Annotated in this window: 106 protein-coding genes and 2 tRNA genes (1 of these 108 cut by a window edge); 64 read left to right on the forward strand and 44 right to left on the reverse strand. The window is 67.7% G+C overall.

The genetic code is table 11. The features are described 5' to 3' along the window. Window positions 1-357 precede the first annotated feature (357 nt). The 3 genes from IEX88_RS21675 to IEX88_RS21685 form a co-directional block, all read right to left on the reverse strand. Complete coding sequence (locus IEX88_RS21675; RefSeq protein WP_244640425.1) at window positions 358-1,002, reverse strand: nucleoside/nucleotide kinase family protein; 645 nt, start codon at window positions 1,000-1,002, stop codon at window positions 358-360. A gap of 14 nt (window positions 1,003-1,016) precedes the next feature. Next, entirely contained in the window at window positions 1,017-2,480 is a 1,464-nt protein-coding gene (cysG, locus tag IEX88_RS21680; protein WP_188854698.1) for a siroheme synthase CysG, read from the reverse strand. 206 nt (window positions 2,481-2,686) lie between these two features. After that, window positions 2,687-3,115, reverse strand: a complete 429-nt coding sequence (locus IEX88_RS21685; protein WP_188854580.1) for a GlcG/HbpS family heme-binding protein — start codon at window positions 3,113-3,115, stop codon at window positions 2,687-2,689. Between the two features lie 245 nt (window positions 3,116-3,360). Here IEX88_RS21685 and IEX88_RS21690 point away from each other — a divergent pair, with 245 nt between their 5' ends. Further along, window positions 3,361-4,344, forward strand: a complete 984-nt coding sequence (locus tag IEX88_RS21690; RefSeq protein ID WP_188854581.1) for a ChaN family lipoprotein — start codon at window positions 3,361-3,363, stop codon at window positions 4,342-4,344. A 170-nt stretch (window positions 4,345-4,514) separates the two neighbouring features. Beyond that, window positions 4,515-5,876 carry an esterase-like activity of phytase family protein gene (locus IEX88_RS21695; protein ID WP_188854582.1) on the forward strand — a complete coding sequence of 454 codons (1,362 nt, stop codon included), beginning with the start codon at window positions 4,515-4,517 and terminating at the stop codon, window positions 5,874-5,876. Window positions 5,877-5,948: 72 nt separating this feature from the next. Here IEX88_RS21695 and IEX88_RS21700 read toward each other — a convergent pair whose 3' ends face one another. Beyond that, window positions 5,949-7,205 (reverse strand): Hsp70 family protein, encoded by a 1,257-nt coding sequence (locus IEX88_RS21700; RefSeq protein ID WP_188854583.1) that lies wholly within the window; start codon window positions 7,203-7,205, stop codon window positions 5,949-5,951. Between the two features lie 505 nt (window positions 7,206-7,710). Here IEX88_RS21700 and aqpZ point away from each other — a divergent pair. Continuing rightward, window positions 7,711-8,442 (forward strand): aquaporin Z, encoded by a 732-nt coding sequence (gene aqpZ, locus IEX88_RS21705; protein WP_188854584.1) that lies wholly within the window; start codon window positions 7,711-7,713, stop codon window positions 8,440-8,442. Window positions 8,443-8,675: 233 nt separating this feature from the next. On the opposite strand, the gene lepA is transcribed toward aqpZ, so the two are convergent. From lepA to IEX88_RS21720, 3 genes are all read right to left on the reverse strand, one after another. Continuing rightward, the gene (gene lepA / locus IEX88_RS21710; protein ID WP_188854585.1) at window positions 8,676-10,496 is read right to left on the reverse strand and encodes a translation elongation factor 4; all 1,821 of its coding nucleotides are present in this window, start codon (window positions 10,494-10,496) and stop codon (window positions 8,676-8,678) included. 127 nt (window positions 10,497-10,623) lie between these two features. Beyond that, window positions 10,624-11,577, reverse strand: coding sequence for a CHAD domain-containing protein (locus IEX88_RS21715; protein WP_188854586.1), 954 nt, complete (start codon window positions 11,575-11,577; stop codon window positions 10,624-10,626). Window positions 11,578-11,658: 81 nt separating this feature from the next. Beyond that, a complete protein-coding gene (locus IEX88_RS21720) occupies window positions 11,659-12,132 on the reverse strand; it encodes a CYTH domain-containing protein (protein WP_188854587.1) in 474 nt (157 codons plus the stop codon). 404 nt (window positions 12,133-12,536) lie between these two features. On the opposite strand from IEX88_RS21720, the gene IEX88_RS21725 reads away from it, so the two are divergent. The 3 genes from IEX88_RS21725 (at window position 12,537) to IEX88_RS21735 (ending at window position 15,207) form a co-directional block, all read left to right on the forward strand. Next, window positions 12,537-12,755 carry a hypothetical protein gene (locus IEX88_RS21725; RefSeq protein ID WP_188854588.1) on the forward strand — a complete coding sequence of 73 codons (219 nt, stop codon included), beginning with the start codon at window positions 12,537-12,539 and terminating at the stop codon, window positions 12,753-12,755. A 697-nt stretch (window positions 12,756-13,452) separates the two neighbouring features. Further along, window positions 13,453-13,935, forward strand: a complete 483-nt coding sequence (locus tag IEX88_RS21730) for a MarR family winged helix-turn-helix transcriptional regulator (protein WP_188854589.1) — start codon at window positions 13,453-13,455, stop codon at window positions 13,933-13,935. Window positions 13,936-14,430: 495 nt separating this feature from the next. Continuing rightward, window positions 14,431-15,207: an SDR family NAD(P)-dependent oxidoreductase gene (locus IEX88_RS21735; protein WP_188854590.1), complete on the forward strand. Its 777-nt coding sequence runs from the start codon at window positions 14,431-14,433 to the stop codon at window positions 15,205-15,207. Between the two features lie 389 nt (window positions 15,208-15,596). On the opposite strand, the gene IEX88_RS21740 is transcribed toward IEX88_RS21735, so the two are convergent. Next, a tRNA-Phe gene (locus IEX88_RS21740) sits at window positions 15,597-15,672 on the reverse strand. Window positions 15,673-15,958: 286 nt separating this feature from the next. Between IEX88_RS21740 and IEX88_RS21745 the strand changes: the two genes are divergently transcribed. The 3 genes from IEX88_RS21745 (at window position 15,959) to IEX88_RS21755 (ending at window position 16,895) form a co-directional block, all read left to right on the forward strand. Continuing rightward, window positions 15,959-16,033: transfer RNA gene (locus IEX88_RS21745), tRNA-Thr, on the forward strand. Window positions 16,034-16,179: 146 nt separating this feature from the next. Continuing rightward, complete coding sequence (locus IEX88_RS21750) at window positions 16,180-16,470, forward strand: DUF3175 domain-containing protein (RefSeq protein ID WP_210319319.1); 291 nt, start codon at window positions 16,180-16,182, stop codon at window positions 16,468-16,470. 110 nt (window positions 16,471-16,580) lie between these two features. Beyond that, complete coding sequence (locus IEX88_RS21755; RefSeq protein WP_188854592.1) at window positions 16,581-16,895, forward strand: plasmid stabilization protein; 315 nt, start codon at window positions 16,581-16,583, stop codon at window positions 16,893-16,895. A gap of 392 nt (window positions 16,896-17,287) precedes the next feature. On the opposite strand, the gene IEX88_RS21760 is transcribed toward IEX88_RS21755, so the two are convergent. After that, complete coding sequence (locus IEX88_RS21760) at window positions 17,288-17,560, reverse strand: PepSY domain-containing protein (RefSeq protein WP_244640426.1); 273 nt, start codon at window positions 17,558-17,560, stop codon at window positions 17,288-17,290. A gap of 293 nt (window positions 17,561-17,853) precedes the next feature. On the opposite strand from IEX88_RS21760, the gene pncB reads away from it, so the two are divergent. Continuing rightward, window positions 17,854-19,158 (forward strand): nicotinate phosphoribosyltransferase, encoded by a 1,305-nt coding sequence (pncB, locus tag IEX88_RS21765; protein WP_188854594.1) that lies wholly within the window; start codon window positions 17,854-17,856, stop codon window positions 19,156-19,158. A gap of 130 nt (window positions 19,159-19,288) precedes the next feature. Further along, on the forward strand, window positions 19,289-20,125 hold the full coding sequence (locus IEX88_RS21770; RefSeq protein WP_188854595.1) for a ferredoxin--NADP reductase: 837 nt from the start codon (window positions 19,289-19,291) through the stop codon (window positions 20,123-20,125). 225 nt (window positions 20,126-20,350) lie between these two features. Here the strand turns inward: IEX88_RS21770 and IEX88_RS21775 are convergent, their stop codons facing one another. Then, complete coding sequence (locus tag IEX88_RS21775; RefSeq protein ID WP_188854596.1) at window positions 20,351-20,599, reverse strand: Lrp/AsnC ligand binding domain-containing protein; 249 nt, start codon at window positions 20,597-20,599, stop codon at window positions 20,351-20,353. Between the two features lie 583 nt (window positions 20,600-21,182). Between IEX88_RS21775 and IEX88_RS21780 the strand changes: the two genes are divergently transcribed. Beyond that, window positions 21,183-22,178: an Ldh family oxidoreductase gene (locus IEX88_RS21780; protein ID WP_188854597.1), complete on the forward strand. Its 996-nt coding sequence runs from the start codon at window positions 21,183-21,185 to the stop codon at window positions 22,176-22,178. A gap of 186 nt (window positions 22,179-22,364) precedes the next feature. Continuing rightward, a complete protein-coding gene (locus IEX88_RS21785; protein WP_188854598.1) occupies window positions 22,365-23,126 on the forward strand; it encodes an SDR family oxidoreductase in 762 nt (253 codons plus the stop codon). A gap of 108 nt (window positions 23,127-23,234) precedes the next feature. Here the strand turns inward: IEX88_RS21785 and IEX88_RS21790 are convergent, their stop codons facing one another. From IEX88_RS21790 to ggt, 4 genes are all read right to left on the reverse strand, one after another. Next, window positions 23,235-23,717 (reverse strand): GNAT family N-acetyltransferase, encoded by a 483-nt coding sequence (locus tag IEX88_RS21790; protein ID WP_188854599.1) that lies wholly within the window; start codon window positions 23,715-23,717, stop codon window positions 23,235-23,237. 59 nt (window positions 23,718-23,776) lie between these two features. Continuing rightward, window positions 23,777-24,901 carry a mandelate racemase/muconate lactonizing enzyme family protein gene (locus IEX88_RS21795; RefSeq protein WP_188854600.1) on the reverse strand — a complete coding sequence of 375 codons (1,125 nt, stop codon included), beginning with the start codon at window positions 24,899-24,901 and terminating at the stop codon, window positions 23,777-23,779. Beyond that, complete coding sequence (locus IEX88_RS21800; protein WP_188854601.1) at window positions 24,901-26,058, reverse strand: iron-containing alcohol dehydrogenase; 1,158 nt, start codon at window positions 26,056-26,058, stop codon at window positions 24,901-24,903. Before IEX88_RS21800 ends, IEX88_RS21795 begins: the two co-directional genes overlap by 1 nt. A 70-nt stretch (window positions 26,059-26,128) precedes the next feature. Continuing rightward, entirely contained in the window at window positions 26,129-27,895 is a 1,767-nt protein-coding gene (gene ggt / locus IEX88_RS21805; RefSeq protein ID WP_188854602.1) for a gamma-glutamyltransferase, read from the reverse strand. A 160-nt stretch (window positions 27,896-28,055) separates the two neighbouring features. Between ggt and IEX88_RS21810 the strand changes: the two genes are divergently transcribed. The 4 genes from IEX88_RS21810 to IEX88_RS21825 all read left to right on the forward strand — a co-directional run bounded on the left by IEX88_RS21810 (window position 28,056) and on the right by IEX88_RS21825 (window position 30,987). Beyond that, window positions 28,056-28,847 (forward strand): SDR family NAD(P)-dependent oxidoreductase, encoded by a 792-nt coding sequence (locus IEX88_RS21810; RefSeq protein ID WP_188854603.1) that lies wholly within the window; start codon window positions 28,056-28,058, stop codon window positions 28,845-28,847. A 141-nt stretch (window positions 28,848-28,988) separates the two neighbouring features. Further along, window positions 28,989-29,546, forward strand: coding sequence for an SRPBCC family protein (locus IEX88_RS21815; protein WP_188854604.1), 558 nt, complete (start codon window positions 28,989-28,991; stop codon window positions 29,544-29,546). Then, complete coding sequence (locus IEX88_RS21820) at window positions 29,546-30,508, forward strand: YVTN family beta-propeller repeat protein (RefSeq protein WP_188854605.1); 963 nt, start codon at window positions 29,546-29,548, stop codon at window positions 30,506-30,508. The genes IEX88_RS21815 and IEX88_RS21820 overlap by 1 nt, the downstream gene beginning before the upstream one ends. Before the next feature lie 86 nt (window positions 30,509-30,594). Continuing rightward, window positions 30,595-30,987, forward strand: coding sequence for a hypothetical protein (locus IEX88_RS21825; protein ID WP_188854606.1), 393 nt, complete (start codon window positions 30,595-30,597; stop codon window positions 30,985-30,987). A 175-nt stretch (window positions 30,988-31,162) separates the two neighbouring features. Here the strand turns inward: IEX88_RS21825 and IEX88_RS21830 are convergent, their stop codons facing one another. Together IEX88_RS21830 and IEX88_RS21835 are read right to left on the reverse strand one after the other, a co-directional pair. Beyond that, window positions 31,163-32,026 (reverse strand): quinoprotein dehydrogenase-associated SoxYZ-like carrier, encoded by an 864-nt coding sequence (locus IEX88_RS21830; protein ID WP_188854607.1) that lies wholly within the window; start codon window positions 32,024-32,026, stop codon window positions 31,163-31,165. Window positions 32,027-32,161: 135 nt separating this feature from the next. Then, window positions 32,162-33,112, reverse strand: a complete 951-nt coding sequence (locus tag IEX88_RS21835; protein WP_188854608.1) for a quinoprotein relay system zinc metallohydrolase 2 — start codon at window positions 33,110-33,112, stop codon at window positions 32,162-32,164. A 664-nt stretch (window positions 33,113-33,776) separates the two neighbouring features. On the opposite strand from IEX88_RS21835, the gene IEX88_RS21840 reads away from it, so the two are divergent. The 4 genes from IEX88_RS21840 to IEX88_RS21855 all read left to right on the forward strand — a co-directional run bounded on the left by IEX88_RS21840 (window position 33,777) and on the right by IEX88_RS21855 (window position 38,157). Then, complete coding sequence (locus tag IEX88_RS21840; protein ID WP_188854609.1) at window positions 33,777-35,624, forward strand: methanol/ethanol family PQQ-dependent dehydrogenase; 1,848 nt, start codon at window positions 33,777-33,779, stop codon at window positions 35,622-35,624. Between the two features lie 312 nt (window positions 35,625-35,936). Continuing rightward, window positions 35,937-36,704, forward strand: a complete 768-nt coding sequence (locus IEX88_RS26900; protein ID WP_244640427.1) for a c-type cytochrome — start codon at window positions 35,937-35,939, stop codon at window positions 36,702-36,704. A gap of 2 nt (window positions 36,705-36,706) precedes the next feature. Further along, window positions 36,707-37,570: a substrate-binding domain-containing protein gene (locus tag IEX88_RS21850; protein WP_188854610.1), complete on the forward strand. Its 864-nt coding sequence runs from the start codon at window positions 36,707-36,709 to the stop codon at window positions 37,568-37,570. A gap of 2 nt (window positions 37,571-37,572) precedes the next feature. Further along, the gene (locus IEX88_RS21855; RefSeq protein ID WP_188854611.1) at window positions 37,573-38,157 is read left to right on the forward strand and encodes a PQQ-dependent catabolism-associated CXXCW motif protein; all 585 of its coding nucleotides are present in this window, start codon (window positions 37,573-37,575) and stop codon (window positions 38,155-38,157) included. A 49-nt stretch (window positions 38,158-38,206) separates the two neighbouring features. Here IEX88_RS21855 and IEX88_RS21860 read toward each other — a convergent pair whose 3' ends face one another. The 8 genes from IEX88_RS21860 to pedA1 all read right to left on the reverse strand — a co-directional run bounded on the left by IEX88_RS21860 (window position 38,207) and on the right by pedA1 (window position 46,322). Beyond that, complete coding sequence (locus IEX88_RS21860) at window positions 38,207-39,076, reverse strand: hypothetical protein (protein WP_188854612.1); 870 nt, start codon at window positions 39,074-39,076, stop codon at window positions 38,207-38,209. 74 nt (window positions 39,077-39,150) lie between these two features. After that, window positions 39,151-40,002 carry a lanthanide ABC transporter permease protein PedC gene (pedC, locus tag IEX88_RS21865; RefSeq protein WP_188854613.1) on the reverse strand — a complete coding sequence of 284 codons (852 nt, stop codon included), beginning with the start codon at window positions 40,000-40,002 and terminating at the stop codon, window positions 39,151-39,153. Further along, entirely contained in the window at window positions 39,999-40,814 is an 816-nt protein-coding gene (pedB, locus tag IEX88_RS21870) for a lanthanide ABC transporter ATP-binding protein PedB/LutE (RefSeq protein ID WP_188854614.1), read from the reverse strand. The genes pedC and pedB overlap by 4 nt, the downstream gene beginning before the upstream one ends. An 8-nt stretch (window positions 40,815-40,822) precedes the next feature. Next, window positions 40,823-41,416, reverse strand: a complete 594-nt coding sequence (locus IEX88_RS21875; RefSeq protein WP_244640428.1) for a cupredoxin domain-containing protein — start codon at window positions 41,414-41,416, stop codon at window positions 40,823-40,825. A 205-nt stretch (window positions 41,417-41,621) separates the two neighbouring features. After that, entirely contained in the window at window positions 41,622-42,593 is a 972-nt protein-coding gene (locus tag IEX88_RS21880; protein ID WP_188854615.1) for a PQQ-dependent catabolism-associated beta-propeller protein, read from the reverse strand. Between the two features lie 323 nt (window positions 42,594-42,916). Next, entirely contained in the window at window positions 42,917-43,546 is a 630-nt protein-coding gene (locus IEX88_RS21885; RefSeq protein WP_188854616.1) for a response regulator transcription factor, read from the reverse strand. Continuing rightward, window positions 43,543-44,982, reverse strand: a complete 1,440-nt coding sequence (locus IEX88_RS21890; protein ID WP_188854617.1) for a histidine kinase — start codon at window positions 44,980-44,982, stop codon at window positions 43,543-43,545. Before IEX88_RS21890 ends, IEX88_RS21885 begins: the two co-directional genes overlap by 4 nt. Window positions 44,983-45,074: 92 nt before the next feature. Next, a complete protein-coding gene (gene pedA1, locus IEX88_RS21895; protein WP_188854618.1) occupies window positions 45,075-46,322 on the reverse strand; it encodes a lanthanide ABC transporter ABC transporter substrate-binding protein PedA1 in 1,248 nt (415 codons plus the stop codon). Between the two features lie 127 nt (window positions 46,323-46,449). On the opposite strand from pedA1, the gene IEX88_RS21900 reads away from it, so the two are divergent. The 6 genes from IEX88_RS21900 to IEX88_RS21925 all read left to right on the forward strand — a co-directional run bounded on the left by IEX88_RS21900 (window position 46,450) and on the right by IEX88_RS21925 (window position 51,761). Further along, entirely contained in the window at window positions 46,450-46,983 is a 534-nt protein-coding gene (locus IEX88_RS21900; RefSeq protein ID WP_188854619.1) for a DUF3280 domain-containing protein, read from the forward strand. Continuing rightward, entirely contained in the window at window positions 46,980-48,038 is a 1,059-nt protein-coding gene (locus IEX88_RS21905; protein ID WP_188854620.1) for a (5-formylfuran-3-yl)methyl phosphate synthase, read from the forward strand. Before IEX88_RS21900 ends, IEX88_RS21905 begins: the two co-directional genes overlap by 4 nt. 218 nt (window positions 48,039-48,256) lie before the next feature. Next, window positions 48,257-48,895: an amino acid kinase family protein gene (locus IEX88_RS21910; protein WP_188854621.1), complete on the forward strand. Its 639-nt coding sequence runs from the start codon at window positions 48,257-48,259 to the stop codon at window positions 48,893-48,895. 37 nt (window positions 48,896-48,932) lie between these two features. Next, window positions 48,933-50,396 carry a DUF6513 domain-containing protein gene (locus IEX88_RS21915; RefSeq protein ID WP_188854622.1) on the forward strand — a complete coding sequence of 488 codons (1,464 nt, stop codon included), beginning with the start codon at window positions 48,933-48,935 and terminating at the stop codon, window positions 50,394-50,396. A gap of 88 nt (window positions 50,397-50,484) precedes the next feature. After that, on the forward strand, window positions 50,485-51,066 hold the full coding sequence (locus IEX88_RS21920) for a DUF447 domain-containing protein (protein WP_188854623.1): 582 nt from the start codon (window positions 50,485-50,487) through the stop codon (window positions 51,064-51,066). 86 nt (window positions 51,067-51,152) lie between these two features. After that, on the forward strand, window positions 51,153-51,761 hold the full coding sequence (locus IEX88_RS21925; protein ID WP_188854624.1) for a Uma2 family endonuclease: 609 nt from the start codon (window positions 51,153-51,155) through the stop codon (window positions 51,759-51,761). A 78-nt stretch (window positions 51,762-51,839) separates the two neighbouring features. On the opposite strand, the gene IEX88_RS21930 is transcribed toward IEX88_RS21925, so the two are convergent. Beyond that, complete coding sequence (locus IEX88_RS21930) at window positions 51,840-52,868, reverse strand: hydantoinase/oxoprolinase family protein (protein WP_188854625.1); 1,029 nt, start codon at window positions 52,866-52,868, stop codon at window positions 51,840-51,842. A 141-nt stretch (window positions 52,869-53,009) separates the two neighbouring features. Between IEX88_RS21930 and IEX88_RS21935 the strand changes: the two genes are divergently transcribed. Further along, window positions 53,010-53,708 carry a HisA/HisF-related TIM barrel protein gene (locus tag IEX88_RS21935; RefSeq protein ID WP_188854626.1) on the forward strand — a complete coding sequence of 233 codons (699 nt, stop codon included), beginning with the start codon at window positions 53,010-53,012 and terminating at the stop codon, window positions 53,706-53,708. A 511-nt stretch (window positions 53,709-54,219) separates the two neighbouring features. Here the strand turns inward: IEX88_RS21935 and fae are convergent. From fae to IEX88_RS21970, 7 genes are all read right to left on the reverse strand, one after another. After that, a complete protein-coding gene (fae, locus tag IEX88_RS21940) occupies window positions 54,220-54,729 on the reverse strand; it encodes a formaldehyde-activating enzyme (protein ID WP_188854627.1) in 510 nt (169 codons plus the stop codon). Window positions 54,730-54,973: 244 nt separating this feature from the next. Beyond that, the gene (locus tag IEX88_RS21945; RefSeq protein ID WP_244640429.1) at window positions 54,974-55,861 is read right to left on the reverse strand and encodes a triphosphoribosyl-dephospho-CoA synthase; all 888 of its coding nucleotides are present in this window, start codon (window positions 55,859-55,861) and stop codon (window positions 54,974-54,976) included. Between the two features lies 1 nt (window position 55,862). Further along, on the reverse strand, window positions 55,863-56,840 hold the full coding sequence (locus IEX88_RS21950) for an ATP-grasp domain-containing protein (protein ID WP_188854628.1): 978 nt from the start codon (window positions 56,838-56,840) through the stop codon (window positions 55,863-55,865). 2 nt (window positions 56,841-56,842) lie between these two features. Then, window positions 56,843-57,832, reverse strand: a complete 990-nt coding sequence (mch, locus tag IEX88_RS21955; protein WP_188854629.1) for a methenyltetrahydromethanopterin cyclohydrolase — start codon at window positions 57,830-57,832, stop codon at window positions 56,843-56,845. Then, window positions 57,829-58,974, reverse strand: a complete 1,146-nt coding sequence (locus IEX88_RS21960) for an ATP-grasp domain-containing protein (RefSeq protein WP_188854630.1) — start codon at window positions 58,972-58,974, stop codon at window positions 57,829-57,831. Before IEX88_RS21960 ends, mch begins: the two co-directional genes overlap by 4 nt. Further along, complete coding sequence (locus tag IEX88_RS21965; RefSeq protein WP_188854631.1) at window positions 58,971-59,873, reverse strand: NAD(P)-dependent methylenetetrahydromethanopterin dehydrogenase; 903 nt, start codon at window positions 59,871-59,873, stop codon at window positions 58,971-58,973. The genes IEX88_RS21960 and IEX88_RS21965 overlap by 4 nt, the downstream gene beginning before the upstream one ends. A 161-nt stretch (window positions 59,874-60,034) precedes the next feature. Next, window positions 60,035-60,997 (reverse strand): beta-ribofuranosylaminobenzene 5'-phosphate synthase family protein, encoded by a 963-nt coding sequence (locus tag IEX88_RS21970; protein ID WP_188854632.1) that lies wholly within the window; start codon window positions 60,995-60,997, stop codon window positions 60,035-60,037. Window positions 60,998-61,072: 75 nt separating this feature from the next. On the opposite strand from IEX88_RS21970, the gene IEX88_RS21975 reads away from it, so the two are divergent. The 13 genes from IEX88_RS21975 to IEX88_RS22035 all read left to right on the forward strand — a co-directional run bounded on the left by IEX88_RS21975 (window position 61,073) and on the right by IEX88_RS22035 (window position 74,116). Continuing rightward, window positions 61,073-61,450, forward strand: a complete 378-nt coding sequence (locus IEX88_RS21975) for a 4a-hydroxytetrahydrobiopterin dehydratase (protein ID WP_188854633.1) — start codon at window positions 61,073-61,075, stop codon at window positions 61,448-61,450. A 77-nt stretch (window positions 61,451-61,527) separates the two neighbouring features. Beyond that, the gene (locus tag IEX88_RS21980; protein WP_188854634.1) at window positions 61,528-62,649 is read left to right on the forward strand and encodes a molybdopterin-binding domain-containing protein; all 1,122 of its coding nucleotides are present in this window, start codon (window positions 61,528-61,530) and stop codon (window positions 62,647-62,649) included. Further along, on the forward strand, window positions 62,649-64,289 hold the full coding sequence (locus IEX88_RS21985; protein WP_188854635.1) for a formylmethanofuran dehydrogenase subunit A: 1,641 nt from the start codon (window positions 62,649-62,651) through the stop codon (window positions 64,287-64,289). The genes IEX88_RS21980 and IEX88_RS21985 overlap by 1 nt, the downstream gene beginning before the upstream one ends. Further along, on the forward strand, window positions 64,277-65,185 hold the full coding sequence (gene fhcD / locus IEX88_RS21990; protein ID WP_188854636.1) for a formylmethanofuran--tetrahydromethanopterin N-formyltransferase: 909 nt from the start codon (window positions 64,277-64,279) through the stop codon (window positions 65,183-65,185). Before IEX88_RS21985 ends, fhcD begins: the two co-directional genes overlap by 13 nt. Window positions 65,186-65,722: 537 nt before the next feature. Beyond that, window positions 65,723-65,998, forward strand: coding sequence for a hypothetical protein (locus tag IEX88_RS27215; RefSeq protein ID WP_308423864.1), 276 nt, complete (start codon window positions 65,723-65,725; stop codon window positions 65,996-65,998). Window positions 65,999-66,148: 150 nt separating this feature from the next. Further along, the gene (locus IEX88_RS22000) at window positions 66,149-66,355 is read left to right on the forward strand and encodes a hypothetical protein (protein ID WP_244640430.1); all 207 of its coding nucleotides are present in this window, start codon (window positions 66,149-66,151) and stop codon (window positions 66,353-66,355) included. Between the two features lie 277 nt (window positions 66,356-66,632). Next, window positions 66,633-67,925: an urea ABC transporter substrate-binding protein gene (gene urtA / locus IEX88_RS22005; protein WP_188854638.1), complete on the forward strand. Its 1,293-nt coding sequence runs from the start codon at window positions 66,633-66,635 to the stop codon at window positions 67,923-67,925. A 178-nt stretch (window positions 67,926-68,103) separates the two neighbouring features. Further along, window positions 68,104-69,735 (forward strand): urea ABC transporter permease subunit UrtB, encoded by a 1,632-nt coding sequence (gene urtB / locus IEX88_RS22010; RefSeq protein ID WP_188854702.1) that lies wholly within the window; start codon window positions 68,104-68,106, stop codon window positions 69,733-69,735. Continuing rightward, on the forward strand, window positions 69,732-70,919 hold the full coding sequence (urtC, locus tag IEX88_RS22015) for an urea ABC transporter permease subunit UrtC (protein ID WP_188854639.1): 1,188 nt from the start codon (window positions 69,732-69,734) through the stop codon (window positions 70,917-70,919). Before urtB ends, urtC begins: the two co-directional genes overlap by 4 nt. A 41-nt stretch (window positions 70,920-70,960) precedes the next feature. Beyond that, entirely contained in the window at window positions 70,961-71,902 is a 942-nt protein-coding gene (urtD, locus tag IEX88_RS22020; protein ID WP_373289648.1) for an urea ABC transporter ATP-binding protein UrtD, read from the forward strand. A gap of 304 nt (window positions 71,903-72,206) precedes the next feature. Next, entirely contained in the window at window positions 72,207-72,902 is a 696-nt protein-coding gene (urtE, locus tag IEX88_RS22025; protein ID WP_188854640.1) for an urea ABC transporter ATP-binding subunit UrtE, read from the forward strand. 121 nt (window positions 72,903-73,023) lie between these two features. After that, window positions 73,024-73,788 carry an urease accessory protein UreD gene (locus tag IEX88_RS22030; protein WP_188854641.1) on the forward strand — a complete coding sequence of 255 codons (765 nt, stop codon included), beginning with the start codon at window positions 73,024-73,026 and terminating at the stop codon, window positions 73,786-73,788. Window positions 73,789-73,813: 25 nt separating this feature from the next. After that, window positions 73,814-74,116 (forward strand): urease subunit gamma, encoded by a 303-nt coding sequence (locus IEX88_RS22035; RefSeq protein ID WP_188854642.1) that lies wholly within the window; start codon window positions 73,814-73,816, stop codon window positions 74,114-74,116. A 114-nt stretch (window positions 74,117-74,230) separates the two neighbouring features. Here the strand turns inward: IEX88_RS22035 and IEX88_RS22040 are convergent, their stop codons facing one another. Then, a complete protein-coding gene (locus tag IEX88_RS22040) occupies window positions 74,231-74,467 on the reverse strand; it encodes a hypothetical protein (protein WP_188854643.1) in 237 nt (78 codons plus the stop codon). A gap of 292 nt (window positions 74,468-74,759) precedes the next feature. Between IEX88_RS22040 and IEX88_RS22045 the strand changes: the two genes are divergently transcribed. After that, window positions 74,760-75,353 (forward strand): HupE/UreJ family protein, encoded by a 594-nt coding sequence (locus tag IEX88_RS22045; protein ID WP_188854644.1) that lies wholly within the window; start codon window positions 74,760-74,762, stop codon window positions 75,351-75,353. Between the two features lie 5 nt (window positions 75,354-75,358). Further along, window positions 75,359-75,664: an urease subunit beta gene (locus IEX88_RS22050; RefSeq protein ID WP_188854645.1), complete on the forward strand. Its 306-nt coding sequence runs from the start codon at window positions 75,359-75,361 to the stop codon at window positions 75,662-75,664. A 112-nt stretch (window positions 75,665-75,776) separates the two neighbouring features. Here IEX88_RS22050 and IEX88_RS22055 read toward each other — a convergent pair whose 3' ends face one another. Together IEX88_RS22055 and IEX88_RS22060 are read right to left on the reverse strand one after the other, a co-directional pair. Further along, the gene (locus tag IEX88_RS22055) at window positions 75,777-76,481 is read right to left on the reverse strand and encodes a hypothetical protein (RefSeq protein ID WP_188854646.1); all 705 of its coding nucleotides are present in this window, start codon (window positions 76,479-76,481) and stop codon (window positions 75,777-75,779) included. A 117-nt stretch (window positions 76,482-76,598) separates the two neighbouring features. Further along, window positions 76,599-77,036: a hypothetical protein gene (locus IEX88_RS22060; RefSeq protein WP_188854647.1), complete on the reverse strand. Its 438-nt coding sequence runs from the start codon at window positions 77,034-77,036 to the stop codon at window positions 76,599-76,601. Window positions 77,037-77,199: 163 nt separating this feature from the next. Between IEX88_RS22060 and ureC the strand changes: the two genes are divergently transcribed. From ureC to IEX88_RS22095, 7 genes are all read left to right on the forward strand, one after another. Beyond that, window positions 77,200-78,912: an urease subunit alpha gene (gene ureC / locus IEX88_RS22065; RefSeq protein WP_188854648.1), complete on the forward strand. Its 1,713-nt coding sequence runs from the start codon at window positions 77,200-77,202 to the stop codon at window positions 78,910-78,912. A 136-nt stretch (window positions 78,913-79,048) separates the two neighbouring features. Continuing rightward, the gene (locus IEX88_RS22070; protein WP_188854649.1) at window positions 79,049-79,513 is read left to right on the forward strand and encodes a DUF29 domain-containing protein; all 465 of its coding nucleotides are present in this window, start codon (window positions 79,049-79,051) and stop codon (window positions 79,511-79,513) included. Further along, window positions 79,510-80,016 carry a DUF29 domain-containing protein gene (locus IEX88_RS22075; RefSeq protein ID WP_188854650.1) on the forward strand — a complete coding sequence of 169 codons (507 nt, stop codon included), beginning with the start codon at window positions 79,510-79,512 and terminating at the stop codon, window positions 80,014-80,016. The genes IEX88_RS22070 and IEX88_RS22075 overlap by 4 nt, the downstream gene beginning before the upstream one ends. A gap of 4 nt (window positions 80,017-80,020) precedes the next feature. Beyond that, the gene (locus tag IEX88_RS22080; RefSeq protein ID WP_188854651.1) at window positions 80,021-80,518 is read left to right on the forward strand and encodes an urease accessory protein UreE; all 498 of its coding nucleotides are present in this window, start codon (window positions 80,021-80,023) and stop codon (window positions 80,516-80,518) included. An 18-nt stretch (window positions 80,519-80,536) separates the two neighbouring features. Beyond that, window positions 80,537-81,229, forward strand: a complete 693-nt coding sequence (locus IEX88_RS22085; protein ID WP_188854652.1) for an urease accessory protein UreF — start codon at window positions 80,537-80,539, stop codon at window positions 81,227-81,229. Further along, complete coding sequence (gene ureG, locus IEX88_RS22090; protein ID WP_188854653.1) at window positions 81,226-81,870, forward strand: urease accessory protein UreG; 645 nt, start codon at window positions 81,226-81,228, stop codon at window positions 81,868-81,870. The genes IEX88_RS22085 and ureG overlap by 4 nt, the downstream gene beginning before the upstream one ends. Then, on the forward strand, window positions 81,870-83,207 hold the full coding sequence (locus IEX88_RS22095) for an 8-oxoguanine deaminase (RefSeq protein ID WP_188854654.1): 1,338 nt from the start codon (window positions 81,870-81,872) through the stop codon (window positions 83,205-83,207). Before ureG ends, IEX88_RS22095 begins: the two co-directional genes overlap by 1 nt. Window positions 83,208-83,499: 292 nt before the next feature. Here the strand turns inward: IEX88_RS22095 and IEX88_RS22100 are convergent, their stop codons facing one another. Genes IEX88_RS22100 through IEX88_RS22120 form a run of 5 tightly spaced genes read right to left on the reverse strand, consistent with a single transcriptional unit; the run spans window position 83,500 to window position 87,052 of the window. Next, window positions 83,500-84,027, reverse strand: a complete 528-nt coding sequence (locus IEX88_RS22100) for an ureidoglycolate lyase (protein ID WP_244640431.1) — start codon at window positions 84,025-84,027, stop codon at window positions 83,500-83,502. A gap of 2 nt (window positions 84,028-84,029) precedes the next feature. Beyond that, window positions 84,030-85,046 (reverse strand): allantoicase, encoded by a 1,017-nt coding sequence (gene alc / locus IEX88_RS22105; protein WP_188854655.1) that lies wholly within the window; start codon window positions 85,044-85,046, stop codon window positions 84,030-84,032. Further along, complete coding sequence (puuE, locus tag IEX88_RS22110; RefSeq protein ID WP_188854656.1) at window positions 85,043-86,470, reverse strand: allantoinase PuuE; 1,428 nt, start codon at window positions 86,468-86,470, stop codon at window positions 85,043-85,045. The genes alc and puuE overlap by 4 nt, the downstream gene beginning before the upstream one ends. A gap of 35 nt (window positions 86,471-86,505) precedes the next feature. Beyond that, window positions 86,506-86,925: a type II toxin-antitoxin system PemK/MazF family toxin gene (locus IEX88_RS22115; protein ID WP_274604634.1), complete on the reverse strand. Its 420-nt coding sequence runs from the start codon at window positions 86,923-86,925 to the stop codon at window positions 86,506-86,508. Then, window positions 86,837-87,052, reverse strand: a complete 216-nt coding sequence (locus IEX88_RS22120; protein ID WP_188854658.1) for an AbrB/MazE/SpoVT family DNA-binding domain-containing protein — start codon at window positions 87,050-87,052, stop codon at window positions 86,837-86,839. The genes IEX88_RS22115 and IEX88_RS22120 overlap by 89 nt, the downstream gene beginning before the upstream one ends. A gap of 157 nt (window positions 87,053-87,209) precedes the next feature. Here IEX88_RS22120 and uraH point away from each other — a divergent pair, with 157 nt between their 5' ends. The 10 genes from uraH (at window position 87,210) to guaD (ending at window position 100,229) form a co-directional block, all read left to right on the forward strand. Next, on the forward strand, window positions 87,210-87,578 hold the full coding sequence (uraH, locus tag IEX88_RS22125) for a hydroxyisourate hydrolase (protein ID WP_188854659.1): 369 nt from the start codon (window positions 87,210-87,212) through the stop codon (window positions 87,576-87,578). 3 nt (window positions 87,579-87,581) lie between these two features. Further along, complete coding sequence (xdhA, locus tag IEX88_RS22130; protein ID WP_188854660.1) at window positions 87,582-89,036, forward strand: xanthine dehydrogenase small subunit; 1,455 nt, start codon at window positions 87,582-87,584, stop codon at window positions 89,034-89,036. A 50-nt stretch (window positions 89,037-89,086) separates the two neighbouring features. Continuing rightward, window positions 89,087-91,453: a xanthine dehydrogenase molybdopterin binding subunit gene (xdhB, locus tag IEX88_RS22135; RefSeq protein WP_244640436.1), complete on the forward strand. Its 2,367-nt coding sequence runs from the start codon at window positions 89,087-89,089 to the stop codon at window positions 91,451-91,453. Window positions 91,454-91,724: 271 nt separating this feature from the next. Then, window positions 91,725-92,630 (forward strand): xanthine dehydrogenase accessory protein XdhC, encoded by a 906-nt coding sequence (gene xdhC / locus IEX88_RS22140; protein ID WP_188854661.1) that lies wholly within the window; start codon window positions 91,725-91,727, stop codon window positions 92,628-92,630. Further along, window positions 92,614-94,167, forward strand: a complete 1,554-nt coding sequence (locus IEX88_RS22145) for an ABC transporter ATP-binding protein (RefSeq protein ID WP_188854662.1) — start codon at window positions 92,614-92,616, stop codon at window positions 94,165-94,167. Before xdhC ends, IEX88_RS22145 begins: the two co-directional genes overlap by 17 nt. Next, on the forward strand, window positions 94,157-95,266 hold the full coding sequence (locus tag IEX88_RS22150; RefSeq protein WP_188854663.1) for an ABC transporter permease: 1,110 nt from the start codon (window positions 94,157-94,159) through the stop codon (window positions 95,264-95,266). Before IEX88_RS22145 ends, IEX88_RS22150 begins: the two co-directional genes overlap by 11 nt. Further along, window positions 95,263-96,189, forward strand: coding sequence for an ABC transporter permease (locus IEX88_RS22155; RefSeq protein ID WP_188854664.1), 927 nt, complete (start codon window positions 95,263-95,265; stop codon window positions 96,187-96,189). The genes IEX88_RS22150 and IEX88_RS22155 overlap by 4 nt, the downstream gene beginning before the upstream one ends. A gap of 44 nt (window positions 96,190-96,233) precedes the next feature. Continuing rightward, a complete protein-coding gene (locus tag IEX88_RS22160) occupies window positions 96,234-97,319 on the forward strand; it encodes a BMP family ABC transporter substrate-binding protein (protein WP_188854665.1) in 1,086 nt (361 codons plus the stop codon). Window positions 97,320-97,593: 274 nt separating this feature from the next. Further along, the gene (locus tag IEX88_RS22165) at window positions 97,594-98,835 is read left to right on the forward strand and encodes a urate hydroxylase PuuD (RefSeq protein WP_188854666.1); all 1,242 of its coding nucleotides are present in this window, start codon (window positions 97,594-97,596) and stop codon (window positions 98,833-98,835) included. Further along, window positions 98,832-100,229: a guanine deaminase gene (gene guaD / locus IEX88_RS22170; RefSeq protein WP_188854667.1), complete on the forward strand. Its 1,398-nt coding sequence runs from the start codon at window positions 98,832-98,834 to the stop codon at window positions 100,227-100,229. The genes IEX88_RS22165 and guaD overlap by 4 nt, the downstream gene beginning before the upstream one ends. A 13-nt stretch (window positions 100,230-100,242) precedes the next feature. Here guaD and IEX88_RS22175 read toward each other — a convergent pair whose 3' ends face one another. After that, a complete protein-coding gene (locus tag IEX88_RS22175; RefSeq protein WP_188854668.1) occupies window positions 100,243-100,890 on the reverse strand; it encodes a helix-turn-helix transcriptional regulator in 648 nt (215 codons plus the stop codon). A 440-nt stretch (window positions 100,891-101,330) separates the two neighbouring features. Between IEX88_RS22175 and IEX88_RS22180 the strand changes: the two genes are divergently transcribed. From IEX88_RS22180 to glgB, 4 genes are all read left to right on the forward strand, one after another. Continuing rightward, on the forward strand, window positions 101,331-102,179 hold the full coding sequence (locus tag IEX88_RS22180) for a fumarylacetoacetate hydrolase family protein (RefSeq protein ID WP_188854669.1): 849 nt from the start codon (window positions 101,331-101,333) through the stop codon (window positions 102,177-102,179). 160 nt (window positions 102,180-102,339) lie between these two features. Further along, window positions 102,340-104,388 carry an alpha-1,4-glucan--maltose-1-phosphate maltosyltransferase gene (locus tag IEX88_RS22185; RefSeq protein ID WP_244640432.1) on the forward strand — a complete coding sequence of 683 codons (2,049 nt, stop codon included), beginning with the start codon at window positions 102,340-102,342 and terminating at the stop codon, window positions 104,386-104,388. A 114-nt stretch (window positions 104,389-104,502) separates the two neighbouring features. After that, window positions 104,503-107,835, forward strand: a complete 3,333-nt coding sequence (gene treS / locus IEX88_RS22190) for a maltose alpha-D-glucosyltransferase (protein WP_188854670.1) — start codon at window positions 104,503-104,505, stop codon at window positions 107,833-107,835. A 2-nt stretch (window positions 107,836-107,837) separates the two neighbouring features. Then, window positions 107,838-110,063 (forward strand): 1,4-alpha-glucan branching protein GlgB, encoded by a 2,226-nt coding sequence (gene glgB / locus IEX88_RS22195; RefSeq protein WP_373289649.1) that lies wholly within the window; start codon window positions 107,838-107,840, stop codon window positions 110,061-110,063. Here the strand turns inward: glgB and IEX88_RS22200 are convergent. The 3 genes from IEX88_RS22200 to IEX88_RS22210 all read right to left on the reverse strand — a co-directional run. Beyond that, window positions 110,017-110,763: a GGDEF domain-containing protein gene (locus tag IEX88_RS22200; RefSeq protein WP_188854672.1), complete on the reverse strand. Its 747-nt coding sequence runs from the start codon at window positions 110,761-110,763 to the stop codon at window positions 110,017-110,019. The genes glgB and IEX88_RS22200 overlap by 47 nt on opposite strands. A gap of 51 nt (window positions 110,764-110,814) precedes the next feature. Further along, entirely contained in the window at window positions 110,815-111,249 is a 435-nt protein-coding gene (locus IEX88_RS22205) for a hypothetical protein (protein WP_188854673.1), read from the reverse strand. Between the two features lie 77 nt (window positions 111,250-111,326). After that, window positions 111,327-112,114 carry the 3' portion of a transglutaminase family protein gene (locus tag IEX88_RS22210; protein WP_244640433.1) on the reverse strand. It continues 121 nt past the right edge of the window, so only the last 788 of its 909 coding nucleotides appear in the window; the start codon falls outside the window, past its right edge; the stop codon is at window positions 111,327-111,329.

The following is a 112,114-nucleotide window of genomic DNA, read 5'->3' on the forward strand; positions in this document are numbered from 1 at the left end:
TCCCAGCCAACAAAGTGTCACCCATCCATCCGGGCTGAAATGTCACCACTCTATCAGGGCAGGACATGCCGCGACCTTCTCCCCGGAGGGGAGAAGAAGCAGCTTCGGCGCCCCAGACCCTCATCGAAAAGCTCGAGCCGACCACTGCGGCCGCTGGAAGATCGCCTGCTCCAGCCGCTCGCGGCGGAGTTGGGAGACTCGGTGAGCCGCTCCTCCCTTCACCCTCATGGTGAGCCTGACGAACCACGAGGGTCGGCACCGCGCGGAAACGTGGCACGTGGCCCTCGCCCTTCGACAGGCTCAGGATGAGGGCCACGGACGTGTCCGCTGCAGCGGCATCGTGCAGTTGCCGGCGGATTAACCCTCGTCCGTCCGCAGTTCAAAATCCGCCGCCAGGCTGTGCCCCAGCACGAGGTGCAGGTTCGGAAGGTCGTTGCCCTCCATCTTCTGCCGCATGTCCTCTCCGACGAGGCCAAAACCCTGCCAGCGCTCGGTGAGGCGGGCTTCGAGCACGGCCGGATCGGCAGCGAGCATCACGGTCACGTCGAACAGGGATTTCAGCTCGCGCCAGCCGGGCGCGTCGAGGAGGAGATAGTTGCCCTCGACGAGCACGATGCGGGCTGCCGCGGGGATGATGGCGGCGCCGGCGCGGGCGATCTCGATGGTGCGGTCGAAGACGGGGACGGCGATGTCCGTGCCGTCGTCGGCCTTCAGCCGCTGGATCATCGCCCGGAGGCCGCCGAGGTCGAAGGTGAAGGGCGCGCCCTTGCGCGGGCGGTGGCCGCGGGCGTGCAGAACGGCATCGTCGAAGTGGTAGCCGTCCATCGCCAGCACGCCGCACAGGCCGGGAGTTTCGGCATTCAGCCGGTCGGCAAGGGTCGCGGTGGTCGTGCTTTTGCCGACCCCTGGCGGCCCGGCGATGGCGACGAGGAGGCGCCGCCCGCTGGCGCCTGCAGAAAGCAGGCGCCCAACCAGCGTTTCGGCGTCAACCGCTTCGGTCATTCCAAGGCTTCCTGTCAGGCGCTGCCGCGGGCTTCCTGCCGGCTCGGGTTTTCGCTGGCGACGTCCAGCGTGTCGACGCAATCGGCAAACACCCGGCCGACGCCGATGAGGATGGGACGGTCGACGCCGATGCGGGCGACGATGGCGCCGAGGTCCTGGAGATGGCCGGTGCCGCGCGTCTCGTCCGCGCGCGAGATGTTGGCGGCGACGGCGACGGGCGTCGATGCCGGTAGGCCGTGGGCGATCAGCATCTCGGCAATCTTCGGCGCCATGCGGCCGCCCATGTAGAAGACGGTGGTGGCATGGTCGTCGGCGAGGGCGTGCCAGTCGAGATCGTCGGGCAGGCCACCCTTCTTGGAATGGCCGGTGACGAAGCGCACCTGGGTGGCGCGGTCGCGGTGCGTCAGCGAGACGCCAAAGCCGGCGGCGAGCGCCGAGGCGGCGGTGATGCCGGGCACGATGGCGACCGGAATGTTTTCCGCCTTCAGCGCTTCGATCTCCTCGCCGGCCCGACCGAACACGCCGACATCGCCCGATTTCAGCCGCACCACGTGCTTGCCGGCCTTGGCGAACTGGATCATCAAAGCGTTGATGTCCTCCTGCCGGCAGCTCTCGCGCGCCGCTCGCTTGCCGACGAGCATGCGTTTCGCCTCGCGCCGGGCGAGTTCCAAGATTTCGTCCGAGACGAGATCGTCGAAGAGGATGACATCAGCCGCCTGCAGCGCCCGGACGGCCTTCAGCGTCAGCAACTCGGCCTCGCCGGGACCGGCACCGACGAGGGTGACGCGGCCGCCGGCCTCCGGCGAGGCGGCAAGGCCGTCGACGAGGGCCGACAACGCCGCGGTGTCGGCCAGATCCGGCGCCCGTCCCGTGAAGGCGCGCGAGGAGAAATTTTCCCAGAAACTGCGGCGGCGCGGGCCGGCGTCGAGCCGGGCCATCACCTCGCCGCGCACCGTGGCGGCGAGCGCCGCCCAGCCGGAAAGGGCGCGCGGCAAGAGCGTCTCGATGCGGCGGCGGATCGCCTGGCCGAGGATCGGCGCGGCGCCGTCCGTGGAAATGCCGATGACAGCCGGCGAACGGTTGACGATGGTGCCGAAGCGGAACTCGCAGAAGGCCGGCTTGTCGATCACGTTGACCGGCACGCCGGCGGCCCGGGCCGCGCAGAAGAAGGCTTGCGCCGAGGCGTCGGTATCGCAGTCGCCGACGGCCAGCGCGGCACCGGCAAAACTGTCGAGGCTCCAGGGGCGGTCGCGGTGGGTCAGCGAACCCGCTGCGGGGCCGGCGATGAGTAGCGCCGCCATCTCCTCGCCGATCTCGTCGGCGAGCACGTCCAGCACCACGTCGGCGCCGGCCGCGGCCAGAAGCTCGGCCTTCCAGGCCGCGCCGGCCCCGCCGCCGGTCATCGCGACACGCTTGCCGGCGAGATCGAAGAACACCGGCAGCGTCGCCAGCGGCTCGATCCGCCGAGCGGCGCGCATCGGCGGCGCGTCGGTGGCGACGAGCCGGATCTCGGGGTTGCTGCGGTCGGTGGTCATCTCTGTCCTGTGCGGGCGGCCTCAGGGCGAGGCGCTCGTTTCATCGCCGCCACTGTCGCCATTGCCGGCTGCGCTGTCGAGGATTGCTTTTGCCAATTGGCCGCCGCGGGGAAAATCTTGATCCCCCGCAGCGATGGCTGGCGTGGCGTTCAGCCGTGGTCGGCGGTAAGTCCGGCGGTCTCGATTCCGGCGACGGCGCAGGCCTCGTCATTGTCCGAGGTATCGCCGGTGATGCCGACGGCGCCGAGGATGCGGCCGTCCTTGCCCTTGACGAGGACGCCGCCCGGCACCGGCACCAGCGAGCCCTTGGCGAGCGCATTCATCGCCTGGATGAAGAAGGGCTGGGTCTCGGCGCGTGTCTGCAAAGCGCGCGAGCCGATGCCGAGCTGGACGCAGCCATTGGCCTTGCCGATAGCGATGTCCGGCCGCATGGGGCTCGCGCCATCCATGCGCTCGAGGGCGATCAACGAGCCGCCGGCGTCGAGCACGGCGATCGTCAGGGGCTTCAGGTTCATCGCCACGCCCTTCTCGAAAGCGGCCTTGATGATGATGCGGGCATGGGCGAGGGTAAGGGTCATGCTCTGGTCTTTCCTGCGGTCGTCCGCCCCGGCAAAGCCGGCACGACGGACGAAGGGGCTGGTCCGGCGGCGCCGGATGTCGCCCATCCATAGACAATGTCGTGCCCGGGGAAAATGCCGCTCGTGTCCGCGCCTCGCTCCTCGCTGCGGGGATGCCTATATTCAAGGCTGCAGCGGACAGACGAAACTTGCTCCAAACCGACTCCGCCGTCCCGCCGCACCCGGCCCTCGCCTGAAAGTCCTCGATGCTGGCTCTTCTTCGTCACCTTCCGGTTCTGGCACTCCTCGCTCTGGCGACGCCGGCCACCGCCTTCGAGATGCCGTCGGCCTGGCTGTCGAGCCATTTTCGCGACAATCCGCTCGTCGGCTCGCTGTGGAGCGGCGACGGTCGGCGCGTGGATGCCGCCACCCTGACCGCGGCGCTGGACGGCGCGGACTATGTCCTCCTGGGCGAGATCCACAGCAATCCCGACCATCACGCGATCCAGGCACGGATCGTCGAGGCGATGGTGGCGGCGGGCGAGCGGCCAGCCGTCGTCTTCGAGATGATTTCCGCCGACGAGATCCCGGCGCTCGATGCTTTTCTGGCCAAGCCCGGCGCCACGGCGGAGGGTTTTGGCGCAGCGGTGAAATGGACGGAGCGGGGCTGGCCGGATTTTGCCATCTACCGACCGATCGTGGCCACGGCGCTGGCGCACCGGCTGCCCATCCATGCCGGGAATCTCGGACTCGAGACGACACGGCGCATCAGCCGCGAGGGCGTGGCCGCGCTGCCGGCGCCCGACGTCGCGCGTCTCGGTCTCGACTTGCCGATGCCCGAGGGCGGGGAGGCGAGTCTCACGACCGAGCTGAAGGAATCGCATTGCGGCCTCCTGCCCGACAAGGCGATCGCGCCGATGCTGACGGTGCAGCGGGCGCGCGACGGGGCGCTCGCCGACGCGCTGGTCGAGGCATCGAGCCGCGGTCAGGCCGTGCTGATCGCCGGGGCGGGGCACGTGCGCACAGACTATGCCGTGCCGGCGCTGCTCCGGACCCGGGCGCCGGGCGCCGCGATCGTCTCCATCGGCATGATGGAGGTGGCGGACGGCAAGACCGGACTCGCCGACTATGGCATGTCCAGGGACACGCCGGCGCCCTACGACTTCGTGCTCTTCACCCCGCGGGCCGATATCGCCGACCCCTGCGCCGGCATGGCCGAGGCGATGAAGGCGATGGCGCCGGCCAAATAGCGAGAGAGGACGAGCGGCCAGCCGGTCTTCCTCGCCTTTCCCCCAGGCCCTCATCGTGCCCGGGATCCTCCCGGCGCGCCGGGATTGTCACGCGCTGTTCACGGCCCGTTCAACGCCCTGTCATCGAAAACCGGTGTCTCTCGCCGTGCCATTCACAGGAGACCGGTTCCATGACGACGATTCTCAAGACCAGTTTTGCCCTACTGCTTCTGGGTGTTTCCGCCGCCGCCGCCCAGTCCGTCGAGGGCCAGGCGTTCCACGCGACGCTCGCCGGCCAGGCGATACTGCCGGCCGCCACCGTCGTCGCTGCCCCGGCCGATGCGCCGGCCTTTCTGAAGCAGGCCGGAAAATTTACCACGCCCGACCGCCAGCGCACCACCGAGCTCGGCAAGGTTGCCGGCATGGACGGCAAGCGCCCGACGAATTCCGGCCTGCCGATCGACGGCCAGTCCGTCCAGGGTTTCTCCGGCATCCGCAAGATGCCCGACGGCACGTTCTGGAGTCTCTCCGACAACGGTTTCGGCTCCAAGGCGACGTCGAGCGACGCGATGCTGATGCTGCATCACCTCGCCATCGACTGGACGGCGGGTACGGTCGATCGGAAGGAGACGGTCTTCCTCAGCGATCCCGAAATGAAGGCGCCGTTCCCGATCACGCTCGAGGGGACGGACACCCGCTATCTCACAGGCGCCGACTTCGACGTCGAATCCATCCAGCCCGTGGCCGACGGCTTTTGGGTCGGTGAGGAATTTGGCCCCTACCTCCTGAAGTTCGACCTCGAGGGACGGCTGCAGTCGGCCCATGCCACGCGCGTCGGCGAGACCAAGGTGATGTCGCCTGACAACGCCATGCTGAAGCTGCCCGACAATCCCACCAAGCCGCTGCCGGCCATCAACCTGAAGCGCTCGGGCGGCTATGAGGGCCTGGCCCTCTCGCCGGACGGCGCGCGCCTCTACGCGCTGCTCGAAGGCCCGCTCTATACCGACGGCAAGGTCGCGACGGTCGAGGACGGCCGCACCGGCCTCAGCATCATCGAGTTCGACACCGCCAAGGGCGACTGGACCGGCCGCTCCTGGCTCTACCCGCTGGCCGAGGGCGGCGAGGCAATCGGCGACTTCAACATGATCAGCGACACGCAAGGCCTCGTCATCGAGCGCGACAATGGCGCCGGCCGTCCCGGCGAGGCCTGCAAGGGGGAGCCGGCCGCCGACTGTTTTGCCACGCCGGCCCAGCTCAAGCGGATCTACAAGATCGAATTGACCGACGAGAATGTCGGCAAGGCTGCCCGCAAGATCGGCTATATCGACCTCCTCGCCATCAAGGATCTGAAGGGCCTCGCCAAGCAGGGCGGCAAGGACGGGATCTACGACATGCCGTTCGTGACCATCGAGAACGTCGACCGCGTTGACGAGACCCATATCGTCGTCGGCAACGACAACAATTTCCCCTTCTCGGCCGGCCGCGAATTGAACAAGGCCGACGACAACGAGTTCGTCCTGCTCGACGTCGCCGATTTCCTCAAGGCTGAGTAGGCGCAAACACCGGCGGCGCTGGCTTCTGCCGGCGCCGCCATCCTTTGCCGGGTGCTGTGGACGCCGCGCCGCTCAGCCGAACTTGCGCTTGGCGTCGACGGCAAGACCGAGCCCGACGCTGCCGAAAGCGTCGCTCTCGACGACGCGGGCGCCGGGGAAGAGGCCCGTCGCGGCGCGGTGCACCACCGGGATCTGCGTCGAGCCGCCGGTGAGGAGGACGGTGTCGATCGCCGAGGCCTCGATGCCGGCCTTGGCGAGACAGTCCAGAATGCTGCCGGTGATGCCGGCAACGAGGCTCTCCACGGCCGCCTCGAAGGCGGGACGGGTGATCGTCTGGCTGAGGTCGAGCCCGGTTTCCTTCAGCCAGACCTCCGCCTCGCCCGCGTCCGTCAGGGCGATCTTCGCCGCTTCGACCTTGCCGGCGAGGCGGTGGCCGGAGCGGTGCTCGAGGATTTTCAGGAAGCGCGAGAGCTTGTCGGGGTCGGCCGATTCGCGCCGGAGCTCGAACAGGTCGCGGGCGATTTTGGGCGTGTAGAGCAGGTTGATCCGGTGCCAGGTGGCCAGGTCGTTGAAGTACCAGACCGGCATGCGGCGCTTGCCGTCGGCGGTCGCGGTGCCCATGCCGAGTGACGGCATGACCTCGGCGAGACTCAGCACCCGGTCGAAATCCGTGCCGCCGATGTGGACGCCGGAGGAGGCGAGGATGTCGTCGCTGCGGTCGGGCTTCTCAGCCCCCTGCGGCGACAGCCGGATGACGGTGAAGTCGGAGGTGCCGCCGCCGATGTCGACGACGAGCGCGAGCTCCTCCGCCGTCACGTCGCGTTCGTAGTTCAGCGCCGCGGCGACGGGCTCGAACTGGAACTCGATCTGGGAGAACCCCTGCGCCCTGGCCGCCGCGGCGAGCTGGTCCTCGGCGGTGCGGTCGGCGGCCGCGTCGTCGTCGACGAAATGCACGGGACGGCCGAGCACCACCTTGTCGATGGGGGCGCCTGCCGCGGTCTCGGCTGTCGCCTTCAGGGATTTCAGGAACAGGCCGATGATGTCGCCGAAATGCAGCCGCTCGCGGCCGACGCGCGTCGTCTCCTCCATCAGCGAGGTCCCGAGCACGCTCTTCAGCGCCCGCATGAACCGCCCCTCGGCGCCGTCGACATATTCGAACACCGCCTTGCGGCCGAAATGGGTGCTGTGGTCCTCGAGGCTGAAGAACATCGCCGAGGGAATTGTCGCCTGCCCGTCCTCCAGCGCCACGAGATGCGGCACGCCGCCGCGCAACAGGCCGAGGGTGGAGTTCGTCGTGCCGAAATCGAGGCCGCAGGCAGGTTGGGTCATGTCAGTGCTTTGTCTCGGGCGGCCCGGCAGGCGGCGGAAAGGCGAGGGCCGGGGATAGAGGGCGAAGCGGCAAATGGCAACCGGTGTGGTCACGCTTCAGGAACAGGCGATTGATGCGTGCTTGCCAAGCCGGTGACCCTTTTGGCCAATCGCCAGTTTGGCTTCAGCTCCCAGGGTGCCGCGCCGGATCCGGCGAAGCCGGGGGTCCCGCTGCTTTGCCGGCGTTCTGGCCGGGGAAACGGCGCGGGCAAACCGCAAGCCTGATCGGTAACGGCGCCCTTCGGCAAAGCGACGCGCAGCTGTCTCCTCGACCGCTGTTTGGAAGCAGTTACTTCCCGTGTCGAGCCGCCCACCGGCAAACCGGCTGGCCCGTCAACGAGGGTGATGAGACAGGCCGCGTGCCGGCGTGGAATTGTTCATCAGAGTCCCGGCTGCGATGCTTGACCCCGAGGGACTTTCGGCGTCCCCTGACGCAAAGGGAGTTCAGTGATCGGGGGCGCGCCGCATGGACCGAGACACACTTCGCAGGTGCATCGCAGAATTCTTTGGTACCTTCTGGCTGACGTTTGGGGGCTGCGGGGCCGCCGTCCTGTCAGCGGCCTTTCCCGATCTCGGCATCGGGTTTCTCGGCGTGGCCTTTGCTTTCGGGCTGACTGTCCTGACCATGGCCTATGCCGTCGGGCATATCTCCGGCGGCCATTTCAACCCGGCGGTGACACTGGGGCTCTGGTCGGCGGGCCGTTGTGCCAACAAGCACGTCCTGCCTTACATCGTCGCTCAGGTGGCCGGGGCGATCGTCGGCGCCGGTTTCCTTTACATGATCGCGTCAGGCCGGGCGGATTGGGTGCCCGGCGGGTTTGCGGCGAACGGATACGGCGCGCTCAGCCCCGGCCGGTTCTCGCTCACGGCGGGCTTCCTCACCGAATTCCTGGCGACCTTCTTCTTCCTGTTCATCATCATCGGGACGACCTCCAAGGGCGCCGCGACGGGATTTGCGGGAATCCCGATCGGCTTTGCCCTTGTGCTCATCCACCTGATCTCGATCCCGGTCACCAACACGTCGGTCAACCCTGCGCGAAGCACGGGACCGGCCCTGTTTGCGGGCGGCGACTATGTCGTGCAACTCTGGATGTTCTGGCTCGCGCCCATTCTCGGCGCGATGGTCGCCGGCGCCTTTGCCAAATGGCTGTACGAACCGGCCGGGATCCTCGACACGATCGTGGTGGAGGAGCGCTGACATAAAGGCGTCCGGCGCCCTCGAATGAACGACCGCCGGATCGGGTCAGAGCGGCAAGCGCTGGCCCGCTGTTCCGGCAGCTCTTCGCTTTGTCCCGCTCGTCGCGGAGCGCGAGCCCTTTGGCCGATCGAGAGGCCGCCTCTGCCAAGGCAGCACAGGCAGTCATCCTGAGGCACTGCCTGCGGCACGGGATGTTGACGCGTGTCGGTCTCGCTTCGGCGTGCCAGCTGCCGTCAGTTGTCCATCTTCAGCGCGGCGATGAACGCTTCCTGCGGAATATCCACCTTGCCGAACTGGCGCATGCGCTTCTTGCCCTCCTTCTGCTTGTCGAGGAGTTTGCGCTTGCGCGTGGCGTCGCCGCCGTAGCATTTCGCGGTCACGTCCTTGCGCAGCGCCGAGATGGTCTCGCGGGCGATGACCTTGCCGCCGATGGCCGCCTGGATCGGGATCTTAAAGAGGTGGTTCGGGATCAGTTCCTTCAGCTTCTCGCACATGGCACGGCCGCGGCGTTCCGCCTGGTTGCGGTGGACGAGCATGGAGAGCGCGTCGACCGGTTCGGCGTTGACGAGCACGGAGAGTTTGACGAGGTCACCCTCGCGGTAGTCGATGAGTGAATAGTCGAAGGAGGCATAGCCCTTGGAGATCGATTTCAGCCGGTCGTAGAAGTCGAACACCACCTCGTTCAGCGGCAGCTCGTAGGTCACCATAGCGCGCTTGCCGACATAGGAGAGGTCGGTCTGGATGCCGCGGCGCTCCTGGCAGAGGGTCAGGATGTTGCCGAGATAGTCGTCGGGGGTGAGGATCGTCGCCTTGATCCAGGGCTCCTGAATCTCAGCGATCTTCATCACATCCGGCATGTCGGACGGGTTGTGCAGCTGGATGGTCGTGCCGTCGGTCAGCTTGATGTCGTAGACGACGGAGGGCGCGGTGGCGATGAGGTCGAGGTCGAACTCTCGGCTGAGGCGTTCCTGGACGATCTCGAGGTGGAGCAGGCCGAGAAAGCCGCAGCGGAAGCCGAAACCGAGGGCGGCCGAGGATTCCATCTCGAAGGAGAAGCTGGCGTCGTTGAGGCGCAGCTTGCCCATGGCGGCCCTGAGGTCGTCGAACTGCGCGGCGTCGACCGGGAATAGGCCGCAGAACACCACCGGCTGCGCCGGCTTGAAGCCCGGCAGCATGGTCGTGGTCGGGCGCTTGTCCTCGGTGATGGTGTCGCCGACGCGGGTATCGGCGACTTCCTTGATCGAGGCGGTGATGAAGCCGAGCTCGCCGGGGCCGAGAACGTCCATGGCCAGCATTTTCGGGGTGAAGACGCCGACCCGGTCGACCGGGTATTTGGCATCGGTGCCCATCATCCGGATGATCTGGCCCTTCCTCAGCTCGCCGTCGATGATGCGCACGAGCACGACGACGCCGAGATAGGCGTCGTACCACGAGTCGACCAGCATGGCCTTCAGCGGCTTCGAGCGGTCCCCCTCCTTCGGCGGCGGCAGGCGGTGGACGACCGCTTCCAGCACGTCCTCGATGCCGATGCCCGATTTCGCCGAGATCATCACGGCATCGGAGGCGTCGAGGCCGATCACCTCCTCGATCTGCTCCTTCACCCGGTCGGGTTCCGCGGCGGGGAGGTCGATCTTGTTGAGGACGGGGACGATCTCGTGGCCGTTGTCGAGCGCGAGATAGACGTTGGCGAGCGTCTGCGCCTCGACCCCCTGCGCCGCGTCGACGACCAGCAGCGAGCCCTCGCAGGCGGCGAGCGAGCGCGACACCTCATAGGCGAAGTCGACATGGCCGGGCGTGTCGATGAGGTTGAGGATGTAGGTCTCGCCATTCTTGGCGACGTAGTGCAGGCGCACCGTCTGCGCCTTGATGGTGATGCCGCGCTCGCGCTCGATGTCCATCGAGTCGAGCACCTGCTCGGTCATTTCGCGAGCCTGCAACCCTCCCGTCGTCTGGATCAGCCGGTCGGCCAGGGTCGACTTGCCGTGGTCGATATGGGCCACGATCGAGAAGTTGCGGATATGGTCGAGGGGCGTGTGGGTGCTCATGCGCCGCATATAAGCAAATTGAGGCAAAGGCGATACCGTTTTTAACGGCATCGCCTGCCGTACGCTTTCGCCCACCGGCCCGACCCGCGCGCCGGGCCTCGGCGCGGGCCTGCCGGGCCCCGAACGGTTGCCGCGGCTAGCTTGCGCCGCTGCTTCCCCCGGCGCCTTCGGCGGCCGAAGCGGCCTCCGCGGCGAGGCGCCAGAGCCGCTTGATCCGGGCTGCTACGGCCTCCGGCTTGTCGGCCAGCAGCCGGCGGGCGTCGGAGAGGGCGCCGGCCTGCAACTCGGCCTGGCGGCGGTCCATCAGCGCCAGCACCAGCGCGTGCCCCTCGGCCTCGGGCATGAGCTCGGCCCGCAGCACGGCATAGTCGTGGTCGCGGCCGAGCGCATCGGCGATCTCGGCGGCCGTCCGGCGCAGCGGCTCGAAACTCTCGGGCCAGAGCGGGGCGAGGAGCTGCAGATGGAAGCTCAGATACTTCACGTGCTTGCGCAGGTCGTGCAGGTCTTCCGCCGCACCGCTGCGCAGGGCCTTCTTCAGCGCGTCGCGGGCGCGGCCATGCGTGGCGGCAAAGCCCGTCGCGAGCACCTTCGGCGCGTCCTTGACCGGACGGTGGAAGGCCAGCATGCCGGCGGCGTCGCGGCTGTCGGCCAGCGTCGCCAGGGTCGCGGCGATCGTCGCGCCGAGATCGCCTTCGCCGGCGAGCGCCGTCTGGCGCTTTTCTTCCAACTCGCCCCGCAGGGCGCCGAACGCGGCCTTCGTCGCGCTCTCGGACAGGCCGGCCGGCACATGATCGACGAGGGCATCGAGCGCTTCGATCAGCGCCGTGCGATCGCGCACGCCCGACAGGGCGCGGGCGGCGTCGCGAAAGCGGGCATTCTCGGTGCGGGCAAAGCCGGTGTCGCCGCTCCGGGTCAGCAGCACCAGAGCGCGCAGCTTCTTGAAACGCTTGCGCACGTCGTGGATCGCCTCGTGCGGGTCCTCGCCGGGTTTCGGCGCGGAAAGCTCGGCCGAAGCCTTGTCGATCTGCTCCTCGGCGACGCGCCGGATCTCGGCGTCGAGCGGCAGGCCGGGGGTGAGGCGGTAGCTCATGGGGATTTCCTGAAAAGTCTGGACGAACGGAGAGAGGCCCGAAACGGGACGGGCCAGATCGGCGCCACGACGGTCGCGCTCTTAGAGAGAGGATGTATCGGAGAAGCCGGAAAGCGCAAGCAGTGCGTTCGAATAGGCGGAATCGCCGGTCACTTCGAGGCCCAGAAAGGCGGGAAGATCAACGAGATCGTTCTCGCTCTCCAGTTCGATCTCGGCCACGACCAGCGGCGCGAGATCGCCCTCGAAGACGTCGACCTCGATCACATGGCGGCCGAGCGGCAGGCGGTGGCGCCGCTTGACGATCACCCGGCCGATCCGCGCCGGCTCGAGATCGAGCGCATCGGCGAGCGGGATCGGGTATTCGAACTCGCCGCGCGACAGGCCGGCCCCGGTCTTGATCGTCAGATAGGCCTGCGCCGCATCGACGATCCGCACGCGCACCGAAAAGTCGTCGCGCCGTCCCAGATAGAACTGCCGGATGGCGACGACCTCGCCGGCGCTTCGACGCCAGCTGTCATCGCGCAGGAGAAATTTGCGTTCGATTTCCATTGCCATGGCAAAACCATGCAGGAGGTCGCTGTCATGATCCAGTACCGGCCGGCGAAAACCCGTCCTGCGCCCGGCCGGGCCCGAACAAGGTCGAACCGGCCACGCCGGATGCGCCGCTGTTTTTTTTGGGGGGGGGGCGGCAGCGGCACAGGCCCTCGGCCTGTCCGCGACCGGGTGACCTCCCATCGGCCGGGGTCGGAAAGGGGCCGACCGTGCAGGCCGGCCCGAGGGCCGCCGCCGGCACCGGTCGACCTGTCCGCTCGCCTGCCGGGGCCGAAAATGCTATGCGGTTAAGACGGCGCGCTGCGTCGGCGCTGTTGCGGCGCAGCAAAGAAATCCGCTTTCCGACTTACAGCGGTCTCATTCTGCCGCGATCCTGAACCGACGACGACCCCGGCGGGAGGCTTGGCATGTTCAACATCTATCATCACCGCAGTGACCGCTCGATCGTTTGCGTTACCCGCGCCGTGGGGGTCATGCCGCGTTTTCTGAACGAGAGCTGGGAATACGAAGGCCGTGTCAACGCGCTGCGCACGGAGACGCCGATCTACGACAGCGACTGCGCGGCCGCCGCCATCCGTCGCAGCGGCTACTATCTCTATGCCACCGACTGCGTGTCCGCCGGCTGAGACATAGCCGACGGGCGGCATGGTGCAGCTCCCCGCCATGAATCGGCAAGCGTCGCCTCCGGCTGCCGATTTTCGGCCGCAACGAGGGGATCGGCTGGCCGGCCGATCGTCGATAAGGTGCCTTTGCGTCTCCAGACGGGGCGGCTCAGCCGGAACCCCGCGCCTCAGCGCATAGTCCCGCATGGCGCGGCGACCGCGCTGCAGCATGAGAGCCGATGACCGGGAGCCAGAGTGATTCGCCCGAGAGGCGCCTGCGCGACCTCGATGAAGCCCGGGTTTCAGCCGCTCCTGCGATGCCAAGACAACACAGCTGCGTGATTCCGCCGTTTTCGCCGAAAATCTTAACGGAAAATAAACCCAGATTTGCGCCTGTTTTGTTCTCGCGTTGCTGTAGGAGATTGGATTGGCACGCGTATCGTCAGTTATTCCTATGGTCATGCCGAATATATCGTCGCGCCTTAGAATGTAAGGCGTCGCCCGTTCGTCAATGCGATTTATAATATAGCGATATCTCCTTGAAAATTTAGATTCATTTGCAGACGTTTCGAACTACTTAAAGTTAATGCGCGCGCCAAGACTACGTATAAGTGCATATATGCTCACTCGATGCAGACGTGCAGCCTGCTGGTGCGCCGATGCGGCGGCGACTGCCAGGAACGACTGGCGGCCACCCGGCGCTCTCAGAGGAGCCAAGGCAATGCCCAACGAAGACATCAATTATCCAGCCGGCTTCATGCTGGCGGACGTCGCCCGTCTGATGCGCGTCGAACTGGACAAGAGCATCGCGGAATCCGGCCTCGACCTGAGTGCCGGCGACATTCGCGCCCTCATGAACATCGCCCGCTTTTTCGATGGCGTTCGCCAGTGCGACATCGCCAAGGGCATGCATGTCGAGCCGATGACGATCTCGGCCTATCTCGACCGGTTGGAGAGCAGCAATCTGGTGCGGCGACAGGCCGATCCGCGCGATCGCCGGGCGCGGGTGGTGCATGTCACCGACACGGCGGCGATGGTGCTGCAGCAGGTTCAGCCGATGCTGGCCACGGTCTATGACAATGCGATGCTCGGCGTCGCCGACGAAGCGCGGCTCTGCACCGAAACGTCGCTGGAGATCGCCCGCACCAATCTCAGCCGGCAGCGCTATCTCGGCTCGGATATGATGAGGGCCGGCGGCTTCTAGCCGGATCGACAGCGCCTTGCGCTCCCGACGGCCGAGCCGGATGTGGCCAAGCACTGCGGCCAGCACTCGGACAGGAACCCCCTGACTCCTTGGCAAGCCTGCGGGCGGCCTGGAAAAGCCGTGCGGCGGCGGCTGCCGCCCTGGCGACGCCGGTCTCACCGTCGCCCGGTTGATCCGCCAGGCACGTCCGGCGGGAACGCGCCGGTCCCGCTCTTGCGCGGTGAAGATCGGCACCTCACGGCGCCGCCGGTGGCGGTCGGGACGCAGGCAACTCCAAGGCGCGATCGTGATGCCCGTGCGATGCGGCGCGCGTCCTCGGCGGTTTCCGTCGCGAAGGCTGACCCTGGTGGCGCACTGGTGGCGGACGGAAGCGCGGGCCGCCATCCTTCAGCGAGGTCGCCAACACCGCGGACTTCGCTTAGGAGAGCATGTCGGACCGTGTCCGGCCCAAGAGGCGAAAAGCCCGCGGGACAAACAGCGGGCGGGAGGAACGACATGACCAAGGTAGCCCTGATCACCGGCGCGGCTCGCGGAATCGGCCTCGCCACGGCGAAGCGGTTTCTCGGCGAAGGCTGGCTGGTGACGCTGCTCGACATCGATGGCGGAGCACTGGCCACCACCATGGCTGATCTCGGCCGGGAGGAGAGTGCGCTTGCCCTCGTCTGCGACGTTGCCGACCCCGCCGCCGTGACCACCGCCTTTGAGCACCACGCGCAGCGCTTCGGGCGGCTCGATGCGCTCGTCAACAATGCCGGGACGGCGGTGTTCAAGCCGATGCTCGAGACCAGCCCCGAGGAATGGGCGCGGGTGCTGGCGGTCAATCTCGGTGGCCCCTTCCTGTGCACGCAGGCGGCGGCCAGGCTGATGGCCGGCAATGGCGGCGGCAGCGTCGTCAACATCACCTCGATCTCCGGCGAGCGCGCCTCGACCCTTCGCGTTGCCTATGGCACCAGCAAAGCGGGCCTTGCCCATCTCACCAAGCAGCAGGCTGTGGAACTGGCCAGCCTCGACATCCGGGTCAATGCCGTGGCACCCGGCCCGGTCGATACGGCCATGGCCAAGAAAGTGCACAGCGCCGCCATCCGTGCCGACTACCGCGACGCCGTGCCGCTCGCCCGCTACGGCCTGGAGGACGAGATCGCCGACGCGATCTTCTACCTTTCCAGCGCGCGGGCCAGCTATGTCACGGGCCAGACGCTGGCCGTCGACGGCGGCTTCAGCGCCTGCGGCATCGGCCTTCCGACATTGCGCGGCGAAGCCCGCAACGGCTGAACCTCACGGGGCGGGGGGGAGCTGAGGCACAGGGCGCCCGCCGCCCGCGCTTCGCGCAGGCTCCGCGACCTCGATCCGGACCGCGCGGCCGCGCTTTCGTCCTGGCCTTCAGACGCTCCCGTTCCAAAACACCTGATCTCGGTCCGCGGACCCGGCAGCAGGCCAGAATCAGCGGGGCTGGGATGTTTCGAGCCGGTCGACCAGAGCGCTCGTCGCCCGGCCCAAGCGCCCTCGATATCGGCAGAGGTAAGGGCGCCCATCAGGCAAGGCCCGGCAGAGCCGAGGGATAAGTGGCGGATCATCCGAAACAGCCTTGGATCGGACAGCCTGCTTACCACCTCAGGGCGGCTGATCCCCGGCTCTCATCATGATCAAGATCGGGAGAATAGTGGTGCCCAGGGACGGAGTCGAACCGCCGACACTGCGATTTTCAGTCGCATGCTCTACCAACTGAGCTACCTGGGCGCCCTGCCTCGGAGGCGCGGAAACGTCGCGGCTCGCAAGGTCCGCGCCTTATAGGAAGAACAATTCCGCCTGTCCAGCCTCTTTCTCAGCGGCGCGAGGTTTGTCGATCGCGCCGAAGAGAGAGGGCCAGCGCCGTGATTCGCGTGGCGATCGGCAGCGCCGCAGGTGCGGTTGCCGCCGCCACGGACCCTGCGTGCCTTCCGGCGCCGGAGCTTGCGCGAAGCCGTCGTCGGCGGGTTGCGCTGGCGGAAACACTGTGGCAGAAGTCCGGCGCGTTCAGCGTCAGGCTGCGGTAGCTCAGTGGTAGAGCACTCCATTGGTAATGGAGAGGTCGGGAGTTCAATCCTCCCTCGCAGCACCAGTTCATGCTTCGCATCCCCTCCCATTCAGCATTTCGGACAACCCAGGCTCGGTCGACCTGCCGATAGACGGCCAAGATCTCGGCGCGGGGCCGAGGGAACGGCGGTCGCGGTTCGGCGGTTGATGGAAAAACCGGAGGAGCCTGGGATGTCCGCAGCCTCGAAAGACCGTTGGTCGGCCGACGTCACGCGCAACAGCGACGCCCTCGACCTCAAGCCGAAAATCTTCGCGGCCGACGACCCGGCCGAGATCGCCCGGTCGCTGAAGCGATCGGCCGAACGCAGCCGGCGGCGAAAGTCCAGCCCGTTCCGCTCGGCGATGTCGATGCTGACCTTTTATCTCAACCGCGCGGGCAGCAGCCTGTCGCGGTCGCGCCGAAACAAGCTGGAAAAGGCAAAGGAAAAGCTTCGGGAAGAGTTCGGGCGGCCGCCAGGGTAAGGGTGTCTCGCTTCAGGTCCGGCGCCGTCAGCGCGGGCCGATCTGGCTTGATCCGCGGCAGAAGCTCCGGCTTCGACCGTCCTTCCCCAGACAGACAAGGGAGACCTGCCATGCCTCAGGGCGACAAGTCCAAGTATACGGACAAGCAGGAACGCAAGGCCGATGCGATCGCGGACGGCTACGAGAAGCGCGGCGTGTCGAAAGAGGAAGCCGAAAGGCGAGCCTGGGCCACGGTCAACAAGGACGATGGCGGCGGCAAACAGCCGGGCGGGTCGGGCCGTGGCAAGAAGAGCGCGTATCCCGCCGCGCACGAAGGGGGAAAGAAGGGCGGCGCGGCCGCGGCGGCCCGGTCTCCCGCCGAGCGATCCGCCTCGGCCAAGAAGGCGGCGGCGACGCGCAAGGCTCATGCAGACGCCGGAAAATGACGGATCGGACGTGCGCGCCTCATAACGGGGCTTCCGGCGCAGTCGGCGCCCGCCAGCCAGCATGATCGGTCCGGCGGCCTGAGGTTTGGAAATCCGCCATGCGTTGTGAGGGGATATCGGCCCGCGACCTCTGTCGCCGCTCAGGCCATTGTCGAGCAGCGCATCCATCGCCGCGGCCGCCGCTTTCCCACATGCGCCTCCATCAGAAATGCTTCCGAAGCAGGTCTCTTGAAAGCGGAACGCCTCTCTGCGAACCGCCGTCCCTTTTTAAGGTCTCGTCCTTGCATGATCTACCCGAAAGGCTGTGGCCACCGTTCGAGATCATGCTCTGGTCAAGCAAAAGGCCCCGCCGTTTCCGGCAGGGCCTGTGGATGTCTGTCCGGTCTATGCGGTCAGCGGACCGAGATGACGTCGCCGCGGCGACGGTCGACCACCACCTGGATGTCGCGGCCGCGACGGTCCGAGCCGGAGATGCGGTAAGCGCGATCGGTGCGCCGGACGCGGTCGACATCGCGCAGGCCTTCGCCGCGCGCAATGCGGATCGCTTCGCGCTCGCTGATTTCGCGACGATCCGGACGACGGTCCCGATCGCGATCACGGCGGATTTCGGTTTCGGGCTGGACCAGACGCACGCCGTTCGGACCGATCTCGATGTTCTGCGCCATGGTCGGGGCGCTCACGGACATGGCGCCGAGGGCGATGAGCCCGGCAATCAATATTTTGGATTTCATCTGAATTCCTCCTGCACGAGCGTTTTGCCGTGCCCGCTACACTTTGGTGAGATGTAAAGCTCGGGGTTTCCTCTTTGGTTCCGCCGAACGACCGTTGTGCCGAAATATAGTGTCCGTGAAGATCGGCGCTGAAGCCGGGTGCTCGCTTGCGCCGTCGGGCCGAGGCGTTCTGGCGCGCTGCGATCCGCTGCGCTAAACCCTCGGCGACGCCAGCCAGGGGAGCCGTCATGGTCGCGACCGACATCGCCACGCGGGTGTGGAGCCACACCTTCAAGCTCGATCCGATCGTGCGCAGCCTGCTCGACACCGATTTCTACAAGCTCTTGATGCTGCAGATGATCTGGGGCCTGCACCGGGATGTCGACGTCAGCTTTTCCCTGATCAACCGGACGAAGCGCGTGCGCATCGCCGACGACATCAGCGAATCGGAGCTGCGCGCCCAGCTCGACTATGCCCGCAGTCTCCGCTTCACCAAGCGCGAGATGATCTGGCTGGCGGGCAACAGTTTTTATGGGTCGACGCAGATCTTTCGGCCGGCCTTTCTCGAATGGCTCTCCCATTTCCAGCTGCCGGACTACGAGCTTTCGCGTGTCGACGGCCAGTTCGAGCTCGTCTTCCACGGCAAGTGGACGCACACGACGATGTGGGAGATCCCCGCGCTCGCCATCATCAACGAGCTGCGCTCGCGCGCGGCGCTGAAGGGGCTCGGCCGCTTTGAGCTCGACGTGCTCTATGCCCGGGGCAAGGCGAAGATGTGGGAGAAGGTGGAGCGCTTGCGCAAGCTGCCGAACCTCAAGATCTCCGATTTCGGCACGCGCCGGCGGCACTCTTTCCTCTGGCAGCGCTGGTGCGTGGAAGCGCTGAAGGAAGGTCTCGGCAGCGCCTTCATCGGCTCCTCCAATGTGCTCCTGGCCATGGACACCGACGTCGAGGCGATCGGCACCAATGCGCACGAGCTGCCGATGGTGACGGCGGCGCTGACGACGAGCGACGCGGCCTTGAAGCGGGCGCCCTACGAAGTGCTGAAGGAATGGCAGAGCTATTACGGCGGCAATCTTCTCGTCGTGCTGCCCGATGCCTTCGGCACCGAGACGTTTCTGCGCGACGCCCCGGACTGGCTGACGGAATGGACCGGCTTTCGCCCCGATTCGGCGCCACCGATCGAGGGCGGCGAGACGATCATGGCCTGGTGGACGGCGCATGGCATCGACCCGCGGGAAAAGCTCCTGGTGTTTTCCGACGGCATGGACGTCGAGGGAATCGAGGCGGCCTACCGGCATTTCGACGGGCGGGTGCGGATGAGTTTCGGCTGGGGCACCAACCTCACCAACGACTTTCGCGACGTGGCGCCCGGCGGCGGCTCGGCGCTGGAGGCGATCTCGCTGGTGTGCAAGGTGATCGCGGCCAATGGCCGGCCGGCGGTCAAGCTTTCCGACAATCCGGCCAAGGCGACGGGCGACCCGGCCGAGATCGAGCGCTATCGGCGGGTCTTCGCCGGCTCGACGATTTTTCCCCGGGATGTCCGGGTTTGAGAAATTCCTCTCTGGCGACGGCCGCTTTTATGGGTCAAACCCGCCGAAGAGGGGCGGAGAGGCTTTTGCTGCCGTGCAAAATCCTTATCTTGCGCCGGGATCAACGCTTGCCACAGGGAATGTCTTTGCGATGAACGCCTTTGCCAACGAGAATGCCGTCACCGACGCGGCCGGCGCCGCGCCGGCGTTCCCGATCCCGGCTGGCGTCTTCGCCGAGACCGTCACCGACGTCCAGCACTATACCGACACGCTGTTCCGCTTCCGCATGACACGGCCCGCGGGCTTCCGCTTCCGCTCCGGCGAGTTCGTGATGATCGGTCTGCCGAACGCCGACAAGCCGGTCTACCGCGCCTATTCCATCGCCAGCCCGTCCTGGGACGAGGAGCTCGAATTCTTTTCGATCAAGGTGCCGAACGGCCCGCTGACCGAGCACCTGCAGAAGATCAAGGTCGGCGACACCGTCCTGATGCGCAAGAAGTCGACCGGCACGCTCGTCCACGACGCGCTGCTCCCCGGCAAGCGGCTCTATCTGTTCTCGACCGGCACCGGCATCGCGCCCTTCGCCTCGATCATCCGCGATCCCGAGACCTACGACAAGTTCGAGACGGTGATCCTGACGCAGACCTGCCGCACCACGGCCGAGCTCGCCTACGGCAAGGAACTCGTCGCGGCGATCCGGGCGGACGAATTGATGAGCGAGTTCGTCGGCGACAAGCTGCATCTCCACGCGACGGCGACGCGCGACGGCGAGACGCGCGGCGAGCGCATCACCACGCTGATCGAAAGCGGCAGACTGTTCGAGGATCTCGGCCTGCCGCCGCTCGACCCCGACACCGACCGGGCGATGATCTGCGGCTCGATGGAGATGTTGAAGGACACCGCCGCGCTGATGGAAAAGTTCGGCCTCGTCGAAGGCTCGAACGCGCAGCCCGCCACCTATGTCGTCGAGCGCGCCTTCGTCGGCTGACGCGCCCGGGGGTGACGGCCGGCACGGCGGTCGCGCGTGCCCCTTGTCCTTCGACAGGCTCAGGATGAGGGGCATGGAAACGGTCTTGCACGGCGTGAAGCGCCTATAGGAGCCGCGCTCTACCGCGCCAAGACCCTCAGCGCCTCTTCCGTGTCGATCCGCCCATCGTAGCGCCCGGTGACGGCCATGAACCGGCCGCGCTCACCTGCATTCTGTTCCGACAGGTCAATTGCCGCCAAAAGCCTTGAAGGCGACGGTGGTGAAGGTGTCGGAGACGCCGTTGATTACCTGCAGCTTTTCGGTGACGAAGTGGCCGAGGTCGCGGCCGGCGGGAAGATAGAATTTGGCGATCAAATCGTACTGGCCGGAGGTCGAATAGACCTCGGAAATCTCCTCGACATCCTGCACCAGCGTGTCGGCGACGGCATAGGCCATGCCCGGGCGGCATTTGAACTGGACGAAGATGGTCTGCATCGGGAACTCCGGGGGCTGCTGAACGGCGACGGCGGCGCGAATGGGTGGCGCCGCGGCGAGGATAGGGGCTGAAGGGCGGCCTGCCCATCCCTGTTCGATGGCGCAGCCGGTGGCCGGGTGCGTCGCACGCATCTTGAATCGCGGGCGGCACGCGCGCCCGCGTCGACAGCCCGCCAACGATCGTCCTCGTCATCCCGGGCTTGACCCGGGATCCAGTCCAAATTTCCGGGAGGTCGCTAGCCGGGAACGTGATCCTGACCCAATTAAGCCGTGACGGCGCCTCGGCATGGGTCCCGGCTCAAGGCCGGGATGACTATTCGGAAGGAACAGTGCTTCGCGCTTTGCAGGCAATGAAGCTTCCTGCGACTTCTCAGTTTAGTCATTCCGGGCCTGCCCCGGAACCCATGCCGAGGCGTTGACACTGCCAGACCGGGTCAGGACGGGAAGCTCCACCGCCCTCGATCATGTTCAGCTATCCATCCCCGCAGAGACCCGGCGGCCGCAGTGCAGCATCGGGGCTTTTCGCCGCCGCCCGGGAATGCGATGGGAGATCGGTCCCGCATTGCACCGAATGGCCCCCGACATGACCCATCTCACTCTCGCCGCCGCCGAGGCGCTGGTGGCGGACGCGATCGTCCGCGGCGATGCCGATCCCGCGGTCGCCGCGTCCGTCGCGCGGGCACTGGTGGCAGCGGAGGCGGCCGGCCAGTCGGGGCACGGCTTTCGCCGCGTCACCACCTATGCGGCGCAGGCGCGGGCCGGCAAGGTCGACGGCCATGCCCGGCCGATCGCCGCGCGGCCGGCGCCGGGCGTCGTGACGATCGACGCGGCGGACGGCTTTGCCTATCCCGCGCTCGATCTCGCCGTCTCTCTCTTGCCCGACATCGCGCGTGCCCAGGGCGTCGCGCTCGCCGGCATCCGGCGTTCGCACCATGCCGGCGTCATGGGGCTGACGGTCGAGCGTTTTGCCGAAATGGGTCTCGTCGCGCTGATGGTCGCCAATGCGCCGGGGGCGATGGCGCCCTGGGGCGGGCGCACGCCGCTCTACGGCACCAATCCCATCGCCTTCGCCGCGCCGCTGGGCGAGGGGCTGGATCCCCTGGTCATCGACCTGTCGCTGTCCAAGGTCGCGCGCGGCAAGGTGATGGAAGCCCGGCAGAAGGGCGAGACGCTGCCCGAGGGCTGGGCCTTCGACAAGGAGGGCGCGCCGACCACCGATCCGGAAGCGGCGCTGGCGGGGACCATGGTGCCCACGGGCGATTCCAAGGGCGCGGCGCTGGCGCTGATGGTGGAAATGCTCGCCGCCGGCGTCACCGGCAGCCAGTTCGCCTACGAAGCGAGCTCGCTCTTCGACGCCAAGGGGCCGCCGGTCGGCCTCGGCCATCTCCTGATCGTGCTCGACCCCCGGGCGGTCGGCGGCCCGGCCGCCGTCGGCCGCATGGCCGAACTCGCCACCCGCGTCGCCGACGAGCCCGGCGCGCGACTTCCCGGCCGCCGCGGCCAAGGCGCGCGGCGCGCGGCGATCGACGGGGGGATCGAGGTGGACGAAGCGGTCCTGGCGGCGATCGCGGCGATCTGACAGTTCGTCACCGGGGGCGCGGGCTGTGCGCTTCCGGTCCAACGAGTCAGCTTAAGGACACTGGACAAGCAGCGAGGCTCGAACACGACCGTCCCTGTCGAGGATGGTCGCGTCTCGAAATCGGGTGGCGTCTGCCATTGGCAGCCGAGATAGGTGCCGCGAGCATTGAAGCTCGGAGGATCACCAATGGAACTGCACGGCAAGACGATCATCGTGACGGGCGCCAGCAGCGGGATCGGGGCCGCGGCGGCGCTGCTCTTCGCCGCCGAAGGAGCCAATCTCATCCTGGGGGCGCGCCGCAGTATCGAGCTGGATGCGGTCGCAGCCAGGATCAGCGACGCCGGGGTCGGCAAAGCCGTCGTTCTGGCGGGTGACGTCAGGAACGAAGACTATGCGCAAGCCCTGGTCGAGCTGGCCGTCGACCGGTTTGGAAGACTGGATGGGGCGTTCAACAATGCCGGGATCGTCGGTGAGATGGTTCCGGCCGCCAGTATGAGCCTGGAAACTTGGCACGAGATCATCACCGTCAATTTGACCAGCGCATTCCTGGCGGCGAAGGCTCAGATCCCTGTCATGAAAGAGCAGGGATTTGGCTCGATCGTCTTCACGTCGTCGTTTGTCGGCTTCAGCAACGGCGGATTGCCCGGGATGGGGGCCTATGCCGCCTCGAAGGCTGGGCAGATCGGCCTCATGCGGGCTCTGGCCTCGGAGCATGCTGCCGACGGCATCCGCATCAACGCCGTACTGCCGGGCGGGACGATCACGCCAGCCGGTGGCCAGGGGAATGCAGCCGTCCTCGACTTCGTCGCCAACCTCCACCCGATGAAGCGGATGGCCGAAGCCCGGGAAATCGCGCAGGCGGCACTGTTTCTCCTATCCGATCGCTCCTCTTTCGTGACCGGGAGTCCGATGCTGGCGGATGGCGGAATTTCCGTGCGCCTCGCCTGAGCCCGTCGCGTTGAGGGGTCATCCTGTTGGCCAGGGTGCATTCCAGGTGACGCCGGCAAAAACAAAACAGTCCCGCAGGCGGATCGCCCGATGGATTCCGCCAGCGCGCTATTCCTGCCGGCCGATCGGCTTGCTCATGTTGATCCCGGTCGTCCGGAAGCCGCCGGTCTCGTAGAGATGGCGCGCGCGCGCATTGTCCGCAGCGACGCGCAGGCGCAGATGCTCGAAGCCGGCAGACGCCAGCCACGTGTCCAGCGCGGCGAGGGCCTGCCGGCCGAGTCCCTGATTCTGTCGCGCAGGAAAAACGTGGAAGTCGGAGACGAAGGCGATGGTGGAGCGTTGGGGCAGCCGCAGCCAGAAAGAGCCGACGACCTCCTCCGCGGACGGGCCGCCCTGAGTGATGCAGAGCAGCGTCTGGCCGGGCGTCTCCACGCCTCGCGGCAGGTCCTCGGCGACCTCATGCGCCGCCCGGGCGCGGGCGGCGTCTTCCGGAAGGCCGAAATTGGCGGCGATCTCGGCCGCGTAGTCCGGGATGAAATAGGCGAGGAACGCCGGAAATTCGTCGGGATGCATCGGCCGCAGTTCGATCACGGCCGGCCCTTCCGGCCCACCGCGCTGTGGCGGCTGCAGGCTTTTCCGCGGTTCCACCATCATCCCACCCGCGTCGCCGCCAGTCTTTCTTCGTCCAGCGCGAAGCCGAGGCCAGGCGCCTCGCCGAGATGCAGCCAGCCGTCCTTCGCGACGAGCGGCGTCTGCATCGGGTAGTCGCGACGCGCCAGCGACCATTCCGGCGGGTCGTAGGGCCATTCCAGCCAGGGCGCCTCGCCGATGCCGGCGGTGAGATGGGCGTTGGCGAGGACGCCGATACCGTTCGTCCAGGAATGCGGCGTGAAGGCGAGGCCCGCCTCGCGCGCCATTAGGGCGACGCGGCGAAGGCCGGTGATGCCGCCGACGAGGGCGACGTCGGGCTGCAGCACGTCGAGGCAGCGGCCCTCGACGAGATCGCGGAACTCGTGCAGTTCGCGCGTCATCTCGCCGCCGGCGATGCGGATCGAGACCGCCTGGCGCAAATCCGCCATGCCGCGGCGGTCGGCGCGGTGCAGCGGCTCCTCCATCCAGTAGATGCCGAGCTTTTCCAGTTCGCGCGCAACGCTGAGCGCGTCCTTGAAGGTCCAGGCGGCGGAGGTGTCCCAGGGCATGCGCCAGCCCTGGTTGCAGTCGACCATCAGGTCGAGTTTCGAGCCGACGCGGGCGCGGATCGACTCGAGTGCCTTCACGTCCTCGCGCCAGCTTTCGCGGCCGCCGGCGGACGAGGTGAAGCGCACCTTCATCGCCGGAAAACCCTCGGCGAGAAAGCGTTCGGCCGTCTCGGCCATGGCGCCGTGGTCGCGCAGCACGCCGGAGGATGCGTAGAGCCGGACCTTGTCGGCGCGCCCGCCGAGCATGCGCCAGACCGGCTCGCCGGTGATTTTTCCGGCAAGGTCCCACAGGGCGAGGTCGACGGGCCAGCAGCGGCCGTAGTGGAACTGCAGGTGCGACAGCACCTCGTAGTGCCGCTCGACATGGCGCGGGTCCTCGCCGATGAAGAGATCCTCGTGCCCCTCGAAGCCCAGCATCAGGTCGCCCGAGCCGACGCCTTCGCGGCCCTCGTCGTCGCGGATGCGCACGATCGCGGCGTCGAAGCCGGTGCGCGGTCGCCCGTCCCAGCTCGCCTTGAACGGCGGGTCGAGCGGCAGGCGGTGGCGTGAAATCTCGATCGAGGTGATCTTTGCCATCACGCGGCCCTCTCGGCAGTGGTCTGCAGCAGCATGCCGGCGAAAGTCTCGGTGTCGGCATCGGTAATGGTGCGGGCGGTGGCGTTCCGCATCGGCGCTTGGCCGGGCGCGCGCATCGCTTCGGCGAGCGCGGCGGTGCCGATTGCGTCGAAGGCGGGCGGCAGGCGGCGGGCCATGCCGCATTCGCTCATCAAGGCGGAGATGAAGCCCGGCAGCTCGGCGGCGGAGGAGAGGCCACAGGCCTGCGCCGCCGCTTCCATCTCCGGCGTCGGCGTTTCGACCAGCCAGGGCAGCGTCGCCTCGAAGGCGAGCGCGGTGGCAAAGCCGTGATTGATCGGTGCCAGGCTCGCCATGGCGTGGCTGATCATGTGCGCGACGGTGGTGCCGCAATAATCGATGGCGACGCCGGCATAACAGGAGCCGAGCAGGAGGTCGCCGCGGGCGCTGAGATCCTCCGGCGTTGCGACGGCGCGGGCGAGCGACCCCGCGACGAGCCGCATCGCCTGGTGGGCATAGAGCTGGGCGCCGCGATGCGTCTTGCGATTGGTCGCCGCCTCGAAGGCATGAACGAAGGCGTCGATGCCGCAGGCCGCGGTGAGAGGAGCAGGCAAGCTCACGGTGAGAATGGGGTCGAGTAGAGCCAGGTCCGCCTTCGTCTCGGCGCCCCAGATCCAGACTTTTCGCCCCTCCGCATCCGAGAAGACCGAGGTGGAGGACGTTTCGGATCCGGTGCCGGCCGTCGTCGGAATCAGGATCTTGCGCAGCGGCTTTGCCGGCAAAGCATTTTGCGCCAACGCGTAGTGCATGGGGTCGGCCACGCCGGCGGCGAGGCAGGCCGCGACCTTGGCGACGTCGAGCGCCGAGCCGCCGCCGAGGCCGATGACGAGGCCGGCACCGTTATCGCGCGCGGCGTCGCCTGCCGCCTGGAGGTGCCGCGCCTTCGGCTCGCCAGCGATGTCGCCGTAGATCTCTGCCGCGATGCCGGACGAGGCGAGATCGGCGGCGAGTGCCGCGGCCGTGCCGTTCTCGACCAGGAAGGCGTCGGCGACGATCAGCGCGCGCTTCGAGGGATCGAGCGCCGCGGCGCGGACGCCGACTTGCTGCAGACTGCCGGGCCCGAACACGATCTCGGGCACGGCGGAGGCGGTGAAGCTCATGGAGAACCCTTTGGGAGCGGTGGCCGGCACCTGCCGGCGGCCGCAGCCTGTCAGTCCGCCCGCCCCCGCGTCAATCGCCGAGAGCGACACCTTCGCGTCGCGGATCGGCGCCCCCTTCGAGCCCCTCTGGGGTGAGAACGATGGCGTGCAGGCCGGAATTCAGATCGCCGATCTTGGTCTCGAAGCCGAGCGCCTGCAGCGCGGGCTCGAAGGTTTCGGCCGCCGTTCCCTTTTCCAGCTCGAAGGTGCCGAAGCGGTTCAGCATGTGCGGCAGGGCGGCCGCCTGCTGCGCGTCCATCTTCCAGTCGATCATCGCCACCAGGGCACCGGCGACGAAGCCGATGATCGAGCTGCCGCCGGGCGAGCCGACGGCGATCACCGGGCGGCCGTCCTTCATGACGATGGTCGGCGCCATCGACGAGCGCGGCCGCTTGCCCGGCGCCACGGCATTGGCGATCGGCCGCCCGTCCTCCTGCGTGGCGAAGGAGAAATCGGTGAGCTCGTTGTTGAGGATGAAGCCGCCGGTCATCAGCCGCGAGCCGAAGCCGTTTTCGATCGTCGTCGTCATCGAGACGACGCCGCCTGCCTTGTCGGCGATGACGAAATGGCTGGTCGAGGGCAGTTCCAGGCTGGCGTCGTCGCCGCGCGGCGGGGCCAGGCCGGCATGGTCCCAGCTGGGTTCGCCGGCGACTGCGGCGTCCTCGGCGAGCGCCCTGTCGCCTTGGAGCAGCGTGGCGCGGCTCGCCAGATAGGCATCGTCCAGAAGTCCGCTCGGCATGGCGACGAAATCCTCGTCGGCGACGTAGCGGCCGCGGTCGGCGAAGGCGAGGCGGGAGGCGTCGCCGATCAGGCGCCAGGCTTCAGCGCTCTTCGGGCCGAGGGTGGCGATGTCGGTCGGCTCGATCAGGCCGAGGATCTGGCCGACGGCGAGAGCGCCGGAAGAGGGCGGGCCCATGCCGCAGACGTCGTAGCCGCGATAGTCGAGGCAGACGGGCGGGCGCAGCTTCGTCCGGTAGCCGGCGAGGTCCTGGCGCGAGAGCGTGCCCGGATTGCGTTTGCCCTGAAGGTCCGTCCCGCCGGCGACGGCGGCGACGATCCCGTCCGCCACCGCGCCGGTGTAGAAACCGGCGGCGCCCTCGTCGCGGATCGTCTCCAGGGTTCGCGCATAAGCCTCGTTAACGAGGACGTGGCCCACCGGCCAGGGTTTTCCATCCGCGCCAAAGAAATAGGCTTTCAGCGTCGGCGACTGCAGCAGGGACTCGTCGCCGGCCAGCAGGCCGTTCAGCCGCGGCGTGACGGCAAAGCCTTTCCGCGCCAGATCGATCGCCGGCTGGACGACGCGGCGCCAGGCGAGCGCGCCGTGACGCCGGTGCGTGTCTTCCAGCAGCCGCACCGTGCCGGGCGTGCCGACCGAGCGCCCGCCGACCACGGCGTCGAGGAACTTCAGCGGCTGGCCGCTTTCGTCGAGGAAGAGCTGCGGCGTCGCCCCGGCCGGCGCGGTCTCGCGGCCGTCGACGGTCTCGAGCTCTTTCGCCTCCGCGTCGTAATGGACGAGAAAGGCGCCGCCGCCGAGGCCGGAGGATTGCGGCTCGACGAGGCCGAGGACGAGCTGCACCGTCACCATGGCATCGATGGCGTTGCCACCGGCCCTCAGAATCTCCCGCCCGGCCTCGGTGGCGAGCGGATGGGCGGCGACGACCATCTGCGATGTCGCTCGGACCAGCGCCTTTTCGGTGACGCCGGACGCCGCCTCGGGCGCCGGGGCCAGCTGCTGCGCCTGCAGCGGCAGGGCGAAGAAGGCGAAGGCGGTCAGGCCGAGGGTGAGGCGGTGCAGCATCGGACAGTCCTTCCAAGGGTCGGCGCAGCTTAAGGAACGGTCCCTGCCTGTCAAACCGCCCGGATCGCTCGAACGGCTTGGCAGGCGACCTGGACTGACCCATCCTGATCCCGAAGAATCGGCCACGGGCAAAGCCTCGGGCCATCGGGAGGAGCATTCCATGGATCTGAAATTGCGCGGCAAGGTCGCCGTCGTCACCGGTGCCAGCGTCGGCATCGGCTTCGCCATCGCGGAAGGGCTGGCGGCAGAGGGCGTGAACCTCGTTCTCGCCGCACGGCAGGAGGGCCGGCTGACGCTGGCGGCAGAAAAGATCGCCGCCGCGCACGGCGTCAAGGCGGTCGCGGTCGCTTGCGATGTCGGCGCCGCCGAGGGGACGCAAAAACTCATCGACGGCGTCGAGCGGGCGTTTGGCGGCTGCGACATCCTCGTCAACAATGCCGGCACCGGCTCGAACGAAACCATCCTCGAGGCGCCGGACGAAAAGTGGCAGGCCTATTGGGACCTGCACGTGATGGCGGCGGTGCGGCTGGCGCGCGGCATCGTGCCTTTCATGCAGAAGCGCGGCGGCGGCGTCATCCTGCACAATGCCTCGATCTGCGCGGCGCAGCCGCTCTGGTACGAGCCGATCTACAACGTCACCAAGTCGGCGCTGATGATGTTCTCCAAGACGCTGGCGACCGAGGTGGTGAAGGACAAGATCCGGGTGAACTGCGTCAATCCCGGCCTGATCCTGACGCCCGACTGGATCAAGACGGCCAAGGAGCTGACCGCCGAGACGGGCGGCGACTGGCAGGGCTATCTGCAGGGCGTCGCCGACGAGCACGCGCCGATCAAGCGTTTCGGCACGCCGGAGGAGCTCGCCGACTTCTTCGTCTTCCTGTGTTCGGAACGTGCCAGCTACAGCGTCGGCTCGACCTATTTCGTCGACGGCGGCATGCTGAAGACGCTGTAGCCGCGCGTTTCGCTCTACGCCTTTCGTTCACTGGCCGATGAATTTTCGGGTGGCGGTGCGATAAGGGGTTTTCCTCGCCGGCCGAACTGCACTAGGCTCCGCGCGGGCACCGACGGGCCGCGCCTTTGGCGTTGCGCCTCAATGAAATCAAGGAGGTACGTCGTGATCGCACGGCTGTTAGGCGCCCTTCTGGCGCTCGCGATTCTGCCCGGTCTGGCGCAGGCGCATGGACCCACCCGGCAGAAGGTGACCGAGACGATCGAGGTCGCCGCCCCGCCGGCCAAGGTCTGGGCGCGGATCCAGGAATTCAACGACATGTCCTGGCACCCCCGCGTCGCCGAGACCGAAGGCGCGCCCGGCAATGTGGTCGACACCGCCCGCCTGGTGACCCTGAAGACCGGCGGCGAGCTCGCTGAGACGCTCTACCGCTACGACGCGGCGAAGATGAGCTATGCGACGCTGCTGCCGCATGTCGACGTCAAGGTGATGCCGGTCACGAACTATTCGGCCTATCTGACGGTGAAGCCCGGCAAGACGCCGGAAACCTCGATCGTCGAATACCGCTGCGCCTTCTACCGCGGCGACCCGAACGGCGATCCGCCACCGGAGCTGAACGAGGAAGCGGCGATCAAGGCCGTCACCGCCTTCGCCAAGGAGGGCCTCGAGGGCATCAAGAAGGCCGTCGAGCAGGGCTCCTGATGGCTTTCGCCGTGGGCAGGCTGGGCGCGGCGATCTCGCTCGCCTTCGGCCTCCTCCTGTCGCCGGCTCTGGCCGGCGACACCGCCTTCGTCACCAACCAGTCGAGCGACGATGTCTCGGTCGTCGACCTCGACACCATGGCGGTGACGAAGACGATCCCGATCGGCGGCAAGCCGGCGGGAATCGCCATCCCGCCGGACGGTCTGCGTGCCTATGTCACCAGCCCCGAGGCGAAATCCCTCGCGGTGATCGACACGGTGAAGGGCGAGGTGATCAAGCGCATCGCGCTCGCCGGCGGGCCGCTCGGTGTCGCAGTGCACCCCTCGGGGGCGCCCGTCTATGTCGCGGACTGGTTCGAGCACGAACTCTTCGTCGTCGATCCCGTGGGCGGGGTGATTACCAGTCGCATCCAGGTCGGACAGTCGCCGTCCGGGGTCGCCGTCTCGGCCGATGGCCAAACCATCGTCACCGCCGACCGCGATTCCAACCAGATCTCGATCATCGACGCGGTAACGCTGACGGTGACGGCGACCGTTCCCGTCGGCGAGCGGCCGTTCGGGGTCAGCTTTTCCGCCGACGGCACAAAGGTCTATGCCGCCGATGTCGGCAGCGACGCGGTCACCGTGGTCGACCTCGCCAGCCGGAAGGCGGTCGCCACCGTGCCGGTCGGCCAGCGTCCCTATGCCAGCGCGGTGGCGGCGGGCAAGGTGTTCGTCACCGACCAGTATGGCGGCACCGTCAGCGTCTTCGATGCCGGGACACGGCAGGCGGTGAAGACGATCCCCATCGGTGAATATCCCGAAGGGATCGAAGCGGGGAGCGGCGAGGCCTATGTCTATGTCGTGAACTGGTTCGACAACGTCTTGAAGAAGATCGACACCGCCACGCTCGAGATCGTCGGCGAGGTCGAGGTCGGCGACGGGCCGCGGGCTTTCGGGACGTTCATCCGCAAGGCGCCCTAGGGGCCGAGAGCGGGCGACGGCAGGATTGGCAGCGTGCGGCGGCGCCTTCGGCGCGGCCGGCAGGCAATGGATTTCGGGAGGAAGACATGTCCAGGATCATCACTCTGGCACTGGCGGCGATCATGGCCGCCGCACCCGCCGGCGCGGGTTTCGCGCAGACGGCGACAGGGACGAGCAGCATGGCGCCGGCGGCGACAGGCGGAACGGGCTATCCGACCACGGCCACCGCCGACTACGTCTTCGGCTGCATGCAGGCCAACGGCAACACGCCCCAATCGCTCGAGCGCTGCGCCTGTTCCTTCGACGTCGTCGCCTCGATCGTGCCCTACGATCTTTATGTCGAGGCCTCGACCTTCCTGTCGATGGGCCAGGTCTCGGGCGAGAAGGGCGCGCTGTTCAAAGGCTCGGTCGAGTCGAACCGCGTCATCGGCGAGCTCCGCCGGGCCCAGGCGGAAGCGGAGATCCGCTGCTTCGAGTAAGGCGTTCGTAGTAAAGCGCCCGGGCTGCCAAAACCGGTCGGCGACCCTGTCGCAGCGGCTCTCCCAGCCACGCGTGGGACATCACAGGCAAGCCCGCGGACGCACCGACAGCCATGCGCGTGTCGGCGCGGCGCTGGTGCGCGCGCCGACACTGCATAAGGCGGGATGTCCCGCTTTAGGAGCTGCCGGCCGGAAAGTCCTTTTCGAAAACTGAGCCTTCGGTATCCGTCGCCTTGGCGTGGAAAGTCTCTTCGCCCTTGCCGGCATAGTCGAAGCGGAAATTCGGGTCCTCCGAGATCGAGATTCCGCCCGACATCGTGAAGATCTCGCGGCCCCCGGCCTCGACGCTGAGATCGGTGATGAAATGCGCGGGGATGTAGAGCAGCGTCACCTGGTCCTTCTGCAGGCCGGAATTGTTGGGGTGGCGGATCATCAGCTGCGCGACCTGGCGCTCGCCCTCGGCTTCGGCCTCGGCGGCAAAGCGCTTCAGCCGCATCTGGCCGAGCGATTTCGCCGCCGCGACGGCGTCCTTGGCGGCGGGCGCGGCACAGCCGCCGGCGGCCTTGACGAAGCGTTTCACCATATAGAGCGTGCCGTCCTCGGCCTCGGCCACGGCGTGGATGTCGGTATAGGCGTTGACGCGCACGCGCGTCTCGAGCTCGGTCAGGCCGGCATCGGCGCCGATGGTGAAGGTGGCGGCGACCGGCGAGGGGTTCTCGTCGATGACCAGCGTCACCTTGCGGATCTTTTTCGCCGGGTCGAGGGTCAGCTTCACCGGCACGATGGCCGGATCGGTGGCGCGGGCGGGCGCTTCCAGCGCGATGACGCCCGTGCCGTCCTGCATCGGGCGGTCGTCGAACACGTCGGTGACGAGGCCGGGCCAGGACGATTCGGCGGCCGCCGCCGCTTCCTCGGGCGAAGGCGTGGTGCCGGCATGGGCTGCCCCAGCGATAAACAGGCAAAGCGCGGTCGTGCCGGCCGCGAGCGACAGGCGGACGGAGGATCTCGGCCGGCGGCCGCGGTGAAGGGGTGTCAGCATCGGTTTCTCCCTGTGCGTCGTCCGCGTGTGCCCGGCCCGCGGTTTCTCGTCGCAGGAATCAATGTGCGGCCGACGGGGCCGAAGCTCAAGCCGCCCGGCGAAAACTTCCGCGTGACGGGGCAGGGGGGCGGCCGGCTATTCCCATTCGAGTTCGGCATAGGCGGCGGAAGCGTTGCGGGGGTTGTAGTCCTCGAACAGGGCCCATTCGTCGGCCTCGCTCTGGCCGGCGGTCGTGATCGCCTGGCTCAGGGTCTCGCCGTCCGCGATGGCCCGGCGAAGGTCGGCGGCCAGCGCTTCGAGATAGCGTCGCTGCGGGCCGAGGGCGGCGGGCCACGGCGCGCTCGTCGGCCCGTGGCCCGTCACGACGCGCACGGCCGGCAGTGCGGCGAGGGCGTCCATCTGGTTCAGCCAGCCTTTCAGGCTGCCGTCGATGATCGGCACATGGTCCTGAAAGACGAGGTCGCCGGCAAACAGCGTGGCCGTCGCCTCGTCCAGCACGGTGAGATCGTTGTCGGTGTGGGCGGTGCCCCAGGCGGTGAGTCTCAACTGCCGCCCGCCGAGGTCGAGCCGCCGCTCGCTGTCCACCACCGCGTCCGGCGGCAGGATCGTCACCTCCCCGGCGAGACGGACGCCGAGCTCGTCGCGCATCGTCATGAGATAGGTGTCGCGGCGCGCGGCGAGGGCCGCGGGCAAGGCATGGTGGCCGATGATCTCCGCCCCCGCCTCCTTGAACGGCTGGTTGCCGAAGAGGTGGTCGGGATGCATGTGGGTGTTGACGAGATAGCGGACCGGCCGGTCGGTGACGGCACGAATGGCCGCCAGGGCCGAGAGGCCGTCCTCCCGGCTGCCGCCGCTGTCGATCATGGCGACGGCTGCGTCGCCGACGACGAAGCCGATATTGGCGATAGCGCCGCGGTTGTTCTCGCTCGCCAGCTCCACGGCGCCGTGGCGGACATAGACGCCCGGCGCGACGGCTTGGAAGCCGGCGGTCGCCGAACTTCCGCCGATGCCCGACTCGGCCGCTCTCGCCGAACCGGCGGCGGAAAGGGCCAGGCCGATTTGCAGCAGCGTGCGGCGCGTGATCATCGGAGCCTGCCTTCCTGCCGCGAGAAGACGCAGCGCTGAGAATATTTTCGGCAGGTCCCTGCCGCTCACGCGCGCATCGCGACAATCTCACCGGGCTGTCACTCAGGCCAAATAGCCGGCCCCGTGAAGCATTCGTTTCCCCTTTTTGTCTTCTTGTCAGTCGTCGTGCAATAGTTTTCCAGCGGCGGGGCCCTCCTATTGACGCCAACCCTCGATCCGAAGCCCTCTGAGGCGGTGCGCGGCGCTGGGATAAAGCAAAGGAGCGGCCGGTTCGGCTGTGCAGTGCCGGCGCGCTGGCGGGATATACGGCGAAAATAAGTAAGAAGAACAGTTACGATGCTCGCGCTTCGCAGCAATTTCCGGCCAGCCTATTGCAACGCACCTTGATTTTGCTGCACCGCAAACAAAGAATCCGAGCCGGGCGTCTTGCATCCTGATTTTTCTCAGCCTAGCCTCCCCCCATGGTTTCCGGCTTCAAGGTCGCCGTGTTGGGAGCATGGCGAATCTCGAAGGCCACGGTAGGGCAGTTTCAACGGTGCCCACCAAGACCCCTATTGGCGGTCGTGACACGCTGCCGGAAACCTTCCCCATTGAGATCGAAGCGGTCGCGCGCGAACATTCCGTTCGTGGGAGCCGATGGGTTTAGTTCCTTGGGAGGAATCTAATGTTGAAAATGATGACGAAGGCGGCCTTGGCGACAAGCCTGCTGATCGGTCTCGGGGCGGGCGTGGCCTCGGCGAACGAAGCCCTGGCGACCATGCAGAAGAATGCGGCCGATTGGACGATGCCGACGGGCGACTATGCCAACACGCGCTATTCGACTCTCGACAAGATCAACAAGGGCAACGTCAAGGACCTCGTCCCGGCCTGGACCTTCTCGACCGGCGTCCTGCGCGGTCACGAAGGCAACCCGCTGGTGATCGGGGACACGATGTATGTCCACACGCCTTTCCCGAACATCGTCTACGCGCTCGACCTGAAGGACAACGGGTCGATCAAGTGGAAGTACGAGCCGACGCAGGATCCGAACGTCATCCCGGTCATGTGCTGCGACACCGTCAACCGCGGCGTCGCCTATGCGCCGGCCGTCGATGGCGGCAAGGACATGGTCATTCTCCACCAGGCCGACACCACCGTGGTGGCGCTCGATGCCAAGACCGGCGAGCAGATCTGGTCCGTGAAGAACGGCGACTCCAGCAAGGGCGAGACCGGCACGGCCGCGCCGATGGTCGTCAAAGACAAGGTGATGATCGGCATCTCCGGCGGCGAGTTCGGCGTGCGCGGCTCGCTCACCGCCTACAACCTCAAGGACGGCACGCAGGCCTGGCGCGCCTATTCGACAGGCCCGGACGCCGAAATGCTGATGGATCCGGAGAAGACCACGTCGCTCGGCAAGCCGGTCGGCGCGGATTCCTCGCTGAAGACCTGGGAAGGCGATCAGTGGAAGATCGGCGGCGGCACGACCTGGGGCTGGTACTCCTATGATCCCGAGCTGAACCTCGTCTATTACGGCACCGGCAACCCCTCGACCTGGAACCCCTCGCAGCGTCCCGGCGACAACAAGTGGTCGATGGCCATCATGGCGCGTGATGCCGACACCGGCATGGCGAAGTGGGTCTACCAGATGACCCCGCACGACGAGTGGGACTTCGACGGTGTCAACGAGATGATCCTCGCCGACATCGACGTCAACGGCGCCCCGCGGAAGGTGCTCGCGCACTTCGACCGCAACGGCTTCGCCTACACCCTCGACCGCGCCACCGGCGAACTGCTGGTTGCCAAGAAGTACGACCCTGCGGTCAACTGGGCGACGGAAGTCGTCATGGACCCGGCCTCCGACCAGTACGGCCGTCCGCAGGTGGTCGCCCAGTACTCGACCGAGCAGAACGGTGAAGACGTGAACTCGACGGGCATCTGCCCGGCGGCGCTCGGTACCAAGGATCAGCAGCCCGCGGCCTTCTCGCCGAAGACCAAGCTGTTCTACGTGCCGACCAACCACGTCTGCATGGACTACGAGCCGTTCCGGGTCGCCTACACCGCCGGCCAGCCCTATGTCGGCGCCACGCTGTCGATGTATCCGGCTCCGAACAGCCACGGCGGCATGGGCAACTTCATCGCCTGGGACGCTGGCAAGGGTGAGATCGTCTGGTCGCTGCCCGAGCAGTTCTCGGTCTGGTCGGGTGCACTCGCCACCGCTGGCGACGTCGTGTTCTACGGCACGCTCGAAGGCTTCCTGAAGGCGGTCGACTCGACCACGGGCGAGGAACTGTACAAGTTCAAGACCCCGTCCGGCATCATCGCCAACGTGATGACCTACGAGACCGACGGCCAGCAGTATGTCGGCGTGCTCTCGGGCATTGGCGGCTGGGCCGGCATCGGCCTCGCGGCCGGCCTGACCGATCCGAATGCCGGTCTCGGCGCGGTCGGCGGCTATGCCGCTCTGTCGAAGTACACTGCGCTTGGCGGCCAGCTGACGGTCTTCACCGTGCCGAACCAAACGGCGGCGAAGTAACCGACATCCTCCATCGACCTCGCCGCCCCGGCGGCGAGGTCACCCGCCACCGAACCCGACGAGCGGCCGTGGCTGATCGCCGGGTTTTGCGTGTCTGCCCATGCTTGCGCCAGGATCGTCCTGGCGGGAAGGCATTAGGGAAGGCGAAGACTTGCCGCCCTGTTTCCCGGTCTGCCGCTGTCTCTGGTAACCGCAATGAGAGATTTCGTTCACGCATCCCTTCGCAACGTCGGCGCGTTATCGAAGGTGTGCTTCTGTCTTGTCAGTGTCGGCCGGGCCGTTCGTTCAGCCGCGGTTATTCATGAGGTTTCGATGACCCGAACTCTTCTCGCCCTTGCCGGCTCCGTACTTCTCGCGACGACCGCGCTCGGTTCGGCGCAGACGACGCAAGCGCCCGCCCAGATCGTTCCGGCGGCCCCGGCCGGTGCGGCCGCGCCGGCGGCTCCAGTCGCCTCGGAAGCCCCTGCCGCTCCGGCCGCAGCCGCGCCGGCCGCGCCGGCCGCTGCTGCGCCGGCAGCTGCTGCGCCCGCCGCCCCGGCAGCGGCTGAAGCGCCCGCTGCTGCGGAAGCCCCGGCCGCTGCACCCGCCGCAACGGCCGCGGCGCCGGCCGCCGGCGGTCCGATGTCCATCGATTCGAAGGAGAACGGCACCGAAGCCACGCCCGGCGAGGAAGGCAAGTTCGTCGATTCAGCGGGCAACCCGATCTACAGCAAGAATGAGGACGGCACGTTCGACTACGCCACCTGGCGCGGCTACAAGAAATACTCCGCGAATTGCTTCCAGTGCCATGGCCCGGACGGGCTCGGCTCGTCCTTCGCGCCGAACCTGACCGAACAGCTGCAGCGCATCAATTACTACGATTTCACCGGAATCGTGGTGAACGGCCAGCAGAACAAGTGGCACCCGGTCAATTCCATCATGCCGGCCTGGGGCGAAGACGTGAACGTGATGTGCTTCCTCGACAGCATCTATGTCTATCTCCGCGGCCGCGCCGATGGCGCCATTCCGCGCGGCGAGCCGAAGAAGCCGAAGATCAACAAGGAAGCGCAGGCGGCCGAAAACGCCTGTCTGGGATTCTGAGCATGGCGGGGATCGGCACGGGCCTTCGTCTCGCTGCGGTGCTGGCCGTCGCCGTGGTCGGCACGGCAGGGGCGCAGGACCGAGAATTCGGCGGTTCGATCGAGCTGGTCGATCCCAATGTTCTGCGCGTCTGCGCCGATCCCAGCAACCTGCCCTTCTCCAACGACAAGGGCGAGGGTTTTGAGAACGCCCTCGCCAACTTCGTCGCCGATAAGCTCGGGCGGAAGTCCGTCACCTACAGCTTCTTCCCGCAGGCGACCGGTTTCGTGCGCATGACGCTCGGCGCCAATGCCTGCGACATCATCATGAGCTATCCGCAGGGCGACGAGCTCGTGCAGAACACCAATGCCTATTACCGGACGGCCTATTCGCTGGTGGTGCCGAAGGGCGGCGAACTCGACGGCGTCGAGACGATCGAGGATCCCAAGCTCAAGGACAAGGTGATCGGCGTCGTCGCGGGCACCCCGCCGGGCACCTACATGGCGCGCGCCGGCCTGATCGGCAAAGCGCGCGGCTACCAGCTGATGGTCGACACGCGCTACGACAACTCGGCGCAGCAGATGATCGACGATCTCGGCAAGGGCGAGATCGACGCGGCGATCCTGTGGGGCCCGCAGGCCGGCTTTTACGCCCGTGAGTCCGGGAAGGATTATGTCGTCACGCCCCTGGTCAAAGAGGGGAAGGGCCCCCCCATGGCCTTCCGCATCACCATGGGCGTGCGCGTGTCCGACCAGGAGTGGAAGCGCACGCTGAACGACATGATCCGCGAGAACCAGGATGAGCTGAACGAGATCCTTCTCTCCTTCGGCGTGCCGCTGCTCGACGAACACGACAAGCCGATCGTCTCGAAGAAGCACGGCGGCTGACCATGAGGCGGGCTTTGGCTCTCGCTCTGGCGCTCGCCGCTCTGGGTGGGGCCCTGCCGATGTTTTCGGCCGCGGCTGAAACCGCTGTCTCTGCCGAGCGGCCGGCCGAGCCGGCCACCTATCGCATGGACGACTACCGCTCGCCGACGCCGGCGACGCTCGCCGGCGCGACAGTGGTCGATCCCGCGGATGCCCGGCGTCTGTTCGACGAGGGAGGGGCCGTCTTCGTCGACGTCCTGCCCCGCGCGCCGCGGCCTTCCGGCCTTCCGGCCTCGACCGTCTGGCGTCCCAAGCCGCGCAAGGACATTCCCGGGTCGATCTGGCTGGTCGATACCGGCTATGGCGCGCTGCCGCCGGCCATGGAGGGCTATTTCCTCGACGGACTGGCCAAAGCGACCGACGGCGATTGGCAGCGTCCGCTGGTCTTCTACTGCCTTCGCGACTGCTGGATGAGCTGGAACGCCGCGCGGCGCGCGATGGCCGCCGGCTATCGCCAGGTGATCTGGTATCCGGACGGTACGGACGGCTGGGCCGAGGCCGGCCTGCCGCTCGAGCCGCGCGAACCGGAAGCCCGTCCGGACGAGTAGTCCCGCCGGTCTGGGGCCAAGTGGGGGCAGGAGGGCAGGGGCGCGACGGCTACAGCTCGCCGCTCATCGCGCGCCCCAGCGCAAACAGGCGCTGTTCGATCAGAACCGGCACCTCGCAGACATAGGTCAGCGATTTGCGCCGCTCCTCGAACAGCCGCGTGTCCCACAGCAGCGCCTCCTGGGCGTCGGCGGCCTTGCTCATCTCGCCCTTGTTGCGCATCTCGCCGATGGCGGCGTTTTCGCCGCGCAGCCGGGCCGCCAGCGCCTGCTGCCGGGCCCCGTAGCGCTCGATGCCGTTCATGATGGCGGTGCGCTCGGCGTTCAGGGTGGCCAGCAGCTCGGCGAAGGCGGCGGTCGCGCGGGTCCTTCTGTCACTCTCGGGCATCGACCGCACGAACTCGCGGGCCTTGGCCTCGGCATCGCCGAGGGGCACGCGGCGAGGAGCGACCGAGGCGACGAACTGGCTGATCGCGTCGCTGCGCGCCGTGCCTTCGGCGGTTTCGATGGGTGGCCCGGGCCAGACCTGGGCGGCCGAGACCTGATCCACCTTGCGCTGGACGCAGGGCCAGATGTGCTCGCTGCCGCTGACCGTTCCGAGAAGTTGTGTCGTCCCGGCGGTCGGGGCCACGGCGGCCGGCGCGGCCGCCAGCGACCCGACGATCGGGCGTGAAACGAGACCTGCGGGCGGCACCACGGCCTGCGGCGCGGCCTCGGCCCCGGGAGGCGCGGCAGGAGCCGGGGCGCCTGAGCCGGTGCCGGCGGGCGCATTGGTCGGTGGCGGGCCGGGCAGGACGAACCCTTCCGGGATCGGGCGGGGGGTGGTCTGAGCCGAGGCCTGCGGGGAAGTCAGCGCGAAAACCGCGCAGGACAGAAGGCCCGTGAGCTTCAAGGCTGCGGAGATCCGTCGTGTCGATGTCATCGTCATCCTCCCAGGATGCATTCTCGTGAGGGTGGGGCGGTCTGCCGCTTTCCACCCGCCGGGGGCGGCCATGGCTACTGCCGCTTGCGGCTGATCACGCCCCGGCCGGGATCATAGGCCAGGATCGCCCCGCCGAGAAAGAGCACCGTGCAGCCGAGAACGACGGTGAGGGCCGGAAGGTTCATCTGCCCGTAGAGCGCGAATCGGATGAGTTCGACGGCATGGGTGAAGGGATTGGCCTGGCACAGGCGGTAGAGCAGGGGGCTGGATTCCAGGATGCGCCAGAGCGGGTAGAGGGCCGACGAGGCGAAATACATCGGGAAGATCACGAAGTTCATCACCCCGGCGAAATTCTCGAGCTGCCTTACCAGCGAGGACAGGAGCATGCCGAGGGCCCCGAGCATCAGGCCGGAGAGCACGAGCGCTGGCAGCACCGTGAGATAGCCGAACACCGGGGGGCGCACGTCCCAGAACCAGGCGATGCCAAAGAAGACGTAAACCTGCAGCAGCGAAACCACGACGCCGGCGGCGAGCTTCGACACCAGGAGGAACCAGCGCGGCAGCGGCGAGACGAGAAGCGTCTTCATCGACCCGGTCTCGCGGTCGTAGACCATGGAAAGCGAGGACTGCATGCCGTTGAAGAGCTGGATCATGCCGATCAGACCCGGCGTGATGTAGACCTCGTAGAGGATGTAGGTCTGGTAGGGCGGCACGATCGACACGCCGAGCACCTGGCGGAAGCCGGCGGCGAAGATGAACAGCCAGAGCAGCGGGCGGACCAGCGCCGAGATGAAGCGTTCGCGCTGATGCAGGAAACGCAGGCCCTCGCGCCAGACGATGCCCCAGAAGCAGATGAGATACTGACTGGCGGTGAAACCGGTGCGGACGCGTTTCTCCGTCGGCGTGTGCAGCGCCGCCTCGCTCATGGCTGCAACTCCAGCGGCGGCGTGTTGCCGAGATCGGGGCGGGCGAGGCCGGTGAGGGAGGCGAAGGCGTCGCGGATCGAGCCGGCGTCCTGTTCCGCGACGATGGCGGCGACGCCGCCTTCGGCCAGCACCTTGCCCTTGTGCAGCACCACGACGCGATCGCTCGCTTCGACCTCGTCGATCAGGTGGGTCGCCCAGAGCACGCTGACGCCCTCCTGGCGCACCAGGCGGCGAACCTCGGCGACGATCTCGGCCCGCGAGCCGATGTCGAGACCGACGGTCGGCTCGTCGAAGAGGATGAGTTCGGGGGAATGCATGAAGGCCCTGACCACCTCGACGCGCCGGAGTTGGCCGCCGGAGAGGTTGCGCGCCTTTTCCCCCAGGCGTTTCATGAGGTCGCTTCCGCGCAGGATCTCTTCGGTCCGCGCCCGCGCGACGCGGCCGGGCAGGCCGTGCAGCGCGGCGTGGTAGGCGAGGTTCTGGCGGATCGACAGGTCGAGGTCGAGCGTGCGGGCCTGGAAGACGACGCCGAGACGGCGCAGCGCCTCGCCGGGTTCCTGCGAAAGCTTGTGGCCGAGGATCGAGATCTCGCCGGCCCGCGTGTTGTAGAGACGGGTGATCAGCGAGAACAGCGTCGACTTGCCGGCGCCGTTCGGCCCGAGCAGGGCGGTGAAGCTGCCCTGCGGCACCGTGAACGAAACGTCGTCGAGCGCCCGCCGCTCGCCATAGGAGTGGCTGACGCCCGAGATGTCGAGGGCCGGAACGGACCGCCCCTCGCTGCGTGTTTCGGGGCGTTTCTGCAATGAGCCCATGCTGCCCCTTATGGCACGACCGTGATCGTGCCCTTCATGTCCTGTGCCCCGTCCAGTCCGTCGATGTGCCATTCGTAGTCGCCGGGACGAATGGAGGTGAACTGGATGGCGATCGTTCCCATGGCGTCGAATTCCAGCCAGGCCGGCGGGCCGGCCATGTGGATCTCGAGATCGTCGATGACGATCTGGTTGAACCAGACATTACGGAAGAAATCGGTCGCACGAAACTTGTATTCGAGCCCGGCCGCCGAGGTGATGTTCCAGCGGTAGCCCTGGCCGGCGCGCAGCACGAAGTGCTTGTGGTTGGTGACGAACTCGCTTTCGGCCGAGCCGAGGATCAGCTCCGGCACGTCCTGGCTGGACAGGGAAACGTCGGCGAGCCCCAGCTTCTTGGCATTCAGCGCGCTGGCCGGCATGCCCTTCCCCGGGGCCTCGGCGGGGGCCATCGGCGAGGGACCGGCGGCGGCCGCCGGGGCGGCATCGTCGTCGTCGTCGTCATCGTCGGCCTGCGCCAGCAGGATCTTGCCGTCCTGCGCCACTGCCGCCGTCATCGGGGCAAAAGCCAGTGTGGTCGCCATCAGCGACAGCCAGAATGTTCTCATGAAATGTCTCCCCTTGATCATCGTCCGGTCGAGCCGGCTTTGCGACCGACCCGGTTATCCCGGCCCGCCGTATTCTTGCCGCCACGCCCCTTTTCCGAAGAGCCGCAGCGTCATCCGAGCCTTCGTGGCAAGGCGGAGCCCGCCCGTCCGCAGGAACTGGCGAGCTCCGGGTGCGATCCTGGAGGCTGCCGAGGACGCGGCGGTCCTAGAAGGCGCCGACGGCGACGCCCCAGGGCTGCTCGCCGACCTGGACTGACCGGATCACCTCGTCGTTCGAGGTGTCGACGATCGAGATGTCGTTGGAAATGCCGTTGGTGGTGAAGAGATGCGAGCCGTCGGGCGAGAAGGCGAGCTGCCAGACGCGCTGACCGACGAGAAGATATTCCATCACCTCGTAGGTCTTGGCATCCACGACGGCGACGCGGTTGGCCGGTCCGAGCGCGACATAGGCCTTGGTCCCATCGGCGTTCAGGCGCACGCCCACCGGCTGGATCGATTCGGAGGAGATGCCGGGAATTTCGAAGGTGATCTTGTGCTTCATCTCCTTCGTCGCGTCGTCGATGACGCTGACCGTGCCGCCGATCTCGGCCGAGACCCAGATCTCGGAGCCGTCCTTCTTGTATTCGGCAAAGCGCGGACGCGAATCGACCAGGACGTTGGCGACGATCTCCTGGCTGTCGCGGTCGATGAAATGCGCCATGTTGGTGGTTTCGGAGGTGTTCACGATCGTCTTGCCGTCGGGCGAGATGCCCATGCCCTCGGGCTCGACGCCGACCGGAATCTCGGCGAGGCGGGCGCCGTCGGCGAGCGAGACCACGGTGACGAGATTGTCGTCCTCGTTGGCGATGTACATGTTGCTGCCGTCCGGCGAGACGACCATCAGCTCGGGATCGGGACCGGAGGGAAGCGTGCCCAGCTTCTCGTAGGTCACGGCGTCGAAGATCTCGATGGTGTCGTCGTCGCTGGCGCAGACATAGATGCGCTTGCCGTCGGGGCTGCTGACGAGGCCGCGCGGCCGCTGGCCGGTCTTGATGGTATGGATGATCTCGAAGCTTTCCCCGTCGAGGACGGTGAGGTCGTTGCCCTTCTCGTTCGAGACGAAGATCTTGTAGGCGAAAGCGGGGCTTGCCGACATCAGCAGCGTCGAGGCGAGAGCCGCCAGAGCGAGTGTACGCATACTTCCTCCCGATGGTTCCGATGGGCGGAACTCTATTCTGGCCCGACCCTGCCATCTCGTGGCGGCGTCGGGAAGGGCTCGCAGCGGCTTTGCCGTCGGACGAGGGACTTCCGCAACCCGGCCCGTCTGGGCGATGGTTTCAGGCGCGCCGTCATCCCGTGGGTCGCCGCCTTGGGAACGGCTTGAAGCGGGACGACGGCGCGCACGAGAAGGCTAGACGGCACGGGGAAGGCGGGAAATGGGATAAGTTCCCGTCCTGCAGGAAAGCTGACGAAAGCCGCAGGCCAGAGCCTCGGGCCCGCAAGGCCTCGGTGGTCAGTGCCTCAGAACGCGCCGGGGTCGATCAGCCGTCCGCCGCGGGTCTCGATGGCGAAGCGGACAAGATCGGCGGTGCGCTCGACGCCAAGCTTTTCCTTGATCCGGGTCGAGGTGTTGGCGACCGTCTTGTAGGCGACGCCCAGGCCCTCGGCGATCTCCGACAGGCTGCGGCCGTCGCCCAGCATGTGCAGGATTTCCAGCTCCCGCGCCGACAGGTTGCGGGTTGCCGCCGGAGCCTCGGCCATGTCCTGCCGCGTCTCGCTGTCGACATAGGTCTCCCCGCGGGCCGCCCGGCGGATGGCGACGAGAAGCTCCTCGGAGGGGGCGCTCTTGGAGACATAGCCGAGCGCGCCGGCGCGCTGCGCCGAGGTCGCGTAGACGAGGTCGGAATACATGGAGAAGACGACGACCCGCGCCTGCGGATCGTCGGCGCGCAGCCGTCTGAGGACGTCGAGCCCGCTGCCGCCCTTTAGGTTGATGTCGAGGACGACGATGTCGGGCCGGTGCCGGCGAAAGGCGTCGAGCGCCTCGAACGGCGTCTCGGCATCGAAGACGGCGCTCGCCGGCAGGCTCGCCAGCAGACGCCGCACGCCCTCGCGCACCACGACATGGTCGTCGACGATCAGGACCTTCATGCGAGGACGCCCGAGCGCCGGCGCTGCGGCGCGGGATCGTCGGCGCCTTCGGAGAGCGCCGGCAAGGCATCCGACGCCGGCTGCGCGGCGACATCGTTGAGGCCCGCCAGCAGCGGGTCGCCGGGCAGAAAACCGCTGACGCTGATGCCGGGCGGAATAGCGATCTCACCGAGCGTCAGGACACCGCCTGCCGCTTCGACGCGCTCGCGCATGCCGATCAGCCCGTATCCGCCGGCCGTGCCGGTGGTCGGCCAGCCGCCGCCATCGTCGGTGACGCGGAACGACACCCGGCCGGCTTGCGGCTGGATGCGGATGCCGATCGCCGTCGGGCGCCCGTGCCGCAGTGCGTTGTTGACGGCTTCGCGCACCACGCGAAACAGCAGCGCCTCGGTCTCCGCGCCGAGATCGGCCTCGGTGACGTCGAGCCGGAAGGCGGTGCCGGGATGACGGCCGAGGCAATCGGCGACGAGGTGATCGAGCGTGCCCTTCAGGCCGATGCCGGAGAGCAGCCCGGGGCGGAGACGGCCGAGAATGCGCCGGACCTCCTGGCGCGCATGCTGCGCCGCCCGGCGGATGGCCTCGGCCCGCTCGAGAATCTCGCCCCGGTCGTCCTCGCCGTCAGCACCGGCGCGGCTGACGATGCCGCCGGCATCGACGTCGATGGCGAAGAGGAAGGGCCCGACATCGTCGTGGAGATCGCGGGCGAGGCCGGCGCGCTCCTCGTCCTGCAGGCGCATCAGCTGTTCCGAGAGGCGGCGGTTGCGGCGGTCCATTTCCTGCAGACGGGCCGCCATGTCGTTGCAGCTGCGCGACAGCGCGGCCAGTTCCGGCGGCCCGCGCGGCGCGAGCGCCACGGCATAGTCGCCCTTGCCGATGCGGTGGAAGGCGGAGACGAGCTCGCCGAGTGGCGCCAGCGCCCGGCCGACGATGGCGAAGACCAGGCCGAAGGACAAAGCGACGAACACCGCCAGCAGCACGAGATTGGTCGTCAGCTCGCTCCAGACCTCGGCGATCTCGTTGATCGGCGCCACCACCAGCATGGCGGCGACCACGGGCGCGGCGGCGGACGGCAGGGGCACGAGGCGGGTGCGCTGCGGCGGCGCCAGGAAGCGCTCCAGCGCGGGCGGCAGGCGCAGCGACGGCATCGCCAGGCTCGACTGCAACCGGACGCGGCCGAAGGCGTCGACGAGTAGGATGCGGACATGGCGGTCGCCGTTGAAGGTGCGCACCAGGCCCTCGAGATCGTGCTGCGGGCGGGGGCTGGCCGGAAGCTCGGCGATCAGCCGGGTCAGCGCATTGCCGGCGACGGTTCCGGCGGCATCCATTTCCGCCGCGATCCGGCGCTGGGCGTGGAAGACGCTCATCGCGCCGCCGACGATCAGCATCACCAGGGTGGCGATGGCGATCGTGGCGGCGATCCTGCCCCTCAGCGACACGGGTCAACCCTTCTCATGCGGCGTTCTGCGGCACCATCATAGGCCGGTGGGCCGGCTCGCCGCAAACCGTCCGCCAGACTGACGGAACCGGCTCAGAACTGGCACTTGGTCTCGGGCTTGTCGACACCCAGCGTGTCGAGCTCGGAATTCTGGTGCAGAAAACCTTCCTGCGGCGAGGCCGAGACCACTGAGGTCTGGTCGCCGAGAATCACCGGCTGGCGCAACTGCCAGTTCCAGTCGCGAAACGTCAGGCGCTGGCCCTTGAAGGCGGCGACCGTGAAATCGGGGCCCTTGATGAAAGTGTCGATCTTGGCCGGGTCGACCGAACTGGTGCGCGAGGCCGCCTCGCCGAGGACGCGGATCGCCGTCCAGACCTGCATGTCCTTGGACTGCATGCGGCGGCCCGACGCCTTTTCGAACCGGTTCTGGATCTGCGCGCCGCCCCATTGCTCGGAGGCGGGATGCCAGGAGCTCGGCCGCAGGCCCGCGGAGCCGGCGACGGGGCGCGGAACCCAGGTGCGCCACGGGATGTAGCTGCCGAACACCTCGCTCTCGTCGGCGACGAGGACGACGTCGTGCTCGGGCAGGCCCTGCATGAAGACCGGGATCTGGCGCTGCACCAGCGCCTGGCCGGAATCGGTGTTGCGGGCGCCGCCCTTGTCCTCGAAGACTCGCTCCTCGACGATGGTGCCGCCGAATTTCTTCGCCGCGTTCTTCAGCGCATCGGCAAACAGCTTGTCGTTGTCGTGGCTGCCGGAGATCAGCACCCAGTTCCGCCACTGCTTCCACATCAGATACTGGACGAGGCCGTCCGCCAGCATGGAGCGGGTGGGGGCGGTGTGCAGCATGTTGGCGCGGCAGTTCTCTTCGCGCAGGCTGTCATCGAGCGCCCCGGCATTGAGGACGAGAGCGCCGCTCGGCGCGACCGCGTCGGCGACCTTCAGCGTGTCTGCCGCCGACAGGTCGGTGACGACATAGTGGATGCCGTCGGCGATCATCTTGTCGAGGGCCGGGGTGATGTCCTCGCCGGGCTTCAGCGTCACCGTTTCGAGGGTGAAATTCTGGCCGGTGAACTTGCCGGTGGTGTTGTTGTCGGCGATCGCGACGTTGGCGCCAGCCAGGCCGATGTCCTCCGGCGGCTCGTCGAGCACGGAGAGCGCCAGCGTCGGCTCGTAGCTGCGCAGGAAGCCGATCTTGATCGTCGCCGGCGCCGCAGCGGTCGCCGCGGGCGCGGCCGGCGCCGGCGCCGGCGTCGCTGTCTGCGCCGCGGCCGGTGCCGCGAGAAGGCCGAGAGCCAGGACGGCGGCGAGCCCTCCGGCGCAGATCGTGCTGTCGCGCATCGCGCTTCCCTCCCAGGTGCGTCGCCCCCGGCGCGCTGGCCGGTGGAATTCTCTTTGTCTGTCGGCGCAGCGGCGCTAAGTGTCCCGAACGGCGGGCGCCAGATCTTGCATGAGGAGCAAAATCGACATGCGAAGACAAGGCGGACTTTTTCCCGTTCTGCTTCTGGCCATGGTCGGCCCCCTGATGGCCCTGCCGGCCGCGGCGGCCGAAAAGAAGGTGGCGGTGTTCGACTTCGAGCTGATCGACACCAGCCTCGAAGGCGAGATCAACGGCGTCAATCCGGCCCAGACGGAGCGCCTGACGCTGCTCGCGCCGAAACTGCGCGCCGACATCGACGGCGAGCCGGACCTCGTCGTCATCGACGTCGCCCCCGTGGCGGCCGAGGCCACAAAGCAGACCCTCAGCAAATGCGAGCGCTGCGTCCTGGCGCTCGGCAAGCAACTGGGCGCCGACATCGTCGTCATCGGTACCGTCCAGAAGGTCTCCAACCTCATCCTCAACATCAATGCCTATGGCCACGAGGTCGCGACCGGCAAGCTTGTTGCGCAGGGCAGTGCCGACATCCGCGGCAACAATGACGAGATGTGGGGCCGCGGCATCGAGGCGCTGTGGAAGAACACGCTGAAGAAGCAGTTCCAGGCGATCGAGACGGCGCAATGATGAAGTTTCTGGCGAGCGTCACCGGCCCCGAGGAGGCCGAACTGGCGCTCGAGGGCGGGGCGGATGTCATCGATCTGAAGGATCCGCGTCGCGGCGCGCTCGGCGCCGTTTCGCCCGAAGTGCTGGCGGCGACGATCGCGCGCGTCGCCGGACGGCGGCCGGTCTCGGCCGTCGCCGGCGACCTGCCGATTGAAGCGAATGCCGTGCGCGAAGCCGTCGCGGCGCGGGCGGCGGCTGACTTCGTCAAGATCGGCCTGTTTCCGGCGAGCCGCGACGATCGGCAGGACGTGATTTTCGGCCTCGCCGCGCAGGCGGCCGAGACCCCGCTCATCGCCGTCTTCTTCGCCGACGGCGATCCGGATTTCTCCCTTTTGACCGACCTCGCCCGTGCCGGCTTCCACGGCGCGATGATCGACACGATGGGCAAGGAGAGCGGGGGCCTGCTAAAGCATCTGTCCGTGCACCAGCTCGGCGATTTCGTCGCCGCCTGCCGGGCCCAAAACCTCGTCTGCGGCCTCGCCGGCTCGCTGGAGGCGCCCGACGTGCCCCGGCTCGGCGTGCTGAAGCCGGACTATCTCGGCTTTCGCCGCGCCCTGACGACCGGGCGGCGCGAGGAGGGGCTCTCCCTCGATGCGGTGCAAACGATTCGCGCCCTGATCGACGCCGAGGCGTCGCCCGCCCCGGCGCGCGCGCCGGCTGCGGCGTCTGGCGCGCGCACAGACCGTATCTTCGTCCGCGACTTCACCCTCGACATGCAGATCGGCGCCTACGGCTTCGAGCGGGGGCGGACGCAGAAGGTGCGCTTCAGCGTCGATGCGTCGGTGGCGCCGACCTCGTCCGCGCCCAGCGCCATGGCCGACATCTACTCCTACGACCTGATCATGGACGCCGTGCGCGGCCTCGTCGCCCGTGGCCATACCGACCTCGTCGAGACGCTGGCGGAGGATCTGGCCGAGGCGGTCCTCGCCGACCGCCGTGTCGCCGCCGTCATGGTTCGGGTCGAGAAGCTGGAGCTCGGCCCGGCGGCCGTCGGGATCGAGATCCGGCGCCCGTAACCTCTTGGAATATCAGTGATCCTTCACCGCAACAGTGCGTGATGACGCGGCGGGGGATCGCAATCGGCGCTTTACAACCTGCCCCCTTGCCGCCCTATGATGACCGACAGGCCGCCGCAATCATGGCGGCGACCGGAAACAACATCCCACCACGGGCGCCCCGACGGGTGCCCGAAAGCTGGGAGGACAGGGGCGCCGCGCCCGCGGCGAACAGGCACATGCAGGATATTCTCGTGATCAAGCTCGGCGGCAGCTCCGCCGCCTCGCCGGATTTCACCCGCTGGATCGCGGCCATCGAGGAGGCAGCGCGCCCCGTGGTCATCGTCCCGGGCGGCGGTCCCTTCGCCAATGCGGTGCGCAAATACCAGACCAAGATGGGCTATGGCGACGAGGCGGCGCATCACATGGCGATCCTGGCCATGGTGCAGTTCGGCCTGGCACTGGTGAGCCTCGGCACCCGCATGGTGCCGGCGCACAGCGAGGCCGAGATGACGGCGGCGCTGGAGGCCGGGAAGATTCCGGTCTGGATGGCGGCGCAGAGCGCCGTCGCGGCGCCCGAGATCGCCCGCGACTGGTCGGTGACCTCCGACAGCCTGTCCGCCTGGCTCGCCGGACGGCTGCCCGGCGCCCGCCTGCTGCTCGTCAAGCAGATCGATGTGCCCGAGGACAGTGGCCTCGATGCCGTCGTCGGCGCCGGCATCGTCGACGAGAGTTTTCTGTCGATGCTGCATGCCGACACGCCGGTGCACGTCGCCGGTCCCGCCGACCTCGCTCTGGCGGGCCTGAAGCTTGCAGAAGGCGGCATTCCCGGTCATGAGATTTGCGGGCGTCCGGCCATGCTCGACGCCGCCGAATGACCAAAGCCGCCGGCCGGCTCTGAGGGATCGACGAGCCATGCCGGGCGAAAAGCTGCTCTTCCTGACCGGACATCTCGCCCGGCCGCGGCTCGAAAAGCTGCTGACGGCCCTGGGGGCGACCGATTTCGACTGGGCGATCCACGATATCGGCGTGAAGGTCGCGGCGCTGATGACCGGCGAGATCATCGAGCGGCGCCTGCCGAAGCCGGTCGCCGCGACGCGGGTGATCGTGCCCGGCCGGTGCCGCGCCGATCTCGAGCATCTGTCGCGGCAGTTCGGCGTCCTCTTTCAGCGGGGGCCGGACGAACTCGTCGACCTTCCCGCCTTTCTCGGCCGTAAGGGCGCGCCGCCCGACCTGTCGCGCCACGACATGCAGATCTTCGCCGAGATCGTCGACGCCTCGGCGATGTCGGTCGCCGCGATCGCTCAACGTGCGCTGGGCATGCGCGCCGCCGGCGCCGACGTCATCGATCTCGGCTGCCTGCCGGATACGCCCTTTCCGCATCTGGAGGAGACGATCCAGGAGTTGCAGCGCCAGGGGCTGAAGGTCAGCGTCGATTCGGCGAGCCGCGACGAACTTTCCCGCGCCACCCGCGCCGGCGCCGATTTCCTCCTCAGCCTCAGCGATGAGACGCTCGACATCGCCGAGCTGGGTTCTGCCGTGCCGATCCTCGTGCCGGCCATCCCGCACGACCTTGATTCGCTCGGCCGGGCCATCGATAAGGCCCGCGCCATGGGCATCGGCTTCATCGCCGATTCCATCCTCGACCCCATCCATTTCGGCTTCACCGCCTCGCTGGTGCGCTACCAGCGCCTGCGCGAAAAATACCCCGACATCGAAATCCTGATGGGCACGGGCAACCTCACCGAACTGACCGACGCCGACACCTCGGGCGTCACCGCGACGCTGCTCGGCATCTGCTCGGAACTGGCCATCCGGCATCTCCTCATCGTCCATGTCAGCCCGCACACGCAACGCACGATCGAGGAGCACGACGCCGCGCGGCGGATGATGTTCGCCGCCCGTGCCGACAGCGCCCTGCCGCGCGGCTACTCATCGGGGCTGCTGCAGGTGCACGACGTCAAACCCTTCGCCTCGACGCCGGACGAGCTCGCGGCGCAGGCGGCCGAGGTGCGCGACCGGAATTTCCGCATCGAGACGGCGGTCGATGGCGTGCATGTCTACAACAAGGACATCCACCGCGTGGAGACGGACGCCTTCGAGTTCTATCCGCATCTGGGTGTCGCCGACGATGCCGCGCACGCCTTCTATCTCGGCGCCGAACTGCAGAAGGCCGAGATCGCCTGGCGGCTCGGCAAGCGCTATGCGCAGGATGGACGGATCGATTTCGGCGTCGCCACGCCGCCCGAGCCCGTCGACCGGACGCGGCTGGAATCGGCCGGCCATACGCTGAAGCCGAAGACCGGCGCGGCGTCGCCGGTGAAGGAAAGCGATGCAATCCCGGAGCCGGTGGCCGCGGAAGACGATCGGCGCGGCTAGCGCAAAAATAGCCCCACCGCTTGCCGCGCCATGCCGGCAGTGGAACGGGATGCGCCGGCAGGTTCGGCATCAGGACGACGGAGGCCCCATGCCCTATATCCGCGAAAGCATTCTGACCACGATCGGTGCCGACGGCCGCGTGCACATCGCCCCGCTCGGCATCATCGAGGAGGGGGACGGCTGGGTGATCGCGCCGTTCCGGCCGTCAAAAACCCTCGACAATCTGGAATCGGGCGGCGTCGCCATCGCCAACTACACCGACGACGCCCTGATCTTCGCCGGCTGCCTCACCGGCCGCAAGGACTGGCCGCTCACGCCGGTCGAGGGCTGCGCCGTGCCGCGCCTCGAAGCGGCGCTGGCCCATGACATCCTGACGGTCGAGCGGGTCGAGGCGCACGACCAGCGGCCGCGCTTCTTCTGCCGTGTCACCGGCTCGGGTCAGCACCGGCCCTTCACCGGCATGAACCGGGCGCGGGCCGCGATCGTCGAGGCGGCGATCCTCGTCAGCCGGCTGTCGATGCTGCCGGCGGAGAAGATCGAGGCCGAGGTCGCCTATCTCAACATCGCCATCGCAAAGACCGCCGGAGATGACGAGCGCCAGGCCTGGTACTGGCTGATGGAAAAGATCATCGCGCATCTGGCGGCAGCGGAAGCTGCGCCGACGGCCTGATCCCGACGCCGGCAGCAGCCCGGCCGCCGGTCATGCTGGAGTGAGATCGGTCCTGTGGTAGATTCGCCCGACGGCGGGAGGACCCCATGGACGTTCCTGAACAGGCAAAAGTGTCGGCCGAAGAGTTCCTCGACTGGGTCCTCGACCAGGTAGGGCGTTTCGAACTCGTCGACGGCGCCGTCGTCGAGATGATGGCGGGCGCCAAACAGGGGCACAACGTCGCCGTCAGCAACATCGTCATGTCCCTCGGGCCGCAAGCCAAGGTCGGCGGGTGTCGGACCACCGCCAGCGACACGGCTGTGCAGACCGGCGCGGACGGAATCCGCTTTCCCGACGTCGTCGTCGACTGCGGGCCGCCCGATCCCTCCGCCACGGTTGCGGGAAGCCCGACCCTTGTGGTTGAAGTCTCGTCGCCAGGAACGAGCCAGGTCGATACGACCGATAAGCTCGACGAGTATCAGCGCCTCGAGACCCTGCGGCTCATCCTGTTTGTCGAGCCGGGGGTCGTCTCGGTCAAACTCTACCGGCGGGACGAGAGCGGATTGTGGAACGCAGAGAAATCCGAAGATCTCGCGGATGAGATCGATCTGCCGGAGATCCGCTCGGTTCTCCCTTTGCGCGCGGTCTACGATACGCTCGCCCCTCGTCATCGACCGCGCTTGCAGTTGGTCGAACCGAGCGCAAAGCCGCGCTGATCATAGGCCAAGCGCCGGAACCGCCGCATTGCCGAGAGATTGCGCGTCAGGCGGCGCCGGCTCTCCGGCCACGGATTGTTACCCGGCTTCCTGCGCCAAAATCGCCAGCGCCGCAGCGGGCGCGGCGCGGCAGGTGTCGTCGCGCAGTTCCGAGCGGCAGTCGATGAGGTCGGCGAAGTCGACGACGCCCCGATCGAGTCGGGCGGCGAGGCGCTTCAGGACCGGGCGCCCGGCGCCGGCGACGACGAGCGGCGCCTGGCCGGGGAGCGTGCCGCGCGAGAGCACCTGCAGCGCCGCGTCGTGGATGCGGCGGACCTGCGCCTCGGCAAAGGCGCGGGCGAGGTGCTCGAAACTGGCTTCGTCCGCTTCGGAAGCGTCGCGGCCGATCATCCGGCCGAGGCGGGCGCGCGAGGCGGTGACGGTCTTTTCCTTGCCGTCGGCGGCGGCATGCTGGTCGTCGTCCTCGTCGAGGACGCCCAGAATGCGCTGCACGTCGGCCATGGTGGCGAAGAGTTCGGCCATGATCGGCGTCTGGCCGCCGGCGAAGGCGACGCGATCGGCGACCGCCATCAGCGCCGTGCGCGTATAGCCCTGGTAGACGAGTTCGCCGGCGAGCAGCCGCTCGGCATCGGTCTCGCCGTGCGCGACGACGGCGCCCTCCGTCACCGGGACGATGTCGGTGGTGGTCGAGCCCATGTCGACGAACAGCGCCGCTTCGATGCGCGCTGCGACGAGGCCGGCGCTGGCATGCCAGTTGGCCGAGGCGATCTTGCCGACATGCGCGGCGTGCGCTTCTGCCGGCAGCAGGCCGAGGCTGCCGGCATAGAGCCTGACGCCTTGGCCCAGATGCCGGGTGACGATGGCGGTGAGGGCGGCGACGCCCTCGCCCCGCTCGGTGAAGACGTCGGAGAGTTCGCCGGTCATCGTCACGGCATGGCCGGAGACCTCGCCGGCCTCGGCCAGGATCGCCGCCAGCGCCTGTTCCAAGGGATCGAGGCCTTTCCAGAGCGGCGTCGGCAGCTGCCAGACCCGGCGGATCTCGCCGTTCTCGGCGAGCGCCGCCTTCAGATGCGCGCCTCCCACATCCCAACCCAGCGTTCTCGTCATCGTCCACTTCCCTGATGCGGCGCCCCTTGAACGGTCGGCAAATCCCGTCGCCCCGCCGCGATGGCCTCTGGTATAAGGCGACCGGCGCGGGAAACCAACCGGCTGCCGGGATCGGGACGCCGACAGGGGAGGAACAGGGCCGTGCAGATCATTCCGGTGCTCGACATCAAGAACGGCGTCGTGGTGCGCGGCGTCATGGGCAACCGTGCCGCCTACCGCCCGATCGAGACGCCGCTCTCGGCCAGGCCGGAGCCGCTGGACGTCGCCCGGGGCCTCCTGTCCCTCGCTCCCTTCAAGGCGCTCTACATCGCCGATCTCGACGCCATCGAGGGCCGGCCGGCCAATGTCGCCACGGTATCGGCGCTTGCGGCAGCATTTCCCGGGATCGAGCTCTGGCTCGATGCCGGCCTGCATACGGCGGGGGAGGTGGCGGCGCATCTCGTCCCTCCCGGTGTCGCCGTGGTGATCGGCAGCGAGACGATCGACAGCGCCGAGACGATCGCCGGCTTTCGCGACGAGGCGCGCGCGATCCTGTCGCTCGACTACCGAGGCAGCGCTTTTGTCGGGCCACCGGGGCTGGAGACAGCCGCAGACCTTTGGCCGGCGCGGGTGATCGCGATGACGCTGGCGAAAGTCGGCAGTGGCGCGGGTCCCGATCTCGGCCGGCTGGCGCAGGTGAAGGCCATGGCCGGCGGGCGGCAGGTCTTTGCGGCCGGCGGCGTGCGCCACGCGGCCGACCTGGACGAACTGCAGTCCGCCGGCATCGCCGGCGCGCTCGTCGCCTCGGCGCTGCATGACGGACGGCTCGATAGAGCGGCGCTGGCTCGTTTCGTGAGGTGAGGCACCTTGCGGAAACGGCGGTCGGGGATGATGTCCCTTGCTCTTTGCCCTCGCGCTCTTCCGCTCCTCTACTTTGTCGAACTCTCGAGCATCCGCATTGCGTTCAAGCGAGGTGCCATCCCCTGATCATAGTCATTCTCGGGCTTGACCCGAGAACCCATGCCCCAGCATCGGCCGTATCTTATCCGGCGGAAGGAGGGTCGATGGGATGAGATTTGGCAGCTGAAAGGCTGCGGCATGGGTTCTCGGGTCAAGCCCGAGAATGACTATCCTGATGGGATAGCGCCCGAGATAAGGGATTGCGTCGGAACGCACATGAACTGCGTCACAGCTTTGGTCGATCGCCAGCCGCCGCAAACCCACCCCCAGCCATGCCGTGCCAACAAAAAAGGGGCCGAAGCCCCTTTTTCCGTTCGGTGGATTCCTACTGGAATCCGAAGATGGCGGCCAATCGCCGGAGAAGGCCGGCTTTCATCGCCGGCTTGTCGTCTTCCCCGGGATGGTCTCTTGTCTAAGCACCGGCGAAAGGATGGGCCGCGGTGCCCTTCTTGGCGACGACTTCGGCGGCCGTCGGCGTGCCCTTGATGGCGCGCTCGATCGACTCCTTGGTGGCCTTGTAGTTGTACTCGCGGATCTTCGCGTCGTCCTCGGCTTCCCAGTGGATGAAGACGCCGACGCAGATGAACAGGTCGTCCGCCTCGTCGGCGGGGATGGTGCCGTCCTCGACCGAGTCGGCGACGGCGCGCGCCACGGCGGTCTGCGCCGGTCCGAACATCTGCACGGCCTGCTTGGCGCCCTTGATCGTCACCTTGTTGAACATCAGGGTGTTGGGCTTGCAGGGCAGGTTCGGCGCGACCACGGCGAGGAGCGACGTGAAGCCGTCCTTGTTGTTGGTCAGCGAGTTGCAGAAAGCCGTCTCGGCCGCGCTGCCACGGGGGCCGATGATCAGATCGATATGGGCAACTTCGTTGCCTTCGCCGACGAGCGATTCGCCGACCATCACTTTGTTGATTTTCGCCATGACTCATTCCTCCTGAGATGGTTCACACAAATTCATCCCGGCACCCTCGAGGGCCGGTTCTCACGTTCCGTTTTTCAGGGAAAAGCCTCGGCCGCGGGCGCCCAGCGCGGTACCAACGACCAAAGATCCTCCCGGCGACAGATCCCTCTCGATCCGTCGCACGGCTATCCCTGTTCACGGCGTCCCCTGCGGGACCGGTTGGCCAGATAGCTGCTGCAGGGACATGGCCCCTTGCGGGGGACAGTCAATCATCCGCACCCCCAATCTTCAAGCTGTCTGCGAGGCCGTCGGCGAAAATGCTGGCGACGGTGAGGTCCGCCGAGGTGCCGGGATTCAGGCCCTCGCGCTTCAGCGCAGCATCGAAATCCCCTAGGAATTCCAGGCGTTCCCCGGGATTATGCAACGTCGCCAGATGCTTGTGTGCCGCGATCATGCGCAGTTGCAGGTCTTGCGCCGCGATATCGCCAAACTTGCGACCGACATGGCTGTCGGGAAAGGCGGCGGCAATGGCGAGAAAACAATCGACGACCGGGTCCATGCCGTCGCCGTTTTTCGCCCGCGCCGCCCTCAAGGCGGGGAGCCCGACCGAAAAGACGGCGGAAAAGCCGTCGGCATACTGGCGCGCGACGAGGTCGCGCGGGGCGGCGATTCGCATGGCGTCGACTAGTCCGATGGCGGGCGCCGCCCGCACGTCGTGCTCGCCGCGCGTACCGAGGCCGCCGGGCGAGGCGCGGGCAATGGCGGCGAAGGCGTCGCGCGCGTCGTCGGCGGCAAGGCCCGCAAGAACATCCGCCAGGGCGGCGCGCAAGGCCGCTTCGGCGGAGGATCCCGCCGCGACGCACGCCCTTTCAGCGGCCGCGGCCAGCGGCGCGCAGAGGAGGAGGATGCCGAGATTGGTGTTCATGCCGACCGCGGCAAAGGTCGCCTCGACCGCCCTGAGCACGCGCGTGCCGACCGCCCGTCCGGGTGCCGACATTTCCGGCGCCGAGACCTCGGCGCTCGCCTCGAAGACGCCGACATCCATGCCGTGGCCGCCGGCAAAGCGGTGCACGTTTCCCGGCTTCAGGGCGTCCAATTCGGCATGGCAAGCCTCGCGGTAGAGGGCCGCAATCCTTGCCGGCGACAGGGGCAAGCTAGACCGCCCGTGCCAGCGCGTCCGCGCCGTGGGGCAAAGCGCGGGCGGCGAGCTGGGCGAGGAGATCGCGCGCCCGCAGCATCGGCACGTCGACGCCGCTCGCCTTCTGCAGGCCTGTCCAGGCCGGCATGGAGTTCACCTCGATCACCTGGGCGGCGCCTGTCGCATCGCGCAGGAGGTCGACGCCGCAGAAATCGCCGCCGACGGCCCGCGTCGCCGCCAGCGCCAGGGCTTCGAGCTCGGGATCGGCCGGCATCGGCAGAGCGGTGGCGCCCTGCTTGATGTTGGTGATCCACTGCCCGGCCTGGCGCATCATCGTCGCGGCAACGCGCCCGTGCGAGACGAGGATGCGGTAGTCGGTGAAGAGGCCGCCGTCCTGGCGCCCGGCGAAGCGCTGGAGGTAGTAGACGCCGGCGATGGCCCCCTCGGCCGGCAGGTCGTCCGGCCCGTGCACCAGTTTCAGCCCCTTGCCCTGCGCCCCGAACAGCGGCTTCAGCACCAGCGGCCCGGCCTCGCCGGCGAGGATGGCGAGGGCCGCGTCGCGCGATTCCACCGTCCAGCTGCGCGGGCTCGGCAGACCGGCACGCGCGAGCAGAAAACTCGTCATCGACTTGTCGACGCAGTTCTCGATGGCGCGGGCATCGTTGGAGACGAGGACGCCGAGTCGGGACAGCGCGTGCAGCGTGCCCAGCCGGCGCGTCACCTGCTCGAAACTGCCGCCGTCCATGGTCCGGACGCAGACGGCGTCCGGCAGGTCCTCGCCGAAATGCGGCAGGACGAGGCCGTGGCGGGCGGCACTGTCATAGGAAATGTCGGCGAGCTCCATCGCCTTCACCCGCGCGCCGGCCGCCTTGAAAGCCTTCAAGAGGTCGCGGGCATGGCGGTCGAGATCGGCGGTGACCAGCGCGATGCGCGGCGCCGTGCCCGCACTGCCGCCGATCCTGGCGCCGGCCGGCAGGGAAAGGGTCTCGCCCATGCTCACCCGAAGGACGCGGCGACAAGGGCGGCATCGACGCCGCCGGCGCGAAACGTCTCGCCGGTCTCGAGCGCCACCACGGCGACCTCGGCCGGGCTGAACAGGCTGCCGTCGATCTTGTAGAAGTCGCCCTCGTATTGGCGAAAGATGTCGGCGAAGGGCCGGCCGAAATCCTTGGAGCTGCGGCTCGGCAGCGCCTCGGCGAGGGCTTTGGCCTCGGCCGCCGGGCCGGTGACGTGGAGGAGCACGCGGCCGCCGTAGATCACCGCGTCGTTGGTGCGGCCCATGGCGGTGACGAAGTCGGGATGCGGCGGGGCGAGCGGCGCCGAGCCGAGGCCGGAGACGATGCGGGTGAGGTCGAAATGCAGGACATGCGCCTTGTGCATGGCCACCTCGACGACGCGGCCGATGATCTGCACGGTGCCGGCGAGACTCTGCGTCGGCGCGTAGAGGATGGTCAGATGCTCCGGCGCGACCTGGCAGTCGGCGGCGATGCGGCGGACGAGGTCCTCCGGCGGTGGGCTGCCGGTTTCCAGCACCAGCACGGCGCTGTCGCCCGTGTCGGCATAGGCGATGTCGGCGTACAGCTCCTCCTTGCCGGCCAGCGCCCGGGCCGGTCCCGATCCCATGGAGAAATAGGCATTCTCGCCCTCGCCGGATGTCAGCATCCAGCCGGCATACTGGCTGCCGAGGCAGGCGAGCACCGGGTTCCCCGTCTGCACGGTGAGGCTGAAGGGATAGGCTGGCAGGGCCGAATCCGTGGAGATGGCGACGCTACCGAGGCCGCCGAGGCAGATCTCGGTCATCAGGCGCCCGGCTTCCAGGCTGCCGGTGACGGCGGCACCGCAATCGACCAACGTCTCGCCGGCGGCGCCGGTGGACACGGCGATGCCCAGCGCATCGGCGCGGGCGATCAGGGTGGCGACAAGCGCCAGGGCGCCCCGGTTGACGGAAATGGTGGGGGGACGCTGGTGTCCGGCGACGATGGTCATTCGAAGGATCCTTCGATCAGGCTCTTCATGGCGGAAAGCCGCGCGGCGAACAAAGCGATAGCCGTGTCCGCGTCGGGGCCGTCGGCCTTCAGCGTGCACAGCGGCTCGCCGAAATGGATGACGGTCCCCGGCATCGGCCGGTCGGAGACGAAATCGGGCCAGTCGACAGGGCCGACAGTCACCGTCTCGACGTCGAGATAGGCGAAACCGGCGGCGCGCACCGGCGCCGTCGGCAGGGCGCCGTCGGCACCGGGCAAGCGGCCGTCGCAGGCGTCGATGTGCAGGCGCAGGAGCGGATGGCCGGGCCGCTCGAACACGTCCATCGAGGCGCCCGAGCGCGGATTGATCTCGAGGAGGACGGCGTCCTCGCCCGCCGGCAGCAGGAAATCGGCGCTACCGAGGCCGACGAGATCGGGCACGGCCGCGGCGATCGCCTCGATCGCCCGGCGCATGCCGTCGGCGTGGGCCTTTGCGACCGTGACGGGGCCGCAGGCGCCGCCGTAGCGGTAGGGCTCCGTCGGGCTCGGGCTCGGCCACTGCTCGGACAGGCCGAGAATCTCGGCCTTGCCGCCCGCGGCGACGAACAGAGCGGAGCGGCGGTCGCCCTGGACGACGCGCTGGTAGTAGCGGTCGGGCGAGGGGGGGCGGTCGGCGAGCGGGCCGATGTGCAAGCCACCGGCCGCGCCGGCGCGCTTGCTCAGCCAGGCGTCCTCGTCCGCGATCGGCCGCTCGGTCTGCGTCTCGGGATGGCGGATGCCGAGTTCGCGGCAGAGCGCGGCAAAGCCAAGGGGATCCTTCAGCCGGCGCACGGTGTCGCCGGTATTGCCGATCAAGCGCCAGCGCTTCGCGATCGCGTCAAGGAGTTCCGGCCGATCCTCGAAGCCCGGGCCGCAGACGACGCCCACCGGTTCCCGGCCGACGGACAGCGATTCCAGCGCCGCCAGCAGTTCCTCGCCGTCGAAGCCGGAGACGAAGTCGCCCCGGACGGTGCGGAAATCGGCGACGAGATCGCGCAGGTCGTTGTCGGCAAAGAGGTCGGCGACAAGCGGCCGGTAGCCCGCGGCATGCGCACTGGCCGCGAGCGAGCGCCCGGAAAAAGTGGCGATCAGGAGATCGCCCTGGGGTTCGGGCTGGGCGTTCACAGCTCGGGAACGAGCGTGCGGGCGAGGGTGAAGGCGTCGCGGAAGTCGAGCGCCAGCACCTCGTCGGAAGCGATCATGCGTTTGAACAGCCCGGATTCTGTCTGGTATTTCACGTTGCCGATGGCCAGCGCGCCGATGCCGAGCGCGGCCGTGCCAGGGATCTCCTTGCCGAGGTCGAACACGTCGACGCCCTCGATGCCGGATGGCGGCACCGCGTTGACATCGGCGGCGGCCAGAAGTTTTGGCGCGCCCGAGAGCAGCGATGCGGTGAGGACGCGCACGCCGGCCTTGGCGGCGGCGAAGACCACCTCGGTCTCCTTCAGCACGTCGGCCTTTTCCGCGTCGCTGGCGCCGTTGACGGCGGCGACGTCGACGCCGAAGCGCTGCTTCATCTCGTCGGCCCGGGCCTGCACGCGCTCGACACCGTTATGGCCGACCAGCGTCACCTCGGCGCCTTCCAGCGCGGCGATGACGGCGGCGCAGTAGCCGACGACACCGGTGGCGCCGAAGACGGCGATGCGTGCGCCCTTCAGCCCCCGACCCTTTTTCGCCTGCAGGACCTTTTCGGTGCAGGCGACCATGGCGGCGGCGGTGGTGAAGGAGCCCTGCGGATCGGCGAAGACATGGGTGCCGAAGGGCGGCACGAGGGCGTTCTTGGCGGCGTCGATCATGTCGAGCGCCAGGACGGCATCGTCGCCTCCGAAGAAGATCGCTGTGGACGCGCCATCATGCGGCGGACGGGAAAAAATCGCGTCCTGCACGAGGTCGCCGACCTCCTCCAGCGTCACGGCCTCATAGGGCACAATGACGTCGAAGCCGGCATCGGCTGCCATGTTCACGTCGAAAGGGCTGACATGCTTGTGCGGCGTCAGCATGTGCAGGATGTTTTTCGCAGCCATTGTTCCTCCAGGCAGTATCTCGGCCGGCCCCGCCTCTCCGGGCGGAATCGTTCAGGCGATGCGCGAGCGGGACCGCTCTTCGTCGAATCGCCGCCCCGTCACCGTTCCTTGTTTTCGCATGATCTTCTCCGAAAGCCGAAAGCTGCGTCTCGGCTCGTGCCCTAGCGGCCAGGCGTCTCGATCCGGGCCCCGTCGTTGCGGCCTTCGACGATGCGGATGTCGAGACCCTCGGTCTTGCCCCCTTCCTTCAGCCGCCGCACCAGGTGCTCGGCCTCCTCGGCGCTGGCGGCGAAGGCGAAACCGGTCGGCCCCCAGGAGCTTTGCCCGAGCCCGTGCGCACCAAGCGCGCCGAGTGCCATGATGGCCTCGCCGACCTGCCGGCTGGCGAAAGGGCCACCCTGTGCCGGGGTGAAGTGCTGGCCGACGCGGCGCTGGATGTCTGAGATCGCCGCGCCGAAGCCGGTGATGTCGGCTTCGGCCAGCGCCGGCAGCGCCTGCATCAGCACGAGCCGGCAGATGTCGGCGGCATCGCGCTCGGGGAAGGCCGGCAGGGCGGCGAAGGCATCGACCTCGGCGCTGCCGGCCAGGCCCTTCAGCGAGGGGTCGAGAACGAGAATGACGCGCCAGGCCGGCGGGAAGGGCAGCCGGGCGATGACCGGCGGGGGCGCAGCGGTCTTGCCCTTGCCGCCGTCGACCAGAACGCCGCCGTTGAGGAAGAAGCCGGCGCCGACGCCGGAGCGGTTGCCGCGCCCCAGAAACTCCGCATCGCCATCGGGGTCGAGCGGCAGGCCTTCCAGCGTGCGCACGGCGGCGGCGACGGCCAAGGCGATCTGCGTCCCCGAGCCGAGGCCGGAATGGGAGGGGATGACTTCGTGGATGACGAGATGGTGGTGTTCGTAGCTGATCGACAGGTGCGAGCGGATCGCTTCGAGATGCCAGCGCGCGCGCGTGCGGTCCGGACCTTCGACGGTCGTGGCGCCAGCGCGGGTCAGCGTCAGCCGGGTCGCTGGCGCCGAGACCGCCATGCCGATGCCGCCGAACAGGCGGCCGAGGCTGCCATTCATGTCGAGGAAACCAAGGTGAAGGCGCGCGGGCGCCAAGACGTTGACGACGTCTGATTTCACGATATTCCCCTGCCATCTGGTGCCCGGGCCCTATTATTCCGGTTTGTCGCGAACCGACAAGGGAGAAGGCGCGAGATGGGTGACAAGAAGGAAAAGACCTACCCACCGGCAGACGTAGTGGAGCGGCTGCAAAGAACACTGCCGGCCTGGCGGCTGGAGGACGGCTGGATCCGCCGGACCTACAAGACGCAAGGCTGGAAATCGACGCTGATGGTGATCAACACCGTCGGGCACCTCGCCGAGGCGGCCTTCCACCATCCCGACATTACCGCTTCCTATGCCTGGGTGGAGGTGCGGCTGATGAACCACGCCGCCAAGGGCATCACCGACAAGGATTTCGAGCTGGCCGCCAAGATCGAGGAAGTGGTCGGCTGGCAGCCCGGCAAGGACGGGGGTGCGCTGACAGGGCCACCGGACGACCCGCGTTTCGCCTACATCAAATACGATCGCTGACGAATTTCTGGGCGAGGGCTTGGCGCTCCGGCATGGATTCCTTTAACTGATGGCCGGGCGCCAGGAAGCGAAGTCTTTTGGGCAAAGCATGGATCAACGGGACCGAGGTCTCCGAGGGCGAAGCCGTCGCTGAGGCCGCGCGTCTGATCGGCGAAAGCCGGCTGCCGCTCGTCACAGGGCTCGGCACTGATGTGGCCGGCGTCAAGGCGGCGCTGGCGCTGGCGCGGCGGGCGGGCGGCGTGATCGACCACGCCGCGTCGGACATCCTCTATCGCAATGTCGAGGTGCTGCGCAGCGCCGGCATGTTCGTGGCGGCACCGGCCGAGATGCGCCGGCGCGCCGACCGTTTTCTCGTCGTCGGGGCCGAGGTCGCGACGCTATCGCCGGCGCTGCTTGCCTTCGTCCTCGGCGGCGAGGGAATGGCCGGCGGGGAGGGCGGATCGTCCGGCCGCAAGCTCGTCTGGCTCGGCGGTGCCAGCGACGAAACCCTGCCCGCGACCCAGATCGCCACCGAGACCATCGCCTGCGCCGGGCCAGACCTTCCCCAAGCGGTGGGGATGATTCGGGCCGCGCTAGCGGGGCGTCGCTTCGGCGCGGGGCCGATCGACGCAGCTACCGCCTCAAGCGTCGCGGCACTTCTCGCCGAAGCCCGCTTTGCCTGCATAATCTGGTCCGCCGCCTCGCTCGACGCACTCGGCGTCGAGATGCTGTCCGGGCTCGTCGCCGATCTGAACCTCACCACGCGCGCCTCGTCGCTGCCGCTCGGCGGCGCCGGCCAGGCTTTTGGCGCCGCGCAGATCGCCACCGCCGTCAGCGGTTTTCCGCTTCGCAGCCGGTTTGCGGACGGCGTCGCCCTGCATGACCCGTGGGCCTACGATGGCCGACGTCTGATCGCCTCGGGCGAATGCGACCTCGTCGTCCATGTCGACGCGCTCGCGGGCGGCCACGCGCCGGTCGATGCCGGCGGCTTGCCGGTGATCGCCATCGCCGGTGCCGGTGCCTCCTTTGCGGCAACGCCGGCGGTCGCCTTCGAGGTTGGCCTCGCCGGCCGCGATCATGCCGGCGCGCTCTACGACGACATCGCCGCGACCTTCGTTCCCGTCGATGCGCCGATGGGCGGCCCTGCCGGCTCGGCCGCAGCGATCCTTTCGGCGATCGCCGCGGCGCTCGGCGATGCTTCAGCGAAGAGGGCCGCGTGATGCTGAGGGTTCTGCAAGGCGGCCATGTCGTCGACCCGGTCAACGGCCGCGACGGCGTCGGCGACGTCTATATCGAGGACGGACTGATCGTCGCCGCGCCAACCGACGGACGGCCGGCGGACGAGGTCGTCGACTGCGCCGGCACCATCGTCATGGCCGGGGCGATCGACATCCACTCGCACATCGCCGGCGGCCACGTGAACACCGCGCGGCTGCTGCTGCCGGAGTTCCACAAGGCCTTCCAGGCCCGGCCCGGCCAGACGCCGCTCGGCAAGGTCGGCTGGACCACCGAGGAGACCGGCATCCTCTATGCCCAGATGGGCTTCACCACCGTGGTCGAGCCGGCCATGGCGCCCTCGGCGGCGCTGCATGCGCATCTGGAACTTGCCGACATCCCGATCATCGACAAGGCGACGCTGGTCGTGCTCGGCAATGACGATTTTCTCCTGTCGATGCTGCGCGCCGGCGAGAGCGAGCAGGCGATCGAGGATTATGTCGCCTGGACCGTCTCCTCCGCCCGTTCGCTCGGGGTAAAGACCATCAATGCCGGCGGCTCGGCTGCCTTCAAGGCGAATGTGCGCGCCTTCGCCTTCGACGACACGGTGCCGGATTACGGCGTGACCTCGCGCCAGATCGTCAAGGCGCTGCAGGGCGCGGTATCGCGGCTCGGCATCGCCCATCCCCTGCACGTCCACTGCAACAATCTGGGTCTCCCCGGATCGAGCGTCGAATCGGCGGAGATGACCATGCAGGCGGCGGATGGCGTGCCGCTGCACCTCGCCCACATCCAGTTCTACGGCTACGGCAAGGAGGGCAGCCGCGCCTTCTCCTCGGAAGCAGCCAAGCTCGCCGAGATCGTCAACGCGTCGCCGGAGATTACCGTCGACATCGGCCAGGTGATGTTCGGGCAGACGGTGACGGTCTCGTCCGACGCGCTGCGCCAGTTCGGCGGACGCGGGGCGGCCAAGCCCCGGAAGAGCGTGATCCAGGACGCCGAGGCCAATGGCGGCGGTGTCGTGCCGATCGACTACGTCCAGGCGAATTACTACAACGCCCTGCAATGGGCGATCGGGCTCGAGCTCTTCCTCCTGATCGACGATCCCTGGCGCGTCTTCTTCACCACCGACCATCCGAACGGCGCGCCGTTCACGGCCTATCCCGACCTCTTCGCCCTGCTGATGGACCGGGACCTCCGCCGGCAGTGGATCGACAAGATGCCGAAGGCGGCGGTGGCGATGACGCGGCTTTCCGAGATCGACCGCGAGTATACGCTCGCCGAGATCGCCATCATGACGCGGGCAGCCCCCGCCAAGCTCCTCGGCCTCGCCGATCGCGGCGACCTCTCGCCCGGCAAGATCGCCGATGTCGCGGTCTACCGCGCCGGCGACGATCGTTCCGCGCTCTTCGGCAAGGCGGCCTTCCTCTACAAGGACGGGCACCTCGTGGTGGAGGATGGCAGCGTCGTGTCGCGGCGCATGGGTCGGACCCTGACGCTCGACACCAAGGCAGATCCGGCGATGACGCGCCGACTCGAGCGCTACTACGACGACACCTACGGGATCCCGACGCGCTGGTTCCAGGTGCCCGAGCACGCGCTCGGCCTCGCAGATCCATTCAAGGTGGTTCCATGGCAGCGCTGACCCGCAACGGCGTCGTCATCGACGACACTTTCGCCGAAGCCTTTCCGATGAGCGGCACGGGCATCATCGTCACCGCCGTGAACGAGCGCTGGGTGCTGGAGGCGGCGCGGTCGATGACCGGCTTTGCCACCTCCGTCATCGCCTGCGGGGTCGAGGCCGGCATCGACCGGATGCTCTCGCCCGAGGAGACGCCCGACGGGCGGCCGGGCGCGCGCATCCTGATCTTCGGCATGGACGGCGACGGGCTGAAGAAGCAGCTGGCGACGCGGCTCGGCCAGTGCATCCTGACCGCGCCGTCCTCGGCCTGCTTCGCCGGGCTGGAGGGCGAGACGAAGATCGATCTCGGCAACGCCATCCGCTACTTCGCCGACGGCTGGCAGATCTCGAAAAAGTTCGCCGGCAAACATTACTGGCGCATGCCGGTGATGGAGGGCGAATTTCTCTGCGAGGCGAAGACCGGCATGACCTCCAAGGGCGTCGGCGGCGGCAATCTCCTCTTCCTCGCCGCCGATGCCGCGCATGCACTGGCCGCGGCCGAAGCGGCGGTCGACGCGATCCACGCGGTTGAGGGCGCAATCATGCCCTTTCCCGGCGGCGTCGTCCGGTCGGGCTCGAAGGTCGGCGGAAAGTACAAGGGCATGATGGCCTCCACCAACAACGCCTACTGCCCGACGCTGAAGGGCGTCAGCGATACCCAGCTGACGCCGGAGATCGGCTCGGTGCTGGAAATCGTCATCGACGGACTGACCTCCGACATCGTCGCCGAGGCGATGCGCGTCGGGCTGAAGGCGGTGGTCGATCTCGGCCCCGAGCGCGGCGCGCTGCGCATCAGCGCTGGCAATTACGGCGGCCAGCTCGGGCCACACCATTATCACCTGAAGGATCTGGCACCATGAGCGGTCTGACCTTCACGCTGCGCAGCGAGCCGAACCAGCGCCTCGACCTGTCCCGGCTGACCGCCAGCCATTTGGCGGGCCTCGGCGAGCGGGAGATCGGCGCTTTGGCGATCGGAACCAGCCGCGAGAGGCTTGCTGTCGGCGACGTCTTTTCCATCGCCATGGGGGATCTCGGCGCCATCACTTTTGCCGGCGGGTCGGCCCGGTTCGACGGGATCGGCGAGGGCCTCGATGGCGGCACCATCCGCGTCGACGGCCCCGTCGGCCAGCGTGTCGGCCGGTCCATGGCGTCGGGGGCGATCGTGGTCAAAGGCACCGCCGGTCCCTTCGCCGGCTCGGGCATGAGCGGCGGCATGTTGACCATCGAGGGTGACGCGGGCGACGACCTCGGCGGGCCGCTCGCCGGCGAGACCATGGGTCTGCGCGGCGGCACGATCCACGTCCGTGGCTCGGCCGGCGCGCGCGCCGGCGATCGGNCGGATGCGGCGTGGCACGATTTTGATCGAGGGCGATGCCGGCGATCACGCGGGATCGCGGATGATCGCCGGCACGCTCGTGGTCGGCGGTAAAGCGGGGCGCTTGCCCGGCATGTTGATGAAGCGCGGCACGCTGCTCCTCGCCGGCGGCGCCGAGGCGATCGGGCCGACCTTCCTCGACAACGGCCCGGTCGATCTCATCGTTCTCCGGCTGATGGCCAGAGCCTTCGCCGCTCCGCCTTTCGGCGCGTCTCTCCTCGATGGCGGCCCGATGCGCCGGCTCGGCGGCGACACGGCCGTGCTCGGCCTTGGCGAGATTTTTCTGCCGCTCGGCTGACCCAGCCTGCTGCAGGGGGAAGCCCGATGACCGACTTTCTCTGACGGGCCATGCCTGCGTCGGAGTGTCGCGGGCATGCATCCGCGGGGCGCTGTCGATCGTAGCTGTCATCGGCACCGTCCCCACGCGCGCTCTCCGGGAGTCATGCTGATGATCGATCTCGTCCTGTCCGTCTGCCTTCTGGCCGACCCCACGTCCTGCGAGGAGCAGCGGCTGTCCTATGAGAGCCGCGGCACCCTCGCCCAGTGCATGATGCTGTCGACGCCTTACGTCGCGGACTGGGCGGGAAACCATCCGAAATGGAAGGTCGTCGGCTGGAAGTGCGAGTGGCCCGAGGATCGCAAGAAGTCGATCTGACGGCGCTGGCTTTCTAGGCATCTGCCGCACCAGCAGGCGATGCCTCCAAATTGCGCAGCTGTGCGCACAATGGGCAGATCCGGCGCGCCCTGGCTTGTAAGTCAGAGGTTCCTGCGCGGGTCTATTGCATGCGTGACGGATGCTTCGCATCAGCAGCAACAGGAGGCAGAGGCCTCTGAGCCTACAGCCGCTGGTGCCGGGCGAAATGGCACGGGGCTTGCCAGTGCAGGCTTGAGGGCGCGTCAGGGGACGCGCCGGATGGTCTGGAGAGCGTCTCATGAAGTCAGCCTACACATGGATCCGCGGGGCGGCGACCGCCCTGACGCTGGGCGCGTTCGGCGCGACCGGCGCGATGGCGCAGGACACGATCAAGGTCGGCGTCCTGCATTCGCTGTCCGGCACGATGGCGATCTCTGAGACGACCCTCAAGGACGTCATGCTGATGCTCATCGAGGAGCAGAACGCCAAGGGCGGCCTGCTCGGCAAGAAGCTCGAGCCCGTCGTCGTCGATCCCGCTTCCGACTGGCCGCTGTTCGCCGAGAAGATGCGCGACCTCGTTTCGGCCCAGAAGGTCGCCGCCGTGTTCTGCTGCTGGACCTCGGTCTCGCGCAAGTCGATCCTGCCGGTCGCCGAGGAACTCGACACCGTCGTCTTCTACCCCGTGCAGTACGAGGGTGAGGAGTCGTCCAAGAACATCTTCTACACCGGCGCCGCCCCTAACCAGCAGGCGATCCCGGCCGTCGACTACATGATGGAGGAAGGTGTGAAGCGCTGGGTGCTGGAAGGCACCGACTACGTCTATCCCCGCACCACCAACAAGATCCTCGAGGCCTATCTCCTGTCCAAGGGCGTTCCGGCCGAGGACATCAAGGTCAACTACACACCTTTCGGTTTCTCCGACTGGCAGACCGAGGTTTCCGCGATCAAGGAATTCGGCGCGGCCGGTAAGAAGACGGGCGTCGTCTCGACCGTCAACGGCGACGCCAACGTACCCTTCTACAAGGAACTCGCCAACCAGGGCATCACCGCCGAGGACATCCCGGTCATGGCCTTCTCGGTCGGCGAGGAAGAACTCGCCGGCATCGACACCGCCCCGCTGGTCGGCCATCTCGCCGCCTGGAACTACTTCCAGTCGGTCGACACGCCTGAGAATGCCGCCTTCATCAAGGCCTGGCACGCCTATATCAAGAACGACAAGCGCGTCACCAACGATCCGATGGAAGCCCACTATATCGGCTTCAACATGTGGGTGAAGGCGGTCGAGAAGGCTGGCACCACCGATCCCGCCAAGGTCATCGACGCCATGGTCGGCATCGAGGTCCCGAACCTCACCGGCGGCATGGCCGTGATGGGCAAGAACCACCACATCACCAAGCCGACCCTCATCGGCGAGATCCAGGCCGACGGCCAGTTTGAGGTCGTCAAGGAAATCCCGGCCGTCGAGGGCGATGCCTGGTCGGACTACCTGCCGGAATCCAAGCCCCTGATCGCCGACTGGACCGACCCGATCCGCTGCGGCAACTACAACACCGAGACCAAGACCTGCGGCGGCGCCGTCAAGGCGAACTGATCCCGCGATCCCGCGCCGCGGCTTCGGCGGCGCGGCCTCTTCGGCAGTCCGGCGCGATACGGCACCCTCTTTCGCAAGGCCTGCCCGGAAGGCGCGCATGACCCTCCCGCATGCGATCCTTCCCCCGGGGCGGCGGCAAACCGCCGCCCCGCCGATTTTCCTCTCGCCCGGCGTGCCGATGACCTTGATTCCGCTGCGACTGCTCCTTTTTGCTGGCCTGATGTGGATGGCCCTTGCCGTTTCTCCGGGCGCCGCCTTCGCGCAGGATGCGGCCAGCGTCGCGCCGATCATCTCCGAATTTTCCGGCAAGAAGAGTTTCGACGAGACCGAGGCGACGGTGCGTAAGCTCGCCGCCACCGGCGATCCCGCCGTGGCCGTGGCGCTGAACGCGCTGGCCGCCGGCGAGCTCTTCTACCGCGCCGACGGCAGCGTCGTGATCGCGCGTGGAAAGGCCGATCCAGCCGAGATCCTCGATCCCTACACCGGGGCGCCGCTCGGCACCGCGCCCGTCGCCGACCTCGAAAAGGTCCGCGTGAAGAATTCCATCCGCGTCGTCGTCGCCGATGCGCTGGGCACCTTGACCCTCGGTTCGCCCGACCCCGAGCGCCGCCGCGCCGCCGCCATGAACCTCTTCACCTCGGCGACGCCCGAGCAGGTGGGCGTGCTCGACGCCGCCATCGCCAAGGAGGAGGTTCTCGCGGTCAAGCTGAGGCTCGAACAGGCGCGCGCCGCCGCCGTCATCAAGTCGGACCGGCCGGTCGCCGAAAAGCTCGCCGCCATCGACCTCATCGCCGCCCGCGGCGATCGCCAGTCGCTGGTGGTGCTGGGCGAGATCCGTTCGGCCGAAGCCTCGGAGCTCACTGCCGCGGCGACGGCCGCCGCCGAGGCGATCGAGCAGAACATCACGCTCTGGGGCTATGCCCAGAACGTCTGGTACGGGCTGTCGCTGGGCTCGGTGCTGCTGCTCGCCGCCATCGGCCTTGCCATCACCTTCGGCGTCATGGGCGTCATCAACATGGCGCATGGCGAAATGGTGATGCTCGGCGCCTACACCACCTTCGTCGTGCAGGAGGCGATCCGGACGCACGCGCCGGGCCTCTTCGACTGGTCGCTGCCGATCGCGCTGCCGCTGGCCTTCGCCGTCTCGGCCCTCGTCGGCCTGATCATGGAGCGCTTCCTCATCCGCTTCCTCTACGGCCGGCCGCTGGAGACGCTGCTCGCCACCTATGGCGTGTCGCTGATCCTGCAGCAGGGCATCCGCACCATCTTCGGGCCGACCAACCGCGAGGTCGGCAATCCCTCCTGGATGTCCGGCGCCTTCGACGTCGGGCTGATGTCGGTGACGTGGAACCGCGCCTGGATCATCGTCTTCTCCGCCGTGATCTTCTTCGCGCTGCTCGCCGCGCTGAACCGCACGGCGATGGGCCTGCAGATGCGCGCCGTCACCCAGAACCGCAAGATGGCCTCGGCCATGGGCATCCGCACGCCCTGGGTCGACGCCATGACCTTCGCGCTCGGCTCGGGCATCGCCGGCATTGCCGGCGTCGCGCTCAGCCAGATCGACAATGTCTCGCCCGATCTCGGCCAGGGCTACATCATCGACAGTTTCATGGTCGTCGTCTTCGGCGGCGTCGGCAATCTCTGGGGCACGCTGGTCGGCGCGATGTCGCTCGGCATCGTCAACAAGCTGCTGGAGCCTTATGCCGGCGCGGTGCTCGGCAAGATCGTCGTGCTCGTCCTCATCATCCTCTTCATCCAGAAACGCCCGCGCGGCCTGTTCGCCCAGAAGGGGAGGTTCGTGGAGGCATGATTTTCGCGCGATATCTGGGGCCGCGAGTCTGGCTCATCGTCCTGGCGCTGGTCGCCGCCGCCATCCTGGTGCCGATGGCGAACCAGTGGCTGCCTGGGGATAGCGCCCTGCACATCCCCTCTTATGCCGTGCCGCTGATCGGCAAGTATCTCTGCTACGCGCTGCTGGCCCTCTCGCTCGACCTCGTCTGGGGTTATGTCGGCATTCTCAGCCTCGGCCATGCCGCCTTCTTCGCGCTCGGCGGCTACGCCATGGGCATGTATCTGATGCGCCAGATCGGCACCCGCGGCGTCTATGGCAATGCGCTGCTGCCGGACTTCATGGTCTTCCTCAACTGGAAGGAGCTGCCCTGGTTCTGGCATGGGTTCGACCAGTTCTGGTTCGCCGCCGTGATGGTCCTTCTGGTGCCCGGCCTGCTCGCCTTCGTCTTCGGCTATTTCGCCTTCCGCAGCCGGGTGACCGGCGTCTATCTTTCGATCATCACCCAGGCGCTGACCTATGCGTTGCTGCTGGCCTTTTTCCGCAACGACATGGGGTTCGGCGGCAATAATGGCCTGACCGATTTCAAGGAAATCCTCGGCTACAGCGTCCAGGCCGATGCGACGCGGCTCGGCCTGTTCGTGGCGAGCTGCGTGGCGCTCGGGCTCGGCGTCGTGCTCGTCGGCGCCATCACCCGTTCCAAGCTCGGCAAGCTGATGATCGCGGTGCGCGATGCGGAAAGCCGCACGCGCTTCCTCGGCTGGCGGGCGGAGCACGTGAAACTCTTCGCCTTCACCGTTTCGGCAATGATGGCGGGCGTCGCCGGCGCCCTCTACGTGCCGCAGGTCGGCATCATCAATCCCGGCGAGTTCGCCCCGGTGAACTCGATCGAGGTCGTCGTCTGGGCCGCCGTCGGCGGCCGCGGCACGCTGCTCGGCCCGGTGATCGGCGCGCTCCTCGTCAATGCCGGCAAGAGCTATTTCACCGCTGCGGCGCCGGAATTCTGGCTGTTCGTGCTGGGCTCGCTGTTCGTCTTCGTCACGCTCTTCCTGCCGCGCGGCATCGTCGGCACCATCGATGCCGGCTGGGGCGGCATGCGGGCGCGGCGTCTATCGAAAAATGCAGAGAAGGGCATCGGCGACAGCCGGGCCGCCAGCATGGCCGGCAATGCAGCCCCGAGCGCGGCCCCGAGTGCGGCGGAGTGACGGCGATGATCGACCAGAGTGCGGCCCGGCGCGAGGCCGAAATGCAGGCGGCGCGGCTGCGGCAGGTGCAGGGCGTGCCTGCGACGGCGCTGACGCGCAGGCCGGCCGCTCCCGCGGCGCCGGGCCTGACCCTGCCCGCTGCGGCGGTCCGGGCCAATGCCGCCGAGCCCTTCGTCTCGCCGCACCCCTATGCGACGCAGCGGGCCCTCGAGGCTCGGCTTGCGCCAGGCGGCATCCAGGCGCGGCGCGAGACGCTGCTCTATCTCGACGGCGTCTCGAAGACGTTTGACGGCTTCAAGGCGATCAACGGTCTGTCGCTCGTCGTGGCAAGGGGCGAGATGCGAGCGATCATCGGCCCGAACGGCGCCGGCAAGACGACGATGATGGACATCATCACCGGCAAGACCCGGCCCGACAAGGGCGACGTCTACTTCAAGGGCGACATCGACCTCACCCAGCATGACGAGGCCGACATCGCCTCGATGGGCATCGGCCGCAAATTTCAGAAGCCGACGGTTTTCGACAGCCACACCATCGAGGACAATCTGCGCCTCGCCATGGCCGGCTCGCGCAGCGTGTTCGCGACGCTTTTCCACCGCAAGTCGTCGGCCGAGGCGGCGACGATCGAGGAGATCCTGACGACGACGCGGCTCGGCGACAAGCGACAGATGCTGGCCGCCGATCTCAGCCATGGCCAGAAGCAATGGCTGGAGATCGGCATGCTCTTGGCGCAGGACCCCGAGCTTCTCCTCGTCGACGAGCCCGTCGCCGGCATGACCGACGCCGAGACCGAGGAGACCGCGCTGCTCCTGAAGGACATCGCCCGCACCCGCTCGGTCGTCGTCGTCGAGCACGACATGCATTTCGTGCGGGCGCTCGGCGTGAAGGTCACCTGCCTGCACGAGGGCTCGGTGCTCGCCGAAGGCACGCTCGACGCCGTCAGCGCCGACCCGCGCGTGGTCGAAGTGTATCTCGGGCGATGAGGGGGCGGGCACGGTTCCACGCATCGATCTCCCCCCTTGAGGGGGAGATGCCCGGCAGGGCAGAGGGGGGCGCCGTCGAGCGCACACTTTTCCGCCTGTCGGCATCACGCCAAGTCCGTCAGCGCGGCGGCAGCGTACCCCCCTCTGGCCTGCCGGCCATCTCCCCCTCAAGGGGGGAGATCGGCTCGTTGCCGTTGGTTCTGTGCGTCCCTCCAGCGTTGCCTGTGCGGGGAAACTGGGCTCTTCCGAGTCGAGCAAGGCAGTGCGTCGTTCCCGCAGGCCGACCACTGCAAAGGACCACCCCATGCTGAACGTCTCCAACATCGACCTCTACTACGGCGCTGCCCAGGCGCTGCGCGGCGTGTCGATGCAGGCAAAGAAAGGCGAGATCACCTGCGTGCTCGGGCGCAACGGCGTCGGCAAGACGAGCCTCCTCCGGGCCGTCGTCGGCCAGCAGCCAATCCGCTCGGGCGAGATCGCGCTGGACGGTCACGTGCTCGGCCGCGAGGCGCCGTACACAAGGGCGCGGCGCGGCATCGGCTTCGTGCCGCAGGGGCGCGAGATCTTTCCGCTTCTGACGGTGAAGGAGAACCTGCAGACGGGATTTGCGCCGCTGAAGCGGGGCGAGAAGGTCATTCCCGACCATGTCTTCGAGATGTTTCCGGTGCTGAAATCCATGCTCGGGCGGCGCGGCGGCGATCTGTCCGGCGGCCAGCAGCAGCAGCTCGCCATCGGAAGGGCGCTGGTGACGCGGCCGACGCTGCTCGTCCTCGACGAGCCGACGGAGGGGATCCAGCCCTCGATCATCAAGGATATCGGCCGCGCCATCCGCTACCTGAAGGAGCAGTCCGGCCTCGCCATCCTCCTCGTCGAGCAATATCTCGACTTCTGCCGCGAACTCGCCGACAAGGTCTACATCATGGACCGCGGCGAGATCGTCTTCGAGGGCGTGGCCGAGGATCTCGACCGCCCGGAGGTTCGCAAGCATCTCACCGTCTGACGCTGCCGTCGCCCCGTTTCCCGCATCCACTGGCGATCCGTCCGGGCCGCCGGGCCTCGATCTGCTGCCCGCGGCGGGCGATGCGGCCGAAATATCCCTGCAGCGGGCCAAGGGCCGCGCCATGGCCGAGTTCCGCCTGACGGCGGGGCGCTCGCGCCTGGCACGGCTGCACCAGGCCGGCTGCCTGAAGCTGCGCTTTCCCAGGACGCAGGGGGCATCGGCCGAGGCCGTGCTGATCAACTCCTCCGGCGGCCTGACCGGCGGCGACCGGCTGGAGGTGGAGATGTCCGTCGGCGCCGGCGCCAGCCTCAGCCTCACCACCCAGGCTTGCGAGCGGGTCTACCGCGCTGCGAGCGGCGAGGCGCGGATCGCGACGAGCGTCTCTGTCGCGCCCGACGCGGGTTTTGCCTATCTGCCACAGGAAACCATCCTCTTCGACGGCGGCGCCCTGGCGCGGCGGCTTGATGTCGACTGCGCCGCATCAAGCCGGGTTCTCCTGGTGGAGAGCGTCGTGCTCGGGCGCACGCTGATGGGCGAGACCGTCGTCGAGGGAAAGCTCACCGACCGCTGGCGCGTGCGCCGCGACGGGCGTCTCGTCTTTGCCGAGGAGCTGCGGCTGGAAGGGCCGATCGACGCCTTGGCCGCCGAGGCGGCGGGGCTTGGCGGCGCCAAAGCCTTCGCCACGGTGATGGCCCAGCTGCCGGAGGGGGAGTCCCTTCTGGATACCCTGCGCGATCTGATCGGACCGGACGGGGGAGCGAGCGCCTTCGACGGTCTCGTCGTCGCGCGGATCGTGGCCGGCAGCGGATTTCTTCTGCGCAAGCGGCTCATTCCCGTGCTCGCGGCGCTTTCAAAGGCGCCGCTTCCGCTTGTATGGTCGCTTTGACCTAAGGTTTGGAGAGAATGAGCCGATGCAGTTGACGCCGCGCGAAAAGGACAAGCTGATCGTCGCCATGGCCGCGGAGGTCGCCCGCAAGCGCCTGGCGCGGGGCGTGAAGCTGAACCACCCGGAAGCCATCGCGCTGATTTCCGACTATGTCGTCGAGGGCGCGCGCGACGGACGCTCGGTCGCCGACCTGATGGAGGCGGGCGCCCATGTGGTGACGCGCGACCAGGTGATGGAGGGGATCGCCGAGATGATCCACGACGTCCAGGTCGAGGCGACCTTTCCCGACGGCACCAAGCTGGTGACGGTGCACGAACCGATCCGCTAGGGCGGATCCGGCGCGCCGGACGCGCCGAGCGGACATGTGGACCGGGGCGATGGCGCGGAGCCGGTCGCACGCAGGCGGTTCGGAAATAGGGTCGGTCGCCGGACGGGCGATGGGTCAGGGGAGGGGAGGCAGGATTTCGGCCATCTGCTGGGGACTGGCCGTGCCGGAGGAGTGCCCGACCGGGCGGTAGCTTCGGTCGACCACCGAATAGTAGACCGGGCCGCGAACACCCCCGATCGTGGCCGTCCGGATGTGGCTCGGCTCGACATCGCCACATATTCCGGTTGCCGCCGTGACGAGCGCGAGGGCGCCGAAGGCCTGCAGAAATCGGATCGGGAAAGTCGGCGCCATGCCTGCCTCGGTTGCTGGTGGGCTGACGGCGCCGCGTGGGCTGGCCGGTCAGGGATGACACCCAGCATGGCGCCTTGCGGTTGAAAGACCCTTGCCAAAGGCCGGTCTTCGGTGCGCTGCCGCGGCTTTCTCGTTCCGCTTGGCTTCCGAGGTATTAAGCGCTTTGACAGAAGACGGCTGTTCTTCCACACTGCCATCGCACCGCCGCAGCGATCTGACGTCCTGTGCCGCAATGCAGCAAAAGCGGGCGCGACCCCCATCAGGGCGCCCATGTTGACCCGATGAGGAACAGATGTCGAAACGTTTAGCTCTTGCCGCCGCGGCGCTCCTCGCCGGAGCCGCCCCCGCCTTCGCCCATGTCGGGACGGAAGCACACAACTCCTTCTTCTCCGGGTTCACGCATCCGCTGTCCGGTCTCGATCATGTCCTCGCGATGGTCGCTGTCGGTCTCTGGGCGGCGCAGCTCGGCGGAAGGGCGCTCTACGCGGTTCCCGCGGCCTTCGTCGGCGCCATGGCGATCGGTTTCGCCCTGGGTTCTCAGGGCTTTGCCATGCCCTTCGTCGAGCCGGCGATCCTCGCCTCGGTCGTCGTCCTCGGCCTCGTCGTCGCGGCCGCCGTGCGGTTGCCGCTTGCGGCGAGCGCGGGGCTCGTCGGCCTCTTTGCGCTGGCACACGGCGCGGCCCATGCGAGCGAGCTCGGCAGTGCCGGCGCGCTGACCTTCGCGCTCGGCTTCGTCGCGGCTACGGCGCTCCTGCATGCCGCCGGCATCGGTCTCGGCCTTGTCGTCGGACAGGGCGCGGGTCTCGGCCAGAAGGCCGGCTCGGCGGTCGCGCGTGTCCTCGGTGCCGGCACCGCCGTTGCCGGCGTCGCGCTGATGATGGGCTGAGGCCGATGATCCCCGGCGAAGTGATCACGGCGGACGGCGACATCGTTCTCAACGAGGGCTCGCCGACCACGACCCTCGAAGTCTCCAACACCGGCGACCGGCCCATCCAGGTCGGATCGCACTATCACTTCGCCGAAACCAATCCCGCTCTCGCCTTCGACCGAGCAGCGGCGCGGGGTCAGCGGCTCGATATCGCCGCGGGAACGGCCGTGCGCTTCGAGCCGGGTCAGACGCGCGAAGTCACGTTGGTGCCACTGCGCGGCAATCGCCAAGTCTACGGCTTCAACGGCAAGGTCATGGGCGCCCTCTAACGCGGAAGCCGGACCGAACAGCCATCGTTGCGGCCGCCACCCGATGCGACAGCCCACGCCGCCTTGAAAGCGTGGACTGCCACCCGCAAAAGGGGCGCCGCGGCAGTCGGCCTCAGTTGCCGTTGGACTTCGGCGTTGCCCCGGATCCGGCATCGAGCGCGCCTCGGATTCCATTGACGTCGACTGCGATCGGCGGCGCGGGGATGCGATAGTCCTCCTCCCGGCCGCTGCCGGGCGTGCCGGTGGTGTCCGCGCTGCCTGTCGTGGATCCGCTTGACTCTCCGACCGAGGTTGCCGCCCCCGTGTTGCCGGAACGGGCGATGCCGTCGACGTTGGTCGAGTTGATCGTGCTCGACCCCTCGGTCGCCGTCGCCGCATTCGATGATCCGTCGGTCCCTGACATCCCGGACGCGCCTGTGACGTCGGCCGGGGCGGTGGACGATATGCCGGTATCGGCACTGCCCGGGCCTGAGCCTGTGCCCGTAGCGCTGCCAGCCGTCGTGCCGAGCTGAGGGCTGACCGAGGAGGGCGGAAGGACCGTGCTCCCCGTGCCTGTGGTCGCCGAGCCCGTCCCGGCACCCGATGCGCCGGTTCCTGAAATACCGGTGCCAGACGTTCCTGAGCCCGCGGACCCGCCGCTGCCGCCGGACAGTCCCTGGCCGGAAGCGGCCGAGCTGCCCGTTACGCCGCTGCCGGTGCTTCCAGCGCTGCCGGCGGAACTGCCCGAGCCGCCCGAGCTGCCGCTCGATTGGGCCAGAGCCGGCGATCCCGCCAGGATCAGAATCGAGGTGGCGAGGGCGATGTGCGCTTTGCGCATGGATCTTCTCCTTGTGACCTGTCGTCCGCCCGGCCGACCTGGACCCGTTCGACGGCTCGTCCGATGAAGAACTCCCGGGTGCCGCGCCCGTTCCGAAAACAGGCCGACGGTTTCCCCTCAGCGCGAGGGGACGATCCGGGCGCGGCCGCCGCGGCTGCCCAGGCTGAAGCTGCTGCCGCGGGTCACCGGGCTTTGGCCGATCGCGGTGGGGCCGCTTCGGGCAAAGTCTCCGGCCCGCGCCGGGTCGATGTCTGAACGGCCGGCCCGGGCGGGGTTGGTTGCCGTCCTTCCGATCCCGCGCGGAACCGGGGGCGTGATGTAGCTGTCGTCGAAATCCCGGCCATAGGCCCGCTCCTCGGCCGTATCGCCGAACACCCGGGCATTCGGAATGCGGTTGCCGCGCGGCAGCTTCGGGGCGCCGACGATTTGGGCACCGGCCATCGAGCTGCCGGTCGGCGTCCCCGGCGGTCCCGGCTCGAAGGGCTGCGCCTGCGCATCGCTGCCGCCGAAGCAGAGGACCAGCAGGCTTGCTGCCGTGATCAGGGGCCTTGTCATCCAAACGTCCTTTCGCCGGACGTCGCTGCGCCCATCCCCTTCAAGATGGGGATGCGGCAGGCTTTGACAAACTCATGGCTTTGCGGTCCGAATGTCTTCGGCGCTGCAACAGGGATGGCGCCATGCCGCAGTGCGTCGCGGCGCGTCGCCGAAAGAGGTCTTCATGCCCGCCAGGATCGCCCGTTCCTCCTATGCCGCGATGTTCGGCCCGACCACCGGCGACAAGGTGCGCCTCGCCGATACCGAGCTGTTCATCGAGGTCGAGAAGGACCTCACCACCTATGGCGAGGAGGTGAAGTTCGGCGGCGGCAAGGTGATCCGCGACGGCATGGGCCAGTCGCAGAAGAGCCGCGCCGAGGGCGCCGTCGACACGGTGATCACCAATGCGCTGATCCTCGACCATACCGGCATCTACAAGGCCGACATCGGCCTGCGCGACGGGCGGATCCACGCCATCGGCAAGGCCGGCAATCCCGATACGCAGCCGGGCGTCACCATCGTCGTCGGCCCCGGCACCGAGGCGATCGCGGGCGAGGGCAAGATCATCACCGCCGGCGGTTTCGACGCGCATATCCATTTCATCTGCCCGCAGCAGATCGAGGAGGCGATGTATTCGGGCATCACCACCATGCTCGGCGGCGGCACGGGGCCTGCGCACGGCACGCTCGCCACCACCTGCACGCCCGGCCCCTGGCATCTCGCCCGCATGCTGCAGGCGGTCGACGGCCTGCCGATGAACATCGGCTTTTCCGGCAAGGGCAATGCCTCGCTGCCGGCGGCGCTGGAAGAAATGGTGCTCGGCGGCGCCTGCGCGCTGAAGCTGCACGAGGATTGGGGCACGACGCCGGCGGCGATCGACTGCTGCCTGTCGGTCGCCGACGCCTACGACGTGCAGGTGATGATCCACACCGACACGCTGAACGAATCGGGCTTCGTCGAGGATACGGTCGGCGCCTTCCGCGGCCGCACCATCCACGCCTTCCACACCGAGGGCGCCGGCGGCGGGCATGCGCCCGACATCATCAAGGTCTGCGGCCTGCCGAACGTCATCCCGTCCTCGACCAATCCGACGCGCCCCTACACCATCAACACGCTCGAGGAGCACCTCGACATGCTGATGGTCTGCCACCATCTCGACGCCTCGATTCCCGAGGACATCGCCTTTGCCGAAAGCCGCATCCGGCGCGAGACGATCGCCGCCGAAGACATCCTGCACGACATCGGCGCCTTCTCGATCATCTCCTCCGACAGCCAGGCCATGGGCCGCGTCGGCGAGGTGCTGATCCGCACCTGGCAGACCGCCGACAAGATGAAGCGCCAGCGCGGGCGGCTGGCCGGCGAGACCGGCGACAACGACAATCTGCGCGTCCGCCGCTATGTCGCGAAATACACGATCAACCCGGCGATCGCTCAAGGGATGAGCCGCGAGATCGGCTCGGTCGAGGTCGGCAAGCGCGCCGATCTCGTCGTCTGGGATCCCGCCTTCTTCGGCGTGAAACCGTCGCTGGTGCTGCTCGGCGGCATGATCGTCGCCGCGCCCATGGGCGACCCGAACGCCTCGATTCCGACGCCGCAGCCGGTGCACTACCGGCCGATGTTCGGCACGCTCGGCAAGGCGCCGGGCGCCATCGGCGCCACCTTCGTGTCGAAGGCCGCCCTCGACGACGGCCTGCGCGCGCGCCTCGGCTGCGACAAGACGTTCCTCGCCGTGGAGAACACCCGCGGCGGCATTTCCAAGGCCTCGATGATCCTCAACGACGCGCTGCCGCACATCGAGGTGAACCCGGAGACTTACGAGGTGCGCGCCGACGGCGAACTTTTGACCTGCGAGCCGGCGACGGTGCTGCCGATGGCGCAGCGCTATTTCATGTTCTAGGATCGGCGGATTGGGCCGCGTCCCGGCGTGGCCCTCCCTTTGCCGAAGGAGCCGAACCGGTGTCCCCTCAGGCCTGTCCCTTCGCCATCGCCGACATTCTCGACCCCAACTTCTTCCCCGAGGCGGGGGGCTAGACATGCCCGACGCGCTGAAAGTGCCGGTGCCGAGCCTCTACGAGACGGACCTCTACGCCTGGTCGCAGGACCAGTCTGCGCGGCTGCGGGCGCAGGCTTCGACGGCCATCGACTGGGAGCACGTCGCCGAGGAGATCGAGAGCGTGGGCGAGTCGGAGCGCAGCGAGATCGAAAGCCGCATGGCGGTATTGCTGCTGCATCTGTTGAAGTGGCAGTTCCAGCCCGAGCAGCGGAGTGGCAGCTGGAGGTCCACCATGATCGAACAGAGAGGGCGGCTCGCCAAGCGCGTTCGGCGCAGTCCGAGCCTCAAGCATTATCCGGCCGAAGTGTTGGCCGAAGAGTACGGCTATGCGCGACCAAAGGCTGCAAGCGAGACTGGTCTGCCGGAAGCGACATTCCCGATCCGATGCTCCTATACCGTGGCGGAAGTCTTCGATCTCGCCTTCTATCCCGGCGGTGACACATGACCGCGCCGCTGACAAAACCCGAACCCGCGCTGTACGACGCGGACTTCTATGCCTGGACGCAGGCGCAGGCCGCCCGGCTGCGGGCAAGGGCGGGCGAGGGCGGCGACATCGACTGGGAGAATGTCGCCGAGGAGATCGAGAGCGTGGGGCGGAGTGAGCGAAAGGAAATTCGCAGTCGCCTGGGGGTCCTGTTGAAACATCTCCTGAAATGGCGTTATCAGCCGGAACGTCGATCGGACAGCTGGACTGAAATGATTTCGAAACAGCGCTACCATATCAGCGAGGTCATCATCGAAAGTCCGAGCCTTCAGCACTTTCCCAAGGAGGCGCTGGATTGGGCCTATGGGTGGGCTGTCCGGGACGCAGCACGCGAGACAGGACTTCCTCCTGCCCTCTTTCCGCGCCTCTGTCCGTATGCGATCGATGATGTTCTCGATCCCGATTTTCTGCCGGACGCCGGGCAAGACGGCGTGCCTTCCGGTTCTCGACCAGCTCCGAGGTAATCCGATGATCCGCGCGACCGAGATCCACGCCCGCGAGGCGCATTTTCATCCCGACGACACGATCACGCTCGACGAGATGCAGCGGCACCGCCGGCGCATGGCGATGGTTTCCGACGGCGGCATCGCCTTCCTGCTCGACCTGGCCGAAACGGTGCGGCTGCGCGACGGCGACGGTATCGGCCTCGACGATGGCCGGATCCTCAAGGTGAAGGCCAAGGCCGAGCCGCTCTATGTCGTGCGCGGCCAGAACGCGACGCATCTCCTGACGCTCGCCTGGCATCTCGGCAACCGCCATCAGGCGGCGCAGATCCTCGAAGACCACCTCCTCATCCGCCGCGAGCCGGTGCTGCGCGCCATGCTGGAAGGCCTCAAGGCCAGCGTCATCGAAATCGACGCGCCCTTCGATCCGGAGGGGGGCGCCTATGGCGGCGCGCATGTCGCTTCGTACGATCACGGCGATGCTCATGCCGGGCATGAGGCGACGCCGCATGCGCATGACTGACGCCGCCGGCCCTTCCGCATGAGCGAGCCGGTGGGCGCGTCGGCCGATCCTTCGGCACTGCTGCGGCTGATGACCTGGCTGTCGCCGGCCTTTCCGGTCGGGGGCTTTGCTTATTCGCACGGGCTGGAATCGGCGATCGCCGAGCGAGCGATCACCAATGCCGCGACGCTGTCGGCCTGGCTGGAAACGCTGCTCCTGCGGGGCAGCGGCTGGAACGACCTCGTGCTCTTCGCCGAAGCCCATCATGCCGAAGAGGCCGGAGATGGCGCTCGGATGGCGGCCGTGTGCGAACTGGCGACGGCGCTCGGCGGCTCGATGGAGCGGCGGGCGGAAACGCGGGCGCTGGGCATGGCCTTCGATGCGGCGGCGCGGCCCTGGCGGGACGGCGGGACGCCGGCTGCCGATCCGCCGGAAGCGCCCTATCCCGTCGCCGTCGGCCGGCTGGCCGCCGGCGCCGGGATAACGCTCCCCAGCGCCCTGGCCGCCTATGCCCACGGCTTCTGCGCCAATCTCGTTTCCGTCGCGACGCGGCTCGTGCCGCTCGGGCAAAGCCAGATGGTCGCCGTGCTCCACCGGCTCGAAGCGGCACAGATCGAGGCGGCCCGGCGCGCCGAAGCCTCGACGCTGGGCGATCTCGGCTCGTCCGCGATCCTCTCCGACATCGCCGCGATGCGGCACGAATCCATGACAACGAGGCTGTTTCGCTCATGACGTCACAACACGGACCCCTCCGGGTCGGCATCGGCGGCCCCGTCGGCTCGGGCAAGACGACGCTCATCGAAAAACTCTGCAAGGCGGCGCGCGGCAGCTGGTCGATCGGCGTCGTCACCAACGACATCTACACGCGCGAGGACGCCGAGGCTTTGGTGCGGCTGCAGGCGCTCTCCAGCGACCGGATCATCGGCGTCGAAACCGGCGGCTGCCCGCACACCGCCATTCGCGAGGACGCCTCGATCAACATCGCGGCGATCAAGGAATTGCGCGCCCGCCATGCCGATCTCGACCTGGTGCTGGTCGAATCGGGCGGCGACAATCTCGCCGCGACCTTCTCGCCCGATCTCGTCGACCTTTCGATCTACGTCATCTCGGTCTGCCAGGGCGACGATATTCCCAGGAAGGGCGGACCGGCGATCACGCGCTCCGACCTCCTCGTCGTCAACAAGACCGATCTCGCCCCCTATGTCGGCGCCGATCTGGAGCGCATGCGCGGCGATACCGACCGGGGGCGCAAGGAACTGCCGACGGTGTTTGCGGACCTGTCGCGCGGCAAGGGCCTTGCCGACATCCTCGATTTCCTGATCGCGCAAGGCGGTCTGCCGGCGCTCGTGCCGGCCGAGACCGAAGCCGCCTGATGGCCCGGCTTTTCGTCAAGGCGCCGCTGGCAATCCTCGCCGAGGGCGCCGCCGGCGGGCTCGTCATTGAGGGCGGGCGGATCGTCGAACTCGTCGCTGCGGGGGCGGAACCCGCGGCGCCGGTCGACGAGACGTTTGACGCCTCGCGCCATGTCGTGCTGCCCGGGCTCGTCAACACCCACCACCATTTCTACCAGACGCTGACGCGGGCCCATCCGCAAGCCATCGACAAGCCGCTGTTTCCCTGGCTGCAGGCGCTCTATCCGATCTGGGCGCGGCTGGATCCCGATGCCTTCCGGCTGTCGGTCCGTCTGGCGTTAACGGAACTCTTGATGTCCGGCTGCACCACGGCCGCCGACCACCACTATCTCTTCCCCAAAGGCCTCGAGAACGCGATCGATATCGAGGCGGAGGAGGCTGCGACCCTCGGCATGCGCGTCACGCTCTGCCGGGGATCGATGAACCTGTCGGAAAAGGACGGCGGCCTGCCGCCGGACTCGGTGGTGCAGGACGAAGACACGATTCTCGCCGACTCGGAGCGACTGATCGCAAAATACCATGACCTGTCGGAGGGGGCGATGATCCGCATCGCGCTCGCGCCCTGCTCGCCCTTCAGCGTCACCAAGAGCCTGATGATCAAGAGCGCGGAACTCGCCGAAAAAGCCGATTGCCGGCTGCACACGCATCTCGGCGAGACCGAGGACGAGAACGCCTATTGCGAGCGGCTCTTCGGGCATCGGCCGCTCGACTATTTGGAAGAGGTCGGCTGGCTCGGACCGCGGACCTGGCTCGCGCATGGCGTGCACTTCACAACCGAGGAATGCGCTCGGCTTGGCCGGCACAAGGTCGGCATCTGCCATTGCGCGACGTCCAACGCGCTGCTGGCCTCCGGCTTCTGTCCGGTGGAGAAGCTCGTCGCGGCCGGCAGTCCGGTCGGCCTCGGCGTCGATGGCTCGGCCTCGAACGATGCCTCCAACCTCATGGAAGAAGCGCGCCATGCCCTCCTCGTCGGCCGCCTGCGGACCGGATCGGCCGCGGCTGTCACGGCGCGCGACGTGCTGCGCTGGGGTACGGAGGGCTCGGCCGCCTGCCTCGGCCGCAGCGATATCGGCCGGATCGCGGTCGGACGGCAGTCGGACCTCGCGTTCTTCCTGCTCGACGACCTCAGGTTTTCCGGCGCGCACGATCCGGTGGCGGCGCTTGTCCAGTGCGGCGCTTCGCGGGCGGACCGGGTGATGGTGAGGGGAGACTGGCGGGTCGAGGATGGCATGCCGGTCGGTGTCGACGTTTCCAGGTTGCGCGCTGAGCATGGGGCGGCGGCGAAGCGGTTCGGGTGAGGGGTGCTTCGGAGAGAAGGATTGGCGCAGCCACCGGGTTGATGCCGCTCACCGGCATCGGTGGAGACGGATGGAGCGGCGCGGCAAAGCTTGTTCTTCGCCCCTCCGGGGAGAAGTGGCCGGCAGGCCGATGAGGGGGGCGCCGACGGCGGGCGGACAATCCGCACGGTGCCGGATATGGTAGCGCCGCCCTCTTCCCGCTGCCGCGACCTTCTCCCCAAAGGGGAGAAGAAAGCAGCGTCGCCGCTGCGCGTCACCTTCGGGCGCCCCATCTACGGCTTAAGCCAACAACCTACACCGTTTCGATGACGAAGCTCTCCGGATACGCCGCTTCCTCCAGATTCGCCCCCTCGCCGCCACGGTCGACGACGAGAAAGTCGCTCATGTCGCCGAGCGCGATCAGCGGGTGGTGCCAGACGTTGCGGCCGTAGTTCACGCCCTGGCCGCCTCGCGCGACGAAGGCGCGGGGAGGGCCGGGGCGGCCGTTTTCGTCGGGGGCGACGACGACCAGGAAGGGGCGGTCGTGCAGCGGCACGAAGGCTTGGCTGCCGAGCGGGTGGCGCTCCATCATCGCGATCGTCACCGGCAGCGCAGAGGGTTTTCCACGGAAGATGTTGATCAGCGGCCGTCCGCCTTCGGCGGCGACATCGACGGCGGCGAGGTCGTGGAAACGCGTCGTCGTACCGCCATTGATCAGCCGGATCGACTCCGCATTGTCCGGCTCGATGACCTGGCCGAAAGGCTCGAAGCCGAGGAGGGTCAGCGGCTCGGCGACGAGGATACGATCCTTGTCGCCGGCCGCTGGCGCACGATCCGCCACGCTCAGGCCTTCTTGCCGAACAGGCGCAGGCGCGAAATGCCGCCATCGGGATAGATGTCGAGGCGCACATGGGTGGCGGGCCCCGCCGCCGCCGCCGGCGTGAACTCGGCGATGGCGTCGGCGGCGAGCTTCGTCTCGCCGAGCAGCAGCGGCCAGGCGGCGCTCGCCGCCTCGATCGCGTCGGTCGCGGGATCAGCGTCGAGGCGGATGGCCTTCAGCGAGAATCGGTCAGGAAAATTGCCCTTGAAATGGCGGGTGTCGACATGGATGCGCTCGATCGTGCCGGCATGGCCGAGCTTCAGCACGCACCAGTCATTGCCCGGCCGGCGGCGGCGCGCGGTCTCCCAGCCGTCGCTCATTACGGGTGCGCGGCCGGGCGCCAGCATGTTGGCCGGGGCGCCGTAATGCGCGTCGTTCCAGGCGATGGCCGTGCCGCCATTCTCCAGCGCCACGAGATTGACAATCTCGTCCGGCGACACCGTCGACCAGTCCTTCTCCACCGTGCCGTAGACGCGCAGCCGCGCGACGCCGCCATCGGGATAGATGTGCAGGCGCAGCCAGCTCCAGGGGCGGTCGGACGCGGTCTCGATCACATGATGGCTGTCGCCCTTCAGCGCCCGCCGCTCGACGAGCACGGTCCAGTCGCCCTCGCCGGGCTCGCCCTGCGTATCAGCGGCTTCCAGCATGGCCTCGGGCGGAAAATTGCCGGTGAAGAAGGCAGTGTCGATATCGACGGCGTGGATCCGGCCGCGCTGGCCGAGCTTCACGACGCAAAAATCGTGGCCGGCAACGCGCTTCCTCCGCGACTCCCAGCCGTCCATCCACTTGCCGTTGTCGTCGAAGCGGTCGGGATAGAAGACCGGTGCCTCGGGAGCGATCAGCCGGCTCTTGTCGGCGAAGAAATCGTCGGTAGCGAAGGTCACCGTGGTGCCGAGGCGGGGATGGGCGAGGTCGATGCAGCGCTTCAAAAGCGCCTCGGCCTCGGGGGCCGGCGCGGCGGTGATGAAGCGGTCGCTCATGCTGTGTCTCCGAAGATGCTGTGGATGCGAAGGGTGGCGATCCGCTCGACCTCGCGCGCTGCGGTCGCGCGCTCCGTCTCGGGATCGTTGGGGAGGCGCGCGTCGAAGGCGGCGAGGATGTCCTCCTTCGTCTTGCCCTTCACGGCGATGATGAAGGGGAAGCCGAAGCGCTGGACATAGCGGGAGTTGAGGTACTCGAAGCGGGCGAGTTCGGCCGGCGTTAGGCGATCGAGCCCTGCCGAGGCCTGCTCGCCCTGGGACTGCGCGGTCAGTTCGCCGGCCAGCGCGAGGCGCCCGGCCAGGTCCGGATGAGCGCGCAGGATGCCGAGGCGCTCGTCATCGCTCGCCCGGCGGAAGGCGGTCGTCATCGCGCCGGCAAGGCCCGGCGCGCTGTCGTGCGCGGCGGCCAGGCCGCGGTCGTAGGCGCGCTCGGAGATGAAGGGCGAATGCTCGAAGACGCCGCCGAACGTCTCGACGAAGGCGTCGCGGTCCATCCGGCTGGGCTGCAGGCCCGGTGCGTACGGGAAATGCTCGCGCCAGTGGCGGGCGATGTCGATGCGCTTGGCGATCCAGACATCGGGCTTCGAGCCGACATAATCGAGGAAGCGCGCGAGCGCGGCGGCGCGGCCGGGGCGGCCGACGAGCCGGCAGTGCAGGCCGATGTTCAGCATTTTTGCCGCGCCGGCCTCGCCTTCGGCATAGAGCACGTCGAAGGAATCCTTGAGATAGGCGAAGAACTGGTCGCCCGAGTTGAAGCCCTGGGGCGTGGCGAAGCGCATGTCGTTGGTGTCGAGCGTATAGGGCAGGACGAGGAGGGGGCCGGACGGCGTTTCCTGCCAATAGGGCAAGTCGTCGGCATAGGCGTCGGAGGCGTAGAGAAAGCCGCCTTCCTCGGCGGCAAGGTTCAGGCTGTGGAGGGAGGAGCGGCCGGTGTACCAGCCGGTCGGGCGCGACCCCGTCACCGCCGTGTGGATCTCGATCGCCTCGCGCATGTGGGCGCGCTCGTCCTCATCGGAATAGTCGCGGTAGTCGATCCATTTCAGCCCGTGCGAAGCGATCTCCCAATCCGCCTCCAGCATGGCGGCGACTTGCTCCGGGCTGCGCTCCAGCGCGGTCGCGACGCCGTAGACGGTGACCGGCATCGCCCTCTCCGTAAACATCCGCCACAGCCGCCAGAAGCCGGCGCGGGCGCCGTATTCGTAGATGGATTCCATGTTCATGTGGCGCTGCCCGACCCAGGGCGTGGCGCCGACGATCTCCGACAGAAACGCTTCCGAGGCCGCGTCTCCGTGGATCACGGCGTTCTCGCCGCCCTCCTCGTAATTGACGACGAACTGCACGGCGATCTTCGCGCCCCCCGGCCAGCGCGGATTGGGTGGCGTGCGGCCGTAGCCGCGCATGTCTCGGGGATAGGAGGGGGCCATGTCTGCGAACGATCTCAATTGGAGGACGATCAGGCTCAATCGAGCCCAACGATGGCACGGACCCGCTTCATCACGGCGTCTAGGATAGTCTTGTCGATCTGACCGACGAGCGAAGCTTGGCTCGCACTGATGGCGGCGATCTTGGCAACCCGGATGCGGGATGGAATGGCAAGGCCGAAATCGGCATGGGAGGGGCCCACATCCACGTCTTCCGGCCAGGGTTCATGTCCCGCGCCGGTTATCATGACGACCCACAACAGGCCGAACCGGCTGGACGTGGTACCGTTCGAAACGACGAGCCCGGGCCGGTTTCTGGTTCGATTGGTTTCCACGAACGGAAAGGGCACCCTCACGATATCGCCGCGCCTAAAGATTGGCGTAGCCCTTCTCGTCCTCTTCGCTGTCCCACTCGGTGAACGTCGCAAAAGGGTTGCTGAAGATATCGCCGTCAGCACGCATCATCACCACGCGATCGCCCTCGATGACATAAACCAGTTCATCCCCTTCCTTGAGATTGAGCGCCTTGCGCACGGGCTGGGGGATGGTGGTTTGGGACTTGGAACTGAGCCTGCTCGTGATCATCACGGAACTCCTCTTCGCAGAGTTTCGATGAGAAGAGGTAAGATATTTCCTTACCTCCGACAACGGCCATAGTGAGCACCAAGCTTTGGCTCTGGACGCCGCCGCCTGGCCCGTTGCACACTGGCTTTACCAGATGGTCAAAAACGAAGGTCGCTGCATGTCGCAAAACGAGGAGGGACGGCTGACGACGCATGTCCTCGACACCAGCCTCGGCCAGCCCGCCGCGGGCCTGGCGGTGACCTTGTTTGCCATCGACTTGGACGGCCAGAGGACGCCGCTCGTCACGGCGGAGACGAACGCCGACGGCCGCTGCGATTCGCCGCTTCTCGCCGGCGAGGCCTTCGTGCCCGGCCGGTACGAGATCGTCTTCGCCGCCGGCCCTTATCTCGCGGCGACCATGCCCGCCGGGGGCGCCGCGCCCTTCTTCGACGACATCGCCGTGCGCTTCAGCGCGACCGCGCGGCGGCACTACCACGTGCCGCTCCTGCTCTCGCCCTACGGCTATTCGACCTATCGGGGCAGCTGAGCCATGCGCTTCGATTCCGCCACGCCGATCCGCTACATTCTCAATGGGGAAGAGCGCGAGATTTCCGGCGTGAAGCCGACGACGACGGTGCTGAATCACCTGCGCCAGACGGAGCGGCTGACCGGCACGAAGGAAGGCTGCGCCGAGGGCGATTGCGGCGCCTGCACCGTCCTGATGCTCGAGCCGGACGGGCAGAACGGCCTGCGCCGCCGCGCCGTCAATGCCTGCATCCAGTTCGTGCCCTCGCTGCACGGGCGGGCGATCGAGACCGTCGAGCATCTCGGCCGCGATGGGCCGCATGCGATCCAGACCGCCATGGTCGAGACCCATGCCAGCCAATGCGGCTTCTGCACGCCGGGCTTCGTCATGCAGCTCTATGCCGGCTGGCTGAACGGCGCGATCTCGGACCGGCAGAAGGTCAAGGACGCCATCTCCGGCAATCTCTGCCGCTGCACCGGCTACGGTCCGATCGTCGAGGCCGGCCTGCGCCTCGCCGCGACGCCGCTGCCGGACACGGCAAAGGCCGACGCCGCGGTGGCGCAGCACCTCCAGGCCCTGCGCGGGGAGGGTGTGTTTCGCTATGCGGGCGCGGGCGGTCTCTGGCTGTCGCCGGGCGATGTCGACGATCTCGCCGACGCCTATGCGGCGCACCCCGAAGCCGTGATGGTCGCGGGGGCGACGGATGTCGGCCTGTGGGTGACGAAACAGCACCGCGACCTGCCCGTGATGATCGACGTCTCGCGCGTCGCCGATCTCCGGATGATCGAGGAGGCCGGCGGCAGCCTGTTCATCGGCGCGGCGGTGACGCACCGCGACGCGCAGAAAAAGCTCGCGGCGCTGCATCCGGCGCTCGGCGAACTCGTCCGGCGCTTTGCTGGGGCGCAGATCCGCAATGCCGGCACGGTCGGCGGCAACATCGCCAACGGCTCGCCGATCGGCGACTGGCCGCCGGCCTTCATCGCGCTCGGCGCACGGCTGCACCTGCGCCAGGGCGACGAGGCGCGCAACCTGGCGCTGGAGGATTTCTTCCTCGCCTATGGCCGGCAGGACCGGGCGCCGGGCGAGTTCGTCACGGCGGTGGAAGTGCCGGGGCTCTTCGCCCACCAGCGCTTCTTCTGCCACAAGATCTCCAAGCGCTTCGATTCCGACATTTCCGCCGTGCTGGCGGCGCTGCGGCTGACCTTCGAGGGTGACACGATCATCGACGCGCGCCTGGCCTTCGGCGGCATGGCGGCGACACCGAAGCGCGCGCTCGGCGCCGAGGCGGCGCTCGTCGGCCGGGCCTTCGATGCCGAAGCGATTGCCCTCGCCGCGGCCGCTCTGGCCGAGGATTTCCAGCCGCTGGACGACATGCGCGCCTCATCCGCCTATCGCCTGACCGTGGCGCGGAACCTCCTGACGCGCTTCCGCCTGGAGCATGAAGGTGGCACCGCGACGCGCGTGCTGGACGTCGCGTGACGGCGGCGATGGATCATCCCGACGGCGAGAGCCGGGTGCAGGACCGCGGCATGGCCGGCACGGTCTCGCCCGAGGCCTTGGCCGAGACGGCCCCGCCGGCGCAGGCGGCGATCACCGGCGGCGTCGCCGTGGCGCTCGCCCATGACAGCGCGGCGAAGCATGTCTCGGGCGCGGCTCGCTACATCGACGACGACCCCGAGCTGCCAGGCACGCTGCGGGTCTACATCGCCATGTCGACCCGGGCGCATGCGCGGATCACCGGCATGGATCTTGCCGCCGTCCGCACCGCCGAGGGCGTCGTCGCGGTGCTGTCGGCGGCCGACATTCCCGGGATTAACGACTATTCCCCGGTCTTCGGCGACGATCCGATCTTCGCCGAAGATACCGTCGAGTATGTCGGCCAATCGATCTTCGCCGTCGCGGCCGAAACGCTGGGCACGGCGAGGGCGGCGGCAAAGCTGGCGGTGATCGGCTACGAGGATCGTCCGGCGGCGATCTCGATCGACGCCGCCGAGAAACTGGCCGACGAAGCGGGCGCCGATCTTCTGCCGCCGCACGAAATGCGGCTCGGCGACGTCGAGGCCGCTCTGGCGGCAGCGCCGCGGCGCCTTGCCGGCACGCTCGATCTCGGCGGCCAGGACCACTTCTACCTCGAGGGCCAGATCGCCGTGGCGATCCCCGGCGAGGACGGCGACATGCTGGTGCGCTCCTCGACCCAGCATCCTTCCGAAGTCCAGCACAATGTCGCCAAGGCCTTGGGGCTTGCCGACCATGCGGTGACGGTGGAAGTCCGGCGCATGGGCGGCGGTTTCGGCGGCAAGGAAAGCCAGCCGGCGCTGTTCGCCGCGGTGGCCGCGCTGGTGGCGCAGAAGACCGGCCGGCCGGCGAAATGCCGCCTCGACCGCGACGACGACATGGAGATGACCGGCAAGCGGCACGAGGCACGGATCCGCTACGCCGTCGGCTATGCCGAGGACGGGAAGATCGCGGCGATGGACGCCGAACACTTCATCCGCTGCGGCTATTCCAAGGACCTGTCAGGCGCCATTGCAGACCGGGCGATGTTCCATGCCGACAATGCTTATGCCCTGCCGGCGGCGCGCATCCATTCGCGCCGGCTGAAGACACACACGGTCTCCAACACCGCGTTTCGTGGGTTCGGCGGGCCGCAGGGCATGGTCGGCATCGAGCGCGCGCTCGACCGCATCGCCTTCGATCTCAGCATGGACCCGCTCGACGTCCGGAAGCGCAATTTCTACCCGGCCGATGGCGCGGCGCTGACGCCCTACCACATGGCGGTGACGGACTCGGTCATCGGCGAGATCGTGGACGAGCTCGAAGCCTCCAGCGACTACCGCGCCCGGCGCGAAGCGGTGAAGGCCTTCAACGCGGCCAACCCGGTGCTGAAGAAGGGGCTGGCGCTGACGCCGGTGAAATTCGGCATTTCCTTCACCACCAGCCATCTCAACCAGGCCGGCGCGCTCGTGCATGTCTACAAGGACGGCTCGGTGCACCTGAACCACGGCGGCACCGAGATGGGGCAGGGCCTGTTCACCAAGGTGGCGCAGGTCGTGGCGGAGGAATTCCAGATCGACGTCGGACAGGTGAAGATCACCGCCACGACGACCGGCAAGGTGCCAAACACCTCGGCCACCGCCGCCTCGTCGGGCTCCGACCTCAACGGCATGGCCGCGCAGGCCGCGGCGCGCACGATCAAGAAACGGCTGATCGCCTATGCCGCCGGCCAATATGACGTGCCTCCGGAGTGCATCATCTTCCTGCCGAACCGGGTGCGGATCGGCACGCAAGAAAAGCGCTTTTCCGACCTCGTCGCGGAGGCCTATCTCGCCCGCGTGTCGCTGTCCTCGACCGGCTTCTATGCCACGCCCGGCATTGCCTACGACCGGGAGAGCGCCACCGGCACGCCCTTCTACTATTTCGCCTATGGCGCGGCGTGCTCGGAAGTCGTGATCGACACGTTGACCGGGGAAAACCGGCTCTTGCGCGCCGACATCCTGCACGATGTCGGGAAATCGCTGAACCCGGCGCTGGATCTCGGCCAGATCGAGGGCGGCTTCGTCCAGGGCATGGGCTGGCTGACCACCGAGGAGCTCTGGTGGGACAAGGCCGGCCGGCTCCGCACGCACGCCCCGTCCACTTACAAGATTCCGACCGCCAACGACCGCCCCGACGATTTTCGCGTCTCCCTCTGGGCCAAGGGCGAGAACCGTGCCGAAACCATCTACCGCTCCAAGGCGGTGGGCGAGCCGCCCTTCATGCTGGCGATCTCGGTGTTTTCGGCGCTGACGGATGCGGTGTGCGCGGCAGGAGACGGCCGGGCGTTTCCCGATCTCGACGCCCCGGCGACACCAGAGCGGATTCTCGCCGCCGTGGACGCCGTGCGGAGGGGCGGGTGAGAACGGCCGCCCACGGCGACGCTCGCTTCTTCTCCCCTCCGGGGAGAAGGTCGCGGCAGCGGGAAGAGGGGCGGCGCCAGCCGGCCGACGTCTGTCGAGCTGGATTGGCTCTGTTCGCCCAATGGGCTGTCGCAACCCTGATACGACAGCTGCTGTCTTCGGAATGTGTGTACGCCTGCGGCGTCCCCTCTCCCCGCTGCCGCGACCCTCTCCCCGTCGGGGAGAGGAAAGCAGCGTCGGCCTTGCGCCCACCGTCGACCGGACCCGTGCGATGACCGACCTCACGGCCCAGTTCCACACCCTCCTCGCCTCGGGCGAGCCCGCCATCCTCGTGCGCGTCGAAACCGCCCTCGGCTCGACGCCGCGGGAGGCGGGCGCAACCATGATCGTCACCCGCGACAGGACGACCGGCACCGTCGGCGGCGGGGCGCTGGAGCTTCTGGGGATCGAGCGGGCGCGGGCGATGATCGCGGCGGGCGAGAGCGAGGCTACGCTCGCCGTGCCGCTGGGGCCGCGGATCGGTCAGTGCTGCGGCGGGCATGTGACGCTGGCGCTTGCCGCGGTCGATGCCGCGCTGATCGCGGCTGAAGAGGCGCGCGATCGCTGCCTTGCCGCGGCGCGCCCGGCCGTGCTGATCTTCGGCGCCGGCCATACCGGTCAGGCGCTGGCCCGGGCGCTGGCGCTGCTGCCGCTCGACGTCGGCGTCGTCGACACCCGCCCGGACGCGCTCGCGGCCCTGCCGGAGGGTGTCGACGCCCGCGCTCTGGCGCTGCCCGAGGCGGCCGTCGCCGCGGCGCAGCCGGGCACGGCCTTCCTGGTGATGACGCACGACCACGCGCTCGACTTCCTCATCGCCGCGCAGGCGCTGGGGCGAGGGGACGCCGCCTATGTCGGCATGATCGGCTCGGCGACCAAGCGCGAGAAATTTCGCCGGCATCTGCGCGAGGCCGGCACCGAGGCGCTGATCGATCGGCTCGTCCTGCCGATCGGCGGGTCGGCGGTGCGCGACAAGCGGCCGGAAGTGATCGCGGCGATGACGGCGGCAGAACTCGTCGTAACCCTACTGGGGAAGGCTGAGGAAAAAATGTCCATTGCCTTGGCGACAGGCACATCGCAGTGCAATAGTGAGCTTATCGCCTCCGTCCAGCCGAAAGGACGCCATGCCCGCGCGTCTTGAGCTATCCCGCATCACCAAGCGATTTCCGGGCGTCACCGCCAACGAGGACGTCTCGTTTTCGGTCGGCGCCGGCGAGATCCATGCGCTGCTCGGCGAAAACGGCGCGGGCAAGTCGACCCTCGTCAAGATCATCTACGGCGTCCAGAAGGCCGACGAGGGCACCGTGCTCTGGGACGGCCAGCCGGTCTCGATCGCCAGCCCCCGCGAGGCGCGAAAGCTCGGCATCGGCATGGTGTTCCAGCATTTCTCGCTGTTCGAGGCGATGACCGTGCTGGAGAACATCGCGCTCGGCCTCGACAATCCTCCGCCGCGCAAGGCGCTGGAAGGCGAGGTGCGGGCGCTGCTGGCGACCTACGACCTCACGCTCGACCCGCACCGCTATGTCCACACGCTCTCGGTCGGCGAGCGCCAGCGCATCGAGATCGTCCGGGCGCTGTTGACCAAGCCGAAGCTGCTGATCATGGACGAGCCGACCTCGGTGCTGACGCCGCAGGAAGTGGAAAAGCTGTTCCAGATCCTGCGCAAGCTCGCCGCCGAGGGCTGCTCCATCCTGTACATTTCGCACAAGCTTTCCGAGATCAAGGCGCTGTGCGAGAGCGCCACGATCCTGCGCTTCGGCAAGGTCGTGGCGACCTGCGACCCGCGCCAGGAAACGGCGCGGTCGATGGCCGAGATGATGATCGGCGGCACGTTGAAGGATCTGTCGCACAAGAATGGCGGCGGCGCCGGCGCAGACCGGCTGGTGGTGGAAAACCTCTCGGCGCCGGGCGAGCCGCCCTTCGGCACCAGCCTGAAGGAGATCGGCTTCACCGTGCGGGCTGGCGAAATTTTCGGCATTGCCGGCGTCGCCGGCAATGGCCAGAACGAGCTGATCGCCGCGCTCTCCGGCGAGATTCCCGGCACCGGGCGGATCACGCTCGACGGGGCCGAGATCAACGGCCTCAGCGTCGACGGCCGCCGGCGCCGGGGTCTCGCCGCCGTTCCCGAAGAGCGCAACGGCCACGCCGCCGTTCCCGGCATGAACCTCTCGGACAATGCCGTGCTCTCGGCCCGCGGCCGCAAGCGGCTCGCTGTGGGCGGCTTCCTCCGGCCCTTCGCGGCCCGCGCCTATGCGGCCGACGTCATCGGCGCCTTCTCGGTGCGCTCGACCGGCCCGAGGGCGTTTGCCTCCAGCCTTTCCGGCGGCAATCTGCAGAAATTCATCATGGGCCGCGAGATCATGCAGGATCCGGCCGTCCTCGTCGTGTCGCAGCCGACCTGGGGCGTCGATGCGGGCGCGGCCGGCTTCATCCGCCAGGCGATGCTGGATCTCGCCGCCAAGGGGGCGGCGATCCTCGTGGTCAGCCAGGATCTCGACGAGCTCCTGGATCTCTGCGACCGCATCGCGGTGATCAACGAGGGACGCCTGTCGCCGGTCATGGACGTGAAGGGCGTGTCGATCGAGACGCTGGGCCTCCTGATGGGCGGCGTTCACGGCGCGAACCTGCCGCCGCCGCCGCTGTCCGCCGAGATCGTCGGAGCCGTGCATGGCGCCTAGGCTGGTACCGCGCCTCGCCCCCAGCCGGGCGATGGTCTTTGCCGCGCCGGTGATCGCGGTGCTGGCGACCATCGTCGTCGGCGCGCTCGGCTTTACCCTCCTCGGCTATGACGGCATCGGCGCCATCCGCGAGATCTTTCTGTCACCGCTGATGTCGGCCTATCGCTGGCAGGACCTTTTGGTGAAGGCGGCGCCGCTGGCGATCATCGCCATCGGCCTGTCGATCGGCTTTCGCGCCAATGTCTGGAACATCGGTGCCGAAGGCCAGTACGTGCTGGGCGGTCTCGGCGGCACCGCGGTGGCGCTGCTGACCGCGGAGATGACCGGCGTCTGGATCCTGCCGGCGATGATCCTTTGCGGCATCCTCGGCGGCATGGCCTATGCCGCGGTGCCGGCGCTGCTGCGCACAAAGCTCGGCGTCAACGAGATCCTGTCCAGCCTGATGCTGAACTACGTCGCCATCCAGCTCCTGTACTATCTGATGCGGGGCCCCTGGAAGGACCCGATGGGCTTCAATTTTCCGCAGACGATCCTGTTCGGCGCGGCGCAGACGCTGCCGATCGCCATCCCCGGCACGCTCGTCCACATCGGCGTGCCGATCGCCGCCGCGTTGGCGCTGACGGTGTGGTTCCTGCTCGCCCGCAGCGTCATGGGCTTCCAGATCCGCGTCGTCGGCCTCGCGCCGAATGCCGCGCGCTATGGCGGCTTTCGCGAAAAGCGGACGATCTGGCTGGCGCTGATGGCCGGCGGCGGCTTCGCTGGCCTTGCCGGGGCGATCGAGGTCGCCGGGCCTTTCGGGCAGATGGTGCCGGGCTTTCCGACCGGCTACGGCTATACCGCGATCATCGTCGCCTTTCTCGGCCGGCTGCACCCGATCGGCATCCTGCTGGCCGCGCTGATCCTGGCGCTGACCTATGTCGGCGGCGAGAGTGCGCAGACGACCATCGGCCTGCCCGCGGCGGCGGCCGGCGTGTTCCAGTCGCTGATGCTGTTCTTCCTCCTCGCGGCCGACATCCTCGTCCGCTACCGCCTCGTGCTCGGCACAAAGCCGGTGGACGAGGCCCGGCCGGTGGCCGCGGTCCGCACGGTGGCGCCATGACGACGACGCTCCTGATCTCCATCCTGATGACGCTCGCCGCCGCGGCGACGCCGATCCTCATCGCTGCGCTCGGCGAGCTGGTGGCGGAAAAGTCGGGCGTTCTCAATCTCGGCGTCGAGGGCATGATGCTGATCGGCGCCGTCAGCGGCTTCGCCGTGGCCGTCACCACCGGCAGCCCGGCGCTCGGGTGCCTCGCCGCCATGGTGGCGGCCGGCGCGGCGTCGATGATCTTCGCCGTCCTCGCCCTCAGCCTCACCGCCAACCAGGTGGCGACGGGCCTCGCCCTCACCATCTTCGGCACCGGCATCTCGGCGCTGGCCGGTGCGCCTTTCGTCGGCCTGACGACGCCGACGCTCGGCCTCGTCTTCCCGCCGAGCCTCGCCGCCGATCCCGTGCTGCGGCTCGTCTTCGGCCATTCGCCGCTGGTCTACATCGCGCTCATCCTGACCTTCGCGGTCTGGTGGTTCCTGTCGCGCAGCCGCGCCGGGCTGATCCTGCGCGCCATTGGCGAATCGGATGGGGCCGCCCATTCGATCGGCTATCCCGTCCTCAAGGTGCGCTATCTCGCGGTGCTCTTCGGCGGAGCCATGGCGGGGCTCGGCGGCGCCTACTACTCGCTGGTGCTGACGCCGATGTGGGCCGAGCGCCTGACCGCCGGGCGCGGCTGGATCGCCATCGCCCTCGTCGTCTTCGCCTCCTGGCGGCCGGGACGGCTGGCGCTCGGAGCCTATCTCTTCGGCGCTGTCATTACGCTGGAGCTGCAGGCCAAGGCCGCCGGCTTCTCCGCCTTCGCGCCGGAGTTCCTCTCCAGCCTTCCCTACCTTGCCACCATCGTCGTCCTCGCCGTCATCTCGGTCGGCCGAGCCGGTGGCAACACCGCCGCCCCCGCCTGTCTCGGCAAGCCGTTCCGGGCGAGCGCCTGATCCGGCCCGCCATCCCCTCCACCATCGTCCCAAGGAGTGCCATCATGACCGTCCTGACCCGCCGCCAACTGCTCGCCGGAGGCGCATCCCTCCTGGTCCTCGCCAGCCTGCCGGGCTTCGCCTTCGCGCAGGAGAAGAAGGAGACCGTCAAGGCCGCCTTCGTCTATGTCGGCCCGGTCGGCGACTTCGGCTATTCCTTCGCCCATGACCAGGGCCGCAAGTTCCTGGAGGAAAAGCTCGGCGACAAGGTCGAGACGAGCTTCGTCGAGAACGTGGCCGAAGGCCCGGACGCCGAGCGCGTCATCCGCCAGCTGGCGCAGGACGGCAACGACATCATCTTCACCACCTCCTTCGGCTTCATGCAGCCGACCGCCAAGGTCGCCAAGCAGTTCCCGAACGTGAAGTTCGAGCACGCCACCGGCTTCACCACCGGCCCGAACATGGGCATCTACAATTCGCGCTTCCACGAGGGCCGCGCCGTGCTCGGCACCATCGCGGCGATGATGTCGAAGACCGGCAAGGGCGGCTACGTCGCCTCCTTCCCGATCCCGGAAGTGGTGATGGGCATCAACGCCTTCACGCTCGCAGCGCGTAAGATCAACCCGAAGTTCGAGACCCAGGTCGTCTGGGTGAATTCCTGGTACGACCCGGCCAAGGAGGCGGACGCCGCCAAGGCGCTGATGGACCAGGGCGCCGACGTCATCACCCAGCACACGGATTCGCCGGGTCCCCTGCAGGCCGCCGAGCAGCGCGGCGCCATCGCCTTCGGCCAGGCCTGGGACATGCAGAGCTTCGCGCCGAACGCCCACATGACCGCGATCGTCGACCACTGGGGCCCGCATTACGTCACCTCGGTCCAGGCCGTTCTCGACGGCACCTGGAAGCCGGGCGACGTCTGGGGCGGGATGAAGGAGGACTTCGTGGAGATGAGCCCCTTCAACCCGAAAATGCCCGAGGACGTGAAGGCCGCCGCGCAGAAGATGGTCGACGAGACCAAGGCCGGCACCTTCCAGATCTTCACCGGCCCGATCAACGACCAGTCCGGCGCCGAAAAGATCCCGGCCGGCACGGTCATTCCGGATGCCGATCTGTTGAAGATGGACTGGTATGTCGAGGGCGTGAAGTCTTAAGGGCTGTTTTTGGAAGGGACGTCGGCTCCGTCGGCGTCTCCCTCACCCTTATCCACTAGTCATCCTCGGGCTTGACCCGAGGACCCATGCCAAACCGCCGAAGGTGGGGGTGTGTGGACCATCCCTGACCCGGTTTGGCAGTGATGACGCTCCGGCATGGGTCCCGGGTCAAGCCCGGGATGACTAGGTCGGGGTGAGCGTTCCGATCTGGTCGGCCGGCGGTCTCTGCCGGGCAATCTCGCCTTCTTTTCCGTCCGTCACCAAGGCAACCCGCATGGCACCCTACGTGACCGAATGGCTGTCCTTCGCCGTCCGATGGGTGCATGTCGTCACCGCCATGGCCTGGATCGGCTCGTCCTTCTACTTCATCGCGCTCGATCTCGGCCTGCGGAAATCGCGCGCCCTGCCGCCGGGCGTCGGCGGGGAGGCGTGGCAGGTGCACGGCGGCGGATTCTACCACGTGCAGAAATACATGGTGGCGCCGCCGGACATGCCGGAGGACCTCACCTGGTTCAAATGGGAGAGCTATTCGACCTGGCTGTCGGGCGCGGCCCTCCTGTTCCTCGTCTATTATCTCGGCGCCGACCTCTATCTGATCGATCCCGAGCGCGCCGACCTGCCGGTCTGGGGGGCCTCGGCGATCGGCATTGCCGGCCTCGCGCTCGGCTGGGTCGTCTACGATCTCCTGTGCAAGTCGCCGCTGAAGAGAAACGACACGGCGCTTCTGGCCGCGCTCTTCGTCTATGTGGTTCTGGCCTCGTACCTCTTCTCCCAGGTCTTTTCCGGCCGCGGGGCCATGCTGCACACCGGCGCGATGATCGCGACGATCATGACCGCGAACGTCTTCCGCCTGATCATCCCGAACCAGCGGATCGTCGTCGCCGACCTGAAGGCCGGGCGCACGCCGCCGGCGCATCTCGGCGCCGAGGCCAAGCAGCGCTCGCTGCACAACAACTACCTGACCCTGCCGGTCGTCTTCCTGATGCTGTCGAACCACTATCCGCTGGCCTTCGCCACCGAGTGGAACTGGGTGATCGCCGGGCTGGTGCTGCTGATGGGCGCCGTCATCCGGCACTTCTTCAACACCCTGCACCGGACGCACCAAAAACTCTGGTGGTGCTGGGGTGTGGCGGGCGTGCTGTTTGCCGCGGTCATCACCCTGTCCGGCGCGCCGGGCTGGCGCGTCGCGCCGGCGGAAGCGGTGTCTCGCGAAGGGAAGGGCGATCCCGCCGCGGCGCTGTCGACCTCGGTGCATTTCGCGGAAGCGGCGGGGATCGTCCAGGCGCGCTGCGCCATGTGCCACGCCCGCGAGCCGCTCTGGCCGGGCCTCCTCCACGCGCCGAAGCACGTCTTTCTCGAGAGCGAGGACGACATCCTCCACAATGCCTCCTTGATCTCCGTCCAGGCTGTGCGCAGCCATGCGATGCCGCCCGGCAACATCACCGGCCTCGAACCCGAGGAGCGCCGCCTTCTCTCCGCCTGGATCCAGTCCGGCGACGGGGTTTACCGTCCATGACCCTGCCCGACCTGACATCGCGCAAGACCGCCCTGCGCGGCCGGCTGCTCTGGTTCGACGCTGATCCCGCCGTCAGCGCCAAGGCCGCCCGCTTTATCGAGGACGGGATCGTCGTCGCTGAAAACGGCGTGATCACCGAGGTCGGCGAGGCCGCGCCGATCCTCAAGCGCCTCAGCGGCGACGTCGTGGTCAGCGATCATCGCCCGCACCTGATCCTCCCCGGCTTCATCGATCCGCACCTGCACATGCCGCAGACGCAGGTGATCGGCTCCTATGGCGCCGAGCTGATGGAATGGCTGGCGAAGTACACCTTTCCCGAGGAAAGCCGTTACGGCGACCCGGCCGTTGCGCAGGAGGCGGCGGTGTTTCTCGTCGACGAACTCCTGCGCTGCGGCACGACGACGGCGGCAGTCTACTGCACGACGCATCCCGAAAGTGTCGACGCCTTCTTCACCGAAGCCGAGCGGCGACACTTGAGGATGATCGCCGGCAAGGTGATGATGGACCGCAACGCGCCGCCGGCCCTGCTCGACACGGCCGAGACCGGCTATGCGCAGTCTAAGGCGCTGATCGCCAAGTGGCACGGCCGCGGACGGCTCGCCTACGCGATCTCGCCGCGCTTCGCGCCGACCTCGAGCGAGGCGCAGCTGACCGCGACGGGCGTCCTGGCATCCGAGCACCCCGACCTGCACATCCAGACGCATCTCTCCGAGAACCACGGCGAGATCGCCTTCGTGCGCGAACTCTTTCCCTGGTCGAAGGACTATACCGAGGTCTACGAGCGCCACGGCCTCGTCCGCGAGAAAGCCCTGTTCGGCCACTGCCTGCATCTCAGCGAAAGGGAGCGGACGGCTCTGGGCGACAGGGACGCCTCGGCGATCTTCTGCCCGACCTCGAACCTCTTCCTGGGTTCCGGCCTGTTCGACCTTGCCGCCATTCGCGGCGCCGGCATCCGCGTCGGCCTCGCCACCGACATCGGCGGCGGCACCAGCTATTCGATGCTGCAGACGGCAGCCGAGGCCTACAAGGTGCTGGCCATGAACGGCCAGACGCTGACGGCCTACGACGCCTTCCACATGATGACCGCCGGCAACGCCCATGCGCTGGGCCTCGAGGAGCGGATCGGGCGTCTGGCTTCCGGCTTCGACGCCGACATGGTGGTGCTCGATTCCGGCGCCACGCCAGCGCTGCGCCGGCGCATGGCACGGGCGGAGACGCTGCCGGAGGAGCTGTTCGTGCTGATGACGATGGGCGACGACCGGTCGGTGGTCGCGACCTACGCGGCCGGGCGGCGGGTCCATGAGCGTCAGGGACTGGCCAGCCCTTCGATTTCGCCGCCGACGGAGAACGTCGTCCGGTCGTCGCCGTCCGCCGCGCGTCAGTCGGCGCAGTAGGCGCCCGGACGCCTCAGCCGAGCAGGCCGAGGCGGATGGCGTGGGCGACGGTCTGGACGCGGTTGACCGCATTCATCTTCTGCGCGGCCGAGCTCAGATAGGAGTTCACCGTGTTCTCCGAGACGCCGATGATGCCGGCGATCTCCGAGGAGGTCTTGCCGGCGGCACTCCAGCGCAGGCATTCGATCTCGCGCGGCGCCAGCGGCGTCACCGTCGCGCGCGGCTGGAGCAGGCTGGTGAGCCGGGCGAACAGGTACAGCGCATAGAGATGCAGGTCGCCATAGGCCCCGATCGGCAGGGACCTTGCGCCCGGCAGGATCAGAAGCGTGCCACGGGCGCGCTCGCAGAACAGCGGCAGGAAGACCGCGGCGTCGAGATGCGTGGCGTGGCCGTCCGTCGCGAGGCGGAAGGGGGCGATGCTCCCCAGAACCTGTGTCCTGGCTTGAGGATCGGTTTCGACGAGATGGTGCAGCGCGGCGGCGGGATCCTCCGTCCAGCTCGAGGTCACCATTTCGAACGATAAGGCCGAACGGTCGAGCTTGACCGTCAACAGGGCGAAGCCGGCGAAGGCATTGCACTCGCAGATGCGCTTCAGCGCCCGTTTGGCATGATAGAGGGTCTCGATCTCGGGAAGCAGCGAGAACTCGCTCGCATCGACCATCGAATCGCCAGCAAGGTCATGATCCCTTAGCAAAACCGTCGCGGACGATGGTACTGTCCGCACGGGAACGTCTGACGCCTGGCTGTTCAGTAAAGTTTTCACAGCATACCATTTCAACAGGTCGATCGGCTGACGGAATTGGCAATCGATCACTTGGGCAACGCGCTCAACAATGACGTATCTTCATTTCCTTGCGCATGACTTGCCGGCAGAGATGCTGAAAAAGCGCTAAGAGTAACGTTTGATTGGAGAACGGGCGCTGATGGCGCGACGTCCGATCCTTTGCCAAGACATCGCCGGAAGCTGGAAGCGATTTTGGCGGCGGCCGCAGACAAAGCCGCGTCGAGGCCTATGTCCGTTCGGGCTGGCCTCGCCGGCCGGTGACGGAAGATACGGACGCGGTCCGAAGAAGTCAGAAGAAGTCAGAAGGGAAGACGAGGATGAGACTGGTGCGATTTGGCGAGCCGGGGGCCGAGAAGCCCGGATTGATCGACGCCGATCACGTGCTGCGCGATCTCTCCGGCGAGATCGACGACATCGCCGGGGATCATCTGTCTCGCGCCGGCCTCGACCGGATCCGGGCGCTCGACCCCAAGAGCCTGCCGAAGGCCGATCCGTCGCGCCGCCTCGGTCCCTGCGTCGGGCGGGTCGGCAATTTCATCGCTGTCGGCCTGAACTATGCCGACCACGCGGCCGAGACCGGGGCGGAACTGCCGAGCGAGCCGGTGCTGTTCAACAAGGCGACATCGTCGATCGTCGGACCGCATGACGACGTCATCATCCCGCTGGGCTCGACCAAGCTCGACTGGGAGGTCGAGATCGCCATCGTCATCGGCGAGACCGCCCACAATGTGTCCGAGGCCGAGGCGCTCGACCATGTCGCCGGCTTCTGCCTGTGCAACGACGTCTCCGAGCGCGCCTGGCAAAAGGAGCGCGGCGGACAGTGGATGAAGGGCAAGAGCGCGCCGACCTTCGGCCCGCTCGGGCCCTGGCTGGTGACGACGGACGCGATCGAGGACGTGCAGGCCATCGATCTCTGGCTCGACGTCTCGGGCCGGCGCATGCAGACCGGCTCGACCTCGACGATGATCTTTCCGGTCCGCACGCTCGTTTCCTACATCTCGCAGTTCATCGCGCTGCAGCCGGGCGACGTCATCACCACCGGTACGCCCGCGGGCGTCGGCGCTGGCATGAAGCCGCCGCGCTGGCTGCAGCCGGGCGACATCATCGCCCTCGGCGGGACGCATCTGGGCGAGCAGCGCCTGACGGTGAAAGCCCACACGGCCTGAGATCCCGCCCGCCGCGACAAACTTTCCTCGGTTGCGGCGCAACCTCTTGCCGCCGACGCGGTTCCCCTGCCAGGCGGAATCGCCGAGGCGGCCGAGCGCAGAGTCTCGCGAGCTTCGCTGCTCGATTGCCTTTTCCCGAAACTGCCCGGAAGGTTCATCCATGGCTGATGCCATCGAAGCGACCCGTAAATCGAAGCGCACGCCGGCGACGGCGGTGCCGCGAGCCATGGACGCCGACGTCGAGGCCCGCCTGCAGGCGCTGGCGGCCTCGCGCGTGGTCATCGAAGGCGTCGCGCCCGAGATCGACGGCGGGCGCTTTGCCGTCAAGCGCCTCGAAGGCGAGCCGCTGATCGTCGAGGCCGACATCTATTGCGACGGACACGAAGTGCTCGGCTCCGCCGTCGTCTATGGCGGTGTGGGTGGCGGCGAGCGCGAGATGCCGCTCGTCTTCGTCGACAACGATCGCTGGGCTGCGGAGATTTCCTTCGCCACGCCCGGCCCGCATCGCTTCTCGATCATCGCCTGGCGCGACCTCGCCGCGACATGGCGTTACGAGGCGGAGAAGAAGAAGACGGCGGGCCTCGATATCGCGCTGGAGCTGATCGAGGGGCGCAATCTTCTCGACGCTGCTTTAGCGTCCGGACGGGGTGGCAAGGACGACCAGAAGGCGCTGAAGGCGCTCGTCCAGAAGCTCGACCGGTTGAAGGCCAAGGGCGATGGCGAGGGGCAATACGCCCTTCTGAACGACGCCGAGACCATCCGCATTCTCGACTCCACCGGCGACCGCACCAACCTGACGCGCTATGCGATCGACGTTCCGGTCTGGGTCGACCGCGAGGCGGCCGGCTTCAGCGCCTGGTACGAGCTGATGCCGCGTTCGCAGTCGGGCGATCCCACACGCCACGGCACGTTCGACGATGTCATCAAGCGGTTGCCCGACATCCAGGAGATGGGCTTCGACGTCCTCTACTTCCCGCCGATCCACCCGATCGGGAAGACCAACCGCAAGGGCAAGAACAACACGCTGACGCCCGGCCCGGACGATCCCGGCAGCCCCTATGCCATCGGCTCGGCCGAAGGCGGGCACGATGCCCTGCATCCCGAGCTCGGGAACTTCGACGATTTCGCCCGTCTCGTTGCTGCTTCGAAGGAGCACGGGATGGAGATCGCCATCGATTTCGCCATCCAGTGCGCGCCCGACCATCCCTGGATCAAGCAGCATCCGGAGTGGTTCGACTGGCGCCCGGACGGCTCCATCAAGTTCGCCGAGAACCCGCCGAAGAAGTACGAGGACATCGTCAACGTCCACTTCTACCGCGGCGCCATTCCCTCGCTCTGGTACGAGCTGCGCGACATCGTGCTGTTCTGGATCGACAAGGGCGTGCGCATCTTCCGCGTCGACAACCCGCACACCAAGCCCTTCCCCTTCTGGGAATGGATGATCGCGGAAGTGCGGCGGACGGAGCCGGGCGCGATCTTCCTCGCTGAGGCCTTCACCCGGCCGAAGCCGATGAAGCGGCTGGCGAAGGTCGGCTACAACCAGTCCTATTCCTACTTCACCTGGCGAAACCTGAAGGGCGAGCTGACGGAGTATCTGACCGAGCTGACGCAGGAAGAATGCGCCGAGTACATGCGGCCGAACTTTTTCGTCAACACGCCGGACATCAATCCGCGCTTCCTGCAGACCTCCGGGCGCCCCGGCTTCCAGATCCGCCTGGCGCTGGCTGCGACGCTCGGCGGCAATTATGGCGTCTATTCCGGTTTCGAACTGTGCGAATACATCCCCGTCCAGGGCAAGGAAGAGTACCTCAACTCCGAGAAGTACGAGATCCGCGCCTTCGATTGGAAGGCGCCCGGCAACATCCGCGACGACATCGCCTTCTTCAACCGCATCCGCCGCAGTGAACCGGCGATGCGCAATTTCCGCGATCTCGCCTTCTACAACATCTGGAACGACAACCTCTTGTGTTACGGCAAGCGGACGCCGGACCGGTCGAGCTTCCTTCTCTTTATCGTCTCACTTGACCCGTTCGCGGGCCAGGGCGGGCATTTCGAGGTTCCGCTCTGGGAGCTGGGGCTTCCTGACAATGGAACGGTTCAGGTGGAAAATCTCGTCAGCGGCGAGCGTTTCGCCTGGCAGGGCAAGGTCCAGCATTGGTGGATCGATCCGAACGTTCTGCCCTACGCCGCCTTCCGGCTGTCCGTCTGAGGTGAAGCCCGCCGTGCCGCGTGCCCGCCACTCTCCGGGCGCATGGTCCGGAGAAGCCCGCCGCTCTCACGCCCCTTGACGTGTCGACTCACGACCCAAACCGAAGCGATCATCATGAACGAGCACGCCACCATCACGCCCGCCGATCCGTCCACCGGCCCCAATCCGCAGGCGACGGACTGGTACAAGGACGCGATCATCTACCAGCTGCACGTCAAGACCTTCGCCGACTCCAATGGCGACGGCATCGGCGACTTCGGCGGCCTGCTGGCGCATCTCGACTACGTCCAGCAGCTCGGCGTGACCGCGCTCTGGCTTCTGCCCTTCTATCCCTCGCCGCTGCGTGACGACGGCTACGACATCTCCGACTATCGCTCGATCAACCCGTCCTACGGCAACATGGATGACTTCGACCGCCTGGTCGACGAGGCGCACAAGCGCGGCATGCGGGTGATCATCGAGCTCGTCATCAACCACACCTCCGACCAGCATCCCTGGTTCCAGGCGGCGCGCAACGCGCCGAAGGGGAGCCCGGAGCGCGACTTCTACGTCTGGGCCGACGATGACAAGGGCTACGACCAGACCCGCATCATCTTCACCGATACCGAGACGTCGAACTGGACCTACGATCCGGTCGCCAAGCAGTATTTCTGGCACCGCTTCTTCTCGCACCAGCCCGACCTCAACTTCGACAATCCGAAGGTGATGGAAGAGGTGCTGGGCGCCATGCACTTCTGGCTCGACAAGGGCGTTGACGGCCTGCGCCTCGACGCCATTCCCTATCTCGTGGAGCGCGAGGGCACCAACAACGAGAACCTGCCGGAGACGCACGTCGTCCTGAAGGCGATCCGCACCGATCTCGATACGCATTATCCCGACAGAATGCTGCTCGCCGAGGCGAACCAGTGGCCGGAGGACACGCGCCCCTATTTCGGCGACGGCGACGAATGCCACATGGCGTTCCACTTCCCGCTGATGCCGCGCATGTACATGGCACTGGCTCAGGAAGACCGGCACCCGATCACCGACATCATGCGCCAGACGCCGGCAATCCCCGAGAACTGCCAGTGGGCGATTTTTCTGCGCAACCACGACGAGCTGACGCTGGAAATGGTGACGGCGGAGGAGCGCGACTATCTCTGGTCGACCTATGCCGCCGACACCCGTGCCCGCATCAATCTGGGCATCCGCCGGCGCCTGGCGCCGCTGATGGGCAATGATCGGCGCAAGATCGAGCTCTTGAACGCGCTGCTGATGTCGATGCCGGGTACGCCGACGCTCTATTACGGCGATGAGATCGGCATGGGCGACAACATCTATCTCGGCGACCGCGACGGCGTGCGCACGCCGATGCAGTGGTCGGCCGACCGCAATGGCGGCTTCTCCCGCGCCGACCCCCAGCGCCTGTACCTGCCGCCGATCCAGGATCCGATCTACGGCTTCCAGGCGGTCAACGTCGAGGCGCAGTCGAACAATCCGGCGAGCCAGCTGAACTGGACACGCCGGCTCATCCAGGTTCGCCGCACCCGCGAGGCCTTCGGCCGCGGGACGATCAATTTCCTCTATCCGTCGAACCGCAAGATCATCGCTTACACTCGCGAATACGGGGCGGAACGGATCCTGTGCGTCGCCAACCTGTCGAGTTCTGCCCAGCCCGTGGAACTCGATCTCAGCGCCTTTGCCGGGACGGCACCCATCGAAATGCTCGGGCAGTCGCCCTTCCCATCCATCGGCCAGGCGCCGTACGTCTTGTCGCTGCCGGCCTACGGCTTCTTCTGGTTCGACCTGACGCCGTCGGCGGACGGGATGGCCGCCGACGGTCAGGTGCCGCAGCCGCTGCCGGAATTTGCCACCCTCGTGGTCCTGAAGGACCTGAAGGCGACGCTGAACGAGCAGAATCGTCGCGAGATCGAGACTGTCCTGCCGGAATTCGTCGGTCGGCAGCGCTGGTTCTCCGGCAAGAACGATCGGGTCGGGAAGGCAAGCTTCGCCGCCGTCGGCATGCCGGCTCCCGACCATCCACGCCATGTCCTCGCCGAGACCGTCTTACGGACGGCTGCCGGCGAGCAGCGCTACTTCCTGCCGCTCAGCGCGCGCTGGGGCGAGCCGCATGTCGGCGCCAATGCCGCGAACCTGCCCTACACGCTGATGAAGCTGCGCCAGGGTCCACGGCTCGGCGCGATCATCGACGGCACGCGCGATCCCGGCCTCGTCAAGCTGTTCATCGCCATGATCGCCCGGGGTGGCGAGGTCGCGATGGAGGGCGGAAGGTTGGAGATCAGCGCATCCGCCGCCTGGGCCGAGCTGGTCGCGGCTGCCGGAGAAGTGCCGGTCGAGAGGATCGCGGCGATTTCGGGCGAGCAGTCGAACACCTCGATCATGATCGGCGACGAGGCGGTGATGAAGTTCTACCGCCTGCTGCGTGACGGCATCCAGCCGGAGCTCGAGGTGACGCGCTTCCTCACCGACAAGACCAGCTTTACCGCCACGCCGGCGCTGCTCGGTTCCGTCGAGCTGGTGCGGCCGGACGGCAGCCGGTCGGCGATCGCCGCCATGTTCCAGCGGGTCGAAAACCAGGGCGACGCCTGGACGGCCGTGGTCGATGGCCTGTCGCGGCACTTGCGCGACAATGCCTATGCGACCCAGCCGGGCATCGACGACGAGGATGCGGCCGTCGAGTCCAGCCTGCCCGCGCAGACGCGTATCGATGCCGGCGACCTCGTCGGCCGGCGTACGGGCGAGATGCACGCGGCCCTGTCGACCGTCACCGGCGACACCGCCTTCGATCCCGAGCCCATCGACGCGGCGGCCCTGGCGCGCTTCGTCGAAGGCGCCCGGGCGAGCGCCAGCGAAGCACTGGAGGTTTTGAAGCGCGTTAGGGCGTCGGCGAGCGACGGCCTCGGCGAGGACATCGACCGGCTGTTGGGCGCCGAAAGCGCGATCCATGCCTGGTTCGATGGTTTTGCCGCGCTTCCGGCATCGGGCCTGATGACGCGCATCCACGGCGACTACCACCTCGGCCAGCTTCTGGTGGCCAAGAACGACGTCGTCATCCTCGATTTCGAGGGCGAACCCGGTGCGCCGCTGGAGGAGCGCCGGCAGAAGTCGTCGCCGCTGCGTGACGTCGCCGGCATGCTGCGCTCGTTCGACTATGCGGCCTTCGCCGCTCTCGACAAGGCCGGTCCCTCGACCGAAGCGACGCTCGAAAAGCTGACGGACATGGCCGAGGCCTGGCGCGACGAGGTGAGCCGCGCCTTCCTGGCGGCCTGGAGCGAAGCATCGGGAATCGATCTCGCCAGCGAGGAGGCAGCCCGGTTGCTCGACCTCTTCCTGCTCCAGAAGGCTTTCTACGAACTCAAATACGAGGCGGCCTCGCGTCCGGCGTGGCTGTCGATTCCCCTCCGGGGAATCATTTCTCTCCTCGACAAGCGACAGGTTCTTTCATGAGCATGATCTCGAAGGCACCCAAGGCGACGGACGCAACAGGCGTCGCCCACCGCCCGAACGAGCACGAGGCGCACGAGATCGCGCGGGGGACGCATGGCGACCCCTTCTCGATCCTCGGCCCGAAATACGTCGAAGGCGGCGCCATCGTGCGCGCCTTCCGCCCCGGGGCCCACACGGCCGCCGTCGTCGACCGTTCCGGCAAGGTGCTGGGCGAACTGCAGCCGGTGCTGGCCGAGGGTTTCCACTCCGGCTTCGTTCCGGGGCTGGCCGACGGCGCCGAATACCGGTTCCGCTTCACCCATGGCGGCGACAGCTGGATTGAGGACGACGCCTACCGCTTCGGCCCGATCCTCGGCGAAATGGACGTCTACCTCCTCGCCGAGGGCACGCATGAGCGCATCTACGAGAAATTCGGTGCCCATCCCACCGTCATGGACGGGGTCGAGGGGACGAGCTTCGTCGTCCTGGCCCCTGCCGCCCGTCGCGTCTCCGTCGTCGGCAATTTCAACGCCTGGGATGGCCGCCGCAACGTCATGCGCAAGCGGCACGAATGCGGCGCCTTCGAGCTGTTCATCCCGGCGATCGGGCGCGGCGAGGTCTACAAGTACGAGATCATCGGACCGCAGGGCGAAGTCCTGCCGCTAAAGCAGGACCCGGTCGGCTTCCTGCAGGAGGAAGCGCCCTCGACTGCCTCGATCGTCGACGGGCTCGTCGAGCACGACTGGCAGGACCAGGCCTTTACGTCCAAGCCCGCGGACTGGCAGGACGCCGGCAAGGCGATCTCGATCTACGAGGTGCATCTCGGCTCCTGGCGGCGCGGCGACGACAACGTCATGCTGGATTATGACCAGATCGCCGGCCTGCTCGTTCCCTACGTCAAGGAGATGGGCTTCACCCATGTCGAGTTCATGCCGGTCTCCGAGCATCCGTTCTACGGGTCCTGGGGCTACCAGCCGATCGGTCTCTACGCACCGACGTCGCGCTATGGCACGCCGGATGCCTTCGCCCGTCTCGTCGACGCGCTGCACCAGGCCGATGTCGGCGTGCTGCTCGACTGGGTGCCGGGGCATTTTCCCACCGACATCCACGGTCTCGGCCGTTTCGACGGCACGGCGCTGTACGAGGATCCCGATCCCAAGCGCGGCTTCCACAAGGACTGGAATACGCTGATCTATGGCTACGGCCGGACCGAGGTGAAGAATTTCCTCGTCTCAAATGCCAGCTACTGGCTCGACCGCTTCCACATCGACGGCCTGCGCGTCGATGCCGTGGCGTCGATGCTCTACCTCGACTACTCCCGCAATGCCGGCGAGTGGGAGCCCAACATCTATGGCGGGCGCGAGAACCTCGAGGCCGTGGCCTTCCTGAAGGAGACGAACGAGCGGATCGGCGCGAGCTTCCCGAAGGCCACGACCCATGCCGAGGAATCGACGGCGTTTCCGAGCGTCTCGCGGCCGACCTATGCCGGCGGGCTCGGCTTCCACTTCAAGTGGAACATGGGCTGGATGCACGACACCCTGCATTACATGCAGGAAGACCCGATCAACCGGCGCTACCACCACCACCACATGACCTTCGGCATGGTCTATGCCTATTCCGAGAACTTCATCCTGCCGCTCAGCCATGACGAAGTCGTCTATGGCAAGGGCTCGCTGCTCGGCAAGATGCCGGGCGACGACTGGCAGCGCTTTGCCAACCTCCGGGCCTACTACGGGTTCATGTGGTCGCATCCCGGCAAGAAGCTGATCTTCATGGGCTGCGAGTTCGGCCAGGAAAAGGAGTGGAACCACGACCAATCGCTCGACTGGCACCTTCTGGAGAACCCGGCGCACAAGGGCGTGCAGCGGCTGGTGCGCGACCTCAACACGCTCTACCGCGAGATCCCGGCGCTGCACGAACTGGACTGCGATCCGGCCGGCTTCGAATGGATCGACACGCAGAATGCCGACCAGAGCGTCATCGCCTTCCTGCGCAAGGACAGCCAGGGCAAGTCCGTGCTCGTCGTCTCGAACTTCACGCCCGTTCCGCGCCACGACTACCTCGTCGGCGTCCCCCATGGCGGTACGTGGACCGAGCGCATGAACACCGATGCCGGGATCTACGGCGGCTCCAATATCGGCAATCTCGGCGGCAAGACCGGCGAGGCGCATTCGGTCAACGGCCGGCCTTACTCTCTATCGCTTACACTGCCACCGCTGGCGACGATTGTGCTGGTGGCGGAGGACTAGCCTCCGTCGACGGAGCGGCGACGGCCGGGCCTCCTTCGGTCTGGCCGTCGGAACTGACGACGCGGTTCCGGCCGCGAGCCTTGGCACGGTAGAGCGCGTTGTCGGCGCGCCGGAGGAGATCGGCGAGGTCGCGGCCGAGTTCGGTGCTCGACAGCCCGATGCTGACGGTGATGCCCTGGGGCTTCGAGGGCATGCCGAGGGCCGCGATCTCGAATTCGGCCCGGAGCGCGTCCGCCCGCCGCGCCGCGGTCAGCCGATCGTTGCCGCGCATCAAGATGGCGAACTCCTCGCCGCCCAAGCGGCCAAGGAGGTCGCTCTTCGTTATATGACGTTCGGCCACCCGGCAGAACAGCGTGAGGACTTCGTCGCCGAAAGCGTGGCCATAGGCGTCGTTGACCGCCTTGAAGTGATCGAGGTCGCACAAAAGCAGCACGTCCTCACGGGCGGGAAAATCGGCGGCCGCCAGCAGGCGCTCGGCTTCGCTGCTGAAACCGCGGCGGTTGGAGACGCCGGTCAGGAAGTCGGTCTGCGCGGCGGCCAGGAGCATCTGCTCGCCGCGTTCGCGCGAAAGCGTCAGGAAGAGGTAGCCGAGCGCGACCAGCATCAGCACCGCTTCGAAGACGAACAGGATGGCCGGAAACCCCGCCATGTTGATCGGCTCGGTCGGCGATACCAGCCAGAGCACCGTGATGATCCGCAAAACCTGGACCCCGGCGTGAAAGAAGCAGACCATCCCCGCCTGACGCGCGGATCACAGTCCGCCGCCCCGCGTGATGAGCGTCCAGCCAGAGGCGGTCATGTAGAAGATCACCACGATCGACACGAGGATCAGCCGGTGCCCGTCGTCGGCGAAGACGCCCTGACTCCAGGCGGCGAGCCAGATCAGAGGGCCGAGGACGACGAGACCCCAGGGGGCTCTCGTGCCGGCAAAGGTGCTGACACCGCGCCAGGCGAGCCCGAAGCCCGCGAGAAGCAACAGGCTCGGCAGGCCACTGCGTCCCCCGACGGGATCGAACGGCCGGAGGGCCATGATCAGGCTGGCGCCGGCCAGGCACAGGAAGGTGACGCACCACCATATCAGCACCTTCGACGCCTCGCCCCGCCCGATGCCGTCGGCAGCCATCTTGATCGCGAACAAGAAAGCCACGGCCCCAAAGATGAAGAACGCAGTGGGGACGTGGATCATTCCGCGAGTCTCTCCAAAGCGAACGGCACAGGCACCGGCGTTCAGTCACTTTTTCGTTATTGTGGCCCGTAGTGTCTTTACTCGCCTGCCTCGCGCTCGTCGAGCGGGATGACATCGACGGCATGTCGCATGCGCTGCGAGCCGGAGGTGACGAGCACGCCGCTGACCGGGGCGACATCGGCGTAGTCGCGGCCGATGGCGACCTCGATATGGTCGGCGCTGGCCACAATGCCGTTCGTCGGATCGAAGCCGACCCAGCCGGTCACCGGGCCGAGCCAGACCTTCACCCAGGCATGCATGGCATCGCGTCCTTCCAATCGCGGCCGTCCGGGCGGCGGATCGGTGCGCAGAAAGCCGCTGACATAGGCCGCGGGAATGCCGCCGGCGCGCAGGCCGGCGATCATCAGATGGGCGAAATCCTGGCAGACGCCCTTGCGCGACCCGAAGACCTCCTCGACCGGGGTGTCGATCCGCGTCGCCCCGGGCGTGTAGGCGAAGTCCGCATGGATCTGCTGCGTCATGGCGAGGACCGCCTCGCCGCCGGTCGAGGCGCTGCGCGCGTGGCACTTGAGATAGTCGCTTGCCGGAAGCAGGGGGGGCACCAGGCGACTGGCTCCGAGAAAGTGGGCCGGCGCCTCGGCATCGGCCGCCCGGCTGTTCAGCGCCGCCACCCGGATATCCGCCAGGGTCCGGCCGTCGGTGCCTTCGGTGCGGCGGCTGGCGACCGCCACCCGCGCGCGCATTTCGACCATCAGCTGCTCATGCGGCCGGTGCAGGCGGATATGGTCGATGCCGTTGCCGAAGAAGTCGCGGTCGACCGCCGCCTCGTCGGGGGTCGGAAGAACCTTCACCGATTGCGCCGTGA

Source organism: Aureimonas glaciei, assembly GCF_014643375.1.
GTDB lineage: Bacteria > Pseudomonadota > Alphaproteobacteria > Rhizobiales > Rhizobiaceae > Plantimonas > Plantimonas glaciei.

Bases quoted from the DNA above. Each gene is read 5' to 3' on its own strand.
- IEX88_RS21830 (WP_188854607.1), bottom strand. From the start codon at position 32,026: ATGCTGACACCCCTTCACCGCGGCCGCCGGCCGAGATCCTCCGTCCGC.
- IEX88_RS27215 (WP_308423864.1), top strand. From the start codon at position 65,723: ATGATCGCCGGCACGCTCGTGGTCGGCGGTAAAGCGGGGCGCTTGCCC.
- IEX88_RS21985 (WP_188854635.1), top strand. From the start codon at position 62,649: ATGCTGAGGGTTCTGCAAGGCGGCCATGTCGTCGACCCGGTCAACGGC.
- IEX88_RS21930 (WP_188854625.1), bottom strand. From the start codon at position 52,868: ATGACGAGAACGCTGGGTTGGGATGTGGGAGGCGCGCATCTGAAGGCG.
- alc (WP_188854655.1), bottom strand. From the start codon at position 85,046: ATGAGCGACCGCTTCATCACCGCCGCGCCGGCCCCCGAGGCCGAGGCG.
- IEX88_RS22035 (WP_188854642.1), top strand. From the start codon at position 73,814: ATGCAGTTGACGCCGCGCGAAAAGGACAAGCTGATCGTCGCCATGGCC.
- glgB (WP_373289649.1), top strand. From the start codon at position 107,838: ATGATCTCGAAGGCACCCAAGGCGACGGACGCAACAGGCGTCGCCCAC.
- mch (WP_188854629.1), bottom strand. From the start codon at position 57,832: ATGACCATCGTCGCCGGACACCAGCGTCCCCCCACCATTTCCGTCAAC.
- IEX88_RS21750 (WP_210319319.1), top strand. From the start codon at position 16,180: ATGTCCGCAGCCTCGAAAGACCGTTGGTCGGCCGACGTCACGCGCAAC.
- urtD (WP_373289648.1), top strand. From the start codon at position 70,961: ATGCAGGCGGCGCGGCTGCGGCAGGTGCAGGGCGTGCCTGCGACGGCG.
- IEX88_RS21760 (WP_244640426.1), bottom strand. From the start codon at position 17,560: ATGGCGCAGAACATCGAGATCGGTCCGAACGGCGTGCGTCTGGTCCAG.
- IEX88_RS21720 (WP_188854587.1), bottom strand. From the start codon at position 12,132: ATGGCAATGGAAATCGAACGCAAATTTCTCCTGCGCGATGACAGCTGG.
- IEX88_RS22040 (WP_188854643.1), bottom strand. From the start codon at position 74,467: ATGGCGCCGACTTTCCCGATCCGATTTCTGCAGGCCTTCGGCGCCCTC.
- IEX88_RS22185 (WP_244640432.1), top strand. From the start codon at position 102,340: ATGGCTGATGCCATCGAAGCGACCCGTAAATCGAAGCGCACGCCGGCG.
- IEX88_RS26900 (WP_244640427.1), top strand. From the start codon at position 35,937: ATGACCCGAACTCTTCTCGCCCTTGCCGGCTCCGTACTTCTCGCGACG.
- IEX88_RS22050 (WP_188854645.1), top strand. From the start codon at position 75,359: ATGATCCCCGGCGAAGTGATCACGGCGGACGGCGACATCGTTCTCAAC.
- uraH (WP_188854659.1), top strand. From the start codon at position 87,210: ATGTCGCAAAACGAGGAGGGACGGCTGACGACGCATGTCCTCGACACC.
- ureC (WP_188854648.1), top strand. From the start codon at position 77,200: ATGCCCGCCAGGATCGCCCGTTCCTCCTATGCCGCGATGTTCGGCCCG.
- IEX88_RS22165 (WP_188854666.1), top strand. From the start codon at position 97,594: ATGGCACCCTACGTGACCGAATGGCTGTCCTTCGCCGTCCGATGGGTG.
- IEX88_RS21840 (WP_188854609.1), top strand. From the start codon at position 33,777: ATGTTGAAAATGATGACGAAGGCGGCCTTGGCGACAAGCCTGCTGATC.
- urtE (WP_188854640.1), top strand. From the start codon at position 72,207: ATGCTGAACGTCTCCAACATCGACCTCTACTACGGCGCTGCCCAGGCG.
- IEX88_RS21885 (WP_188854616.1), bottom strand. From the start codon at position 43,546: ATGAAGGTCCTGATCGTCGACGACCATGTCGTGGTGCGCGAGGGCGTG.
- IEX88_RS21785 (WP_188854598.1), top strand. From the start codon at position 22,365: ATGGAACTGCACGGCAAGACGATCATCGTGACGGGCGCCAGCAGCGGG.
- IEX88_RS21855 (WP_188854611.1), top strand. From the start codon at position 37,573: ATGAGGCGGGCTTTGGCTCTCGCTCTGGCGCTCGCCGCTCTGGGTGGG.
- IEX88_RS21695 (WP_188854582.1), top strand. From the start codon at position 4,515: ATGACGACGATTCTCAAGACCAGTTTTGCCCTACTGCTTCTGGGTGTT.
- IEX88_RS22095 (WP_188854654.1), top strand. From the start codon at position 81,870: ATGGCCCGGCTTTTCGTCAAGGCGCCGCTGGCAATCCTCGCCGAGGGC.
- IEX88_RS21730 (WP_188854589.1), top strand. From the start codon at position 13,453: ATGCCCAACGAAGACATCAATTATCCAGCCGGCTTCATGCTGGCGGAC.
- IEX88_RS22155 (WP_188854664.1), top strand. From the start codon at position 95,263: ATGACGACGACGCTCCTGATCTCCATCCTGATGACGCTCGCCGCCGCG.
- IEX88_RS22030 (WP_188854641.1), top strand. From the start codon at position 73,024: ATGGCCGAGTTCCGCCTGACGGCGGGGCGCTCGCGCCTGGCACGGCTG.
- IEX88_RS21825 (WP_188854606.1), top strand. From the start codon at position 30,595: ATGTCCAGGATCATCACTCTGGCACTGGCGGCGATCATGGCCGCCGCA.
- pedC (WP_188854613.1), bottom strand. From the start codon at position 40,002: ATGAGCGAGGCGGCGCTGCACACGCCGACGGAGAAACGCGTCCGCACC.
- IEX88_RS22180 (WP_188854669.1), top strand. From the start codon at position 101,331: ATGAGACTGGTGCGATTTGGCGAGCCGGGGGCCGAGAAGCCCGGATTG.
- lepA (WP_188854585.1), bottom strand. From the start codon at position 10,496: ATGCGGCGCATGAGCACCCACACGCCCCTCGACCATATCCGCAACTTC.
- fae (WP_188854627.1), bottom strand. From the start codon at position 54,729: ATGGCGAAAATCAACAAAGTGATGGTCGGCGAATCGCTCGTCGGCGAA.
- IEX88_RS21950 (WP_188854628.1), bottom strand. From the start codon at position 56,840: ATGGGCGAGACCCTTTCCCTGCCGGCCGGCGCCAGGATCGGCGGCAGT.
- IEX88_RS22085 (WP_188854652.1), top strand. From the start codon at position 80,537: ATGAGCGAGCCGGTGGGCGCGTCGGCCGATCCTTCGGCACTGCTGCGG.
- IEX88_RS21675 (WP_244640425.1), bottom strand. From the start codon at position 1,002: ATGACCGAAGCGGTTGACGCCGAAACGCTGGTTGGGCGCCTGCTTTCT.
- xdhB (WP_244640436.1), top strand. From the start codon at position 89,087: ATGGCCGGCACGGTCTCGCCCGAGGCCTTGGCCGAGACGGCCCCGCCG.
- IEX88_RS22060 (WP_188854647.1), bottom strand. From the start codon at position 77,036: ATGACAAGGCCCCTGATCACGGCAGCAAGCCTGCTGGTCCTCTGCTTC.
- IEX88_RS21755 (WP_188854592.1), top strand. From the start codon at position 16,581: ATGCCTCAGGGCGACAAGTCCAAGTATACGGACAAGCAGGAACGCAAG.
- IEX88_RS21820 (WP_188854605.1), top strand. From the start codon at position 29,546: ATGGCTTTCGCCGTGGGCAGGCTGGGCGCGGCGATCTCGCTCGCCTTC.
- IEX88_RS21780 (WP_188854597.1), top strand. From the start codon at position 21,183: ATGACCCATCTCACTCTCGCCGCCGCCGAGGCGCTGGTGGCGGACGCG.
- guaD (WP_188854667.1), top strand. From the start codon at position 98,832: ATGACCCTGCCCGACCTGACATCGCGCAAGACCGCCCTGCGCGGCCGG.
- IEX88_RS21775 (WP_188854596.1), bottom strand. From the start codon at position 20,599: ATGCAGACCATCTTCGTCCAGTTCAAATGCCGCCCGGGCATGGCCTAT.
- IEX88_RS22160 (WP_188854665.1), top strand. From the start codon at position 96,234: ATGACCGTCCTGACCCGCCGCCAACTGCTCGCCGGAGGCGCATCCCTC.
- cysG (WP_188854698.1), bottom strand. From the start codon at position 2,480: ATGCGCGCCGCTCGGCGGATCGAGCCGCTGGCGACGCTGCCGGTGTTC.
- IEX88_RS21910 (WP_188854621.1), top strand. From the start codon at position 48,257: ATGCAGGATATTCTCGTGATCAAGCTCGGCGGCAGCTCCGCCGCCTCG.
- pedA1 (WP_188854618.1), bottom strand. From the start codon at position 46,322: ATGCGCGACAGCACGATCTGCGCCGGAGGGCTCGCCGCCGTCCTGGCT.
- IEX88_RS21915 (WP_188854622.1), top strand. From the start codon at position 48,933: ATGCCGGGCGAAAAGCTGCTCTTCCTGACCGGACATCTCGCCCGGCCG.
- IEX88_RS22120 (WP_188854658.1), bottom strand. From the start codon at position 87,052: ATGATCACGAGCAGGCTCAGTTCCAAGTCCCAAACCACCATCCCCCAG.
- IEX88_RS21700 (WP_188854583.1), bottom strand. From the start codon at position 7,205: ATGACCCAACCTGCCTGCGGCCTCGATTTCGGCACGACGAACTCCACC.
- IEX88_RS21880 (WP_188854615.1), bottom strand. From the start codon at position 42,593: ATGCGTACACTCGCTCTGGCGGCTCTCGCCTCGACGCTGCTGATGTCG.
- urtB (WP_188854702.1), top strand. From the start codon at position 68,104: ATGACCTTGATTCCGCTGCGACTGCTCCTTTTTGCTGGCCTGATGTGG.
- IEX88_RS21875 (WP_244640428.1), bottom strand. From the start codon at position 41,416: ATGAGAACATTCTGGCTGTCGCTGATGGCGACCACACTGGCTTTTGCC.
- IEX88_RS21815 (WP_188854604.1), top strand. From the start codon at position 28,989: ATGAAATCAAGGAGGTACGTCGTGATCGCACGGCTGTTAGGCGCCCTT.
- IEX88_RS21725 (WP_188854588.1), top strand. From the start codon at position 12,537: ATGTTCAACATCTATCATCACCGCAGTGACCGCTCGATCGTTTGCGTT.
- IEX88_RS22070 (WP_188854649.1), top strand. From the start codon at position 79,049: ATGCCCGACGCGCTGAAAGTGCCGGTGCCGAGCCTCTACGAGACGGAC.
- IEX88_RS21795 (WP_188854600.1), bottom strand. From the start codon at position 24,901: ATGGCAAAGATCACCTCGATCGAGATTTCACGCCACCGCCTGCCGCTC.
- urtC (WP_188854639.1), top strand. From the start codon at position 69,732: ATGATTTTCGCGCGATATCTGGGGCCGCGAGTCTGGCTCATCGTCCTG.
- IEX88_RS21800 (WP_188854601.1), bottom strand. From the start codon at position 26,058: ATGAGCTTCACCGCCTCCGCCGTGCCCGAGATCGTGTTCGGGCCCGGC.
- IEX88_RS22150 (WP_188854663.1), top strand. From the start codon at position 94,157: ATGGCGCCTAGGCTGGTACCGCGCCTCGCCCCCAGCCGGGCGATGGTC.
- IEX88_RS22000 (WP_244640430.1), top strand. From the start codon at position 66,149: ATGATCGATCTCGTCCTGTCCGTCTGCCTTCTGGCCGACCCCACGTCC.
- IEX88_RS21685 (WP_188854580.1), bottom strand. From the start codon at position 3,115: ATGACCCTTACCCTCGCCCATGCCCGCATCATCATCAAGGCCGCTTTC.
- IEX88_RS21905 (WP_188854620.1), top strand. From the start codon at position 46,980: ATGATGAAGTTTCTGGCGAGCGTCACCGGCCCCGAGGAGGCCGAACTG.
- puuE (WP_188854656.1), bottom strand. From the start codon at position 86,470: ATGGCCCCCTCCTATCCCCGAGACATGCGCGGCTACGGCCGCACGCCA.
- IEX88_RS21715 (WP_188854586.1), bottom strand. From the start codon at position 11,577: ATGAGCTACCGCCTCACCCCCGGCCTGCCGCTCGACGCCGAGATCCGG.
- IEX88_RS21690 (WP_188854581.1), top strand. From the start codon at position 3,361: ATGCTGGCTCTTCTTCGTCACCTTCCGGTTCTGGCACTCCTCGCTCTG.
- IEX88_RS22045 (WP_188854644.1), top strand. From the start codon at position 74,760: ATGTCGAAACGTTTAGCTCTTGCCGCCGCGGCGCTCCTCGCCGGAGCC.
- IEX88_RS22175 (WP_188854668.1), bottom strand. From the start codon at position 100,890: ATGGTCGATGCGAGCGAGTTCTCGCTGCTTCCCGAGATCGAGACCCTC.
- IEX88_RS21860 (WP_188854612.1), bottom strand. From the start codon at position 39,076: ATGACATCGACACGACGGATCTCCGCAGCCTTGAAGCTCACGGGCCTT.
- IEX88_RS21810 (WP_188854603.1), top strand. From the start codon at position 28,056: ATGGATCTGAAATTGCGCGGCAAGGTCGCCGTCGTCACCGGTGCCAGC.
- IEX88_RS22145 (WP_188854662.1), top strand. From the start codon at position 92,614: ATGCCCGCGCGTCTTGAGCTATCCCGCATCACCAAGCGATTTCCGGGC.
- IEX88_RS21900 (WP_188854619.1), top strand. From the start codon at position 46,450: ATGCGAAGACAAGGCGGACTTTTTCCCGTTCTGCTTCTGGCCATGGTC.
- xdhC (WP_188854661.1), top strand. From the start codon at position 91,725: ATGACCGACCTCACGGCCCAGTTCCACACCCTCCTCGCCTCGGGCGAG.
- xdhA (WP_188854660.1), top strand. From the start codon at position 87,582: ATGCGCTTCGATTCCGCCACGCCGATCCGCTACATTCTCAATGGGGAA.
- urtA (WP_188854638.1), top strand. From the start codon at position 66,633: ATGAAGTCAGCCTACACATGGATCCGCGGGGCGGCGACCGCCCTGACG.
- IEX88_RS21925 (WP_188854624.1), top strand. From the start codon at position 51,153: ATGGACGTTCCTGAACAGGCAAAAGTGTCGGCCGAAGAGTTCCTCGAC.
- ureG (WP_188854653.1), top strand. From the start codon at position 81,226: ATGACGTCACAACACGGACCCCTCCGGGTCGGCATCGGCGGCCCCGTC.
- IEX88_RS22055 (WP_188854646.1), bottom strand. From the start codon at position 76,481: ATGCGCAAAGCGCACATCGCCCTCGCCACCTCGATTCTGATCCTGGCG.
- IEX88_RS21975 (WP_188854633.1), top strand. From the start codon at position 61,073: ATGGGTGACAAGAAGGAAAAGACCTACCCACCGGCAGACGTAGTGGAG.
- treS (WP_188854670.1), top strand. From the start codon at position 104,503: ATGAACGAGCACGCCACCATCACGCCCGCCGATCCGTCCACCGGCCCC.
- aqpZ (WP_188854584.1), top strand. From the start codon at position 7,711: ATGGACCGAGACACACTTCGCAGGTGCATCGCAGAATTCTTTGGTACC.
- IEX88_RS21850 (WP_188854610.1), top strand. From the start codon at position 36,707: ATGGCGGGGATCGGCACGGGCCTTCGTCTCGCTGCGGTGCTGGCCGTC.
- IEX88_RS22080 (WP_188854651.1), top strand. From the start codon at position 80,021: ATGATCCGCGCGACCGAGATCCACGCCCGCGAGGCGCATTTTCATCCC.
- ggt (WP_188854602.1), bottom strand. From the start codon at position 27,895: ATGCTGCACCGCCTCACCCTCGGCCTGACCGCCTTCGCCTTCTTCGCC.
- IEX88_RS21735 (WP_188854590.1), top strand. From the start codon at position 14,431: ATGACCAAGGTAGCCCTGATCACCGGCGCGGCTCGCGGAATCGGCCTC.
- IEX88_RS21920 (WP_188854623.1), top strand. From the start codon at position 50,485: ATGCCCTATATCCGCGAAAGCATTCTGACCACGATCGGTGCCGACGGC.
- pedB (WP_188854614.1), bottom strand. From the start codon at position 40,814: ATGGGCTCATTGCAGAAACGCCCCGAAACACGCAGCGAGGGGCGGTCC.
- IEX88_RS21835 (WP_188854608.1), bottom strand. From the start codon at position 33,112: ATGATCACGCGCCGCACGCTGCTGCAAATCGGCCTGGCCCTTTCCGCC.
- IEX88_RS21770 (WP_188854595.1), top strand. From the start codon at position 19,289: ATGAACGCCTTTGCCAACGAGAATGCCGTCACCGACGCGGCCGGCGCC.
- IEX88_RS22075 (WP_188854650.1), top strand. From the start codon at position 79,510: ATGACCGCGCCGCTGACAAAACCCGAACCCGCGCTGTACGACGCGGAC.
- IEX88_RS22205 (WP_188854673.1), bottom strand. From the start codon at position 111,249: ATGATCCACGTCCCCACTGCGTTCTTCATCTTTGGGGCCGTGGCTTTC.
- fhcD (WP_188854636.1), top strand. From the start codon at position 64,277: ATGGCAGCGCTGACCCGCAACGGCGTCGTCATCGACGACACTTTCGCC.
- IEX88_RS21965 (WP_188854631.1), bottom strand. From the start codon at position 59,873: ATGGCTGCGAAAAACATCCTGCACATGCTGACGCCGCACAAGCATGTC.
- pncB (WP_188854594.1), top strand. From the start codon at position 17,854: ATGGTCGCGACCGACATCGCCACGCGGGTGTGGAGCCACACCTTCAAG.